The 115343-nt window shown below is 50.0% G+C and carries 105 protein-coding genes, 2 pseudogenes and 2 CRISPR repeat arrays (2 of these 109 running past the window's edge); of the genes and pseudogenes, 58 read left to right on the top strand and 49 right to left on the bottom strand.

Going from position 1 to position 115343, the window contains the following annotated elements; all coding sequences use genetic code 11:
* Both pncC and mltB read right to left on the bottom strand, forming a co-directional pair.
* A protein-coding gene (gene pncC, locus HV229_RS05810) for a nicotinamide-nucleotide amidase (protein WP_016154167.1) crosses the window boundary here: on the bottom strand, window positions 1-491 show its 5' portion. The gene continues 7 nt to the left of window position 1, outside the view; only the first 491 of its 498 coding nucleotides appear in the window; its start codon is at window positions 489-491; its stop codon lies off the left edge, out of view.
* Window positions 492-682: 191 nt separating this feature from the next.
* The gene (gene mltB / locus HV229_RS05805) at window positions 683-1762 is read right to left on the bottom strand and encodes a lytic murein transglycosylase B (protein WP_046274844.1); all 1080 of its coding nucleotides are present in this window, start codon (window positions 1760-1762) and stop codon (window positions 683-685) included.
* Window positions 1763-2026: 264 nt separating this feature from the next.
* Here mltB and srlA point away from each other — a divergent pair, with 264 nt between their 5' ends.
* The 7 genes from srlA (at window position 2027) to gutQ (ending at window position 6991) form a co-directional block, all read left to right on the top strand.
* Window positions 2027-2590, top strand: coding sequence for a PTS glucitol/sorbitol transporter subunit IIC (srlA, locus tag HV229_RS05800; protein WP_016154169.1), 564 nt, complete (start codon window positions 2027-2029; stop codon window positions 2588-2590).
* Window positions 2587-3558: a PTS glucitol/sorbitol transporter subunit IIB gene (locus HV229_RS05795; protein WP_080859125.1), complete on the top strand. Its 972-nt coding sequence runs from the start codon at window positions 2587-2589 to the stop codon at window positions 3556-3558. Before srlA ends, HV229_RS05795 begins: the two co-directional genes overlap by 4 nt.
* Before the next feature lie 13 nt (window positions 3559-3571).
* Window positions 3572-3934, top strand: coding sequence for a PTS glucitol/sorbitol transporter subunit IIA (gene srlB / locus HV229_RS05790; RefSeq protein ID WP_016157310.1), 363 nt, complete (start codon window positions 3572-3574; stop codon window positions 3932-3934).
* A 17-nt stretch (window positions 3935-3951) separates the two neighbouring features.
* Window positions 3952-4731, top strand: a complete 780-nt coding sequence (gene srlD, locus HV229_RS05785) for a sorbitol-6-phosphate dehydrogenase (protein ID WP_003037345.1) — start codon at window positions 3952-3954, stop codon at window positions 4729-4731.
* Window positions 4732-4829: 98 nt separating this feature from the next.
* Window positions 4830-5189 (top strand): transcriptional regulator GutM, encoded by a 360-nt coding sequence (gene gutM / locus HV229_RS05780; RefSeq protein WP_016154172.1) that lies wholly within the window; start codon window positions 4830-4832, stop codon window positions 5187-5189.
* 70 nt (window positions 5190-5259) lie between these two features.
* Window positions 5260-6033, top strand: coding sequence for a DNA-binding transcriptional repressor (locus HV229_RS05775; RefSeq protein WP_181547057.1), 774 nt, complete (start codon window positions 5260-5262; stop codon window positions 6031-6033).
* Entirely contained in the window at window positions 6026-6991 is a 966-nt protein-coding gene (gutQ, locus tag HV229_RS05770; RefSeq protein ID WP_016157311.1) for an arabinose-5-phosphate isomerase GutQ, read from the top strand. Before HV229_RS05775 ends, gutQ begins: the two co-directional genes overlap by 8 nt.
* Here the strand turns inward: gutQ and norR are convergent.
* Entirely contained in the window at window positions 6988-8505 is a 1518-nt protein-coding gene (gene norR / locus HV229_RS05765; protein WP_047499449.1) for a nitric oxide reductase transcriptional regulator NorR, read from the bottom strand. The two genes, gutQ and norR, sit on opposite strands and share 4 nt — an antisense overlap.
* Before the next feature lie 190 nt (window positions 8506-8695).
* Here norR and norV point away from each other — a divergent pair, with 190 nt between their 5' ends.
* A complete protein-coding gene (gene norV / locus HV229_RS05760) occupies window positions 8696-10144 on the top strand; it encodes an anaerobic nitric oxide reductase flavorubredoxin (protein ID WP_053389531.1) in 1449 nt (482 codons plus the stop codon).
* Window positions 10141-11274, top strand: a complete 1134-nt coding sequence (gene norW / locus HV229_RS05755; protein WP_181547055.1) for an NADH:flavorubredoxin reductase NorW — start codon at window positions 10141-10143, stop codon at window positions 11272-11274. Before norV ends, norW begins: the two co-directional genes overlap by 4 nt.
* 110 nt (window positions 11275-11384) lie before the next feature.
* Here the strand turns inward: norW and hypF are convergent, their stop codons facing one another.
* The 3 genes from hypF to HV229_RS05740 form a co-directional block, all read right to left on the bottom strand.
* Window positions 11385-13625, bottom strand: coding sequence for a carbamoyltransferase HypF (gene hypF / locus HV229_RS05750; RefSeq protein ID WP_181547053.1), 2241 nt, complete (start codon window positions 13623-13625; stop codon window positions 11385-11387).
* Between the two features lie 94 nt (window positions 13626-13719).
* Window positions 13720-14265 (bottom strand): electron transport protein HydN, encoded by a 546-nt coding sequence (hydN, locus tag HV229_RS05745; protein ID WP_003037366.1) that lies wholly within the window; start codon window positions 14263-14265, stop codon window positions 13720-13722.
* A gap of 145 nt (window positions 14266-14410) precedes the next feature.
* Window positions 14411-15424 carry a LacI family DNA-binding transcriptional regulator gene (locus HV229_RS05740; protein ID WP_019077540.1) on the bottom strand — a complete coding sequence of 338 codons (1014 nt, stop codon included), beginning with the start codon at window positions 15422-15424 and terminating at the stop codon, window positions 14411-14413.
* A gap of 264 nt (window positions 15425-15688) precedes the next feature.
* On the opposite strand from HV229_RS05740, the gene ascF reads away from it, so the two are divergent.
* On the top strand, window positions 15689-17143 hold the full coding sequence (gene ascF / locus HV229_RS05735) for a PTS cellobiose/arbutin/salicin transporter subunit IIBC (protein ID WP_181547051.1): 1455 nt from the start codon (window positions 15689-15691) through the stop codon (window positions 17141-17143).
* 22 nt (window positions 17144-17165) lie between these two features.
* Window positions 17166-18590 (top strand): 6-phospho-beta-glucosidase, encoded by a 1425-nt coding sequence (locus HV229_RS05730; protein ID WP_131346653.1) that lies wholly within the window; start codon window positions 17166-17168, stop codon window positions 18588-18590.
* A 76-nt stretch (window positions 18591-18666) separates the two neighbouring features.
* Here the strand turns inward: HV229_RS05730 and HV229_RS05725 are convergent, their stop codons facing one another.
* Window positions 18667-19131, bottom strand: coding sequence for an OB-fold putative lipoprotein (locus HV229_RS05725; protein WP_181547049.1), 465 nt, complete (start codon window positions 19129-19131; stop codon window positions 18667-18669).
* Between the two features lie 271 nt (window positions 19132-19402).
* On the opposite strand from HV229_RS05725, the gene HV229_RS05720 reads away from it, so the two are divergent.
* Window positions 19403-19642 (top strand): SymE family type I addiction module toxin, encoded by a 240-nt coding sequence (locus HV229_RS05720; protein WP_016154182.1) that lies wholly within the window; start codon window positions 19403-19405, stop codon window positions 19640-19642.
* 74 nt (window positions 19643-19716) lie between these two features.
* Here the strand turns inward: HV229_RS05720 and hycI are convergent, their stop codons facing one another.
* The 9 genes from hycI to hycA form a co-directional block, all read right to left on the bottom strand.
* Window positions 19717-20187, bottom strand: coding sequence for a hydrogenase maturation peptidase HycI (hycI, locus tag HV229_RS05715; protein WP_181547047.1), 471 nt, complete (start codon window positions 20185-20187; stop codon window positions 19717-19719).
* The gene (locus HV229_RS05710) at window positions 20180-20590 is read right to left on the bottom strand and encodes a formate hydrogenlyase maturation HycH family protein (protein WP_003037385.1); all 411 of its coding nucleotides are present in this window, start codon (window positions 20588-20590) and stop codon (window positions 20180-20182) included. Before HV229_RS05710 ends, hycI begins: the two co-directional genes overlap by 8 nt.
* On the bottom strand, window positions 20587-21354 hold the full coding sequence (gene hycG / locus HV229_RS05705; RefSeq protein WP_016154184.1) for a formate hydrogenlyase subunit HycG: 768 nt from the start codon (window positions 21352-21354) through the stop codon (window positions 20587-20589). Before hycG ends, HV229_RS05710 begins: the two co-directional genes overlap by 4 nt.
* Entirely contained in the window at window positions 21354-21896 is a 543-nt protein-coding gene (gene hycF / locus HV229_RS05700) for a formate hydrogenlyase subunit HycF (protein WP_016154185.1), read from the bottom strand. The genes hycG and hycF overlap by 1 nt, the downstream gene beginning before the upstream one ends.
* Before the next feature lie 9 nt (window positions 21897-21905).
* Window positions 21906-23615 (bottom strand): formate hydrogenlyase subunit HycE, encoded by a 1710-nt coding sequence (gene hycE, locus HV229_RS05695; RefSeq protein ID WP_016154186.1) that lies wholly within the window; start codon window positions 23613-23615, stop codon window positions 21906-21908.
* A 17-nt stretch (window positions 23616-23632) separates the two neighbouring features.
* A complete protein-coding gene (locus HV229_RS05690; RefSeq protein WP_046274832.1) occupies window positions 23633-24556 on the bottom strand; it encodes a respiratory chain complex I subunit 1 family protein in 924 nt (307 codons plus the stop codon).
* 2 nt (window positions 24557-24558) lie between these two features.
* On the bottom strand, window positions 24559-26385 hold the full coding sequence (hycC, locus tag HV229_RS05685; RefSeq protein WP_181547045.1) for a formate hydrogenlyase subunit 3: 1827 nt from the start codon (window positions 26383-26385) through the stop codon (window positions 24559-24561).
* The gene (gene hycB, locus HV229_RS05680) at window positions 26382-26993 is read right to left on the bottom strand and encodes a formate hydrogenlyase subunit HycB (protein ID WP_016154189.1); all 612 of its coding nucleotides are present in this window, start codon (window positions 26991-26993) and stop codon (window positions 26382-26384) included. Before hycB ends, hycC begins: the two co-directional genes overlap by 4 nt.
* A gap of 141 nt (window positions 26994-27134) precedes the next feature.
* The gene (hycA, locus tag HV229_RS05675; protein WP_016154190.1) at window positions 27135-27593 is read right to left on the bottom strand and encodes a formate hydrogenlyase regulator HycA; all 459 of its coding nucleotides are present in this window, start codon (window positions 27591-27593) and stop codon (window positions 27135-27137) included.
* Between the two features lie 198 nt (window positions 27594-27791).
* Here hycA and hypA point away from each other — a divergent pair, with 198 nt between their 5' ends.
* The 6 genes from hypA (at window position 27792) to flhA (ending at window position 33765) form a co-directional block, all read left to right on the top strand.
* Window positions 27792-28163, top strand: a complete 372-nt coding sequence (gene hypA / locus HV229_RS05670) for a hydrogenase maturation nickel metallochaperone HypA (RefSeq protein WP_016154191.1) — start codon at window positions 27792-27794, stop codon at window positions 28161-28163.
* Window positions 28164-28216: 53 nt separating this feature from the next.
* On the top strand, window positions 28217-29089 hold the full coding sequence (gene hypB, locus HV229_RS05665) for a hydrogenase nickel incorporation protein HypB (RefSeq protein ID WP_016154192.1): 873 nt from the start codon (window positions 28217-28219) through the stop codon (window positions 29087-29089).
* A complete protein-coding gene (gene hypC, locus HV229_RS05660) occupies window positions 29080-29352 on the top strand; it encodes a hydrogenase 3 maturation protein HypC (protein WP_003037411.1) in 273 nt (90 codons plus the stop codon). Before hypB ends, hypC begins: the two co-directional genes overlap by 10 nt.
* Window positions 29352-30473: a hydrogenase formation protein HypD gene (gene hypD, locus HV229_RS05655; protein ID WP_016154193.1), complete on the top strand. Its 1122-nt coding sequence runs from the start codon at window positions 29352-29354 to the stop codon at window positions 30471-30473. The genes hypC and hypD overlap by 1 nt, the downstream gene beginning before the upstream one ends.
* The gene (gene hypE / locus HV229_RS05650) at window positions 30470-31480 is read left to right on the top strand and encodes a hydrogenase maturation carbamoyl dehydratase HypE (protein ID WP_181547043.1); all 1011 of its coding nucleotides are present in this window, start codon (window positions 30470-30472) and stop codon (window positions 31478-31480) included. Before hypD ends, hypE begins: the two co-directional genes overlap by 4 nt.
* A gap of 206 nt (window positions 31481-31686) precedes the next feature.
* Window positions 31687-33765: a formate hydrogenlyase transcriptional activator FlhA gene (flhA, locus tag HV229_RS05645; protein ID WP_047357866.1), complete on the top strand. Its 2079-nt coding sequence runs from the start codon at window positions 31687-31689 to the stop codon at window positions 33763-33765.
* A 106-nt stretch (window positions 33766-33871) separates the two neighbouring features.
* Here flhA and HV229_RS05640 read toward each other — a convergent pair whose 3' ends face one another.
* A complete protein-coding gene (locus tag HV229_RS05640; protein ID WP_003825888.1) occupies window positions 33872-34216 on the bottom strand; it encodes a nitrous oxide-stimulated promoter family protein in 345 nt (114 codons plus the stop codon).
* Between the two features lie 188 nt (window positions 34217-34404).
* Here HV229_RS05640 and HV229_RS05635 point away from each other — a divergent pair, with 188 nt between their 5' ends.
* Genes HV229_RS05635 through sitD form a run of 4 tightly spaced genes read left to right on the top strand, consistent with a single transcriptional unit; the run spans window position 34405 to window position 37842 of the window.
* Window positions 34405-35322, top strand: a complete 918-nt coding sequence (locus tag HV229_RS05635) for a metal ABC transporter substrate-binding protein (RefSeq protein WP_047414265.1) — start codon at window positions 34405-34407, stop codon at window positions 35320-35322.
* Entirely contained in the window at window positions 35319-36140 is an 822-nt protein-coding gene (gene sitB / locus HV229_RS05630) for an iron/manganese ABC transporter ATP-binding protein SitB (RefSeq protein WP_016154198.1), read from the top strand. The genes HV229_RS05635 and sitB overlap by 4 nt, the downstream gene beginning before the upstream one ends.
* Window positions 36137-36994: an iron/manganese ABC transporter permease subunit SitC gene (gene sitC, locus HV229_RS05625; protein ID WP_016154199.1), complete on the top strand. Its 858-nt coding sequence runs from the start codon at window positions 36137-36139 to the stop codon at window positions 36992-36994. The genes sitB and sitC overlap by 4 nt, the downstream gene beginning before the upstream one ends.
* The gene (gene sitD / locus HV229_RS05620; protein WP_016154200.1) at window positions 36991-37842 is read left to right on the top strand and encodes an iron/manganese ABC transporter permease subunit SitD; all 852 of its coding nucleotides are present in this window, start codon (window positions 36991-36993) and stop codon (window positions 37840-37842) included. The genes sitC and sitD overlap by 4 nt, the downstream gene beginning before the upstream one ends.
* 108 nt (window positions 37843-37950) lie before the next feature.
* Here the strand turns inward: sitD and HV229_RS05615 are convergent, their stop codons facing one another.
* Together HV229_RS05615 and HV229_RS05610 are read right to left on the bottom strand one after the other, a co-directional pair.
* Window positions 37951-38748 (bottom strand): EAL domain-containing protein, encoded by a 798-nt coding sequence (locus HV229_RS05615; protein ID WP_049268531.1) that lies wholly within the window; start codon window positions 38746-38748, stop codon window positions 37951-37953.
* Between the two features lie 229 nt (window positions 38749-38977).
* On the bottom strand, window positions 38978-39580 hold the full coding sequence (locus HV229_RS05610) for a helix-turn-helix domain-containing protein (protein WP_016154202.1): 603 nt from the start codon (window positions 39578-39580) through the stop codon (window positions 38978-38980).
* A 457-nt stretch (window positions 39581-40037) separates the two neighbouring features.
* Here HV229_RS05610 and HV229_RS05605 point away from each other — a divergent pair, with 457 nt between their 5' ends.
* From HV229_RS05605 to HV229_RS26495, 3 genes and pseudogenes are all read left to right on the top strand, one after another.
* Window positions 40038-40823 carry a winged helix-turn-helix domain-containing protein gene (locus HV229_RS05605; protein ID WP_047357871.1) on the top strand — a complete coding sequence of 262 codons (786 nt, stop codon included), beginning with the start codon at window positions 40038-40040 and terminating at the stop codon, window positions 40821-40823.
* Entirely contained in the window at window positions 40823-41335 is a 513-nt protein-coding gene (locus tag HV229_RS05600) for a hypothetical protein (protein ID WP_016154204.1), read from the top strand. Before HV229_RS05605 ends, HV229_RS05600 begins: the two co-directional genes overlap by 1 nt.
* Before the next feature lie 409 nt (window positions 41336-41744).
* Window positions 41745-41862: pseudogene (locus HV229_RS26495) on the top strand (VapC toxin family PIN domain ribonuclease); the annotation flags it as partial.
* A 75-nt stretch (window positions 41863-41937) separates the two neighbouring features.
* Here HV229_RS26495 and HV229_RS05595 read toward each other — a convergent pair.
* The gene (locus HV229_RS05595) at window positions 41938-42429 is read right to left on the bottom strand and encodes a hypothetical protein (protein ID WP_046274826.1); all 492 of its coding nucleotides are present in this window, start codon (window positions 42427-42429) and stop codon (window positions 41938-41940) included.
* Window positions 42416-43222: a winged helix-turn-helix domain-containing protein gene (locus HV229_RS05590; RefSeq protein ID WP_080859137.1), complete on the bottom strand. Its 807-nt coding sequence runs from the start codon at window positions 43220-43222 to the stop codon at window positions 42416-42418. Before HV229_RS05590 ends, HV229_RS05595 begins: the two co-directional genes overlap by 14 nt.
* Window positions 43223-43554: 332 nt before the next feature.
* Between HV229_RS05590 and HV229_RS05585 the strand changes: the two genes are divergently transcribed.
* The 15 genes and pseudogenes from HV229_RS05585 to HV229_RS26245 form a co-directional block, all read left to right on the top strand.
* Window positions 43555-44352: an EAL domain-containing protein gene (locus HV229_RS05585; protein ID WP_046274824.1), complete on the top strand. Its 798-nt coding sequence runs from the start codon at window positions 43555-43557 to the stop codon at window positions 44350-44352.
* Between the two features lie 237 nt (window positions 44353-44589).
* Window positions 44590-45759 (top strand): autotransporter strand-loop-strand O-heptosyltransferase, encoded by a 1170-nt coding sequence (locus HV229_RS05580; RefSeq protein WP_080859138.1) that lies wholly within the window; start codon window positions 44590-44592, stop codon window positions 45757-45759.
* Between the two features lie 11 nt (window positions 45760-45770).
* A complete protein-coding gene (locus HV229_RS05575; RefSeq protein WP_168726139.1) occupies window positions 45771-48872 on the top strand; it encodes an autotransporter outer membrane beta-barrel domain-containing protein in 3102 nt (1033 codons plus the stop codon).
* Window positions 48873-48932: 60 nt separating this feature from the next.
* Window positions 48933-49487: a LuxR C-terminal-related transcriptional regulator gene (locus HV229_RS05570; RefSeq protein WP_158083352.1), complete on the top strand. Its 555-nt coding sequence runs from the start codon at window positions 48933-48935 to the stop codon at window positions 49485-49487.
* Between the two features lie 931 nt (window positions 49488-50418).
* The gene (locus tag HV229_RS05565; RefSeq protein ID WP_046274820.1) at window positions 50419-50979 is read left to right on the top strand and encodes a fimbrial protein; all 561 of its coding nucleotides are present in this window, start codon (window positions 50419-50421) and stop codon (window positions 50977-50979) included.
* A gap of 83 nt (window positions 50980-51062) precedes the next feature.
* Window positions 51063-51728 (top strand): fimbria/pilus periplasmic chaperone, encoded by a 666-nt coding sequence (locus tag HV229_RS05560; RefSeq protein WP_223949822.1) that lies wholly within the window; start codon window positions 51063-51065, stop codon window positions 51726-51728.
* A 33-nt stretch (window positions 51729-51761) separates the two neighbouring features.
* The gene (locus HV229_RS05555; RefSeq protein ID WP_181547041.1) at window positions 51762-54266 is read left to right on the top strand and encodes a fimbria/pilus outer membrane usher protein; all 2505 of its coding nucleotides are present in this window, start codon (window positions 51762-51764) and stop codon (window positions 54264-54266) included.
* Between the two features lie 29 nt (window positions 54267-54295).
* Window positions 54296-55474 carry a fimbrial protein gene (locus tag HV229_RS05550; protein ID WP_046274817.1) on the top strand — a complete coding sequence of 393 codons (1179 nt, stop codon included), beginning with the start codon at window positions 54296-54298 and terminating at the stop codon, window positions 55472-55474.
* Window positions 55475-55542: 68 nt separating this feature from the next.
* A complete protein-coding gene (locus HV229_RS05545) occupies window positions 55543-56730 on the top strand; it encodes an HD domain-containing phosphohydrolase (RefSeq protein ID WP_181547039.1) in 1188 nt (395 codons plus the stop codon).
* 69 nt (window positions 56731-56799) lie between these two features.
* Window positions 56800-57576: a winged helix-turn-helix domain-containing protein gene (locus HV229_RS05540; RefSeq protein ID WP_046274815.1), complete on the top strand. Its 777-nt coding sequence runs from the start codon at window positions 56800-56802 to the stop codon at window positions 57574-57576.
* Window positions 57573-58046 (top strand): hypothetical protein, encoded by a 474-nt coding sequence (locus HV229_RS05535; RefSeq protein WP_080859140.1) that lies wholly within the window; start codon window positions 57573-57575, stop codon window positions 58044-58046. The genes HV229_RS05540 and HV229_RS05535 overlap by 4 nt, the downstream gene beginning before the upstream one ends.
* A gap of 108 nt (window positions 58047-58154) precedes the next feature.
* On the top strand, window positions 58155-58745 hold the full coding sequence (locus HV229_RS05530; RefSeq protein WP_249417785.1) for a Crp/Fnr family transcriptional regulator: 591 nt from the start codon (window positions 58155-58157) through the stop codon (window positions 58743-58745).
* 136 nt (window positions 58746-58881) lie between these two features.
* Window positions 58882-59487 carry a hypothetical protein gene (locus HV229_RS05525; RefSeq protein ID WP_181547035.1) on the top strand — a complete coding sequence of 202 codons (606 nt, stop codon included), beginning with the start codon at window positions 58882-58884 and terminating at the stop codon, window positions 59485-59487.
* Between the two features lie 704 nt (window positions 59488-60191).
* Complete coding sequence (locus HV229_RS05520) at window positions 60192-63077, top strand: TrlF family AAA-like ATPase (protein WP_181547033.1); 2886 nt, start codon at window positions 60192-60194, stop codon at window positions 63075-63077.
* Window positions 63078-63196: 119 nt separating this feature from the next.
* Window positions 63197-63509: pseudogene (locus HV229_RS26245) on the top strand (hypothetical protein); the annotation flags it as partial.
* 30 nt (window positions 63510-63539) lie between these two features.
* Here the strand turns inward: HV229_RS26245 and HV229_RS05510 are convergent.
* Window positions 63540-63899: a hypothetical protein gene (locus HV229_RS05510; RefSeq protein WP_048213044.1), complete on the bottom strand. Its 360-nt coding sequence runs from the start codon at window positions 63897-63899 to the stop codon at window positions 63540-63542.
* A gap of 978 nt (window positions 63900-64877) precedes the next feature.
* Here HV229_RS05510 and HV229_RS05505 point away from each other — a divergent pair.
* The 3 genes from HV229_RS05505 to HV229_RS05495 are packed head-to-tail and all read left to right on the top strand — an operon-like array spanning window position 64878 to window position 70841.
* Window positions 64878-66425 (top strand): class I SAM-dependent DNA methyltransferase, encoded by a 1548-nt coding sequence (locus tag HV229_RS05505; RefSeq protein ID WP_023294350.1) that lies wholly within the window; start codon window positions 64878-64880, stop codon window positions 66423-66425.
* Window positions 66422-67543 carry a restriction endonuclease subunit S gene (locus HV229_RS05500; RefSeq protein ID WP_021536851.1) on the top strand — a complete coding sequence of 374 codons (1122 nt, stop codon included), beginning with the start codon at window positions 66422-66424 and terminating at the stop codon, window positions 67541-67543. Before HV229_RS05505 ends, HV229_RS05500 begins: the two co-directional genes overlap by 4 nt.
* A 58-nt stretch (window positions 67544-67601) precedes the next feature.
* The gene (locus HV229_RS05495) at window positions 67602-70841 is read left to right on the top strand and encodes a type I restriction endonuclease subunit R (protein ID WP_021536850.1); all 3240 of its coding nucleotides are present in this window, start codon (window positions 67602-67604) and stop codon (window positions 70839-70841) included.
* Window positions 70842-70886: 45 nt separating this feature from the next.
* On the opposite strand, the gene HV229_RS05490 is transcribed toward HV229_RS05495, so the two are convergent.
* Window positions 70887-71551, bottom strand: a protein-coding gene (locus HV229_RS05490) for an IS1 family transposase (protein ID WP_224360164.1) whose coding sequence is annotated in 2 segments (ribosomal slippage) — window positions 70887-71335 and window positions 71335-71551 — 666 coding nt in all. Because the reading frame shifts where the segments join, the coding sequence is not laid out codon by codon here.
* Between the two features lie 519 nt (window positions 71552-72070).
* Here HV229_RS05490 and HV229_RS05485 point away from each other — a divergent pair.
* The 8 genes from HV229_RS05485 (at window position 72071) to HV229_RS05455 (ending at window position 77847) form a co-directional block, all read left to right on the top strand.
* Window positions 72071-73057, top strand: a complete 987-nt coding sequence (locus HV229_RS05485; protein WP_016246253.1) for an ankyrin repeat domain-containing protein — start codon at window positions 72071-72073, stop codon at window positions 73055-73057.
* Window positions 73058-73413: 356 nt separating this feature from the next.
* Window positions 73414-73854, top strand: coding sequence for a hypothetical protein (locus HV229_RS05480; RefSeq protein WP_016246254.1), 441 nt, complete (start codon window positions 73414-73416; stop codon window positions 73852-73854).
* Window positions 73855-73869: 15 nt separating this feature from the next.
* Window positions 73870-74814 (top strand): ankyrin repeat domain-containing protein, encoded by a 945-nt coding sequence (locus tag HV229_RS05475; RefSeq protein WP_023294352.1) that lies wholly within the window; start codon window positions 73870-73872, stop codon window positions 74812-74814.
* 176 nt (window positions 74815-74990) lie between these two features.
* Window positions 74991-75395, top strand: a complete 405-nt coding sequence (locus HV229_RS05470; RefSeq protein ID WP_001594377.1) for a hypothetical protein — start codon at window positions 74991-74993, stop codon at window positions 75393-75395.
* Complete coding sequence (locus tag HV229_RS05465) at window positions 75392-76603, top strand: relaxase/mobilization nuclease domain-containing protein (protein WP_048228106.1); 1212 nt, start codon at window positions 75392-75394, stop codon at window positions 76601-76603. Before HV229_RS05470 ends, HV229_RS05465 begins: the two co-directional genes overlap by 4 nt.
* Window positions 76604-76791: 188 nt before the next feature.
* Complete coding sequence (locus tag HV229_RS26125) at window positions 76792-77064, top strand: hypothetical protein (RefSeq protein WP_000377562.1); 273 nt, start codon at window positions 76792-76794, stop codon at window positions 77062-77064.
* Between the two features lie 49 nt (window positions 77065-77113).
* Complete coding sequence (locus tag HV229_RS05460) at window positions 77114-77500, top strand: hypothetical protein (protein ID WP_023294354.1); 387 nt, start codon at window positions 77114-77116, stop codon at window positions 77498-77500.
* A gap of 26 nt (window positions 77501-77526) precedes the next feature.
* Window positions 77527-77847: a hypothetical protein gene (locus HV229_RS05455; RefSeq protein ID WP_016239768.1), complete on the top strand. Its 321-nt coding sequence runs from the start codon at window positions 77527-77529 to the stop codon at window positions 77845-77847.
* 145 nt (window positions 77848-77992) lie between these two features.
* Here HV229_RS05455 and HV229_RS05450 read toward each other — a convergent pair whose 3' ends face one another.
* Window positions 77993-78418 (bottom strand): hypothetical protein, encoded by a 426-nt coding sequence (locus HV229_RS05450; protein WP_004114857.1) that lies wholly within the window; start codon window positions 78416-78418, stop codon window positions 77993-77995.
* A gap of 983 nt (window positions 78419-79401) precedes the next feature.
* Here HV229_RS05450 and HV229_RS05445 point away from each other — a divergent pair.
* Window positions 79402-79968 carry a helix-turn-helix domain-containing protein gene (locus HV229_RS05445; protein WP_016239675.1) on the top strand — a complete coding sequence of 189 codons (567 nt, stop codon included), beginning with the start codon at window positions 79402-79404 and terminating at the stop codon, window positions 79966-79968.
* Between the two features lie 89 nt (window positions 79969-80057).
* On the opposite strand, the gene HV229_RS05440 is transcribed toward HV229_RS05445, so the two are convergent.
* Both HV229_RS05440 and HV229_RS05435 read right to left on the bottom strand, forming a co-directional pair.
* Window positions 80058-80633, bottom strand: coding sequence for a hypothetical protein (locus HV229_RS05440; protein ID WP_004114867.1), 576 nt, complete (start codon window positions 80631-80633; stop codon window positions 80058-80060).
* Between the two features lie 11 nt (window positions 80634-80644).
* Window positions 80645-82099: a tyrosine-type recombinase/integrase gene (locus HV229_RS05435; RefSeq protein WP_001530776.1), complete on the bottom strand. Its 1455-nt coding sequence runs from the start codon at window positions 82097-82099 to the stop codon at window positions 80645-80647.
* 159 nt (window positions 82100-82258) lie between these two features.
* Between HV229_RS05435 and mutS the strand changes: the two genes are divergently transcribed.
* A complete protein-coding gene (gene mutS / locus HV229_RS05430; protein ID WP_181547683.1) occupies window positions 82259-84826 on the top strand; it encodes a DNA mismatch repair protein MutS in 2568 nt (855 codons plus the stop codon).
* 79 nt (window positions 84827-84905) lie between these two features.
* Here the strand turns inward: mutS and rpoS are convergent, their stop codons facing one another.
* Complete coding sequence (gene rpoS / locus HV229_RS05425) at window positions 84906-85898, bottom strand: RNA polymerase sigma factor RpoS (protein ID WP_000081498.1); 993 nt, start codon at window positions 85896-85898, stop codon at window positions 84906-84908.
* Window positions 85899-85960: 62 nt separating this feature from the next.
* Window positions 85961-87043 (bottom strand): murein hydrolase activator NlpD, encoded by a 1083-nt coding sequence (gene nlpD, locus HV229_RS05420; RefSeq protein ID WP_230330220.1) that lies wholly within the window; start codon window positions 87041-87043, stop codon window positions 85961-85963.
* On the opposite strand from nlpD, the gene HV229_RS26240 reads away from it, so the two are divergent.
* Window positions 86946-87173, top strand: a complete 228-nt coding sequence (locus tag HV229_RS26240; protein ID WP_225622947.1) for a hypothetical protein — start codon at window positions 86946-86948, stop codon at window positions 87171-87173. The two genes, nlpD and HV229_RS26240, sit on opposite strands and share 98 nt — an antisense overlap.
* Before the next feature lie 32 nt (window positions 87174-87205).
* On the opposite strand, the gene HV229_RS05415 is transcribed toward HV229_RS26240, so the two are convergent.
* The 10 genes from HV229_RS05415 to cysD form a co-directional block, all read right to left on the bottom strand.
* A complete protein-coding gene (locus HV229_RS05415) occupies window positions 87206-87832 on the bottom strand; it encodes a protein-L-isoaspartate(D-aspartate) O-methyltransferase (RefSeq protein WP_003034172.1) in 627 nt (208 codons plus the stop codon).
* A complete protein-coding gene (surE, locus tag HV229_RS05410; RefSeq protein WP_016154207.1) occupies window positions 87826-88587 on the bottom strand; it encodes a 5'/3'-nucleotidase SurE in 762 nt (253 codons plus the stop codon). Before surE ends, HV229_RS05415 begins: the two co-directional genes overlap by 7 nt.
* Window positions 88568-89617, bottom strand: coding sequence for a tRNA pseudouridine(13) synthase TruD (truD, locus tag HV229_RS05405; RefSeq protein WP_016154208.1), 1050 nt, complete (start codon window positions 89615-89617; stop codon window positions 88568-88570). The genes surE and truD overlap by 20 nt, the downstream gene beginning before the upstream one ends.
* Window positions 89614-90093: a 2-C-methyl-D-erythritol 2,4-cyclodiphosphate synthase gene (ispF, locus tag HV229_RS05400; RefSeq protein WP_016154209.1), complete on the bottom strand. Its 480-nt coding sequence runs from the start codon at window positions 90091-90093 to the stop codon at window positions 89614-89616. Before ispF ends, truD begins: the two co-directional genes overlap by 4 nt.
* The gene (ispD, locus tag HV229_RS05395; RefSeq protein ID WP_016154210.1) at window positions 90093-90803 is read right to left on the bottom strand and encodes a 2-C-methyl-D-erythritol 4-phosphate cytidylyltransferase; all 711 of its coding nucleotides are present in this window, start codon (window positions 90801-90803) and stop codon (window positions 90093-90095) included. The genes ispF and ispD overlap by 1 nt, the downstream gene beginning before the upstream one ends.
* A gap of 18 nt (window positions 90804-90821) precedes the next feature.
* A complete protein-coding gene (ftsB, locus tag HV229_RS05390) occupies window positions 90822-91133 on the bottom strand; it encodes a cell division protein FtsB (RefSeq protein WP_003034163.1) in 312 nt (103 codons plus the stop codon).
* Between the two features lie 215 nt (window positions 91134-91348).
* A complete protein-coding gene (locus HV229_RS05385; RefSeq protein WP_016154211.1) occupies window positions 91349-91672 on the bottom strand; it encodes a DUF3561 family protein in 324 nt (107 codons plus the stop codon).
* A 47-nt stretch (window positions 91673-91719) separates the two neighbouring features.
* Window positions 91720-92325: an adenylyl-sulfate kinase gene (cysC, locus tag HV229_RS05380; protein WP_019077557.1), complete on the bottom strand. Its 606-nt coding sequence runs from the start codon at window positions 92323-92325 to the stop codon at window positions 91720-91722.
* Window positions 92325-93752 carry a sulfate adenylyltransferase subunit CysN gene (gene cysN / locus HV229_RS05375; protein ID WP_049040376.1) on the bottom strand — a complete coding sequence of 476 codons (1428 nt, stop codon included), beginning with the start codon at window positions 93750-93752 and terminating at the stop codon, window positions 92325-92327. The genes cysC and cysN overlap by 1 nt, the downstream gene beginning before the upstream one ends.
* 9 nt (window positions 93753-93761) lie before the next feature.
* A complete protein-coding gene (cysD, locus tag HV229_RS05370; protein ID WP_096755915.1) occupies window positions 93762-94670 on the bottom strand; it encodes a sulfate adenylyltransferase subunit CysD in 909 nt (302 codons plus the stop codon).
* Window positions 94671-94924: 254 nt separating this feature from the next.
* On the opposite strand from cysD, the gene HV229_RS05365 reads away from it, so the two are divergent.
* From HV229_RS05365 to HV229_RS05350, 3 genes are all read left to right on the top strand, one after another.
* Entirely contained in the window at window positions 94925-95971 is a 1047-nt protein-coding gene (locus tag HV229_RS05365; protein WP_019077559.1) for an aminopeptidase, read from the top strand.
* Window positions 95972-96005: 34 nt separating this feature from the next.
* Window positions 96006-97681: direct repeats of the CRISPR family, unit length 29 nt; unit sequence CGGTTTATCCCCGCTGGCGCGGGGAACAC.
* Between the two features lie 464 nt (window positions 97682-98145).
* On the top strand, window positions 98146-98493 hold the full coding sequence (gene tnpB / locus HV229_RS05355) for an IS66 family insertion sequence element accessory protein TnpB (RefSeq protein ID WP_000609174.1): 348 nt from the start codon (window positions 98146-98148) through the stop codon (window positions 98491-98493).
* Window positions 98494-98542: 49 nt separating this feature from the next.
* Window positions 98543-100078 (top strand): IS66 family transposase, encoded by a 1536-nt coding sequence (locus tag HV229_RS05350; protein ID WP_016239903.1) that lies wholly within the window; start codon window positions 98543-98545, stop codon window positions 100076-100078.
* 80 nt (window positions 100079-100158) lie between these two features.
* Window positions 100159-101531: direct repeats of the CRISPR family, unit length 29 nt; unit sequence CGGTTTATCCCCGCTGGCGCGGGGAACAC.
* 96 nt (window positions 101532-101627) lie between these two features.
* Here the strand turns inward: HV229_RS05350 and cas2e are convergent.
* From cas2e to cysJ, 11 genes are all read right to left on the bottom strand, one after another.
* Window positions 101628-101921: a type I-E CRISPR-associated endoribonuclease Cas2e gene (gene cas2e, locus HV229_RS05345; RefSeq protein ID WP_019077560.1), complete on the bottom strand. Its 294-nt coding sequence runs from the start codon at window positions 101919-101921 to the stop codon at window positions 101628-101630.
* Entirely contained in the window at window positions 101918-102841 is a 924-nt protein-coding gene (gene cas1e, locus HV229_RS05340; RefSeq protein WP_019077561.1) for a type I-E CRISPR-associated endonuclease Cas1e, read from the bottom strand. Before cas1e ends, cas2e begins: the two co-directional genes overlap by 4 nt.
* Window positions 102838-103488 (bottom strand): type I-E CRISPR-associated protein Cas6/Cse3/CasE, encoded by a 651-nt coding sequence (gene cas6e, locus HV229_RS05335; protein ID WP_181547031.1) that lies wholly within the window; start codon window positions 103486-103488, stop codon window positions 102838-102840. The genes cas1e and cas6e overlap by 4 nt, the downstream gene beginning before the upstream one ends.
* A complete protein-coding gene (gene cas5e, locus HV229_RS05330; protein ID WP_075847524.1) occupies window positions 103470-104216 on the bottom strand; it encodes a type I-E CRISPR-associated protein Cas5/CasD in 747 nt (248 codons plus the stop codon). The genes cas6e and cas5e overlap by 19 nt, the downstream gene beginning before the upstream one ends.
* A 9-nt stretch (window positions 104217-104225) precedes the next feature.
* Window positions 104226-105281, bottom strand: coding sequence for a type I-E CRISPR-associated protein Cas7/Cse4/CasC (gene cas7e, locus HV229_RS05325; protein ID WP_181547028.1), 1056 nt, complete (start codon window positions 105279-105281; stop codon window positions 104226-104228).
* Window positions 105282-105293: 12 nt separating this feature from the next.
* A complete protein-coding gene (gene casB / locus HV229_RS05320; protein ID WP_181547026.1) occupies window positions 105294-105848 on the bottom strand; it encodes a type I-E CRISPR-associated protein Cse2/CasB in 555 nt (184 codons plus the stop codon).
* Complete coding sequence (casA, locus tag HV229_RS05315; protein WP_181547024.1) at window positions 105845-107404, bottom strand: type I-E CRISPR-associated protein Cse1/CasA; 1560 nt, start codon at window positions 107402-107404, stop codon at window positions 105845-105847. Before casA ends, casB begins: the two co-directional genes overlap by 4 nt.
* A gap of 488 nt (window positions 107405-107892) precedes the next feature.
* Window positions 107893-110553, bottom strand: a complete 2661-nt coding sequence (gene cas3, locus HV229_RS05310) for a CRISPR-associated helicase Cas3' (protein ID WP_181547023.1) — start codon at window positions 110551-110553, stop codon at window positions 107893-107895.
* 222 nt (window positions 110554-110775) lie between these two features.
* Complete coding sequence (gene cysH, locus HV229_RS05305; protein ID WP_019077568.1) at window positions 110776-111510, bottom strand: phosphoadenosine phosphosulfate reductase; 735 nt, start codon at window positions 111508-111510, stop codon at window positions 110776-110778.
* A 15-nt stretch (window positions 111511-111525) separates the two neighbouring features.
* Window positions 111526-113238, bottom strand: coding sequence for an assimilatory sulfite reductase (NADPH) hemoprotein subunit (cysI, locus tag HV229_RS05300; RefSeq protein ID WP_047499402.1), 1713 nt, complete (start codon window positions 113236-113238; stop codon window positions 111526-111528).
* On the bottom strand, window positions 113238-115037 hold the full coding sequence (gene cysJ, locus HV229_RS05295) for an NADPH-dependent assimilatory sulfite reductase flavoprotein subunit (RefSeq protein WP_181547021.1): 1800 nt from the start codon (window positions 115035-115037) through the stop codon (window positions 113238-113240). The genes cysI and cysJ overlap by 1 nt, the downstream gene beginning before the upstream one ends.
* Window positions 115038-115342: 305 nt before the next feature.
* Between cysJ and queD the strand changes: the two genes are divergently transcribed.
* On the top strand, window position 115343 holds a 1-nt sliver of the coding sequence (queD, locus tag HV229_RS05290) for a 6-carboxytetrahydropterin synthase QueD (RefSeq protein ID WP_016154218.1). 362 nt of this gene lie beyond the right edge of the window; just 1 of its 363 coding nucleotides falls inside the window; the start codon is cut by the window's right edge — 1 of its three bases falls inside, at window position 115343; the stop codon falls past the right edge of the window.

The following is a 115343-nucleotide window of genomic DNA, read 5'->3' as shown; positions in this document are numbered from 1 at the left end:
TTTTGTAGAAATTGTTGCCACAGGGTTTGTAACGCGTAGGCGGTCGCCTGTCGACGTACCGCATCGCGATCGCCGCTGAAGCATTCCCGGCGGGTAATCCCCTCGCCGCTCGCGCTGGCAAAAGCGAACCATACCGTCCCCACGGGCTTTTCTTCACTGCCGCCATCTGGCCCCGCAATACCGCTAATCGAAACAGCGAAATGCGCGCGGGCCGCTTTTAGCGCGCCAATCGCCATCTCCACCACCACAGGTTCGCTCACCGCCCCATGCTGGACCAGCGTCTCTTCGCGCACGCCAATCATCTGCGCTTTGGCTTCATTGCTGTAGGTCACAAACCCGCGCTCAAACCAGGCGGAGCTGCCGGCAATATCCGTAATTGCTTTGGCTACCCAGCCTCCGGTGCAGGATTCCGCCGTCGTCACGGTTGCCCCGCGCGCTTTCAACGCCAGGCCAACCTGCTCGCTTAACTGCATCAGTTCACTGTCGGTCATTTCAGCCTCTGTCAGTTAAAAAAATATGCCGGACAAGATAGCACTTTCATAACCAAGATGGGGATGAGGAGACAATTTTACGAGGGGCATTCAGAAAATAGATAAACCGCATTCAAAAGAGTACCGGATAACGCACCAGGATAGCCTATTCGGTCTACAAGGGATTGCCCCTGTAGACCGATAACAAATGATTACTGCACGCGCGCCAGCGCGACCGCCTGACCCAATTGCCACACGGCCATGGCATAGTGGGTACTGTGGTTATAGCGGGTGATTGTGTAGAAGTTCGGCAGTCCATACCAATACTGATAACCGGTACCGATATCCAGTCGCAGCAGGCTGGCCTGCTGATGATTCCCCAATGACTGCTGCGGCGTCAGGCCCGCGGCGGCAAGTTGAGAAATGCTGTACTGGGTTTTAAAGCCGTTCGCCAGCCCAGGCGCCTGGCCATTCGCCGGAACCGCAACCATATCGCCTTTCACCCAACCGTGGCCTTTGAAATAGTTCGCCACGCTACCGATAGCATCAACCGGATCCCACAGGTTAATGTGACCATCGCCATTGAAATCAACGGCATATTGTTTATAGGAAGATGGCATAAATTGGCCGTAGCCCATCGCCCCTGCGAAAGAACCTTTCAAATCGAGCGGATCGTCGCTTTCATCTCGCGCCATTAGCAGGAAGGTTTCCAGTTCACCAGAGAAATATTCCGCGCGACGAGGATAGTTAAACGACAACGTCGCCAGCGCATCCAGAATCCGCGTTTTACCCATCACGCGGCCCCAGCGAGTCTCTACGCCAATAATGCCAACGATAATTTCCGGCGGTACGCCGTAGACCTGCCATGCACGGTTCAGCGCATCTTCATATTGGTTCCAGAAGGCCACACCGTTTTGTACGTTATCCGGGGTGATGAACTGTTTACGATACCGCAGCCATGCACCGTTAGGTCCGGCTGGCGGTTGAGTCGTCGGCGCCTGGCGGTCCATCAAACGCAATACCGAGTCCAGACGCTTGGCCTGCGACAGGATCTCCTGCAACTGCTGGCGGTCAAAGCCGTGCTTATTCACCATTTTCTCGATGAACTGCTGCGCGTTCGGATTATTGGCAAAATCGCCGCCCGTTTGCATGACATTGTGCTGTGGCTCAAGCAGGAAGCCGCCGGATGGCGTACCCGTAGTCGTTTGAGTCTCTGAAGGTTTAGGTTTGCTGCTACAAGCAGCAAGCAATACGAAAAGGGGAAGTAACGCTACATAACGACGCTTGAACATGAGACATCCATTAAACAAATTCAGCCTGGGAGAAGTATGGTAAAGCATCCTCCGCCACACAAGGAAGCAGTAGTCGCTCTCCTTCACAGAATTTCCCCCCTCTTGCACTCCTGACCGGCACATTTGCGCGTTCTCACGCACAATCTTTCAAATTAAAATATTTACCTTTCATTTTGCGATCAAAATAACACTTTTAAATCTTTCGATCTGATTAAAATTAGTTACCGTTTGGCAAGATAACTAAAACCCCTACAGGAGAGAATAATGATCGACACCATCACACTCGGTGCTGAGTGGTTTATCGGATTGTTCCAGAAAGGCGGAGAGGTGTTTACCGGCATGGTGACCGGTATTCTGCCTCTGCTGATCAGTCTGCTGGTCATCATGAATGCGCTGATTAACTTTATCGGTCAGCAACGTATTGAACGTTTTGCCCAGCGCTGCGCCGGAAACCCGCTGTCCCGCTATCTACTGCTGCCGTGCATCGGCACATTTGTGTTTTGTAATCCTATGACGCTGAGCCTGGGCCGCTTTATGCCGGAAAAGTTCAAGCCCAGCTACTACGCAGCCGCCTCTTACAGCTGCCATTCAATGAACGGCTTATTTCCCCACATCAACCCCGGTGAGCTGTTCGTCTATCTGGGGATCGCCAGCGGACTGACCACGCTGGGTCTTCCGCTCGGCCCGCTGGCGGTGAGCTATTTGCTGGTCGGCCTGGTGACCAACTTCTTCCGCGGCTGGGTGACCGATTTCACCACCACCATCTTTGAGAAAAAAATGGGCATTCAACTTGAGCAGAAAGTACATCTGGCGGGAGCAGCATCATGACGCGTATTCGTATTGAAAAAGGCACCGGCGGCTGGGGCGGCCCGCTTGAACTGGATGCCGAGCCAGGCAAGAAAATTGTCTATATCACCGCCGGGACTCGCCCCGCAATTGTCGACAGGATAGCCAGCCTGACAGGTTGGCAGGCCGTTGATGGCTTCAAAGAAGGCGAGCCGCCAGAGAACGAAATTGGCGTGGCGATCATCGACTGCGGCGGCACGCTGCGCTGCGGGATCTATCCAAAACGCCGTATACCAACAGTGAATATTCACGCGACGGGTAAATCAGGTCCGCTGGCCCAATATATTATCGAAGATATCTATGTCTCTAGCGTGAAAGAAGAAAACATTACCGTCGTCGGTGAAGCATCCGCTGCGCCAACGCCAGCAAACAGCACGATGGGTCGCGAGTACGACACCAGCAAGAAAATTACCGAACAAAGCGACGGTCTGCTGGCAAAAGTCGGCATGGGAATGGGTTCAGCCGTTGCGGTTCTGTTTCAGGCTGGGCGAGACACTATCGATACCGTCCTGAAAACCATTCTGCCGTTTATGGCGTTCGTCTCGGCGCTGATCGGCATCATTATGGCGTCTGGCCTGGGGGACTGGATTGCCCATGGACTCGCACCGCTGGCCAGCCATCCGCTGGGGCTGGTAACCCTGGCGCTGATCTGCTCTTTCCCGCTGCTGTCCCCTTTCCTCGGCCCTGGTGCGGTCATCGCCCAGGTTATCGGCGTCCTGATCGGCGTACAGATTGGTTTGGGGAACATTCCTCCGCATCTGGCGCTACCTGCCTTGTTCGCCATTAACGCTCAGGCGGCATGCGACTTTATTCCAGTCGGATTGTCGCTAGCCGAAGCGCGCCAGGACACGGTCCGCGTCGGTGTGCCATCCGTACTGGTGAGTCGTTTTCTGACCGGCGCACCGACCGTTCTCATCGCCTGGTTTGTTTCCGGCTTTATTTACCAATAAGAGGCACTCAAAAATGACCGTGATTTATGAAACCACCATCACCCGCATCGGCCAGAGCGCCCCGGATGCACTCTGCGACCAGATGCTAATTACCTTTCGTGAAGGCGCGCCTGCGGATATCGAAGAATTTTGCTTCATCCATTGCCATGGGGAGCTGAACGGCTCTTTGCAGGCTGGGATCCAATTTGAGCTAGGCCAGCATCACTACCCGGTCACAGCCGTTGGCAGCGTGGCGGAACAAAACTTACGTGAACTGGGGCATATCACTCTGCGTTTTGACGGACTGAGTGAAGCGGAATTTCCCGGCACCGTACACGTTGCGGGCCCCGTACCGGACGGTATCGCACCGGGCTGTATTTTGAAGTTTATTGCTTAAGATTTAAGGAGATAAAGATGAATCAGGTTGCCGTTGTCATTGGTGGAGGCCAGACCCTGGGGGCATTCCTTTGCCGTGGGCTTGCGACAGAAGGGTACCGCGTCGCGGTGGTGGATATCCAAAGCGATAAAGCCGCCAACGTCGCGCAGGAAATTAACGCCGAGTTTGGCGAAGGCACCGCCTACGGTTTTGGCGCTGATGCCACCAGCGAACAGAGTGTGCTGGCGCTGTCGCGCGGAGTGGATGAAATATTTGGCCGCGTCGATCTGCTGGTTTACAGCGCGGGTATCGCAAAAGCCGCGTTTATCAGCGACTTTCAGCTTGGGGATTTCGACCGCTCGCTGCAGGTGAATCTGGTCGGCTACTTCCTCTGCGCACGTGAATTTTCACGCCTGATGATCCGCGATGGCGTCCAGGGACGCATTATCCAGATCAACTCCAAATCAGGGAAAGTGGGCAGTAAACACAACTCAGGCTATAGCGCGGCAAAATTTGGCGGCGTAGGTTTAACCCAGTCGCTGGCGCTGGATCTGGCAGAGTACGGGATCACCGTGCATTCACTGATGCTCGGCAATCTGCTGAAATCACCGATGTTCCAGTCATTATTACCGCAATATGCGACCAAGCTTGGCCTTAAGCCAGACGAAGTCGAGCAGTACTACATTGATAAGGTTCCACTTAAGCGCGGCTGCGATTATCAGGACGTGCTGAACATGCTGCTGTTTTACGCCAGCCCGAAAGCCTCTTACTGCACCGGTCAGTCCATTAACGTGACCGGTGGTCAGGTGATGTTCTAAGAAACATGATTGCCCGGTGGCGCTGCGCTTACCGGGCCTACACACATCTGTGTCGGATAAGGCACAGCCGCCATCCGGCAAAATCAAAGGAGCACATTATGGTTTCCGCACTGATTACCGTCGCCGCTATCGCCTGGTGCCTGCAACTGGCGCTCGGTGGCTGGCAAATATCCCGCTTTAACCGGGCGTTTGATCAACTCTGCCAGCGGGGTCGGGTTGGCGTAGGTCGTTCCGGTGGACGGTTTAAACCCCGCGTGGTGGTCGCCATCGCGCTGGATGAACAGCAGCGGGTTACCGATTCGTTATTTATGAAAGGTCTTACTGTATTTGCCAGGCCCGGTAAAATTGCCACGATAATGGGCAAACATCTTGATGATTTACAGCCTGATGTGATCTTTCCCCATGATCCGTTAGCGCAGAATGCACTATCATTGGCGCTTAAACTGAAACATGGATAATTTCGTTGTGAATGCTAATAGCTTGCGAAATTATCATTTTGCAACCTATTAAGTCAGGGTAATCACGCCTATGAAACCTCGTCAGCGACAGGCGGCCATACTGGAGCACCTGCAAAAGCAGGGAAAATGCTCGGTTGAAGAACTGGCCCACTACTTTGACACAACCGGCACGACCATTCGCAAAGACCTGGTCATTCTGGAGAATGCCGGAACCGTCATTCGTACCTATGGCGGCGTGGTATTAAATAAAGACGAATCCGACCCGCCAATCGATCACAAAACGCTAATCAATACGCATAAAAAAGAGCAGATTGCCGAAGCCGCCGTCCGTTTTATTCACTATGGCGACTCGATTATTCTGGATGCGGGCAGCACCGTATTGCAGATGGTGCCGATGCTCACCCGCTTTAGCAACATCACCGTCATGACCAACAGTCTGCACATTGTTAACGCCCTTTCAGAGCTGGACAACGAGCAAACTATCCTGATGCCCGGCGGGACCTTTCGCAAAAAATCTGCGTCATTTCACGGTCAGTTGGCAGAAAACGCCTTTGAGCAGTTCAGCTTTGATAAACTCTTCATGGGTACCGACGGCATTGACCTCAATGCCGGCGTGACCACCTTTAATGAGGTGTTTAGCGTCAGTAAAGCGATGTGCAATGCCGCTCGCGAAGTGATTCTGATGGCTGACTCGTCAAAATTTGGGCGTAAAAGCCCCAATGTTGTGTGCAGTCTGGAAAGCGTCGACAAGCTGATTACCGATGCGGGTATCGACCCTGCGTTTCGTCAGGCGCTGGAAGCAAAAGGGATTGAAGTGATCATAACCGGAGAAACCAATGAGTGATGCATTACTGAACGCGGGCCGTCAGACGTTAATGCTGGAGCTACAGGAAGCCAGCCGACTGCCTGAACGACTGGGCGATGATTTTGTCCGCGCCGCCAATACTATCATCCACTGCGAAGGCAAAGTGATTGTCTCCGGGATTGGCAAATCAGGCCATATTGGCAAAAAAATAGCCGCGACCCTCGCCAGTACCGGCACACCCGCCTTTTTTGTGCATCCGGCTGAAGCGCTGCACGGCGACTTAGGGATGATTGAAAGCCGTGATGTCATGCTGTTTATTTCCTACTCCGGCGGCGCAAAAGAACTGGATCTCATCATTCCGCGCCTGGAAGACAAATCCGTCGCTCTGCTGGCAATGACCGGAAAACCGACCTCACCGCTGGGTTTGGCAGCCAAAGCCGTGCTGGATATTTCCGTTGAGCGCGAAGCCTGTCCGATGCGCCTGGCACCGACTTCCAGCACCGTGAACACTCTGATGATGGGCGACGCGTTGGCAATCGCCGTGATGCAGGCTCGCGGCTTTAACGAAGAAGATTTTGCCCGCTCGCATCCGGCGGGTGCGCTGGGCGCTCGTCTGCTAAATAAAGTGCATCATCTGATGCGCCGTGACGATGCCATTCCGCAGGTGACGCTCACCACCAGCGTCATGGACGCGATGCTGGAACTAAGCCGTACGGGTCTTGGCCTGGTGGCAGTCTGCGACGACGAGTCGCTGGTGAAAGGCGTCTTTACCGACGGCGACCTGCGCCGCTGGCTGGTTGGCGGCGGAGCGCTCACCACTCAGGTTAGCGAAGCAATGACCCATAATGGCATTACGCTGCAGGCGCAGAGCCGCGCCATTGACGCCAAAGAGATCCTGATGAAGCGCAAAATCACTGCCGCACCGGTGGTAGATGAAAACGGTAAACTCACCGGTGCTATCAACCTGCAGGATTTCTATCAGGCAGGTATTATCTAATCCTTCAGCCCCAGACGTTTCGCCAGCCGGTGCAGGTTGGCGACGTCTGTTTCCAGCGCCCGCGCACTTGCCGCCCAACTGTGATTATTTTGCGCCAACGCCCGGCGGATCATCTCCCGCTGGAATGACTCCGTTGCCTCACGCAGGTTGCGATGCTGCGGGATCTCCGCAACAACCTCTGCCTGGGGAGCCGGCGTTTCATCCTGCAGGGCAAAATGCTGCGCCTCAAGCACCACTTCATCCCCTGCCCTGGTGGCCCTTGCCAGAACAACCGCCCGGTGAATGGCATGTTCCAGCTCACGCACGTTCCCGGGCCAGCCATAATTCAACAGATGGCTACGCGCGCCGGGACTTAACACCACGCGGGAAAGTCCCAGCCGCAGCCGACATTGTTCGCAAAAATAACCGGCCAGCAGTACCACATCTTCGCCGCGTTCACGAAGGGGCGGGACGGAAAGGGGAAAGACGCTCAGACGGTGGAACAAATCCGCACGGAAATTCCCGGCCAGCACCTCTTCCCGTAAATCACGGTTCGTTGCCGCCAGCACCCGAACATCCACGCGCAGGCTGCGATCGTCACCCACACGCTGAATATCGCCGTACTGCAACACACGTAGCAACTTAGCCTGTAACGCCAGCGAGAGTTCGCCAATCTCATCGAGAAACAGCGTCCCATTGTCAGCCATTTCAAACTTACCGCTACGATTGCTGATAGCCCCGGTAAAGGCGCCTTTTACGTGACCAAACAGCTCACTTTCCGCTACGGTTTCCGGCAACGCCGCGCAGTTCAGATACACCAGCGGATTCACCGCGCGCGGCGAACCTTCATGGATAGCCTTAGCTACCAGCTCCTTCCCGGTCCCCGTTTCGCCGCTAATCAGTACGTTGAGATCGGATCCCGCCACAATCTCAATCTCTTTTTTCAACTGCAGCATATTGGGCGACAGGCCAATCATTTGGGTTTCAGTCACCTGCTCGAAGGCCGTCGACGAGCCCGGCAACATATTCTGGCTTTCCAGTTGTTCAATCAGCAGCGCATTGCTCAGCGCGCCCGCCGCCAGCGCGGCAATCAGCCTAAGCTCTTCATCGCTGAAAACATCGAATTGATCGGGCTCCATGCCATCCAGCGTTAACGCGCCAATCAGATTTTGACCGGCGAACAGCGGTAAGCCAATGCAGGCATGTACCTTCAGGCTCTCCTGGCCCGGAATCAGCCCATCGTAAGGGTCTGGCAAATCGCTGTCGGCAGGGAAACGAACCACGTCCCCGGCGCGGGCAATCGCCTCCAGACGAGGATGCCCTTCCAGGGTAAAGCGCCTGCCGAGAACGTCCTGCGCCAGCCCATCGATCGCCAGCGGAATAAACTGTCGCGACTCATAGCGCAGCAATGCCGACGCGTCGCACTCCAACACCTGACGCAAGGTGGTTATCAGGCGTTGAAAACGGTCCTGATGTCCAATACCGCTTTGTAATTCAATGGCGATACCCGCCAGCACGTCTACGGAAAAACTCATGACGACCTCATTGTCATTTTGACAATTCATATTGTCATATTGACAATAAAATGAATAGTCATTTTGACTACCACCTTATAGGCATTAAAAAACAACCCCTTTAAAATCAACAAATAAAAAGTTGGCACGCAACCTGCAATAAGCAAAACATCTTTTTTAGAAAAACGCTGAATTAATTACTGAGGTTGCTATGTCTATTCTGGTTAAAAATAACATTCATTGGGTTGGCCAACGTGACTGGGAAGTTCGTGATTTCCACGGGACTGAATATAAAACGCTGCGCGGTAGCAGCTACAACAGTTATCTCATCCGTGAAGAAAAAAATGTCCTGATCGATACAGTAGACCACAAGTTTAGCCGTGAATTCGTGCAGAACCTGCGCAGTGAAATTGACCTGGCAGATATCGACTACATCATCATTAACCACGCGGAAGAGGACCATGCCGGTGCGCTGACTGAGCTGATGTCCTGCATCCCTGACACCCCAATTTACTGCACAGCCAACGCTATTGACTCTATCAACGGGCACCACCACCACCCGGAGTGGAACTTCAACGTGGTGAAAACCGGCGACTCGCTGGACATTGGCAACGGTAAACAACTAATCTTCGTTGAAACACCGATGCTGCACTGGCCTGACAGCATGATGACCTACATGACCGGCGATGCGGTGCTGTTCAGTAACGACGCCTTCGGCCAGCACTACTGTGATGAACGTCTGTTTAACGACGAAGTTGACCAGACCGAACTGTTCGAACAGTGCCAGCGTTACTACGCCAACATCCTGACGCCGTTCAGCCGTCTGGTGACACCGAAAATCACTGAGATTCTCGGCTTCAACCTGCCGGTGGATATGATTGCCACTTCCCACGGCGTGGTATGGCGCGACAACCCGACACAAATCGTTGAAATGTATCTGAAATGGGCGGCTGACTATCAGGAAGACCGTATCACCATTTTCTACGATACCATGTCCAACAACACCCGCATGATGGCGGACGCCATTGCCCAGGGCATTAACGAAGTTGACCCGAACGTGGCGGTGAAAATCTTTAACGTCGCCCGTAGCGACAAAAACGAAGTCCTGACTAACGTCTTCCGCTCTAAAGGCGTGCTGGTTGGTACTTCAACGATGAATAACGTAATGATGCCAAAAATCGCTGGTCTGGTAGAAGAGATGACCGGCCTGCGTTTTCGTAACAAACGCGCCAGCGCCTTTGGTTCACACGGCTGGAGCGGCGGCGCGGTAGACCGTTTGTCCACACGCTTGCAGGATGCCGGTTTCGAGATGTCGCTGAGTCTGAAAGCGAAATGGCGTCCGGATCTGGACGCGCTGGAACTGTGTCGCCAGCATGGCCGTGAAATCGCACGTCAGTGGGCGCTTGCTCCGCTGCCGGAAACAATCGTCAAAACGGCAACCAAAGAGGAAGAGTGCGCCTGTGCCGCGGCGGTTGCCGCTGATCTTGGTCCAAGCATGCAGTGCAGCGTATGCCAGTGGATTTACGACCCGGCAAAAGGTGAACCGCTGCAGGATGTCGCGCCGGGAACACCGTGGAGCGACGTTCCGGATAACTTCCTGTGCCCGGAATGTTCATTAGGTAAAGACGTCTTTGACGTACTGGCAACGGAGGCAAAATGAGCCGCGGAATTGTCATTATTGGTTCGGGCTTCGCCGCCCGCCAGTTAGTCAAAAATATCCGTAAGCAGGATGCAAATGTCCCGCTGACCCTGATTGCTGCAGACAGTATGGATGAGTACAACAAGCCCGATCTCAGCCATGTTATCAGTCAGTCGCAACGTGCAGACGACCTCACCCGCCAGTCGGCGGGGGAGTTTGCCGAACAGTTTAATTTGCGCCTGTTCCCGCACACCTGGGTAACCGACATCGATGCCGATGCTCACGTAGTGAAAAGCCAGGAGCAACAGTGGCCATACGACAAACTGGTGCTGGCGACGGGAGCGTCGGCGTTCGTACCGCCGATTACCGGACGTGAGTTAATGCTCACATTGAACAGCCAACAAGAGTATCGCGCCTGTGAAACACAACTGCGTGACGCCCAACGGGTGCTGATTGTCGGCGGCGGCTTGATTGGCAGCGAACTGGCGATGGATTTTTGTCGTGCTGGTAAAGCGGTGACGCTTATCGACAACGCCGCCAGCATTCTGGCTTCGCTGATGCCGCTAGAAGTAAGCAGTCGCTTACAGCATCGTCTGACCGATATGGGCGTACACCTGCTGCTGAAATCGCAGCTTCAGGGGCTGGAGAAAACGGAGTCGGGGATTCGCGCCACGCTCGATCGTAGCCGCAGCGTAGAAGTCGATGCGGTGATCGCCGCTACGGGTCTGCGCCCTGAAACCGCGCTGGCGCGTCGCGCCGGATTGAACATCAATCGTGGCGTCTGCGTCGACAGCTACCTGCAAACCAGCCACCCGGACATTTATGCTCTCGGTGACTGTGCGGAAATTAACGGTCAGGTACTCCCGTTCCTGCAACCGATTCAGCTGAGCGCCATGTATCTGGCGAAAAACCTGCTCGGCGGCAATGCGCCATTGAAGTTGCCTGCCATGCTGGTAAAAGTCAAAACGCCGGAATTACCCTTGCATCTGGCTGGGGAAACCCAACGCCGCGATCTGAACTGGCATATTGCCGCCGAAGCGCAGGGGATGGTGGCCAGAGGGATGAACGACGCAGGCCAGCTATGTGCCTTTGTCGTCAGTGAAGACCGCATGAAAGAGGCCTTTGCGCTGCTGAAAACGCTGCCCGTGTAAGTACAGGATACCGTTGCTTGATTTATTAACCTCACGCACATGGATGTGCGTTGCCACTTGTCGGTATGCCCCGACCTGTTGTTCTTGCCCCGCCAGTCCCGGGGCTTTTTTTATTTTTGCGCCAACGCCCGCGCCGCGGCAATCACGCCCTGCCCCAACGACAACCCGCCGTCGCCCGCCGGTAAACGCTGTGGGAACAGTAAGGTAAAATCATGCAGATAAAACGCCAGCCGGGCTGACAATAAGCGGTTATGCATCACACCTCCGCTGAATACCAGCGTCTTAATCCCCCGCTCTTCGGCCTGCAAACGCATCAGGGTAGCAAACCCACGCGCCAGCGCGTCGTGAAACGCCCACGCTCTTTCGGCAGGTTTGGCCTGCCAGGTCAGCCATTGCTGCCAAAAAACCGCTAAGTCCAGCTGATTGCCATCAAGCGGCACCGTGACAGGGTGCTCAACGCCAGCACATTGCGATGCCATCGCCTCCAGCGCGCAGGCCGCCTCACCTTCATAACTCAGCGATTCCGGCGCACATTGAAGCGCGGCGGCAACGGCATCAAACAGCCGTCCGCACGATGACGCCAACGGCGCGTTAATCCCCCGCTCAATGGCGCGCGCCAGCACGTTCCAGTTTTGATGTTGCAGCACCGATGTTTCCGGGTAGCGCTGCCAGTCAGGAACAAAACGCAGGCACTGCGCGAGCAAATTGCGCCACGGCTGTTTTGCCGCCAGATCGCCCCCCGCCAGCGCTACCGCTGGCAAGCCGCCAAGGTGTTCGCATTCACGATAGTTGACCCGCAAACACACTCCCCCCCACAGCGCGCCATTTTCCCCCATGCCGATACCGTCTAACGTCAGGGCAATCACGTCACCACCGTCGAGCGACCAGCCGTGCTCGGCCAGACACGCAGCGGCATGCGCATGGTGATGCAGCACCGTTTCGGTTGGCAGATTCATTTCGCTGGCCCACTGGCTGGAAACATAACCAGGGTGTGCATCATGCACGATACGCTGCGGCGTAAAGTCATAAATGTTTTGGATCAGGCGCAGCGCATCACGCCACTGCTGCTGAATGCCGTCATCGCTGAGATCGCCCAAATGCTGGCTAATAACCGCCTGTTCACCACGCACCAGGCAGAAGGTATTTTTCAGATCTGCGCCCAGGCAAAGCATCGGCGGCACGTCGTGAAATCCTGGCGGCAGCGCCACCGCATCCGGCACGTAACCCCGTGAACGACGCAGCATCTCCCCACTGTCGCGTACCACAGAGTCATCCATCCGCTGCACAATTTCGCGGTTATGCAGCAGGAAACCATCGGCAATTTCGTGTAAATCTTCCAGCGCCTGCGCGTTGGTAATAGCGGGCGGTCTGCCGCTGAGATTGCCTGAGGTCATTACCAACGGACAATTCATCTCTTGTAAGAGCAAATGCTGCAACGGATTCGCTGGCAGCATGACGCCCACTTCCGTTAACCCTGGCGCAATGCCCTCGCTCAATGCTGCGACATAGTGTTTCTGCACCAACACGATCGGCGCGGCTGGGGTTGTCAGCAAATGACGAGCGGGTTCAGGCAGTCCGTCATCACCGGGCAGCATCACTGCCAGAGGTTTTGCCGGACGGTGTTTGCGCAGCCTGAGCAGCGCTACGGCGTCATCATTTTGTGCATCGCACACCAGATGAAACCCACCAATCCCTTTAACGGCCACAATACCGCCTGCTTTCAGGCGCGATACTGCCGCCTGCAACGCCTCTTCTTTCTCCGCCCGCTCACCCGCGCTAAACCATTCGAGGTGGGGACCGCATGCCGGACAGGCAACGGGCTGGGCATGGAAGCGACGGTCGTATGGATCACGATACTCTTTATCGCATTGCGCACAGAGTGGGAATGACGCCATCACGGTAAACGGGCGATCGTAAGGCATGGCGCGGATAATCGTAAAGCGCGGGCCACAGTGGGTGCAGTTGATAAAGGGATAACGATAGCGGCGTTCGCTGGGGGTGTTCATTTCAACCAGACATTCTGGACAGGTCGCGGCATCCGGAACGATTTGCGTATTCATCGTGCCGCCAGCACTTTGCCGAATCGAGAAATCGGCAGGCGGCTGCGTCCAGGCGAACGGTTCGCTCTCAACGCTGTCAATGCGCGCCAGCGGCGGGCAGTGTTGATGCAATTGCGCAATAAACTTTGCCGGATCTTCCTGTATACGCACAACCACACCGTCACCGTCGTTACACACATCGCCATGTAGCTGTAACCGCTGCGCCAGTTGCCAGACGTAGGGGCGAAATCCGACGCCCTGTACCTTACCGCGAATACGCAGCTGTACGCCGGAGTGGTTGTTTATTGTCATGATGAATTCCCGCGGTATTGTATCCCTGAAATGTCCGTTTGCCGGATGGCGGCTTCGCCTTATCCGGCACGTATTTTACGCGGATTTTCAGATATCAGAACAGCAAAGATGCAGTGGAATCCAGCGCCGCGCGACGGCGTTTTTCAGCGCTCAGTTGCTCAAGCTTATTGCGATCCACATAAATCAGCGCGTGAGTCGGGCAGACTTCCATACAGGCAGGACCGGCCTCACGATGGTGGCACAGGTCGCACTTATTGGCTTCGGCTTTTTCTGCCCGGACGTTCAGACCTGCCCCGCTGTTACGAACAACCGGACGCACGACCACTTCCATTGCGCCATAAGGGCAAGCCACAACGCAGGTTTTACACCCAATGCAGCGCTCCTGCATCACGTGGACAAAGCCTTTATCACGACTGATTGCACCGTTCGGGCAGACGTTAGCGCACGGCGCGTCTTCACACTGGCGGCACAGCGTCGCCGTGGAGACATTAACGCCTTTGATGACGTGAATGCGGGGTAAAAAGGTTTCAGGGGTCAGCGATGCGCAGTCCTGGTTATCCTGATGGGATACCACGCAGGCCACTTCACAGGTACGACAACCAATGCATTTATTGGCGTCTGCAATGATGAAACGGTTCATCAATTTCTCCAGCAATGACAGATTATCTGCCGAAGCATTCATAAATCGTGCCAGAATTTAATTGACTGTTATTAAAGGTTTTTTATTTTTATGAATGCAGAGAAGCCGTGTCATCGTCACTAGTGACGATGACAAATGACAGCCGTCAGCGCAAAACGAGCGGCGCAACAGAGTCGCGTTGAATGAGTTCACCGGTGAAGGTTTTTGGCGGCGTAAACGCCCCGTCATCCAGCATAAAGATCAGGCGGCCTATCGTTTCTTGGATCATTTCCGTTACCGGGATTTTGACGCTGGAAAGCGCCGGAATAGTGTATGGCGCGATAGCGATATCATCGAAGCCAATCACCGACACCTGAGCAGGGACGCTCACGCCATGCGCGTGCAACTGCTTTATCGCACCGATCGCCATATCATCATTGCTGGCCACCAGCGCGGTAAAATTGACCTTATGCGAAAGCAAAGTATCGACTCCCGCTGCGCCGCAGGCTGGCGTCCATTTCCCTTTAACAATCAAATCATTATTAAGCGGAATGCCATGATGTGCCAGCGCGTCTTTATAGCCTGAAAGTCGCTCCACGCCGGTAGGCGAATCCATCGAGCCAGTAATAAAACCAATCTCTTTGTGCCCGGCGGCAATGAGCTGAGTAACGGCGTTAAAACTGGTTTGCTTTTGATCGCACCACACACAGTGGCTGGTATTTTTCCGCAGCCGCCGATTAAGCACCATAATCGGCTGGGCGTGGGCGTCGATGATATCGTCTATCTCATCCACGCTAAGAAAACGCGGATAGATCATAATCGCGTCACAGCGCAGGTCGAGCAGGTACTGGATCGCCTGACGCTCTTCCTCTGCGCTGTGCTTACCGTCAGCCAGCAACAACTGGCGTCCCTTATCTTCCGCCATCCGCGCGGTATGAAACAGCAGTTCGCTGAAATAGACGCCGTGATAAAGGGTGTTAGTTACCACCAGACCCAGCGTCTGCGTGGTTTTCGCTGCCAAACTGCGTGCCAGCAAGTTAGGGCGGTAACCACTCTCTTCAATGGCCTGAAACACGCGATCTTTGGTTTCCTGGCTGACATAACCATTCCCGGAAAGCACCCGGGAAACCGTCGCTTTTGACACCCCGGCACGCTTCGCTACCTCCAGCATCGTGGTCATATTACTCATCCCTTTTCTCTCAATGTGACGCAGTGTACTGCACTGTTTCGCCGCTGTCCTTGCTGCTAAATTGCAAACGCTGACATCTGGTGATCGGAGTCACAATTATAAAAAATGATCAAAATTAAAACTTGCCCATTGTGTGTAATTTAAACATGATTTTGTGGAACCGGTTTCCCATCTGCGTTTCATCAACCCAGAAAAGCGACCAACGTGAACGGATAAAACATAACGTACTCTACTGATAAAACAGGATTAAATCCGATGTCCAAAAATTATGCAGCGCTGGCGCGCTCGGTTGTGACGGCTCTGGGAGGCGTGGACAACATCACAGCAGTGACCCACTGTATGACCCGTTTGCGTTTCGTTATCAAAGATGGCTCGCAGGTCGACAGCACGACGCTAAAGACGCTCCCTGGCGTGCTCGGCGTGGTGCGCAGCGATAACCAGTGCCAGGTGATCATCGGCAACACCGTTTCGCAGGCGTATCGCGAGGTAGTCAACCTGTTACCTGCCAATATGCAACCTGCAGAGCCGCAAACCAAACCTCGGCTGACGCTGAAGCGGATTGGCGCGGGGATCCTCGACGCGCTGATCGGCACAATGTCCCCGTTGATCCCGGCTATTATCGGCGGATCAATGCTCAAGCTGCTGGCAATGATCCTCGAAATGACCGGCGTGCTGGTAAAAGGATCGTCCACACTCACTATTCTGACCGTAATCGGCGACGGCGCCTTCTTCTTCCTGCCACTGATGGTCGCCGCCTCAGCAGCCATAAAATTCAAAACCAACATGTCGCTGGCAATCGCCATCGCAGGCGTACTGGTGCATCCCAGCTTCATCGAACTGATGGCGAAGGCCGCGCAGGGTGAGCACGTTGAGTTTGCCCTGATCCCGGTGACGGCGGTGAAATACACCTACACGGTGATCCCGGCGCTGGTCATGACCTGGTGTCTGTCCTACATCGAACGCTGGGTCGATCGCATCACTCCGGCGGTAACCAAAAACTTCCTTAAACCGATGCTAATCGTGCTGATCGCCGCCCCACTCGCCATCGTCATCATTGGCCCGATCGGTATCTGGATCGGTAGTGCAATTTCAGCGCTGGTTTATACCATTCACGGCTATCTCGGCTGGCTGTCGGTGGCCATTATGGGCGCATTGTGGCCGCTGCTGGTGATGACCGGTATGCACCGCGTCTTCACGCCAACCATTATTCAGACCATTGCCGAAACCGGAAAAGAAGGCATGGTGATGCCGTCGGAAATCGGCGCCAATTTGTCGCTGGGCGGTTCATCGCTGGCAGTGGCATGGAAAACCAAAAACCCGGAACTGCGTCAGACGGCGTTAGCGGCAGCCGCCTCGGCCATCATGGCAGGCATTTCCGAACCCGCGCTGTATGGCGTGGCGATCCGCCTGAAACGCCCACTGATTGCGAGTCTTATCAGCGGCTTTATCTGCGGTGCCGTTGCCGGAATGGCCGGACTGGCGAGCCACTCCATGGCGGCTCCAGGCTTGTTCACCAGCGTACAGTTTTTCGATCCCGCCAATCCGATGACTATCGTTTGGGTGTTTGGCGTGATGGCGCTGGCGGTTGTGCTTTCCTTTGTATTAACACTGCTCCTCGGCTTTGAAGATATTCCTGTCGAAGATGCAGCCGCGCAGGCCAGAAAAAACCAGGCCGCGCAACCAGGCAATATTAATAGAGCCAGCATTTGACTGGTATGAACTGAGGTTAACTATGTCTGTTTTTCCGCAAGGATTTTTATGGGGCGGCGCACTGGCCGCCAACCAGTCTGAAGGGGCATACCGGGAAGGCGGCAAAGGGCTGACCACCGTCGATATGATCCCCCACGGCACAAACCGCATGGCCGTCAAACTGGGTCAGGAAAAACGCTTTACGCTGCGGGATGACGAATTTTATCCCAGCCATCAGGCAATCGACTTTTATCATCGCTATAAAGAAGATATCGCGCTGATGGCGGAAATGGGGTTTACGGTTTTTCGTACTTCCATTGCCTGGAGCCGTCTCTACCCCAACGGCGACGAGCTGACGCCAAATGAAGAGGGTATCGCGTTTTACCGGGCCGTGTTTGCCGAGTGTAAAAAATACGGTATTGAGCCGTTAGTTACGCTGTGTCACTTCGATGTGCCGATGCATCTGGTCAGCGAGTATGGCTCCTGGCGTAACCGCAAAATGGTGGAGTTCTTTACCCGCTACGCCCGTACCTGCTTCGAGGCCTTTGACGGTCTGGTGAAGTACTGGCTAACGTTCAACGAAATCAACATTATGCTGCACAGCCCTTTTTCTGGCGCCGGACTGGTGTTTGAAGAAGGTGAAAATCAGGATCAGGTGAAATATCAGTCCGCCCACCACGAACTGATTGCCAGCGCCCTGGCAACTAAAATTGCCCATGAAATTAATCCGCAAAACCAGGTCGGCTGTATGCTGGCGGGCGGTAATTTTTATCCTTATTCCTGTAAACCGGAAGATGTGTGGACCGCACTGGAAAAAGACCGCGAAAACCTGTTCTTTATTGATGTGCAGGCGCGCGGGGCTTACCCCGCTTACTCTGCCCGTGTGTTTCGCGAAAAAGGCGTGGTGATAGAAAAAGCGGCGGGAGATGACGATATCCTGAAAAACACCGTCGATTTCGTCTCGTTTAGCTATTACGCATCGCGCTGCGCCTCCGCTGAAATGAATACTGGCAATACCAGCGCCGCTAACGTGGTGAAGTCGCTGCGTAATCCGTACATTGCCGCCAGCGAATGGGGCTGGGGCATCGACCCACTCGGTCTGCGCATCACCATGAATATGATGTATGACCGCTACCAGAAGCCGTTGTTTTTGGTGGAAAACGGGCTGGGGGCGAAAGATGAAATCGATGCTAACGGCGAAATCAATGACGACTATCGCATTAGCTATTTACGCGAGCACATTCGCGCCATGGCAGATGCTATTGAAGATGGCGTGCCGCTGCTGGGCTACACCACCTGGGGCTGTATCGATCTGGTTTCAGCCTCAACCGGTGAGATGAGCAAACGCTACGGTTTTGTGTATGTGGACCGCGATGACGTGGGCAACGGCACGTTAGCGCGTAAACGCAAAAAATCGTTCTGGTGGTATAAGAAAGTGATTGCGAGCAACGGGACCGATCTGGAATAACAATGTTGCCGGGTGACACTGCCATCCGGCTACACGTATTATTCAGAATATATATACCCGCTGTCTGTTATCATTTTTATTGTACAACTTTAGGATTTTGCAGCAGCGGCAAAGGCGCTTCGCCCAACGCGTGGACCTGACCAATAATTGTCGCGCTCCGGCCAATCTGTAATGACTCAACATTCGTACTATTATGGGAGCCAAACTGGAACTGAATCACGTGGTTCGTTTTATTATTTTCGTCTTTCAGGCTGACAAGATAAGAATAAGCATTGGAAATACCATTAATCTTACGAATATCAATGACCACGCCCCGCAGCTTCACCCACTCACCAAGATAGTCCTTATTCGCTTTAACAGGATTTATGGCATAGGGCGCGACAAAATCGGCGACGGACAAGGTTGGCATTGACGCAGCTGACGACTCCCCCGGTTGAAATAATCGGTCTCCCGCAGAGAAGAACGCGTCAGCCGCCGTCTCGCACCCGCTAAGAAGAGAGGAAATAATAATTAAATTTACCAAACGAATACCTGAACGCATAAATAACTCCTGTATATTAATTTCCCATATATTCAAATTCTAAATAATTCGAGTATATAACCTCCCTGAACAACGCCGAAATATAATATAACTCCCGTATTAGTAAAAGAAGAGAATATTCCCCCCCAGCTATTATCAACTTCTCATCTTTTTCATTATTTGCATTCTATTTTCTGGATCTGCCTTCCAGTTTCGGGTTTGCCCTCCCGCCTTTTTACTGGCATTTTATTCAGTAGTTTTCCATCGCTTTATTTGTAACAAGGGAGTGTTTATGTCTGGTAAAAATGGTAATGCCGAAGCGGTTATCAACAAGCCATTACGTCATTTTAAAGTCAGCTATGTCAGAGTACGGCATGAAGATCGCAAGACCGGTTTTACACGACGTATAAGCCGTCATGCTTCACTCACGATGAACGGAGACTGGCTGGAACAGGCGGGGTTCCCAACGGGCACGTCGGTAAAAGTATCGGTTACGCAGGGGAAATTAATTATTGAACAAGCGGGTGAATAGTCTGTTTCGAGGGTGTCGACGTTATCCGGATGGTGGTAATGCGACACACCATCCGGTATTCAGTGCCCTCAGGCTCAGGCTTCCGGTGCCTCTAATTCAGCAAATCCACCGTGTTCTTCCCACCCGGCTAATCGCTGATAGACGGTATCTACCGCATCTTTGATCGGCTGTGTCATCGGGTAGTAAAAACCGACAATATCCGGCTGAATGCCAAGGAAAATCACCTCGCCAACGTCGTCTTTCAGCTGATCGACCAGGTAGTTCAGCGGCATGTTGTGGGTGGTCATCATGAACATCTCGGCAATATCATCAGGATCGATAATGCGGATTTCACCAGGATTTAGCCCCATATCGGTGGCATCCACAATCAACAGACGCTGCGGGCGCAACTCACGGATGGCGACGATGTCGTTTTCCGGCGCGCTTCCGCCGTCGATGACAACCCATTGACCTTGAGGATTTGCAGCACACATTTCGGCCAACAGCGGCCCCGCGCCGTCATCGCCCATCATGCTGTTACCCACACATAATAAAACGTCAGTCACGATGTCTCCTCACCATCAGATAGATGGCGCTTTCCTGGTGGATATCGTGAAGCATGCTAAGCATCAGCTTGCTCCACTCCTGCTGCTGCGGGGTCTGCACGGCACGCGCATCATCGAACGCGCGCGCCAGCATTTGCACATGGTTGAAATCGATGACGATCTCGCCGTACTTCGGCACGCCCTCCATTTTCCGGCGGGCTTCACTGCCTTCGGCAAGCGTGGCAATCCACGCCAGATATTCATCCCACGGACAGGTTAACGCCGCTTCCAGGCAATCGATGATCCCAAGGTGGTGACCAATCGCCAGGCTGTAATAGACAACCTGCTGCGCCTCAGCGGGCGTTGCATCGTTCTCATCAATAAACTTACGGCTCAGTTGACTGAACACCACCGTTTCACTCATCGGATACGCGCCTCTTCGACAACATGATTAAGATGCGTGACGATCTCGGTCAGACGCGGATCGTTTTCCGCTTCCAGCCAGCGCGCCACCTGATGCTCGCCCTGCCCTAACTGTGTCATATAGTCATCAGCAATCTGGCGACCGTAGCGGTAGCCCGCCAGACGGCGTGCTTCACGATCCACCTTCACGCGCAGCGGCTGAACCATGTCCGGATGCAGAATTTCAGCCGGTTGTGCGTCCAGTTCACCTGGCGCACGCGCGTGAATTTTTTGTTCCAGCAGACCCAGCGCCATTGCAAAACCGTACAGCGTAGCCGCAGGCGTTGGCGGACAGCCAGGAATATACACATCCACCGGTACGATTTTATCCGTGCCGCCCCATACGCAGTATAAGTCGTGGAAGATACCGCCGCTGTTACCGCAGGCACCGTAAGAGATACAAATTTTCGGATCTGGCGCAGACTGCCAGGCGCGCAGCGCCGGAGAGCGCATGGCACGCGTTACCGCGCCGGTAAACAGCAGGATATCCGCATGGCGCGGTGATGGTACAACTTTGATACCAAAACGTTCGGCATCAAACAGCGGAGAAAGCGTAGCGAAGATTTCGATTTCACAGCCGTTGCAGCCGCCGCAGTCCACACGGTAAACGTACGCTGAACGCTTGATGCTTTTAAGCAGCGACGCTTTCATGCTGGCAATGGATTCATCCACCGTCATCGGTACCGGAATACCGTTGGCGTCACGTGGGCCTAATAAATTGCTCATCAGCTGGCCTCTTTCATATGGCGAGTCAGTTCAATACGGTCAGACGGCACCAGGCATTTCTGGCGCTTACAATCCGGGCAGGTCTCAAAGCTTTCACGGTGGTTTTCCGCACGGCTGTCACCGTTGTGCTTAAGCAGCGCAATGGCGTAATCAATCTCTTTTTGTACCGCAAACGGGCGGTTACATACGCGACAATTACACAGCGCAAAGCGGGACTGCTGCAGGAAATCCTCTTTCTTCCACACCGCCAGTTCATACTCCTGCGACAGCTTGATTGCCGCCGTCGGGCAGACTTCTTCGCAGCGGGCGCAGAAGATGCAACGGCCGAGGTTGAACTGCCACGCCAGCTCATGGGTGACCAGATCGGTTTCTACCGTCAGCGCGTTCGACGGGCACGCATTCACACAGGCCGCACAGCCAATGCACTGCTGCGGATTGTGTTCCGGTTTGCCACGGAAGTTTTTATCGACCGCAATCGGCTCCAGCGGATACGACGATGTCGGCGCCCCGGTTTTGATGACTTTTTTGATAAAGGTAAACATGGCGATTCCTTATTTCAGCGGCGAGTTTTTACGCTCGATGCTGTAGCGCTCAAGTTCTTTGTACGGCACGACTTTGCTCTTCTTCTTACGCACATCGACCACGGTCATACGGTCGGTACAGGAGTAGCAAGGATCGAGGCTACCGATAATCAGCGGGGCATCGGAAACGGTGTTGCCACGCAGCATGTAGCGCAGCGTCGGCCAGTTGGCGTAAGTCGCCGCGCGACAGCGCCAGCGATACAGTTTCTGGTTGTCGCCAGTCATACTCCAGTGAATGTCATCCCCGCGCGGCGCTTCAGCAAAGCCCAGCGCAAAGCGGTGTGGAATGTAGGTGAAACCTTCCACAGCCAGCGGGCCGCCTGGCAGGTTGTCCAGACCAAAGTCGATCATATTCAGTGCGGTGTAGACTTCATTGATACGGACTTTCAGACGAGAAATAACGTCGCAACCCTGCTCACTGTGAACTTCCATCGGCAGCAGGCCATAGCCCACAAACGGGTGATCGGCGCGGGTGTCACGCGCATGGCCGCTGGCGCGTACCATCGGGCCGACGTTACTGAAGTCACGGGCAATCTCCGGATCCAGACGGCCAATACCTACGGTACGCTGTTCCATGTTCGGCGTGCTGAGCAGCATATCGACCAGTTCCTGCACGTCACGACGCATCTGCTGCGCCAGTTGACGGGTCTGGATCATATCCTCTTTCAGCAGATCACGACGAATACCGCCGATCAGGTTCAGACCGTAAGTTTTACGTGCCCCGGTGAGGATCTCCGCCATCTTCATGGAGGTTTCACGCACGCGGAAGAACTGCATAAAGCCGGAGTCAAAACCGGTAAAGTGACAGGCCAGGCCGAGGTTCAGCAGGTGCGAGTGCAGGCGTTCAACTTCCAGCAGAATGGCGCGGATCATCTGCGCACGTTCCGGCACGACGATGCCCATCGCGTTCTCGACGGAGGTGGTATAGGCAGTGCTGTGCGCAAAGCCGCAAATGCCGCACACGCGGTCGGACAAGAAGGTCACTTCGTTGTAACCCATGCGGGTTTCCGCCAGCTTCTCCATGCCGCGGTGGACATAGAACAGACGGTAGTCGGCATCGATGATGTTTTCGCCGTCAACAAACAGACGGAAGTGACCGGGTTCATCGGAGGTGACGTGCAGTGGGCCAATCGGCACCACGTTGTTTTTCTTGTCGCCCAGTTCGTTGATGAACTCGTAGGTTTCAGCATCGGTAGTCGGCGCGGGGCGCTGGCGATAATCCATGCTGTCTTTACGCAGCGGGTAGAGTTCGTCCGGCCAGTCATCCGGCAGTACCAGACGACGCTCATCGGGCAAACCAACCGGGATCAAACCGTACATATCGCGCACTTCGCGCTCGCCCCAGACCGCAGCAGGCACGCGCGGCGTGACGGACGGGAACTCCAGCTTATTGGCATCGACTTCAACGCGCACGGTAATCCAGCACTTGGTACCCTGCTCCATCGACAGCACGTAGTACACGGCATAATGACCGCACAGCTGACGTTCGTCGTTACCAAACAGCACGGACAACCAGCCACCCTGTTTGTAGTACAGGAACTCCACCACTTCCGGCAGGTAGTTCACCTTGACGGTGATCGTCAGCTGATCTTTGGTCTGCCAGGCTTCATCCAGCACGACGCCCGGGAAGGCCTGGTGCAGCGCCGCGAGATATTGTTGACCTAATTTTTCTTCAGACATGCTCAAACTCTCTTAAATCACGCCACCAGCAAGGAGACGAACGCTAAAAACGCAAACCCAAAACCGGCCCAGGTCACGCGTGAAGTGGCGCAAAAACGCAGACGCGCCATGCTGTTTTCGAACAGGGCGATGACCAGCACGCCGAGAACCAGTTTGACGACGGCAATCACCAGCGCCAGCAGCAGCCCACCCGAGGTGAAGGTTTCCATCTGTCCCCACGGCAGGAACACGCCAACGAACATTTGCAGAACGACCAGTTGCTTAAGGCTAATGCCCCATTTCAGCACCGCAAAACCGCTGCCGCTGTATTCGGTCAATGGACCTTCCTGCAGCTCCTGCTCTGCCTCTGCCAGATCGAACGGCAGTTTGCCCATTTCGATAAAGGTGGCGAAAGCACAGGCGCACAGCGCCAGAATCAACGGAATGCTGCGTGCAGCAGGCCAGTGATAAATGGTATCGGCGATATTGCTGATATGCGTTGAGCCAGCAACCTGCGCCGCAACCCACAGACCCAGCAGCAGGATAGGTTCAACCAGCACGCCGAGCATCGCTTCGCGGCTGGCGCCAATAGCGGTAAATGGGCTACCGGTATCCAGGCCCGCGATAGAGAAGAAGAAGCGGGCGATGGCGAACAGGTAAATTAAGGTGATCAGATCGCCCAGTTGCGGCAGCGGTGAGCCAACGGTCACTACCGGCAACGCGGTGGCGATAGTCAGCATCACCCCCACCATCACAAACGGCGTCAGGCGGAAAACCCAACTGGAGTCCGCAGGCGCAATGCTCTGACGGCCCAGCAGTTTGATAATGTCGCGGTATTCCTGCAAAACGCCCGGACCGCGGCGATTGTGCAAACGCGCACGTGCCACGCGGGTAATACCGGACAGCAGCGGCGCAACGGCAAACAGCACCAGCGCCTGAATTAACGGATATAAAACACTCATTCTCAGGCTCCTCGTGAAACCACAATCACCACCAGTACCGCCAGCTCAATCAGCGCCAGGCGACGGAACAGCACCGGTGCAGCCGCATTCTGCCAGCCCGGAACCAGTGATACCGGATTCAGCCATTTGCGCAGTTTGAGTACCGGTGCAAAGGCTTCTTTCACCGGCATGGCAAAACCGTGTGCGGTAATGACCATTGACTGCTCGTGATCGTAACCACACACCCATGCCGCACCGCGTGAACGCGATGGCAGACGGTTGCCTTTGAAAATCGCCATGATGATGAACGGCAACAGCGGACATGCGATCAGCAGCAGCGTGATCATTGGCTGAGAAACGGTGGTGTTCGCGGTTTCCAGCGGCAGCGGAACGGCAGCGGAGATCATCGGCAGCAGCCACGGCGCAGCAACGCCCCCAATCACGCAGCAGATAGCCAACGCGACTACGCTAACGCCCATCAGGATTGGCGCGCAGCAGGCATTTTCAGCTTCCTTCGTGCGCGGTGCGCCAAGGAACGTAACGCCATAGACTTTCGCCATACACATCACCGCCAGCGCGCCGGTAATCGCCAGTCCTACCGCCAGCAACGGTCCTAACAGACGACCGACAAACGCGCCGCTGTTGCCAAGCTTAAAGAAGGACTGGTAGATAACCCACTCACCGGCAAAACCGTTCAGCGGCGGCAGTGCGGCCATCGCCATCAGGCCAACCAGCATCGCCAGAGAGATAACCGGCATACGTTTACCGATACCGCCTAGTTTTTCGATATCACGATGACCGGTACGGAACCAGATGCTGCCTGCGCCCAGGAACAGAACGCTTTTGAACAGGCTGTGGTTTACCAGGTGGTACAGACCGCCGGTCAAACCCAGCGCAATCAGTGCAGGTTGATTCAGGGAAATTCCGGTTACGCCAGCGCCCAGACCCAGCAGAATAATGCCGATGTTTTCCAGCGTGTGATATGCCAGCAGACGCTGAATGTTGTGTTCCATCAGCGCATACAGACCGCCGACAAACGCGGTGATCATTCCCAGCACCAGCAGCGTAATGCCCCACCACAGCGGCGCATTACCGCCCAGCAGCGACAGGGAGAGAATACCCAGCAGACCCACCTTCATGACGACGGTAGAGAACAGCGCCGCCGCCGGTGCGCTGGCGTTGGCGTGTGCCTGTGGCACCCATCCGTGCAGCGGAATAATCCCGGCCAGCAGGCCAAAACCCGCCACGCCCAGCAGCCAGATATCAGACCCGAGCGGCAGCTCCTGTGCGCGCAGGTCAAGCAGGCGCAGCTCCAGGGTGCCGTAGCGTTGCCACACCAGATAGCAGGCAATAGCCAGCAGCAGCGTGCCGACACGGCCCAGCGCAAACCACAGTTTGCCCTCTTTGCTGCAGCCGGTGAGGAACACGGCACACAGCGCCATGATTTCCGCCATCACCACCAGCGTTCCGAGGTTGCTGGCAACCACCGCACATACCGCCGCAGCCATCAGCAGATTCACCAGCAGCCCGTTGGCTTTTACCTGCGGATGACGATGCCAGTCAATGTTGAACAGGCTGACAAACAGGCCGCACAGGCCCAGCGTAATCAGCCAGATAGCGTTCAACGGGGTAATTTGCACACTGTGACCAATAAACGGCATCACACCGCTTAAAGCCAGGGCATTAGTCAGTACGGTGAAACCCGCAGCCGCTGTACACAGGCTGCCAACCGCACCGCCAACCCCGGCAATCCAGCCGCTCAGCGGTTTGTGAAATGAAAACAGAAATGCCAGAACCGCAGCCGCCGTAAACCAGGCTACGCCGCTGTTAATCAGTGAAATTGCGCTCATTTTGCATCCCCACTCTGAGCCTGCTGAAACAAGGTGAGATCGCCGAAGTCGGTATTGAAAGTCAGCTCACGCTTACGTTTGCTGGCGCGGGCAATATCCACGTTACTCACCAGGTGCAGGGCTTTGGTCGGGCACATGCGTACGCAGGCCGGACCAAGCTCGTCAAAACTGCACAGATCGCATTTCACCGCGATGGCACGAATACCCGGAACCCAGTCCAGCAACGTGCTCACGCGGGCAGGCGCTGGCGGAGCCGGAGGCGCTTTTGGCGTATTGGCGTTTGCCGGGATATGCAGCGGACGGCTACCGGAAAACTCAATCGCGCCAAACGGACAGGCGATCCCGCACAGTTTGCAGCTTACACACAGGCTTTCATTCAGCTGCACGGCACCATCAACGCGATTAATCGCATTAACCGGACAAACGGTGGCGCAAGGCGCATCTTCGCAATGGTGGCAAAGCTGCGGGGCGGATTCTTTTTCATTTAACATCACTTTCAGGCGCGGCATTGACTGCAGGCCATGCTGGCGATGTGTCTCTGAGCATGCGGCTTCACAGGTGTGGCAGCCGATGCAAAGAGTGGAGTCAGCAATTACAAAACGATTCACCAGGCATTCCTCAGGTGATAGTCATTTTTGACGAAAACATGTCTGGAAAATGTCATTTCGACATTTTTCGACATGCCCATTCCCTAAACGTCGTGACGCAGTATGAAAGCGCATCATGACAAAAGTGGGCACACCCAAGGCTTAAGCCGGGCTATGTCCCTCAATCAGCTGGCTTAAATTCACCGGCATATTGTTTTCAACCGCGGTATAGAGGCTGTCGTAGACGGTGGCGATTTTTTCGAGATAGTGCTCCAGCACCTGCTCGCGATCGCGGTTGCTGATACGCTCATCAACCTTACCGTCGATGGTCAACTCAGCCTGTGCAATCAGTTGCTTATCATCACCGTCTTTCGTTTCAACGTAGTACTCGATGGTGTGGCTGTTAAAGCCGTCCGCCAGCGTGACGTAGATAGTGAAGTGTTCAAAAAGGACGAAGCAGAGATCCTTGTCCGGTGCGCAGCTCATTGCATGATGCAAACGCGCTTTTGACAGGGTGATCCCCTGAACCAGCGAGTTGCAGTAAATACGCCACTGGTCCTGTAGGCGACGATGCCGTTCAGCGATGTAATCGGCTTTTTCGCTTATTTCCCAAATAGTCATGTCAGGTTACCCGTTTAGCAGAGATGAACAGCTTTAAGCACATTTCATGCCAAAATTAAAAACCTTAATTTTCATATAGATAAAAAATCAAAGAGCGGTGACGACATGTCATTTCGTCATCGTCGTCATTGTCACGATCGAAAAAATTCAAGCTGGCATGTTTATTGCTTTTAATACGGCAACTTCATAGGAGGCGGTATGCACGAAATAACCCTCTGCCAACGGGCACTGGAATTGATTGAACAACAGGCCACGCAATACGGTGCTCAACGAGTAACTGGGGTCTGGCTCAAAATTGGCGCATTTTCTTGCGTAGAAACCAGCGCTCTCGCCTTTTGTTTTGATCTGGTATGCCGCGGGACCCTTGCAGAAGGTTGTAAACTCCACCTCGAAGAACAAGAAGCCGAATGTTGGTGCGAATCTTGTCAGCAATACGTCACCTTACTGACGCAACGCGTGCGCAGATGTCCGCAATGCAACAGCGATATGCTGAGAATTGTGGCCGATGACGGCTTACAGATTCGACGTATTGAAATAGATGAAACTCCAGCGCCGGATGCCGACGCCTAAGCGTCATCATCCGGCAACTGAAGTATCGCAAGTAATAAGATCAGGAGTGAGCGATGTGTACGACATGTGGTTGCGCTGAAGGCAACCTTTATATAGAGGGTGATGAGCATAATCCCCACTCGGCGTTTCGCAGCGCGCCATTTGCCCCGGCAGCTCGTCCGGCGCTGAATATTACCGGGGTGAAGACCTCCAGTTTCACCCCGAGCCAGACTGAAGAAGGCGATTTGCATTACGGTCACGGTGAAGCAGGCACCCACGCGCCAGGCATGAGTCAGCGCCGGATGCTGGAAGTGGAAATTGACGTGCTGGATAAAAACAACCGTCTGGCCGAGCGCAACCGCGCCCGCTTTGCTGCCCGTCAACATCTGGTATTAAACCTTGTCTCAAGCCCAGGCTCCGGTAAAACCACGCTGCTGACCGAAACGCTGATGAAGCTCAAAGACAGCGTGCCTTGCGCCGTCATTGAAGGCGACCAGCAGACGGTTAACGATGCTGCCCGTATTCGCGCCACAGGTACGCCCGCCATCCAGGTCAACACCGGTAAAGGTTGCCACCTTGACGCACAAATGATTGCTGACGCCGCGCCACGTTTGCCGCTTGAAGACAACGGCATCCTGTTCATTGAAAACGTCGGGAACCTGGTTTGCCCGGCTAGCTTCGACCTCGGCGAACGCCATAAAGTGGCGGTGCTTTCCGTCACCGAAGGCGAAGACAAGCCGCTGAAATACCCGCATATGTTTGCCGCCGCGTCGCTGATGCTGCTCAACAAAGTAGACCTACTGCCGTACCTCAATTTTGACGTAGAAAAGTGCATCGCCAGCGCCCGGGAAGTGAACCCGGAAATTGAGATTATCCTGATTTCCGCCACCAGTGGCGAAGGCATGGACCAATGGCTCTCCTGGCTGGAGACGCAGCGATGTGCATAGGTGTTCCGGGTCAAATCCGCACCATTGATGGCAACCAGGCCAAAGTCGACGTTTGCGGTATTCAGCGCGACGTCGACCTGACGCTGGTCGGAAGCTGCGATGAACATGGCCAACCCCGTCTGGGCCAGTGGGTACTGGTCCACGTCGGCTTTGCCATGAGCATCATTAATGAAGCTGAAGCGCGCGACACGCTCGACGCGCTGCAAAACATGTTTGACGTTGAGCCGGATGTCGGCGCGTTGTTGTATGGCGAGGAAAAATAATGCGTTTTGTTGACGAATACCGCGCACCAGAACAGGTGATGCAGTTGATAGAGCACCTGTGTGAACGTGCCGCACACCTCCCCTACACTGCTGAACGTCCGCTGCGCATCATGGAAGTGTGTGGTGGTCATACCCACGCTATCTTCAAGTTCGGTCTCGACCAATTGTTGCCCGACAACGTCGAGTTTATTCATGGCCCGGGCTGCCCGGTTTGCGTTCTGCCGATGGGCAGAATCGACAGTTGTGTGGAAATCGCCAGCCATCCGGAAGTGATTTTTTGCACCTTTGGCGATGCGATGCGCGTTCCGGGTAAACAAGGTTCTTTGCTACAAGCCAAAGCGCGCGGCGCGGATATCCGCATCGTCTATTCACCGATGGATGCGCTGAAGCTGGCGCAGGAAAACCCAACGCGTAAGGTTGTGTTCTTTGGCCTGGGTTTTGAAACCACAATGCCAACCACCGCCATCACCCTTCAGCAGGCAAAACAGCGTGACGTGCAGAACTTTTACTTTTTCTGCCAGCACATCACGCTTATCCCAACGCTGCGCAGCCTGCTGGAACAGCCGGACAACGGCATCGACGCCTTCTTAGCGCCGGGCCATGTCAGCATGGTGATTGGCACCGATGCCTATAATTTCATTGCTGCAGATTTCCATCGTCCGTTGGTGGTCGCCGGTTTCGAACCGCTCGATCTGTTGCAGGGCGTGGTGATGTTGATTGAACAGAAGATTGCCGCGCATAGCCAGGTTGAAAACCAGTATCGCCGCGTGGTGCCGGACGCCGGTAATCTGTTAGCGCAACAGGCCATCGCCGAAGTGTTCTGCGTCAATGGCGATAGCGAATGGCGCGGTCTGGGCGTCATTGAATCCTCTGGCGTTCACCTGACGCCAGACTATCAGCGCTTTGATGCCGAAGCGCATTTCCAGCCAGCGCCGCAGCAGGTGTATGACGATCCGCGCGCGCGTTGCGGCGAGGTATTGACCGGCAGATGCAAACCGCATCAGTGCCCGCTATTTGGCAAAACCTGTAACCCGGAGACCGCGTTTGGCGCCCTGATGGTCTCCTCAGAAGGCGCATGTGCCGCCTGGTATCAGTATCGTCAGCAGGAGTGTGAAGCATGAACAGCGTACAACTCGCCCACGGTAGCGGCGGTCAGGCTATGCAGCAGTTGATCAACAGTCTGTTTATGGAGGCTTTTGCTAATCCGTGGCTGGCGGAACAAGAAGATCAGGCCCGTCTGGATCTGGCGCAACTGGTCGCAGAAGGCGATCGTCTGGCGTTTTCAACCGACAGCTATGTTATCGATCCGTTGTTCTTCCCGGGTGGCAATATCGGCAAGCTGGCCATCTGCGGTACGGCTAACGACGTGGCGGTCAGCGGCGCGATCCCTCGCTACCTCTCCTGCGGTTTTATCCTCGAAGAGGGTTTGCCGATGGAGACGTTGAAAACCGTCGTCAACAGTATGGCGGCGACCGCGCGTGAAGCAGGCATCGCCATTGTGACCGGCGATACCAAAGTCGTGCAGCGCGGCGCTGCAGACAAGCTGTTCATCAACACGGCCGGAATGGGGGCGATCCCCGCCAATATTCACTGGGGCGCACAGACGCTCGGCCCTAGCGATGTGCTGCTGGTCAGCGGTACGCTTGGCGATCACGGCGCAACTATCCTTAACCTGCGCGAACAGCTGGGTCTTGATGGCGAACTGGTCAGCGACTGCGCGGTATTGACACCGCTTATCCAGACGCTGCGTGATATTCCCGGCGTGAAGGCGCTGCGTGACGCGACCCGTGGCGGCGTAAATGCGGTAACGCATGAATTTGCCGCCTCATGCGGGTTTGGTATTGAGCTGTCTGAAGCGGCCCTGCCCGTGAAGCCCGCGGTGCGTGGCGTTTGCGAACTGCTGGGTCTGGATGCGCTTAACTTTGCTAACGAAGGCAAGCTGGTGATTGCCGTTGAGCGTCAGGCTGCTGAAACGGTGCTTGCCGCGCTGCGCGCACATCCGTTAGGACGCGATGCCGCAATGATTGGTGAAGTGGTAGAACGCAAAGGTGTGCGTCTTGCCGGACTCTACGGCGTGAAACGCACTCTCGATTTACCACACGCCGAACCATTACCTCGTATATGCTAACAGCCGGTTGGCAGCAAGCTGTAGGCCGGGTAAGACGCATTTGCGTCGACATCCGGCCTTAACGCTGCATTATCACCTGATGGCGTTTTGCCGATCGGGTCTACGGTTCGAGTAGCGGGACCAGTCCGGCAATAATTTACGACTTATACCTATAATTCATTTACCGTTTTCGCACCGTTCTGCGGTGCTTTTCCTGGAAAAGCAATATGTCGTATACACCGATGAGTGACCTCGGACAGCAAGGCCTGTTCGATATTACTCGTACATTATTACAGCAGCCCGACCTGCCGTCTCTCAGCGAGGCGCTTTCGCAACTGGTCAAGCGTTCAGCGCTGGCCGACTGCGCGGCTATTGTCTTATGGCAGGCACAAACGCAGCGTGCGCGTTATTTTGCGACGCGTGAAAATGGTAACCCCATCGATTATGAAGACGAAACGGTGCTGGCGCATGGCCCGGTACGCCGTATTTTGTCTCGCCCCGATGCGCTGCACTGCAACTATCACGAGTTTAGCGAAACCTGGCCACAGTTGGCCTCTGGCGGGCTGTATTCTAAATTTGGTCACTACTGCCTGCTGCCGCTGGCGGCAGATGGACGAATCTTTGGCGGTTGCGAATTTATCCGTAACGAAGACCAACCGTGGAGTGAAAAAGAGTACAACCGGCTGCAGACCTTCACCCAAATAGTCGGCGTCGTTGCTGAACAAATTCAAAGCCGGGTCAGCAACAATGTCGATTACGATCTCCTGTGCCGTGAGCGTGATAACTTTCGCATCCTGGTCGCCATCACCAATGCTGTGCTCTCACGTCTGGATATTGATGAGCTGGTCAGCGAAGTCGCCAAAGAGATCCATCACTACTTCGACATTGATGCCATCAGCATCGTGTTACGCAGCGATCGCAAAAACAAGCTCAGCATTTATTCCACTCACTATCTGGATGAACATCATCCGGCACACGAACAAAGTGAAGTGGACGAAGCCGGCACGCTCTCTGAACGGGTCTTCAAAAGTAAAGAGATGCTGCTGATTAACCTGAGCGAACGCGATACCCTGGCCCCTTACGAAAGAATGTTGTTCGAAACCTGGGGCAACCAGCTACAGACTCTGTGCCTGCTGCCGCTGATGTCCGGCAATAATATGCTCGGCGTACTTAAGCTGGCGCAATGTGAAGAGAAAGTATTCACCACCGCCAATCTCAAACTGCTGCGCCAAATCGCAGAACGCGTGGCGATCGCCGTGGATAACGCCCTCGCCTACCAGGAGATCCACCGCCTGAAGGAGCGGCTGGTCGATGAAAACCTGGCGCTGACTGAACAACTCAACAACGTGGAGAGTGAGTTCGGAGAAATCATTGGCCGCAGCGAAGCGATGTACAGCGTACTCAAACAGGTCGAAATGGTGGCGCAAAGCGACAGCACTGTCCTGATTCTTGGTGAAACCGGGACGGGTAAGGAGCTGATTGCACGAGCAATTCACAACCTGAGCGGACGTAACGCCCGTCGGATGGTGAAAATGAACTGCGCGGCAATGCCTGCCGGATTGCTGGAAAGCGATCTGTTTGGCCATGAGCGTGGCGCATTTACCGGGGCCAGCACGCAGCGGATTGGACGCTTTGAACTGGCGGACAAAAGTTCGTTATTTCTCGATGAAGTTGGCGACATGCCTCTGGAGCTTCAGCCCAAGCTGCTGCGCGTTCTGCAGGAGCAGGAGTTTGAACGTCTGGGCAGCAATAAGCTGATCCAGACCGACGTTCGCTTGATCGCTGCCACTAACCGCGATCTGAAAAAGATGGTCGCCGATCGCGAGTTTCGTAACGATCTCTACTATCGACTGAACGTCTTCCCGATCCATCTGCCGCCGCTGCGCGAGCGCCCGGAAGATATTCCGCTGCTGGTGAAAGCCTTCACCTTCAAAATTGCCCGCCGGATGGGGCGCAATATCGACAGCATTCCCGCCGAAGCCCTGCGTACGCTGAGCAACATGGAATGGCCGGGTAACGTGCGCGAGCTGGAAAACGTCGTAGAACGCGCGGTTCTGCTCACCCGGGGCAACGTGCTGCAACTGTCCTTGCCGGATGTAATCGCTATGGCGCCGTCTACGCCGCCGGTGGCGACCGAAGTCGCGCAGGATGGCGAAGATGAATACCAGCTGATAATGCGCGTTCTGAAAGAAACCAATGGCGTTGTCGCCGGTCCTAAAGGCGCGGCACAAAGACTGGGGTTGAAACGCACAACGTTACTCTCGCGCATGAAGCGCCTGGGCATTGATAAGGACGCACTGGTTTAACGGATTATTGCCCGATAGCGCTACGCTTATCGGGCCTACGCCACTGGTGCGTTTGTCTTTGTCGGCCGGATAAGGCGCAGCCGCCATCCGGCATAGAATTGCTAAATCACTTCTTCCGCTGGTATTTCTCGGGTAACTCCGGCACCGGACGTTTGTCATCAATCAGATGACGCACGGTCAGGATCGGATGACGCCAGAGCATTCTGGGTCCAGCCCAACGCATAATTTGCTTCATCTCTTCGCGTTTAGCGGGCTGGTAACAGTGCACCGGACACTGTTTGCAGGCCGGTTTTTCCTCACCAAATACGCATTTATCCAGGCGCTTTTGCGCATAGGCAAACAACGCATCGTAATGCCCCGGTTCATCTGAAGCCTGCGGACACTGGCTCTCATACAGCGAGATCATTCTCTGGATCGTCATTTTCTCACGTGCAATACGTTTGCCGGACATGATGCCTCCATAATTAAGTTGCATTAATAATACACCTTAACTAAGCGCAGGACTATTACCTGGCGGTGATACATTCCTTAGCACCCTACGCAAATAAGAATTATTTTCATTTGTTTATGCCATGTGCTATATAACATAGCAAAGGCTATATTCGATGATAAATTAACCACTTTGTTGTGAGGGATACTATGCCGCATCTGCCCCATCTGAAGTCATTTCTCCTTGCCAGCGTGTTCACGGCGCTTACGCTGTCACCTGCCTGGGCGAAAGAAAAGTTCAAAGTGATAACCACCTTTACGGTGATTGCCGATATGGCAAGCAACGTGGCAGGTGACGCGGCGGACGTCAGTTCCATCACCAAACCCGGGGCAGAAATTCACGAATATCAACCCACACCGGGGGATATTAAACGGGCGCAAGGCGCACAGCTTATTCTCTCCAACGGCCTTAACCTCGAACTATGGTTTGCCCGCTTCTACCAAAATTTGTCCGGCGTACCGGAGGTCATGGTCTCAAATGGCGTGCAGCCAATGGGTATCAGCGAAGGGCCATACAACGGCAAACCGAATCCGCATGCCTGGATGTCAGCGGAGAACGCGCTTATCTACGTGGATAACATTCGCGATGCGCTGATGAAATACGATCCCGACCATGCCGCAACCTACCAGAAAAATGCGGAGAATTATAAAGCGAAAATCCAGCAGACTCTGGCGCCACTGCATGCAGAACTGGCGAAGCTCCCTGCTGATAAACGCTGGCTGGTCACCAGCGAAGGCGCATTCTCTTACCTCGCGCGTGATAACGGCCTGAAAGAGCTGTATCTATGGCCGATCAATGCCGATCAGCAAGGCACGCCCAAGCAGGTACGCAAAGTGATCGATGCGATCAGAAAACATCAAATCCCTACCGTATTTAGCGAAAGCACCGTGTCCGACAAACCTGCGCGTCAGGTCGCCCGCGAGTCTGGCGCGTATTACGGCGGCGTGCTGTATGTCGATTCGCTCAGCGCTGCCGATGGTCCGGTACCGACCTATCTGGATTTACTGCGCGTGACGACAGAAACCATCGTCAGCGGCATCAACGACGGGTTAAGGAGCCAAAAATGAGTCAATCTGCGATTACCGTGAATCAGGTTACGGTGACGTATCGCAACGGCCACACCGCGCTGCGGGATGCCACTTTTCAGGTTCCGGGCGGCTCAATTGCCGCTCTGGTCGGCGTAAACGGTTCGGGAAAATCAACGCTTTTTAAAGCGCTGATGGGTTTTGTCCGGTTGGCGAAAGGTGAAATATCTATTCTGCAACAACCGGTTAATAAGGCGCTCAAACAGAATCTTATCGCCTATGTCCCCCAGTCAGAAGAGGTGGACTGGTCGTTTCCGGTACTGGTGGAAGATGTAGTGATGATGGGCCGCTTTGGCCATATGGGGTGGCTGCGTCGACCAAAACAAATCGATCACGACTGCGTGGATGCGGCGCTGGCGCGGGTAGATATGCTGGACTATCGCCATCGCCAGATAGGTGAACTGTCCGGCGGGCAGAAAAAACGCGTTTTTCTGGCAAGAGCCATCGCACAGGACGGGCAGGTTATTTTACTGGATGAACCCTTCACCGGCGTGGATGTGAAAACCGAGGCCCGGATCATCGATCTGCTGCGTGAACTGCGTGATGAAGGCCGGACTATGCTGGTCTCTACCCATAATCTGGGATCCGTCACCGAATTTTGCGATTACACGGTGATGATTAAGGGCACGGTGCTGGCAAGTGGGCCAACCGAAACCACCTTTACCCACGAGAATCTCGAGCTGGCATTCAGCGGCGTTCTGCGTCACGTCGCGCTGAGCGGCGGTGAACAACACGTGATTACCGATGATGAACGTCCGTTTATTTCGCGACGCGCGGCAAGCGAGGGGGAGCAATCATGAACTGGCTGACGGAGCCGTTTGGCTACCAGTACATGCTCAACGCCATGTGGGTTTCGGCGATGGTCGGCGGCCTGTGCGCATTTCTCTCCTGCTATCTGATGCTCAAAGGCTGGTCGCTGATTGGCGATGCGCTGTCGCACTCGATCGTTCCAGGCGTGGCCGGAGCCTATATGTTAGGGCTTCCCTTTGCGCTGGGCGCATTTCTTTCCGGTGGACTGGCGGCGGGCAGCATGCTGTTTCTCAATCAGCGTTCACGCCTGAAGGAAGATGCCATTATCGGGCTGATTTTTTCGTCCTTTTTCGGTATCGGGCTGTTTATGGTGTCGCTTAATCCGATGTCGGTGAACATCCAGACCATTATTCTGGGTAACATCCTGGCGATTGCGCCGGAAGATATTCTGCAACTGGCGATCATCGGCGTGGTTTCGCTGACCATTCTGTTTTTGAAGTGGAAAGATCTGATGGTGGTCTTTTTTGATGAAAACCACGCGCGGTCTATCGGTCTGAATCCGGGTCGGCTGAAGCTGTTGTTTTTTACGTTGCTCTCCGTTTCCACGATCGCCGCACTGCAAACCGTCGGCGCCTTTCTGGTGATTTGCCTGGTGGTTACGCCCGGTGCGACGGCCTGGCTGCTGACCGATCGTTTTCCTCGCCTGCTCACCATCGCCGTGGCGCTCGGCAGCCTGACCAGCTTTTTCGGCGCCTGGCTAAGCTACTGGCTGGACGGTGCAACCGGCGGAATTATCGTCGTTCTGCAAACGCTGCTGTTCCTGCTGGCATTTGTCTTCGCACCAAAACACGGTCTGCTGGCAAATCGCCGCCGCGCCCGTCTGGTGAACAAGGAGCAAGTATGATCTTAACAACGCTGCTGGAACCTTTTCAGTTTAGCTTTATGGTTAATGCGCTGGTCATCTCTACCATCGTCGCTGTGCCCTGCGCGCTGTTGTCGGTATTTTTAGTACTCAAAGGCTGGGCGTTGATGGGCGATGCCATGAGTCATGCCGTTTTCCCAGGGATTGTACTGGCGTGGATTGCGGGCATTCCGCTGGCAATTGGCGCGTTTATCGCCGGTCTGTTCTGCGCGGTGGCGACCGGATACCTCGACGATAACAGCCGCATTAAGCGCGACACCATCATGGGTATTGTTTTCTCCGGGATGTTTGGTGCGGGTCTGGTGCTGTACGTCTCTATCCAGTCAGAAGTCCATCTCGATCATATTCTGTTCGGCGACATGCTGGGCGTATCTTTAAGCGATATCATGCAAACCGCGGTTATTACTCTGGGGATCGCGCTTATCATCGGACTTAAATGGAAAGATTTGCTACTGCATGCGTTCGACCCACATCAGGCAAAGGCCAGTGGGCTTAACACCGCACTGCTACATTACGGCCTGTTGTGCATGATCGCCCTGACGATTGTCGCCACGCTAAAATCGGTAGGGATTATTTTGTCAATTTCATTACTGATTGCACCTGGCGCCATCGCGATTTTAATGACGCGGAAATTTTCCCACGCCTTATGGCTGGCGGTGGCGATGTCGGTCATTACCTCATTTATGGGCGTGTACCTGTCATTTTTCATCGACAGCGCACCGGCTCCCACCATAGTCGTACTATTTTCTCTGCTGTTTGTGATTACCTTTATTTATGCAACCCTGCGCGATCGGCGTTTAGAGAATCAGCTTCAGCTGCAGGATCCGTAAATTATTGGTCAGCTAATGTTCTTGATATTAATATAGCCTCCGCCAAGAGGTTATATTATCGGCAGATTACAGCATCGTGATAATACGTTTAAATAAACGGATTATAGATTACTCTAACGTGAACAACGGTTGTGGCTTGCCAATGTGGTATCCCTGTAACCACCCGACATTCATGTGTTCCAGGTGCATCTGGATTTCGGCACTTTCAACAAACTCGGCGACAACCTGCATACCTTTCATTGCCGCAACCCGGCAGAAAGATTCGATGATATAGCGACTAACCTCACATTTTATAATCCCACGAACGAAAGACCCATCAATCTTCAAAATATCTGCTTCAATGTTCATCAGGCGTTCATAGCTTGCAAACCCGGCACCGAAGTCATCAATCGCGATCCGACATCCCAATTGACGTAGTAAGCGTAGTGTATCTGCCGTGTGTTCTTTATCTGACAGGGTATCAGCCTCGGTTATCTCAAAAATAATCCGTTGCGGTATCACCACATATTCCTGCAACAACGCAGTTATCTTTGCAACGATACCTGAACGACATAGCGTCACTGGCGCCAGGTTAATGGAAAAACAACTCAGCGGATGGTAGCGCATGTACTTCAGGGTGTTCTCAATAACCCAAAGATCGATATCGGGTGCTAACCCTGTGTCGCGTGCAACCGACAGAAAATTGTCAGGGGAAAGAAATTCCCCGTGCTCATTGAGCATGCGGATCAGTATCTCATGATAGGATTCATCACCACGAGTACTGACGATAGGCTGGGCCAGCAGGACAAAGGTATTGTGATCCAACGCGTTTTGCAGTGCAGCGCGAACATCCGTTGTATCGGTAGTAGGGTTGCCAAACAGTCGGCTATGCTGTGCCTCAAGGTTTTCCGGCCTGCCGTTGGTCATTGGCGATATGACTTTTGTTATTATTGGAGGGAACATCATATTCATATCAAATTAATAAATAAATACTAATTTATAGATAAAAATGGACATTCCGCGTAGCTGGCATCAGCGGTGAAGAAAAAGACAAAAACCAACATACTGATAATTAACAAAAATCACAAACCCAGTTTTTTCATTATCATTCCAGCTGAGTGCAAAAAAAACACGTCAGATGCTTTTAATGTTAACTTTAACATACAAAAAAAGAGAGTTTCCCTCGCTTCATAATTATTTTTCCGTCACTCACTAACTCCTGCAATACTTTGTGGATAGCACTGCGTGAGATATGATTTCGAGCGAGAATGAATGTATACACAGATGTGTTTTCACGCATCTCAGGCTCCATCGACCAAATATATTTCAGGTGTTCAATAATCAATTCACGGATAGTGCGATGCGATTGCAATTTTTCTCGTTGAAAATAGCGTTGCAGATGTAGCGTTAAAATATCAAATGCATGTTTCCAAAGATTCTTTGCAGTGAACAAAAGTTCGGCATTGGGTGCACTCATTGCCCACATTTCACAATCGGTATCACAACGTAAATAGTGTCCGGCAACTTCCGTACGCATTTGTGGCAAGCCGAGGATGGCCGGTGCAGATATACTTACCATCACTAAATCATTTTCCACACGATGAACAGAGACGGCCCCTTTCTCCAGAAACAAGATATTTCCATCACTCTTCAGATCAATACGCTGGCGTTTTTTGCGTAAGGACAGCCAGGCATTATCTGACTTTTTCATTTCATCACCAACAAGCACTACAGCATTTTCAATATCTTTCTGGAACATGGGACTCTCTACCGCAAATTATGGCTTTGTCAAAACGAGGGTGGAATTTTACTCAACACGAAAAATAAATGTCAGCTCACCAACAAGCTGACATTTATTCCCATCTACATCTACCACCGGCATTCCCTGGTGCCGTTGACGCGTTCAGACTCATGCTGTTTTCGCGTGGTGGCGCCAGGCAGTATATGACGCTGTCCATAAAGAATTAATGGCAATCATCTTTTGTCGTTGTTATTTCATCTTTCTGTTCTTTGCAATGTAGCCAAAAAGATACAATGCATTGATTTACATATAGTTTATTTTCATTAAAAAGTTATCCTTGTTGTTATATTATGATAAGAAATTGAAACACTTCGCGGTTCTCGCTGCAGAGTCGGGTCCATACTGGTGGTCTTTATGGGCTAAGTGGTATCATGACTCGCCAACCGCCTGGCGCACCAGCAAGAGTAGAAACATCATGTCTGAGACTGGCAATGTCAGTTATCTGATTGAAAAAATAATAATATTTACGCCAGCTACACAATCTCTGGCGCGGATAGATCAACCCAATCAGCGGATAAAACTCAAACACTCGGCGTCATTATGTCTTTTATTACTTATTCAACATCGCGGGCAAGTGGTTTCCCAAAACGAACTACTGGAATTCGGCTGGGGTAAAAATCACCGCCAGGTGAGCTTCAACGCCTTTTATCAAAGCATTCTCTCTTTGCGCAAAAGTTTGCTGCAGCTGGAACTGGAGCAACCGCTTATCACCACGATCCCCCGCAAAGGGCTGATCATCCAGGAAGAGTTCAATATTCAGGTGATTGAAACTCCGGAGGAGAGCGTATCTTTTACAGCAGAACCTTTAGTGCCGGATGTCGCCATAGAAGAACTGTCAGATGACACAGCGCGCCAACCTTTGATAACCACTGCTGAAATGGTCATACTTGCCATTACCCTGATAATTTGTGTGCTTATAATGTATCCGTGGCAAACCAGTGATAACTATTTCTCCGGCTATATCACCGCAGACAAAGCCCCCACTGACTGTCAGTATTATTTTAATAATGATGCCAGTAATTTCTCCCGACATACGGCATTTATCAACAAAAATCCTGGGCTGTGTCAGAGCCATAAATTTATCTATATCACCACCTACCCTGAATCCAAGAAATTATCCGTGCTTGTATGTCGCTCACCGATGAAAAACAGGCAGGAAAACGCCTGTCAGTCGGTTTATTACCCACGGTATGATAGCTAATGAATTTTTATTCCCGAACGCCCCGCATCCAGACAGGTATTATCCTGTTGCTTTGTTTTGCTGCGCTAATTGTTACCGCCGTCTACCGGTACAGTAAAAACAATGGTCAGTTACATAATCTGACCTGTCGGTCTGCCATCGAGATTGTACGCAATACAAGCTCATTCCGAGGGATCATTGATATCAAAACCGGCGGCAGCAAAGGTATTGTGAATATTGATGGCATTATCAAAGATGCCGAAAATAATGAGCAGACCGTGCAACGCATGGTACTTTTTACACAATCCAGCTACGGCTCAAGCCCGGTTTGGATTTCGCAGAAAATCCAAATCTCCAATCGCGAAACAGCACCCGCCAGTCTCATTCAGGAACTCCTCCCCGACTTCTTCCTGACCAACACCAGCGTATCCAACGTCGATTTTTTTGCGCTGAATAGAGAGACGTATTTGATTACCAAAGAGGGGATCCCCTATCTGTACTGCCAGAATTATGCGTTGCCGGAAAATGAATAATCAATAAGCGAAGATTAAATAAGAGCAAAAACGATTTGAAAGAGTCACTTGATACGGACTTCGCGAACCACACGCCAGTGATGCCTTGGTGTGTTAATGCTGATTAATAAAGATTATTTTCTCTCATAATATAAAAACCCTATTCTAACCTACACTACCATAACTCACTGATTATGCGAACATTGTTACCCTGCTCGTCCAGCGTTATAACTTTCTGGTTTTCCAATAATCTCTTCCCCTCATCAATGCAGGATGTCAGCGACGAAGGACGGGCTGACCTGTGAAAAAAACGTATATGCTCGACACCTGTATCTGAGCGTTCATCCTGCACGGGCAGCTGTAATTCGTACTGAAGCGCCTGGAGCAGGCGGTGTTGGCCAGAGATCGGACGTGGTCTCGGCTATCAACTGGGCCGAACGACACGGCGATTGCCGGCATGCTATCGCCGCCGGCGTGTGCTGGTGACCATTAATGTGAGGGAGTTTGAGCGGGTGCCGGGGCTCACGCTGGAAGACTGGGCAAAATAAGCCGTAGTCTCCTGGAGTATCCTCTGAGCATACCCGGTATGGTTTTTGAGCATGTCGGGTATGCTGTCTTTATCGCTACCTGTCCTTATTCACGCAAAGCGCAAACGGCGACTGCAGATTTTCAATCAACCAGCCATTTAACAACGGATTGATCCTGATCTGACGGACTGTGCCTTCCGGAACATAAAAGAAGCTGTGTTTGAATATTTCATCACTGGCGGTGTCCTGTGATTTTTTGACATAGTGCATATTGCTCACTGAAATCTCGCCTGGTCTGTTCACCTCGTAGCCGAAATGAATTGTCCTGGAAACCGTTTCGGGGCCACCTTCAGAATTGATATATCCGGACAACACAACCTGACCAGAGAATTGTTTATCGAGGCGAAAGACGAGGTTCAGTGTTGCAGTAAAATCAGGGTTAAGATGGTTATAACGAATGATCGTGCTGCAGTCGATGTCCATGCCATTCTGTCGCTTAAGCATGTACATATAGAACCCGATGGACGATGCCATGACCAGTAGCAGACTGACAGCTGCACAGAGGCGACTTATCTTAATTGCTTTCATAGCCATTCCAGTAGTTATTAAGGCAGGATATATACTGCTTGTCTTTCGTTGTACATCTGCTGATAAATACCCGGCCTTTACTGCCATAAATATAAGCGTCTGACGCCTGATAAAGAAATACAGCCCCGTCCAGGCAGTCAATATTATTCTGCCGGGCCAGGGTGACAAAAACGTCCTTCTTTTTTTCGAGGAATGAAGCGGAGTTTTTCTGAATGGTGTACACCTGGCAGTTCTGATAGTTAAACAGAAAATGGGTCTGTATATCTTTCAGGGTCGATGTGGTTGTTGTAGGGATCTGACTGCCCGCAATAAAAATGACGGCGCTGGCGACAAACAAAGCTAAAAGCAGAATATTAAAGGTAAGTCTGTGTTTTAACGAAAATGCAGAAAACTGTCGGTTTATTCCAGGTCCGGCGCTGTCTGTTACTGCAGTCGACTCATGCACCGGGAGGGTATCAGTCATCACCACGACATCGATATCCTGATTAAACATAAAACCGATTCGTGGCACAGTGGTAATACATTCTGCCTGAATCCCGGTGCTGACAAAGTGCTTCCTGATTTCGGAAATATATTTATTAAGGGTGTGGTTTGACGAACGCAGGCCGTGTAAATCCCAGACATTATCCAGCAGCTCATCCCGGTTAATCACCTGCCCCTGTCTTTCCAGCAGATAGGTTAAAAGTCTGTTCATGGTTGCTGTCAGAATAATGACAGAATCTTCATCCGAGACCGGCCAGATTGTGCCATCATCTGAACGATACCTGGCCAGAGAACTGATTAAATAATCCAAATGAACACTCCAATATCCTGAACGTAAGGCGATAAAAACGCTTGTTCCACCTCATTATCACTACGTCTGACTTTTGCAAAGCATACCATACGCAGCCAGGATTCCTTAATTACTAGGTTAATTGATTGTAAATCACTTATATTTTAGCATTTTAATCCGCAAAATAACTTAACGCCGATACATGTACTGACCTACCACTCTTCTCAGTTAAGATTGTTCGCAGAATGAGCGGGTTCTTATCATCTAATAGTCATCAGCATTACTGCCATTCACCATCCGGGATATGAAGAGTTCCCAGGTTAACGGATCCACCATGGTTCAGGAGCAACTCCATGATAAGCACCAACATGCTCAGGAAGGCAGAACGTTTCTTCAGTAAGGCCGGAACACGGATAAGAGAGTCGATCCTGTCAGCAGAACTGGCTGGAGCTGAGTTTGTGCCTTATGTGCAACCGGTTTACAGGGCTTACAAGGTTGCAGGCGGAGAAGTGTTATTGAGGATCCGAAAAGATGGAGTCCTTCACTTTCCGGAGAAATACATCTCTGCAATGGAGTCATGCGAGGTGATTAATGATGTGACATGCTCTTTGCTGTCTGATGTTAAAACCTTTTTCAACGGCTATGAAGGAGCCCTTCCCGATGACTTCTATCTTTCCTTCAATATCTGTGCGAGACAACTGAATTCCCCGGACGTTATTGAAGCAGTGACCGATTTTAATAAAACATTTGCAGGACGCATTGCTGTATTACTTGAAATTGTCGAACGTGGCACGATGCATCTCGATGACTTTGCGCTTGACGCAATGCAACAACTTACCGATGCAGGTGTGCGATTTGCGATTGATGACTTCGGAAACGGAAGTTCGTGTCTTAAATATATTGAGCATTCAGGTTTTTCTACAATTAAGATGGATAAATGCCTTACAGTGGTCAGCAACGGTACATTAATTTATTCCGCGGTAATTGATTCAATCGTAACCCTCTCTGAACGACTGCAAATCCAGCTTGTGGCAGAGGGAGTGGAAAATAAAGAACAATTATCTCTTTTGAAAGATAAAGGTGTGAATGTTTTTCAGGGTTATCTTTTTTCAAAACCCGTCAGCATGCACGAGTTCTGCAAACATATTTAACACCCTTATCCCTGTAAACAGACCGGACATGACTGACTGAGTGGAAAATAAAAATCACGCCCTCAGCTGCAGGGTAATTTAAATACATTTACAGTCGCAAAACATTTAATCCGGAACTGCTTATGGGTCTGAGTTAAAAACGGCTCACAGCCCGTCACGGAAAATATTACAGATATAAACCAGTGCAATTGACTGACCCCTTATCGACTGCACATGAACACCAGGGATATATAAGATATGTCAGCTAACTTTGCAACACCTCCTGAATTTCCGACCTGTGCCGGACCGGAAGGTATTCTGTTTGACTTTAATTACGGCGCGCGTGTTTACCTTCCGGAAGGGAAATGGCATGCCATTTTAATGGATGATGATTCCGGCAATATCCTTTTCAGCTGTGATTCTGACGGCGGGTGGGTCGCCAGTACCAAAAAATATTACATCCGTTTCCGCATTCAGGTATTCCACCAGGGAGAAGCGCATCCGATCCTGGATGAAACACTGGACATGAAGGATAAGCCGGTCGTCATCTTTTTCCCGACCGGAACACTGGGCGATATGCTTGGCTGGTTCCATTACGCCGAGCGATTTCGTCAGCTGCACAGGTGCCAGCTTGAATGCGTCATGGGGCAGGAAATCATTGACCTGCTCAGCGCACAATATCCGGAGATAACCTTCTCCACAAAAGAATCCCACCGGACAATCAATCCCTACGCGTCCTGGTACGTCGGTCTTTTCTTCAAGGCTGACACACTTCATCAGCCCGTTGATTTCAGGAAAGTCGGCTTTCACCGCAATGCCGGTTACATCCTCGGGGTTGACCCGCGGGAGTGCCCGCCTCGCCTGAAGCTTGATGCAGAACGAAAAATTGCGGAGCCCTACGTCTGCATCGCCGCGCAGTCAACCAACCAGGCTAAATACTGGAACAACGGTCACGGCTGGGCAGAGGTGGTAGCCCACCTTAAATCACTGGGATACCGGGTGCTGTGCATTGACCGCCAGGCCCATCACGGTCAGGGCTTCGTCTGGAACCACATCCCCTATGGTGCCGAAGACTTCACGGGCGACATTCCGCTTCAGGAGCGGGTGGACCTGTTAAGGCATGCGAGTTTCTTTATCGGTCTGGCCAGCGGGCTGTCATGGCTTGCCTGGGCAACTGACATACCTGTGGTGTTGATCAGCGGATTCAGCCTTCCGAATAGCGAATTTTACACCCCCTGGCGGGTGTTCAGCAGTCATGGCTGTAACGGCTGCTGGGATGACACGTCGGTTGATTTTGACCACCAGGATTTTTTGTGGTGCCCGCATCACAGGGATACCCCAAGACAGTATGAGTGCACGCGGCTGATAACCGGACGACAGGTTACAGGGATGGTGGACCGTCTGCATGCAGGATTAGTTGATAATTAAGGAGCGTTACTATGAACAAGATATATACCACCGTCTGGTGCGAGTCGCGCCAGCAGTGGGTGGTCACCTCTGAACTGGCATCCGGCTCTGGTCGCCCGAAACTGGCACCAAAGAAAAGCGGCCTGGCACTGCTGCTGGGGGCAATGCTGCTGCCCTCAGCGCCGGTCATGGCCGTGGATTATGTGGACGTGACGCTAACGGGTGAACAGACTATTTCTTCAGGAGATACGGCCACCTCTACTACTATCAACGGTGGCAGTCAGTACATCTACAATGGGGGCTCAGCCACTGAGACCGTCATCAACTATGGGGGCATGCAGGACGTCTACGTTGGGGGCTCGGCCACTGAGACCACCATCAACAACGGTGGCGACCAGTACATCTTAGGTGGCACAGCCACTGACACTTCCATCAACAATGGTGGCAAGCAGGAGATCGTTAGCGGCGGCACAGCCACTGACACCACTATTAGCGGTGGCAGTCAGAATGTCTACAATAGGGGCACAGCCACTGACACCACCATTAACGGTGGTAGTCAAAGCGTCTTCAGTGGCGGCTCTGTCACTGCCACCACCATTAACAGCGGTGGTTATCAGTATGTCAACAGTGGTGGCACAGCCATTGGGACCACCATCAACACAGATGGCGAGCAGCGAGTCTCCAGCGGTGGTGCTGCCACTGAGACCGTCATCAACTATGGGGGCATACAGGACGTCAATGGTGGCACAGCCACTGAGACCACCATTAACCATAATGGTCAGCAGTATGTCAACAGTGGTGGCACAGCCATTGATACCACCATTAACAGAGGTTTCCAATGGGTCTCCCATGACAGCACGGCCACTGGCACCACAATCAACGGTGGCTGGCAGGACGTCAGCAATAGGGGCACAGCCACTGACACCACCATCAACAGTGGAGAGCAGTACATCCACATTGGGGGCACAGCCAATGAGACCACCATTAACGGCAGTGGTGAACAGGCCATTTATGGTGGCACAGCCACTGACACCACCATCAATAGCGGTGGTGCCCAAGGCATTTTCAGTGGGGGCTCGGCCACAGACACCACCATTAACAGCGGGGGCGGACAGTACATATCCGTATCCGGTGGCGGGACAGCCACAAACACCACTATCAACGGTGGCGAACAGTACGTCTCCAGTGGCGGCACAGCCAATGAGACCGCTATCAACAGCGATGGCAGGCAGTACATCCGCGGCGGTGGCACTGCAACTGGCACCACTATCAACGGTGGTGGCCGACAGAACGTCTCCAGTGACGGTACGGCTACTGGCACTACCATTAATAGCGGGGGCATGCAGTTCGTCTACAGTGGCGGCACAGCCATTGACACCACTATCAATAGCGGTCAGTCGTGGCTGCAGACGGGGGCACTGGCTGACGGCGAAACCAAAGTGAACGCCGGTGGTGAACTGCTGATGGACGCTGGCTCTGTCGCAACGGACGTGCGCATCACGGGGGGCACCCTCTCTGTCGCCGACCTTACCAATACCACCGCCAGTTATACCCCGGCTCAGGTCGATAAGCTCACCATGAACGGCGGTAACGTCAACTTCCTGCGCAACAGCAAAGGTGAATTCGCGAAACTGACTATTACGGAACTGAACGGAACCGGAAACTTCCTTTTCAATACCTCGCTGGCCGACCGCAAAGCCAACTTTGTCACCATCGAGCAGGGTTCAGGCCAGTTTGGCATTGCCGTTAATGACTCCGGTAAAGAAATCTCAGACCACACCGACCTCACAGTGAACCTCATCCATGAGAAGGGTGGTGACATTGATTTTGAAATGGTCACGGCTAACGGGCGAAGCACCAGCATGGTTGACGGCGGGACCTACATGTACACCCTGTTCAGCGAGCAGAATAAAGACGGTCTCAACGGCGGTAACGTCTGGTACCTGGGCGCGATGACGGAAGAACCTGGCGGTGGTGAGAATCCGGGTGGCGGTGAAAACCCTGGCGGCGGCGAGAACCCTGGCGGCGGTGAGAACCCTGGCGGCGGTGAGAACCCTGGCGGCGGCGAGAACCCTGGCGGCGGTGAAAACCCTGGCGGTGGTGAAAACCCGGGCGGCGGCGAGAATCCTGGCGGTGGTGAAAACCCGGGCGGTAGCGAGAATCCGGACGGCGGTGACAACGGCAATACCGGCGGTAGCGGAAGCGGCGACAAGAAGCCGATGACCACCCCGGCAACGGACGCCATCCTGGCCATGTCGAATGCCGGCCTGAATGTCATCCACTCCGAGCTGGAAGGCCTGCGCATGTACCGGACAAATCTGGATAAAACCGGACCGGAAAGTAACGTGTGGGGTCACTACCTTGGCAGCAAAAACCATACGGATACCAGCAACGGCGCGGCGTATCAGCTTAATCAGAACGGCATTGAAATCGGTGCCGACACGCGGACGGATTTTGCGCGCGGCAGCCTCGTCACGGGGGCATTCATGTCTTACAGCGACAACACTGTTAAGCATGCCCGCGGTGGAAAAAGCAAAATCGACAGCTACGGTATCGGCCTGTATGCAACATGGTTTGATGCCAGCAGCTTCTACGCTGACGGTGTGGTGAAAGGTAACCGCCTGAACAACAAACTGAGAGCCGTGATGACCAACGGCGGCAGAACCGGCGGTGACTGGACGCAGTATGGTCTCAGCACAGCCGTTGAAGGTGGCTATCAGTTTGATGTGAGGGACGACCTGAGCCTCACGCCTTATGCCCGCCTGGCGTTTGTTCAGATGAGCAGTGAGGACGTAAAGCTGAGCAACGGCATGAAGGGTAACACCGGCACGCCGCGCTCGGTAACGGGTGAGGCCGGCGCGAAGCTGACCGGCAAGTTCAGCCTCGGTGCGACAGAATTTAAACCTTACCTGTCAGCGGCGATCGTGCAGGAGTATGCAGACTCAAATGAAGTCACCATCAATGCGCGCAACCGCTTTGACAACAACGTCAAAGGCACGTCAGGCAAGTACGGTCTGGGTGCATCGGTCAGTGTCGGCAAGGACGTAACGCTGTACGGCGAGGCTAATTATCGTCAGGGCAGCCATACGGAGACGCCGGTTCAGGGTGTGGCCGGTATCCGTATCGGATTCTGATGTTATCTCAGGGGCCTCAGGGCCCTTATTCATTGCGCTATGAAATATCCGGATATGTTTATGTCTCACATGATTTTGACAAAAGATGTTTATTTAAAGAAAGCGTTGTCTGTCATCCTTGAACAGGTGTCTCCCGCCAGGAAGCTCTGCATTGTTGATATTGAATCGTACAGAAGCCTGGGCGCGATTTTCAGACTGCTAAAAAGAAAGAAACTGACTGATAAGCACGGGTTAATCTTCATCGGTGGCAAAGATGTCAGTTCAAGGGTTCTTGAGCCGCTTGTGACGATATACAGAAAATCGTGCTTTATGGACTTTCGAAAACAACTCAATGACGGCAGGACGCATTCACCTCAATATGCGTTAAATCATATTACATGCTGCAGGGATCTCAGCTTGCTTTCAGGCCAGGAAAAAAAGACACTTTTTGCCCTGCGTGATACTGACGACACCTTGGCGATTGCCAGGAACATTCATCTGTCGCCAAAAACTGTTTATACCTATACCAGCAAGATCAGGCAAAAGTTTAACCTCAGTTCGATACTGCAGGTCAGACAATTTATTTTCTCGGAGTTTGTCCTTGATGCTGAAACCGGAGAAGGGCTTTTCCCCTGAACCTCCGAGATTTTTAATATCAACAGACCATTAAAGACTGCAGGCAGAAAATGATGGTTTCAGGGGGTATTTGATAATGGACTGGATGAAATGACAACCACCAACTGGTCTTTTCGAACATTGTTACTTATAGCAGGGGGAAGCACAGGAACGGGTACATTTAACCGCATTGTTGATGCCACGATCAGTTGCCCGTGTTCAGTATTTGAGGGTGGGCTGTTTTAGCTGACATTAGCTAAAATCCCGACTGGAAAGACGAAGAGATAATAATCAACAGGAGTGTACAGGATAAACTGGCACGTTCTCTTGCCGCTGAAACAACTGATGCTATCCCATTTATTCCGTACATGCTGCAGGATCTCTGGGCACCTGGTATCAATCCTGAAATTGTCCTGGCACTACTTTAAAGGTATTGAACATGTTCATAACCCGATTGATTGCCCTGCCCGGGAGTCAACTTTAGCCCAGAACCGACACGGCAATTGTATCTAACACGTTTATTTTATTAAGTTTTTGATAACAATTAGTTAATTAATTTATTCATTCGCCTATTCCGCTGTTCTGCAAAAACGTCATTTGCAGCTTTTGTCCATCATCTAACCAGTAATTACTTTCTTAACGCTAGCCTCTTCATCCCCTCGCTCATGATATAAATTTATAAAAATCATTAAAAATAGCGTTTTAATCTTAAAAAAATAATTTAATCGATATTTACATTTACCAAATATGTAAACAATGGTCTTATATTCCAACCTTACAGCGTGACGCGAAATGTTGTTCTGCAACCGAATGCGCCACTCCAGAGAAGGTGAAATGAATCATCAACATCTGTTCAGATGCCAGGGATGATGTAGCGCGAACCAGGGAGCAGGGAAAAAGTTTCACGCTACTGACAAAAGTAAATTTGATTATGAAAATGGGATATACACAAATGTTTAACAAAACATTCATCGTAGCGGCATTGATGGTTTCCGGCTCTGCATTTGCAGCTGAATCAACCGGCGTAGCGGGTGGCACTATTACCTTTAACGGTTCAGTGTCCGATACCACCTGTAACGTGGTGACCAATAACGGTTCAGACTTCACGGTAAACCTTTCCCCTATTGCTGTGGGTGATATGGGCACCACCGCCGGTGTTGTTAAAACCAACGCCAAAGACTTCACCATGAATCTGAAAAACTGCTCTGCGGCATCGGACGAAGCTAAAACGCTTAAAATCACTTTCAGCAGCAGCAACCTGTCGGATGACGCTAAATACCTGAAAAACTACAGCGACAATGGCGCCGAGGGTGTGGGTATTGCGCTAACCAAAGACGGTAACACTGCCGTACCGTTTGATACCGCTTTCGATACTGGTCTGAGTTCCGCTAACGCTGCCACCGAAGATGGCGTCACACTGACCATGTATGCCAACTACTACAACTACGGTGGCGCGGCCGTAACAACCGGTAAAGTAGTTACTGACGCAACTTATTCCTTCAGCTACGACTAACTCATTCAGCCGGGGTCTCCCCGGCTCTCCTCTACGACATTATGAAAACTCTGATATTTTTTCTTGCGGCTACGTTCATTTCCATGAATGCCAGCGCAAGCGTTGTGATCAACGAAACGCGTGTTATTTATCCGGCCAGCGCCAAATTTGTGTCGGTGCAACTGGTAAACGACAGCGAACAAACCCATCTGGTCCAGTCATGGATTGACGAGGGCGATGCTTCCGCCGCGCCGGAGAAAGTCAAAGTGCCGTTTTCTCTGCTGCCTCCGGTCGTAAAAATGAGCGGACACGCCGGACAGGCTCTGAAAATCTCGGCGATGAACACTCAGTCGCTGCCAAAAGACCGCGAAAGTGTGTTCTGGCTTAACGTTCTGGATGTCCCTCCCGTCCCTGAAGGCAGTGGTGATAGCTACCTGCAGGTGGCCATTCGCAACCGCATAAAACTGTTCTATCGTCCGGATGTACTGAGCGATCTCGACAGCAGCGTAGCGGAGAAAATTACCGTTTCAACTTCTGGCGGTCACACCTGCCTGAAGAATAATTCGCCATATTACATGACCATCCCTCAGGTCGTGACCTGGCAGGGGGGCGAGCTAAAGCAAAGCCGAAAAGATAATTTACTGGCTGAGACTGCGTTTATTCCGCCGTTTGGCTGCGCGCTGGTGTCCAGCAAAATTCAGTCCGGTGGGCAATATCGCCTTACCTGGCTTGATGATTATGGCGCAAAGAGATTCAGCACTATCCACTGATATCCCAGATAAATGACTCCAGGTTCAATTCTGATGAAAAACAGTTCTCTGTTTCGTATAAGTTTGCTAGTTCACTCTGTCAGCCTCGCGATATTTTCATACGGCGCGTTGGCAGAGGATTTTAATAGCAGCCTGCTGGTAGGTAATTCAGCAGATATGGACTGGAGTAATTCTCGGCTGGTTATGACGCCGGGGGCTTATGATTTGGATGTTTTTGTGAATAACGTCTGGCGCGGGAAATTTAATATTTCCGTCGCTAATGATGACAAGGGTACTCTGCTTATTAATAAAGACGACGTATCTCTACTGGATATTCAGGGGCTGGATGACATCGTAAATAAAAGCACCGCTGAAAAGCTCGACGTTAATACCCTGCTACACGGAGGGAAAAGCGCCCTGATACCCGGCACACTGCGTCTGGATTTAGAAGTACCTCAGGCTTTCGTAAAAGAATATAGCCGTAACTGGGTGTCACCGCAAAAATGGGATCAGGGAATTAATGGCCTGTATACCAATTACAATTTCAACTATTACAATTTTCACGGTCTGCAGAATGGCTATAGTGACAGCGATAATCTGTATTTATCGCTGAACAGCGGACTAAACCTGTATGGCTGGCATTTTCTCGATAGCTCATCGTGGATGCGCTACAGCGCAATGAACAAAGGTAGCTGGATAAATACCACGCGTTTTGTTGAAAAACCAATTGCGGCAATCGATTCGGTACTGCGCATTGGTCGAAGCTATACGACGTCTGATTATTTTGACACGGTCCGTTTTCGTGGGGTGACACTGAATAAAAGTCGTCAGATGTTACCGGACAGCGAAAACGTTTATATGCCGGTGATCGAAGGTGTTGCAACCAGTTCAGCGGTGGTCAGTATCTCCCAGGATGGTCATATCATCCACCAGATCAATGTCCCGCCAGGTCCCTTTGCCATCCGCGATCTGATGCCTACCGGCTCACGCAGCGATTTATCCGTTGAGGTAAAAAACACTGGCGGCAACATTGAGCACTTCATTGTGCCATTCTCCTCGATCCCGGATATGCAGCGCCCCGGCAGCAGCGACTATCAGATTAACGTCGGGGCGGTGGACATGCGCAACGTCGACGATAGCAGCCATTTTACCCAGGTGAGCTATTCACGTGGGGTGAATAACTACCTCACTGCGTCAGCGGGCGGGATCTGGAGCCAGGATTATCAGTCTCTGCTTCTGGGAGGAGCGGTTTCCGTCCCCTACGCTGGGTCACTCTCGGCTTCCGTGGAGGAGTCGCAGTATCGTCTGCCTGGCGAGAGCCGTCGCCACGGAGAAAAATACGCGCTGTCCTGGAGTAAATACTTCCCGACCCGCACCAATATTTCGCTGGCTTCGTATTATTACCGTACTCAGGATTACGCTTCTTTTAGCGATTATATCCTGACCAAATCCAATATTAAGGATTATGGCGGAACGGGCACCTCAACGATCAACAGCAAACAAGCCTTTAGCGCCAATATTAATCAGCCGCTGGGGGAACAATTTGGAAGACTGTCGCTTTCAGCCTACTGGCGCGATTACTGGCGCGGTCAGAAAAGTAGCCGTCAGTACAACCTGACCTGGAGCAATGCCAGTCACGGCGTCAACTACTCGGTTTCGCTGCGCCGCTCGGAGGTTACGCAGTCCTATTACGACTATGAAACCAATTATGAAGGCGACCTGGTGAGCGCGTTGCGTTCACGCGGTAAGACGGAAAACAACCTCTATTTTTCTGTCACGATACCGATGTCGATATTCGGCAGCGGCGGCAGCCTGTCTTCTCATGCCAGCGTGCAGAACGGCAAATATTCCTCTTCTGATGTCAGCATGAGCGGGAATATGCATGATGTTGACTACAGCCTGATGCTGAGCCACGACAGTGACAACGATTCGCGGGCAGCCGATCTCTACACCAACTGGAAAAATGACTATACCAGCATGAACAGCGGCGCGACGCTGGCCCGTGAATATCGCCAGCTAAGCCTGGGTGCCAGCGGCAATCTGCTGGCATGGAAAGGTGGGCTGCTGGCGTCTCCTCATAACGGACGTAATTTTGTCATTATTGAAGCGCCAGGAGTGGTGAACGCGGTCGTTAACGGCGATACCTCCGCACACACCAACAGCAAAGGTATCGCCCTCATCACCAGCGCGACACCGTACCGACAGAATAATTTCCATCTGGAGCAGGATGGAACCCAAAAAAGCGACGTCGACCTTGAAGGTAATTTACTCAATGTGGCGCCGTACGAAGGCAGTATCAGCTGGCTGAAGTACAAAACTGACACGCGCAGACTCTTCACTTTTGATGTGCAAACCGCTGAAGGGGGTCAGTTGCCGTTTGGCGCGGTTGTCAGCGGTGCCGGGAATGAAGAGGTCGGCTATGTCGCACAGGGGAGTCAGATTTTTATTAAGTCAGAGACGCTTCCCGCCAGCCTGAAAGTGAATATCAGCAAAGGCAAGACTAAAAAATTCTGCACTATTTCCCAGCCTGCAGAGCATGCTGAAAATATTTGTCGCTAACTCAGTTTACTCAGCTAACAGAATCAATCATGAAAAAATTATTTTATCTTATGGTTACGGCCATAATACTGACCGCAATCCCAATATTATCTGCACAAGCACAGTCGCAGGCTCAGTCTCGCGGTGTAACAGGCGATACCTGCCGTAATTCCGGCATACTTTTTTCCAGCGTCGCAGAATCGGATAAGTCGCTAAATCTTTCATCGGCTTTCGTGAATTCAAACGTCGTTGAATATTCCTATACCACCAGTTGGTCGGGTAGTATGACCTGTACTTACGGAAATATCGGGATCGGTGGTCTGGCGCAAGACCACTTATATTATTTTACCGGTTTCAACGGTTCTCCTGTTTATTTGAATTTCAACAGTGCGGATGGTGAAAGTAGCTACTGGATAAAATTAACGTCCACCATTAGTGGCGATACCAAAGTGACTGTCAGCGGTATCGTGGGCATTCACTCTCTGTCATATCAGACACAATATACGCTGCGGGCGGAATTAATGTCGGCTCCACCTGTGGGAATGGAAAGCTATACCAAAACCACAACCAGCGGCGCACTGTCGGTCATCCCTGCGGTGATGAGCGGTACCGGAAGCGGCTCCAGCTCACCGTTCCTTTCCAGCAAAACATATGCTTATCGCGCCTGGTCCAATATGATGTCTGAAACCGCACGCAAAAGCTGGAATACCGATTATTTTATTGCTTATGAGAAGCTAACGATTCAGTTTGAGCCAAAAGAAACAACCTGCAATATGACGCGAGACATGAGCGTGAAATTACCCCCCGCTCCGTTTAGCGTCCTGAAAAAAAATGGAAAGGCAGATGGTGCCGATTTCACCATCCCGCTGAAATGCGGCAACCTGGCCGGAATTAAAACGTCTACCCGCAATGTTAAGGCCTGGTTATCCAGCAATGATTTAGTCAGTTCGGATACCAGCTACCAGATAATGGTCAACGATGAAACCACAGCGGGAGGGGTAGGTATTGCCATTCGTAGCCGGATGTTTATGGGTGACTATGATGAGGTGCAAATATCCAGTAGCAATAATATGGAACATGCCTCGCAAATATTAGATATCGCTAAAGATGATGATATAAGCAATACGCAATACATTTATCTTCATGCTTATTACAAAGTTTATAACGCCTCAGCATTATCAACCGGTAGCGTGGTGGCGACTGCGCAGATAATGTTTGGCTACGATTAACCCCCCTATTTTACTGTGGCCCAGACGGGCTACAGGAAGTTTTTAATTTAATTCTCATAAAGGATTTTATGAAAATATCTGTTCAAACCGTACTTGATCTTCTGCACAGCATTATGCACCCGCTTTCTCCTGAACTGGTGCATCATTTGCAACGCACGGGTCTCATTTGCTGGTATCTCGGAAATCGAGCCGCTTTTGACAGTGCAACCATCAATAACGCCTGGCTTGCGGGTATGTTGCACAATATCGGGGCGCTGAGCAAAGTGCATCCCTTCAGTGGCCCCCATGGTAAAGCCTTTATTGAAGAGCATGGACGACTTGGCGCCTCAATGATGTCCGGCGTACGTTTTTTACAGCCAGTGACCGCAATTCTTGAAACGCGCCACGCGGATGCCTTGGGTTACACGCAGAATACAATGCTAAATACCTGGCATCTGGTGCATCTGGCCGATGAGTTTGAGCTGTGGCTGCGCGGGATTGAAGGTGACTATGTGGCCCAACGGAATAATATTGTTTCCGGTTTTCTGGCCAGTAGCCCACTATGGCCATCGTGCCTGGTCGAGGCGCTACAGGATGCCAGCCATGAGGATGGTTTCTGGTTTCGCCTGAGTTCGCCCTCATTACAACAGGTGCTGCGCGTTATCAGCCCGCTCAATGATGTGGTGCTGGATCACCATGATTTTCTGGAGGTCTGCCTGCTGATTTCGAATATCGTCGATAAATACAGCAGCTTTACGCAGACTCACAGTACCAGCGTGGCTCACGTGGCGGCGAAGCTTGCGGAGCTGTACGGCTGCGATCGCTACACCCAGGATAAAATCCGCATCGCGGGGTACCTGCACGATATTGGCAAGCTGGGTATTCCACTGGAAATCCTCGAGAAGCAGGGAAAGCTGGAGCCGGACGAGTATGCGCAAATGAAGCGCCACAGCTATAAGACGCTGGAGATGCTACACCCTATTGAAGAGCTGGGTGAAATCGTACACTGGGCGGCAAGACATCATGAACGCCTCGACGGCAGCGGCTACCCTTTTCGTCTGGGTGCGGCTGCGCTGGATATCCCTTCGCGTATTATTGCTGTGGCTGATGTTTTCACCGCGATGATCGAGAACCGCCCCTATCGTCAGGGGATGTCCAGCGAAAAAGCATTGATTATTCTGGAGGAAGAGGCGTCAAATTTTCGTCTGGATCGGGACATTGTCGATCTGCTAAGCCATAATATTGCAGTGCTCAGACCTTTGGTTGCGATGTACTAAGCCAGGCATAACCCGAAATCGCAGCCGCGCAGAATGCATATTCTATAAATTTACCGAAAGAAAACGCGAATGAAATATTTGATAGCCAATAGAGTCATTTACGATAGCGAGAGCGGGGAACTTGTGGTCAAGGAACCCGGAAACGAGCAAAGTAAAAGGCTAACAAATACCGCTAACCGTATTCTTTCGTTGCTGATTGCGTCGCCAGGCCGGGTACTTGAACGTGATTATCTTCTGGATAAAGTCTGGGAGGAAGCGGGCCATCCGGGTTCCAGTTCATCGCTGAGCCAGTACATTAGTATCCTCAGAAAAACATTAACGTCCTTAATATTCATTGAGGAAATTATTGTAGCCGTACCCAAGGTGGGCTTTTACTTCTCACCGGAAATCGCCGTCGAACTGCAGAATGATGAGGAAAGGGTGAGTACCACACCTCTTCCGGTATCCCTGCGTAAGGCGGCAACGAAGGATAAAAAAAATCTCTGGCTGATCGCGGCTATCGCGTTTTTGCTGCTGGCCAATCTGTGGATACTCAGCCAGAAACAGGAATCACCGCGTTTTGCAGCGGAATACAGCATTGGTGAAATCGGGAGCTGCAAATTTACTGCCTATGAAGATTTATCGGAGGAAGTTGACCCTCAGGTCATGAATATTATCCGTCAGCTACAGCCTGAACTTGAGCAAAAGTGTGCCCGGAAACCCGCGCAGATTATGGTTTATTTTCAACCCAGCGTTCTTTACGGTAGCCATGGTCGGTTTTTCTACTCTTATTGTCCAACAGATAAGGCAACAGCAAAAATTGTCTATTGTGAGAACCATTACGCTTTTAACTGGAAATTAAAATGAAGCTGATGACAACCTTAGTGCTGGCAGCGGTCGCGTTGATTTGTCTGTTAACATGGCAACTAAACCTGCGATCGGGTGTTTATTTTGACGAACGCTGCTTTGCTAATGCCACCTATGTTGACGCTTCGGATAACGCTCTCTTATTCAAAGGGAATATCACGTTTGAATTTAACAAGAACGAAACGGGCGTATTTAATCTTTCGGGCAATATTGACTATCAGGGGCGTCAATATCGATTGTCGCGTTATATAACATTTACCTATCATAACGTCAGCGGCAACCAGTATCGCATGAATACGACAACAAAAGATATCATGGCTCACGATAATGTGCCGGAAGACATTACCCTGCTGACAACAAAAATATTTGGGATGGAAGGGGAATACGTTATCTCCTTAGACAAAAAAGACAATAACTATATTACGATTGCAAATACCTTATCACCCTTAATGAACTGTGTGATTCAATAACAGGGATAGTGTTATACATTCACTATGAAAAGAAATAATTGTGTCAATTGTGAAGAGTGCGGTTTTGCAGAACTGTGCTCTGCCTATCTTTTCAGGCAGAAAGATCCATTGTTTATCCGCAATCTGGAGACAAAAAAGAAGATTGCCAGAGGTGAATATATTTATCGTCGGGGAGAGAAAATAGACGAGCTGTATGCCCTACGTAGCGGGGCCGCTAAGGTTTACGATGCGCGCGGGCAACTGATGGGGATCGTTTTGCCAGGACAGGTGATGGGCGTGGAGGAGCTGCACATCGGGTACAGTCAGCAGGATATTCAAGCCGCAACGGAAATAGAAGTTTGCGTACTGAGAAGCGATCATTTCTACGAAATGAGCCAGCTGATGCCAGGATTTACAGATTTTATTGTCAGGATCCTGTCACGTTCGGCGCAGGAAAAACAGCAATTTATTTCAGTATTGACCAAAAGTGATACCTTGCAGAAGGTTCAATATTTCCTGCAACTGTTGTCTCGCACTTATAAAGAGTATGGCTTTGAGCATCTCAATCTTGAGTTACCGATCAGTAAGAAAGAACTGGCCCAGGTTCTGGGCATTTCGATATCCACCTTGTCGCGTGCCCTGGATAGCCTGAAGGAGCAGGGGATTATTTCCATGCTAAATAAAAAAGAGATAACGCTAATGGTGTCAGACAAAAAATAGCGTCTGAATGAGGATGTTCTTGTAATTTCTTAGTTTCATCTCAAAAAATCAGTAAATCATTTATTGTCCAGTGTATCCCTTTGAGGAAAGCACCGGACTCATTTTTCTTAAAAACAAAGAGTTAAGGTTTTTCCCAATGTCGTTTGTCGTATTCTCTGATGATATTTTTTTTACCCGGTCTGCGGGAGGGCTGATGCCAATAGATAGCCTGCGCGAAGAGAATTTATGTATTATTGATATTGAATCTTTCTTCAGCTTGCATGATATTAAACATCGTGTTTGCAATGAACTGACCGACGGCTATTCTATCATTTTTGTAAAAGGCCGTGGAATGTTATCAAAGGTGCTTTCATCACTGGAGGGGATCTCCAGAACCGCCTCTGTAACGGAGTTTATCCGGTATATTAATGAAGGCCGAAGATATACTGTCTATCATATACTCACCATAATTGATTCTTTGCGGGAGCTACGTAACCTTACCCATACCGAGATTTCCGTAGCCTGTGCGTTACGCCGACAAATAAATATTACTGCCACATCCCAACTTCTGCACTGCTCAACGAAAGCAGTGTATCAGCGGGTATCAGCCTTGGCTCAGAAAATGAACCTCAGGTACGGTACCCAAATCCAGTATTTCTTGTACCGCGAATATACCATTGAGGAACTCCAGCAGATAAATTGCATGAAACATCGTCCTGATACCGGTGTATTCCAGAATAATGGACCGACCCCACATCTGTAAGCAGATTCGCTCCTCACGACGAGGCCTGTCTAATGGCCTCCTTACTGAGATATCGCCCCGGTTGTCGTACAGGTTGAATCACCACGGATTTAACAGACACCTCAGAGTCATTTATGGACTTATCTTTGTCGCCAGGCTTCATCATTTCTACCGCTTTAAACGAAAGTAGCTTTCCCTCTTGTTTTCCTGCCATAAAGACTCCGTTATCATGCACCTTATGCAGTCATGAACATCAAGGTAGGTTACTCTGTATATGCCCATATTTTACCCAGGTATAGGTTGGCAAGGCACACTTTACCCCACCTTTAAATGTAGGATTTCATGATATTCGATGAGACAACGTGAAACTTAATGATAACCACAAAAATCACTAACTCATTAAAAATTAAGAAAATGGACATCATAAACCGATGAGTACAATAGAAAACTTAGACTCCCACACCCCCATGATGCAGCAGTACTTTCATTCAACATCTTACCTATTGATATTATTGAATAATTCAATATTTAACCAAATTTGGTATACATATGGGCTACTATATCTTAAAAAAAAGCAATGATAGATAGCTTAGGGGAGTATACCAAGTCATCAAAAAATAATGGAACGATACTTCTTGTTCACACAGATTTAAGTTATATTCTGAATAAGTATAGGTCATCATCCTATTAAATAAAAAATAAATTTAATTCAGATGGAGAAAGAAATGTTCAGTAGAGGCTCAGAATGGAATAAATGGGATCTTCATGTCCATACTCCTGCATCAGTTTTGAGAAACGAATATAGAGACGACTGGGATAAATATATTATTGATTTATTCACTAAAGCTATCGAAGAAAATATAAAAGTAATAGGGATTACTGATTATTTTTTCATAGATGGATATAAAAAGATAAAAAATGACTACTTATCTAACCCTGAAAGAATGGAGCAATTATTAGGTGCTGAAAATTATGAGTTAGTTAAAGAAATAAGGGTATTACCAAACATCGAGTTCAGAATTGATAAATTAGTTATCGGAAAGGAATCAGATTTAAGGTGGAATAGAAAAGTAAATTACCATCTCTTATTATGTGATTCTGTTTCTCCAGAAACCATAGAAAAAGAAATTATAAACTGTCTGAAATTTGATTTTTATTCAGAACCAGGTGCCAGAACAGACAGAAGAAACTTCACAAAAGAGAATATAATCGAATTTGGCGAAAAACTATGCCAACATCAACATAATTTTGCTGGACAAAATCCTTTATTTGTAGGGATGATAAATTCATGCTTCAATCTTGATGAACTCAAAGACATATTAAACACGAACGGAAAATTCAAAGGAAAATATATATTAGCTTTACCAGCAGACGAAGATCTAAGTAAAGTCAGTTGGAAGAGTCAAGGCCATGCCGTTCGGAAGCATCTCATAATGCAATCACACATGCTCTTCACTTCAAATAGTGGCACTATTGATTTTTGCAAAGGTGAAAAACACGAGACGATAAGAGATTATCTGAAAGAGTTTGGAAACATAAAACCTTGCGTTTGGGGTTCAGATGCACACTCCTCAGATAAAATGTTTAAACCTGACGATAACAGACACACCTGGATAAAAGCTAATCTCAGTTTTGATGGGCTAAAACAAATAATATATGAGCCTGAGTCGAGAGTTAAAATCCAAGAATCTCACCCTCAGACAAAAGCTGGATATCAAACGATATTAAGAGCAAGATTTATATGTGAAGATAAAAAATTCCCCAAAAATTGGATATATTTAAATAAAGATTTGAATACAATAATAGGTGGAAAGTCTTCTGGAAAATCACTTTTACTTTACTTCATTGCAGCGGCTATAAATAAAAGTGCTGTTTTAGAAAATATAAACTTAGCTGACACCGATAACTATAATACACAAGGTGTTGACTTTGAGGTAGAATGGGATGATGGAAGTATTAGTTTGCTCTCTGACTTAGAGGATACAAAACCTATAACTTACATACCTCAATTGTATATTAATAAACTTGCGGAAGTTGAAGGAAAAAATCAGCTCAAAAAACTTATCGAGTCAATTCTGAAGCAGAATAGAGATTTTTATGAATTCAGTGAAATAAAAGACTCTGAAATTAAATTAAAAAACAAAGAGATAAAAGAAAAAATTGAACTTCATCAGACATTTTCAGATAATTACACAACATTATGTGATGAAAGAAATAAGATTGGTGATAAATTCTCTATTGAAAAGGAGATCAGTTCATTAGAAGAACAATGTAAAAAACTAAGAGAAAAATCAGGATTCAATCAGCAAGAAATAATAAAATACAATAAACTCAACACCATTCTAAAAAACTCTGAGAATAGACTAAGAGTAGTTGATAACTATCATTTAAACTCCACAAAGCTAATAACTGGCCTACACGAAAGGTTTCTAGATTACACTAATGCTTTAAAATCTGATTTAGCATCCTCATTAAGTGTTGCGGATACTGCTATTTTTTCCAGAAAATACTATTCCATTATTGAAAAAGGTATGGACAGTATTCGCTTAGAAACTCAAAAGCATTTTGAGTTGAAAACAAATAAAATACCAAAACTCATCGATAAAATCACACAAATAAAAGAAAAATCAGAGTTAGAGATCACTCCTTTATTATTAAAAGTTAAGGAAAAACAAAGCCTCGACTTATTTACCAAAAAAATAAGTATCGAAAGAGAAAAACTAAGCAAAATAAATGGACTGCAACAAGTAATAGATAAATTATTAGTAGATGCAAAAGACAACCTTTCTAATTTACAAACAAACTATGCAGAATTAATGTCTTTATATCAAGACTATATTATTGAGTTATCATCCGAGCAATATAGTATTTCTGATGATATGAAAATAATCCCTAAACTGAGTTTCAATAAAGATGGATTTGATAAATTCATAGATAATTATGACATGAGAGGCAATTTACAACCTTTAATGGGTGATGCATATGATCCTAAAGAGATTTTTGCTTTTGATGTAGTAAACCATATAGAAAAAATAAATACCATTTTAGCAAATACAAAAAAAGAAACCTGTCCCAAAGTGAAGAAAGGGATTACTAAAAAGGATATCCTTTACACACTCTACGATGACTATTTCTTCATTGATTATGAAATTATCTATAATAATGATGAAATAATAAAAATGTCTCCCGGTAAAAGAGGGTTAGTTCTTTTGAATTTATTGCTGCACCTGAGCAATGCATCGCATCCAATACTCATAGATCAACCAGAAGATAACTTAGATAACAGAACTATTTATGAACAGTTGAACAGGTTTATTAAGCAACGCAAAAAAACGAGACAAATAATATTGGTTACTCATAACGCAAACCTTGTTGTTTCCGCTGATTCAGAATGTGTTATTGTTGCAAACCAAACTGGTCAAATTAAAGATGGTGAGAATGAAGAGTATCAGTTTGAATATATCAGTAATGCACTTGAAAATACTTTTGAAAAAATACAGGATACTTGCCTTCTCAAGAGTATGGGTATAAGGCAACATGTATGTGAAATTCTGGAGGGAGGCCAGGATGCATTTAAAGAAAGAGAAATAAAATATGGCCTAAGATTCTAAATGATATATAGGAATGTTAGCAAGGTATGACTAAGAGAAGCGGAGCTTCTCTTGTCCCTTGCTCTTTTCACCGTTCTGTTGAAAAAATCAAAATCTAAGCACGAAGATTGACCTACACTGAGATTCTTAATGCTAAACGTGGAAACAAAAGCAAGGCGAATGGCTTCGATTAACCTCTTTGATAGGCTTCCTCCTGTCGTTCCTGCTATCAATGTTGAAGCTTGGAAATCACAGTCTAACATATCCCAAAAGCTGAACCGCCTTATAAGCCATCTTGATGCAAAAAGTAGCAATAGTGAGTTAGCTAAAACAGAGATCTTCGCAGTCAAGAAACAGATCAAAGAGCTTCGCTCGTGCCAGACAGCCTCTATGAGTAGGTATTCCTATGAAGTGAATGCAACAGCCCCTCATCCCTCTAAAAAATGGTCATGAGAGCATGATTGTCAGGATTGCAATTAACCATCAAATTCTTTTTATGTTTTTAGCTTTATCTGAATTTTCTAATATGATTGAAGAAATTATTTTTTCTTCTTTTTTTGCAATTAGAGATTGGATATTAATAGTACCATAATCTAAATTATCTCCCCACCAGTACATGAATTCTTTTATTACGGAAGTCATATTGTCTATAACCTCTTGAGATCCTTCGTTATAAATAAAAGATAGTATTTTTAAATTTTCAACATCAATCTCTTGCACAATTATCCGAAACATATCATCAGTTGGATATAAATTCGTTTCATTTAATGATATATTTAATTTCTCAAGCATCTCATTCATAAGCAAGTCTACTTCATTGAAGGCCGTATTATATTCAGTCATTATTTAACCTCTTGTTTTAAATTTATACAACATTACAATTAATCACTTTAAGAAAGAATGTCAAGCGTTTTTGTTAAATAAATAATATTTATTATAAAAAGAATTGCTTGAGTGAATAATTTTTTAATTATAAGCACCATACAGTGTCATCTATTCAACCGAAGCGGAAATTTATAGCATCTTCTGTGCTGCAAGAGAAGCTTTAAAATAAATGCAAGTTAAGCTGTATATCTTTATATAAAATAGCAGGCACTGCGATTTTTTATTATTATAGCGAAATGAAGCAAGGGCTAACTCTGCGAAGCCGCTGCGCTTGCTTCTTCGAGTTCCCCTTGCTTTTCTTCCCTTCGGTTAGAAAAGAAAGAAAACCTCTGCCAACCTTGCATATCAATAATTATATTCAGGCAAATATCATATATACTTCTCTTAAGCATTTCTTCCAAAAATAAACCTCTCACTTTACAAACAACTTGACACATCATTTTAGCTTGACATCCTATTCGTTTAGAATATTAACACCCGATGAATTTTAATGACCAAGTAAAAATTTTCACCATGACAAAAAATTTAATAACTAAACGTGATGTAAGTACATTAAGACAGTTTTTTGATTACAAAGTTTTGTATCTTTTGCTTTATCTTCCTGTAAATATGCAAGAAGAGGATAGAGTGAAGGGTACAGAAAATTCTCACAGTTATGTAGTATGGAACTCACTTGGTGTTAGTCCGAATAGTAGAAATTCACCCAGACAAACATTAACAGCTATACAGCAATTATGCCTATGACCGTGACTCCATTGAGGGCCAACGACTGACATCAACAACCCTGTTACAAAGCACTTACCCCATGAGTCATTGCACTTGCTGAGCTGAACGAAAACACTAAAATCAGATAATAATTAATCGCTGTATAAGCTCGTAACAAGCGGAACTTTAAGGCAAAATAGGGCTACCATCCTAATTCACGAAGTTACGCCAATGGCAAGAAAACCTAAAGAAATCAAAACAGATCCGTTAGAAGTCATCCTGTGGAAAGCGGCAGACAAGCTGCGTAAAAACATTGATGCAGCCGAGTATAAGCATGTCGTGCTGGGCCTCATTTTCCTTAAGTATATTTCTGATTCTTTTGAATCTCATTATGAGTTGCTGAAGGCTGGTGAAGGCGAGTTCGCAGGCGCTGACCCGGAAGATAAAGACGAGTACACCGCTTACAACATTTTCTTTGTCCCTGAGCTTGCACGCTGGAACTATCTAATATCTAAGGCCAAGCTACCTGAAATCGGTAAGCTGGTTGATGATGCTATGGAGCTTATCGAAGCGGGTAACCCACAGCTAAAAGGTGTGCTGCCGAAAGTCTACGCTCGCCAGAACCTCGACGCCACCGTGCTGGGTGAACTGATAGATTTGATTGGCAACATTGCACTGGGAGATGCCAAAGCGCGTTCTGCTGATGTATTAGGCCACGTATTCGAATACTTCCTTGGTGAATTTGCACTGGCAGAAGGCAAACAGGGCGGTCAGTTCTATACGCCAAAATCCATCGTAAGCCTGCTGGTTAACATGCTGGAACCCTATAAAGGCCGAGTCTTTGACCCCTGCTGTGGTTCTGGTGGTATGTTCGTTCAGTCAGAAAAATTTGTGGCAGCACACCAGGGAAATATTGACGATATTTCGATCTATGGACAGGAGTCCAACCAGACCACCTGGCGTTTGGCAAAAATGAACCTAGCAATTCGTGGCATTAACTCCGAACACGTTCGCTGGAATAATGAAGGTTCATTCCTTAACGATGCTCATAAAGATTTAAAATCTGATTTTATCATTGCTAACCCACCGTTTAACGTTTCCGACTGGTCCGGTGAGCAGCTTCGTGGTGATGCCCGTTGGCAATATGGTATCCCTCCTGCCGGCAATGCTAACTTTGCCTGGATGCAACACTTCCTGTATCACCTGTCGCCAAAAGGTCAGGCTGGCGTTGTGCTGGCAAAAGGGGCTTTAACCTCTAAAAGTTCGGGTGAAGGTGATATTCGTGCAGCACTGGTCAAAGATGCCAATGTGATTGATTGTATCGTTAACTTACCCGCAAAACTGTTCCTGAATACCCAGATCCCAGCGGCCTTATGGTTTATGCGCCGAGATCGTGAAAACAGCAGTCATTATCGTGATCGCAGTAAAGAAATTCTGTTTATTGATGCCCGTAATCTTGGTCATTTAATCAACCGCCGTAGCAAAGTGCTTTCTGACGAAGATATCAAAACTATTGCTGACACCTACCATAACTGGCGTAACAAAGGTGGCGACTACGAAGATGTGGCTGGTTTCTGTGCATCTGTCGATATCAATGAAGTCGCTAAACTTGATTATGTGCTGACGCCTGGCCGTTATGTTGGCCTTGCTGACGAAGAAGACGATTTTGACTTTAAAGAACGTTTTACGGCTCTTAAAGCGGAGTTTGAAGCACAATTGGAAGAAGAAGCGCATCTGAATAAGTCTATCGCTGAGAGTCTGGCGAAGGTGGTTTTATGAGTCAGTGGATAAAAACTAAACTTGGTGAGATTGTCATTCTTAATTATGGTAAAGCATTAAAGGCACAGGATAGGAATGCTGGCTCTATACCTGTATATAGTTCAGGTGGATTAACTGGTTGGCATAACAAAGCATTAATAAACGAACAAGGAATTATTATTGGTCGTAAAGGAACTGTTGGGAAAGCGTACTTAACTTATGGACCATTTTGGTGTATTGATACTGCTTATTATATTTTACCTAACCCTTCGAAATATGATTTTGTTTTTTTATTCTATTTGTTGAAAACATTAGGGCTGGAAGAACTGAACGAAGATAGCGCTGTTCCTGGACTAAACAGGGATACCGCTTATAGTCAAGAGATCCTATTACCTTCACTGCCAGAGCAAAAAGCCATCGCCTCTGTACTGTCCTCTCTTGATGACAAAATAGACCTGCTTCATCGCCAGAATAAAACGCTGGAATCTATGGCTGAAACACTGTTTAGGCAGTGGTTTATTTTAGATAGCACTGGTGTATCAGTTAGTATAGATCAGATAATTGACTTTAATCCAAAGCGAACTTTAATTAAAAGCCAAGACGCTACTTATTTGGACATGGCTGGACTGAGCACTGTTATTTTTCGTGCAAATGGATATTACAGACGTCCATTTTCTTCAGGAACTAAATTTACTAAACGAGATACCTTGCTAGCCAGAATTACCCCATGTTTAGAAAATGGGAAAGCGGCCTATATTGATTTTTTAGACGACAATGAAACTGGATGGGGTTCTACCGAATTCATAGTTATGCGTCCTAAAAAAGAAATCCATCCTTTTATCTCATATATCATGTGCCGAAACCCGGACTTCAAAGAATATGCAGAAAGCTGTATGGAAGGTTCAACTGGCAGACAACGAGTTAACTTGGATCACCTTAAGAAGTTCAATGTTAATCTGCCAACAGAAGCTTCCCTACGTATAATTAATGAGTTATTAGATTCATTTGAAAGTAAACTTATTAACAACTCAAAACAAATTGATAGCTTAGAAAAACTCCGCGATACCTTACTTCCCAAACTGATGAGCGGTGAAGTACGGGTTCAGTATGCAGAAGAAGCAATCGCATCAGTAGCATAAAATAATTATGCGGGTGTACAGCCCGCTCTCTGGTTAAGCGGCAATAAGGACAGTACGCATGGCAAAGATGACCGAATCCGATATTGAAGTAATGGCAATTGAGCACCTGCAAGGGCTGGGCTATGAGTATGTTTACGGCCCGGACATTGAACCCAGTGGAATCAATCCGTTACGTAGCTATCAGCAGGTTATCCTTGAAGATAAAGTGCGTACAGCATTGCAACGAATTAATCCGCACCTTAGTGAGCAGAAGTGTGAGGAAGCTCTAAAACAGGTGATGCAGATCAGCTCACCTGACCTAATGGCAAACAATCTAACCTTTCATCGCCTTTTGACCGAAGGAATCAATATCGAAGTCAGCAAGGATGGTAATACACAAGGGGAGCTGGCCAGCCTGATCGACTTTAACGATCCCACTAATAATGCATTTCTGGTCATTAATCAGCTCACCATCAAAGAAGGCAACCATACCCGCCGGCCGGATCTTATTTTGTTCATCAACGGTCTGCCGTTAGTCGTTATTGAACTAAAAAATGCTACTGACGAAAATGCTACGGTATTGGGCGCTTATAACCAGATTAAAACCTATCAGAACCAAATACCCAGCCTGTTTACCTACAATGCGTTTAATGTTATTTCAGACGGACTGGAATCCAAGGCGGGTACAGTTTCTGCTGATTTCAGTCGCTATATGACGTGGAAAACAGCTAATGGTAAAACACAAGCCACCAGTACCCAACCACAGCTTGAGGTTTTATTACAGGGGTTACTTAATCCTGTAACGCTGTTGGATGTGATCCGCCACTTTATCGTGTTTGAAGCCAGTAAACATGAAGACAGCCAAGGGATTATCAGTATCCGCACTGTTAAAAAAATGGCCGCTTATCACCAGTATTACGCGGTCAATGCAGCAGTTCTTTCCACTATTCGTGCCTCAGCGGTGAATGCGGACTCCCCCTCTGCCGAAGTGGCACTGCGCCAGCAGGGACGTAACAGTAAAGATCTTGTTAATGCGCAAAAAACCGGAGATCGCAAAGCGGGTGTAGTCTGGCATACTCAGGGTTCCGGTAAATCGCTTTCGATGGTGTTTTATACCGGGAAAATTGTGCTGGCGCTGGATAATCCGACAGTTGTTGTGATTACTGACCGTAACGATTTGGATGATCAGCTATTCGGTACGTTCTCTTCCGCGACCCAGCTACTTCGTCAGACACCAAAACAGGCCGACAACCGGGAAGAACTCAAAGAATATTTGCGCGTAGCCTCTGGCGGTGTGGTGTTTACCACTATTCAAAAATTCCAGCCTAATGATGGCAGCAATATCTATGAGTTGTTGTCAGACAGAACCAATATTGTCGTTATCGCTGATGAAGCCCACCGTTCACAATACGGTTTCAGCGCCAAAGAAGTTGACGTGAAAGACAGTGAAGGCAACGTTACAGGTAAGCGCACTGTTTATGGCTTTGCCAAATATATGCGTGATGCCTTACCTAATGCGACCTATCTCGGCTTTACCGGAACCCCCATAGAAAAAACGGACGTCAACACGCCTGCTGTTTTTGGTAACTATGTTGATATCTACGATATCTCGCAGGCCGTTGAAGATGGTGCAACAGTTCGTATCTTTTATGAAAGCCGTCTTGCCAAAATTGCCATCAGTGATGAAGGTCGTCAGCTTATTGAAGACTTTGATGATGAGTTTAACGAGGACGAACTGACGCTCACGCAAAAAGAACGTTCTAAATGGGCCAGAATCGAAGGTTTGATTGGCAGTTCAAAACGTATTAAAGCGATTGCGGCGGATATGGTTCTGCACTTTGAGCAGCGCTTAAAATCCAATGCCGATCATGGTAAGGGCATGATTGTTACCATGTCCCGCCGTATTGCTGCTGAACTATATAAAGAAATCATAGCCTTAAAACCTGAATGGCACAGCGATGATTTAAATGACGGTATAATAAAAGTCGTCATGACCTCTTCTGCTGCTGACGGGCCAGAAATTGCCAAACACCACACCACAAAAAAAGAACGTCAGGTTCTGGCTAACCGTATGAAGGATGACGACGACAAGCTGAAACTGGTGATAGTGCGTGATATGTGGTTAACCGGCTTCGACGCTCCCAGCATGCATACGCTGTATATCGACAAACCAATGAAAGGCCACAACCTTATGCAGGCAATTGCCCGTGTGAACCGTGTGTATAAAGATAAGATAGGCGGTCTGGTTGTTGACTATCTGGGCATTGCCTCTGATTTAAAAGAAGCCCTCTCCTTTTACTCTGATGCAGGTGGACGTGGAGATCCTGCTGAGGTTCAGGAAGAAGCCGTAACGCTCATGCAGGAAAAGCTGGAAATCCTGGAAGGCATGATGCATGGATACGATTACAAAGCTTACTTTGCCGCAACTACCTCACAACGCCTGACAATTATTCTTGAATCAGAAAACCATATTTTAGGGCTGGATAACGGTAAAGGTAAAATGCGTTTCCTGGCTGCGGTTGCAGCCTTATCGCAGGCATTTGCATTGGCGACACCGCACGATAAAGCAATGGAAGCGGCACCCGAAGTAGCATTCTTCCAGGCAGTAAAAGCCAGACTGAATAAATTTACTGAAAACTCAGACGGATCAGAAGAAGAACACAATGACAGTCTCGAAGTTCGGGTAAAACAGACTATCGATCAGGCTCTGGTTACCGATAAAGTTGTTGATATTTTTGACGCTGCTGGGATACAAAAGCCTGATATTTCCGTTCTTTCTGAAGAATTCCTTCAGGAAATGAAGGATTACCAACACAGAAATATTGCTTTGGAAACGCTTAAAAAACTGCTTTCTGACGAGATCAAGGTTCGCTCGAATCAAAGTATCACCCAAGGCAAAAAACTGATTGATATGCTGACCTCTGCAATCAATGGCTACCAGAACAAGGTACTGACCGCAGCGGAGGTAATTGATGAGCTAATCAAGCTTGCCAAGACTATCCAGGAATCTGACAGCCTTGCCACCCAGTTAAACCTCAGCGCTTATGAATATGCCTTCTATTCTGCTGTTGCAGATAACGACAGTGCTCGCGAGTTAATGGAAAAGGAAAAACTACGAGAACTGGCAGTCGTACTTACGGAGGCTATCCGCAACAATGTCAGTCTTGACTGGACAGTGAAAGAAGCAGCAAGAGCAAAAATTCGCGTGGTGGTAAAACGTCTGCTCAAAAAATATGGTTATCCACCCGATATGTCCTTGCTCGCCACAGAGACCATTTTGAAGCAGGCTGAACTTTTAGCTGGAGAATTAGGAAAATGATTCCCTAAATTTTTAGCATATAAACTATTTGGTAATGGTCCCAACTTATTGATAGTGTTTTATGTTCAGATAATGCCCGATTACTTTGTCATGCAGCTCCACCGATTTTGAGAACGACAGCGACTTCCGTCCCAGCCGTGCCAGATGCTGCCTCAGATTCAGGTTATGCCGCTCAATTCGCTGCGTATATCGCTTGCTGATTACATGCAGCTTTCCCTTCAGGCGGGATTCATACAGCGGCCAGCCATCCGTCATCCATATCACCACGTCAAAGGGTGACAGCAGGCTCATAAGACGCTCCAGCGTCGCTATAGTGCGTTCACCGAATACGTGCGCAACAACCGTCTTCCAGAGCCTGTCATACGCGTAAAACAGCCAGCGCTGGCGCGATTTAGCCCCGACGTAGCCCCACTGTTCGTCCATTTCCGCGCAGACGATGATGTCACTGCCCGGCTGTATGCGCGAGGTTACCGACTGCGGCCTGAGTTTTTTAAGTGACGTAAAATCGTGTTGAGGCCAACGCCATTCATGGCCATATCAATGATTTTCTGGTGCGTACCGGGTTGAGAAGCGGTGTAAGTGAACTGCAGTTGCCATGTTTTACGGCAGTGAGAGCAGAGATAGCGCTGATGTCCGGCAGTACTTTTACCGTTACGCACCACCCCGTCAGTAGCTGAACAGGAGGGACAGCTGATATAAACAGAAGCCACTGGAGCACCTCAAAAACACCATCATACACTAAATCAGTAAGTTGGCAGCATCACCCCTTCCTGGCTGTTGAAAAAGACTACGCTGCTTAAATTTTAAATGAGCATCCTCAAGCCGAATAACTTAAAGGATGCTCTTCAAATTTTTATAAGAATTATCAACAGCAAAAAACCTCATAAAAAACACTACTCATTTAATTTCCAAAATTAAGATGAACATTAATAACCACCATTATATTACATGATCTTTTCCATATCCTATAGCATTACTCTCTATAGTATTAATATCTGAGCCTCTAATTATCTCCTTTATACAGATTAGCTCCAATATGGATAAATATTCTTGTGAAAATGGTTAATCCACATCACATAGGATAACCTTAACGTCCCTATGTTCCATTAAGTTAAGAATAACCTTAAGCAAACCAAATCAGATACCCCCTAATAAAACAAAAATAAATTTGAATACCGTAAAATCTGGTGTCATTAATATCTTGAAAACAACAAAAAAGGAGATAAACAATGATATCAAGAGAAAATAATAAAAATAACCTATTCCGTGTAAAGTCTAAAAATGGTGTCCTTCGTTGCCTTAAGGCTGGCATGGATATAAATATGTGCAATAGTAAAGGTCAAACTGCTCTTTTTACCTGTAATGTACCTGAAGCTATACAGGCAATGATTGACGCTGACATTGACATTCACCACTTGGATAATGACGGTAATAATGCATTATTCTATGCTCAAAATGTTGAAACAGTGGAACTTCTTGTCAGCAATGGTATTAATGTTAACCACCGGAATAAGTCAGGCACCCTTGCGATTCAACATATTGATGTTTCACCAGGGTTAGTAAAATATCTTATCAAAGCAGGACTAGATATCCATACCAAAGATAGCTATGGCAATTCCTTTCTTTTCATTCCATTTGAAGGATATGTGTACGATGCACTAATTGAGGCTGGTTGCGACATTAATCATAAAAATATAAGTGGACAGACAGCATTCGATCACTGGCAGTCAGAAAATAATAGCATAGTTGGTAAATATACGCACTGGGAATCTAAAAATGATAACTACATGCGCTTCCTTATCCGTAATATTCACCTTACAAATAGTTCAAAAATTGTATTCAAGAACATTACATTTAAATCAATTGAGCTGTTGTCATTGCTTATAAAACAAAAAAATGAATTTGAGATAAGTGATAAATGTATCATAACACCAACAAATGCCGACGCTAAAAAATTAATTTTACAACTAAAGAAGCTGACAGACATTAGTCATGTTTGGTTTTACATAAGCAGTACATATCTACTGACGCACTATGCAGGAAGACTGCTAATTAAATGGTTAATACGTAATGATATAAAAGTTGATATAGAATCGCTAAAAGAACGCTACTTTTATGAAGAAATCCTCCAGGACAAATTACAGAGAGAGCAAAAGGTTTTACGAACAACGCTTCAACCAGTTACCTGTAAAGCAATTACAAAAAAAAGATTATGAATTGAATCTGCCTGAACACTCTCCCCTTGGCTTTAACCTTTAGTTAGATAGCCAAGGGGCGCTAACATCATTAATTTAATACAAAGCCCCACATTGCACCTTTGCACTTTGATAAATTTATTTTTTAAAACACCCTCATCGCCAATTCATACTATATCAATCACTACTCTCAAACCAAATCAATCAAATAAAACACAGCACTTTTTGATAAAAATAAAATAACAATGAAAAACAACACCTTATATGAAACATAATAAAAATATAACTATTTAATTAAATAAATATAAAAATATATTTGCATTTTGTTTATTTAATAATATATATTTCCTTTGTTAATTAAATAAAGGAGAACTAAAATGAATAAAACAAAATATCCAAGCCTGACTAACTATCTCGCCAAAACAAAAAAGAACGCAGATCTTTATAGATTATATAATCCACAATTTTCTTTTTTCTGCAAAAGTGACACTCAGGAGCAAAGATTTTATTTCGATTATTTCTCAAGACATATGGTCTCGAAGAGAAATATTTTAACCGTATTCTCTATCTATACATTCACCTCTTATAACATGAACAAAAAAGAGACAATAAAAAATTTCATTCGATTTCTCAAAACGACGAATGAAAGTACATTCCATAATGCTTTTTCATTTCGCGGTGGTAACATTTTGTATGTAAGCAACAAAAACATGTTGAAAGAGATCTCATGGTTTTCACTCGCTCGAATTTACGAAGACATTAAAAAAATAAAGGAATATAAAACCAACCATGACAACTATATCAGATTAGTCGCTTAACAGAGGAGAAAAATTATGAATAACAACGCAATAAATACATTACTCTCTTGTAAAACTCCAAAAGACATTCAGGCTTGCATTAATGCAGGCTCCGATATTAATACACTGGATTCGTTTGGAAGAAATATACTGTTTTACTGTAAAAACCCAAGAATGATTGACACTCTGGTTAAAGCAGGAATAGATTTTAACCATGCTGACAACTATGGTCACAATGTTTTGTTTAACCAGCGAAATCCTCACATACTGAAAAAATTGATTGATTCCGGCGTAGATATACACCACAAAAATGGTCTCGGCCAAACCTGTTTATGCTCGTTAGCTGATAATATATCCTGTTGCAAAACCCTGATCAATGCTGGAATTAATGTCAACAATGTGGATAAATGCGGAAGAACAATACTTTTTTACGTAAAAAATCACTCTATCTTTGATTTGATGGTACAGGCCGGTTGCGATATAAACCACAGAGATAACCAGGGTCACGGTATTTTTGAAATTTGCTATTCATTAGGCGATTTCAAAGCCAAAATGCTCATTCGTCATATTAGTATGAAGGATAGCAGTCCAGTAATTTTCAACTACCTCAACAGCGAAAGTCTGCAGATAATGGATTTGCTTCAGAAGAAAAACCTTAACTTTACTATCTCTGATAACTGCCAGGTTTATCTAAGTGCCAATGAAAATGAAATGAGCTCTTTCTTCAGTGAACTAAAGAAGAAGACAGATATCAGCAACACACATTTTCGCCATATTGTACTGCGAGGTTATGATTTACGCGAGGACATTGAAACCATTAAATGGTTTATCCGCAATGACATCAAAATGGATAAAAAACAACTGGAACAACATATTCGACATGATGAGATTTGTAAATATATAGCAGAACATGAGAAAAAGAAACTTAGCGAAATTATGAAACAAACAATCTCTTTAATGCCAGTAAAACGTAGATTGTAACCTCCGCCCCTCCTCACTGTCATAATGAATTTAATATGAACCCTATTTTTACCCAGAGCAGATTACCTAATTAGCAATCTGCTCCACCTCTCTTATTTATAAATTTCGACACTGCCTTGACTTATTTTACCAATGCGCTAACTGTAGATCATGAACACATTTTAAAAAGGTTAGATATGCATAAAAATGAAAGTAAAGAAGATCTATCAAGAAGCTCAAGAAGAGGTAAATTCCATACAGCAAAATATTCACCTAATGAAGTTCGAACTCACTGCGTCAGCGTTCGGTTAAACGAAGAAGAATTATCTATTCTCGATAGTAAAAGAGGCCCTTATAAAAAAGGGGAATGGCTAAGAATGGCATCCCTCAACAAACTCCCACCGGTATTACCTGAAATCAATCGTGAAGCATGGATTAAACTCGGCAACCTTTCACAGGATTTAAACCGCCTGCTGAATCATCTCGACAGCAAAAGCCCTGACAGCGAACTGACCCGTACAGAACTCTTCGCCCTGCGCAGACAAATCAAAACTCTCAGGGATCACCTTATTCCATCAACCTTTCTGGAGCAAGACCAGTGAAAGGCATGCAGAAAATAAAGCGGGGTAAACAGTTTGCAGGTGTGGTTCTCTATAGCCTTAAGTCAGGATCTCACCACAAAATCACGCCTTATATTATCGGTGGCAACATGACGGGAAGCACTGCTGCTGAACTTATCAGTGAATTTGAAGGCACAAGACTACTGCGCCCCGGTGTCGCCAAACCTGTCTGGCATAATTCGCTTCGCCTGCCAAAGGGAGAAACACTGTCAGTCAGACAATGGGCGGCATTCGCTGACGATTATATGACCCGGATGGGATTCACTGAAACCCATCTTCGCTGCTATATCATGCACGATGATTCGGACGGGCAGCATATCCATATAATAGCTAACAGAATTAACATGGTCGGTGGGAAGCTGTACCTTGGGAAAAATGAAAATCTTATCAGTACCCGGATTATCAGCGAGCTGGAGAAAGTCCACAAACTCACTCAAACCACATCTGCAATCAGTAGTCATAGTCAGGAGAAAAGAAAGCCTTCCCGCAACGAGCTGATGATGGCTGAAAGAACGACAACTCCCTGCCCCAGGTCCACTCTGCAGAGCCTGATTGATAATGCGTTAACCGGCCGCCCTGATTTGCTGACTTTTATCACTATGCTGGAAAAGGAAGGCGTGAACTGTAAACCCAATATCGCCTCAACGGGAAAAATGAACGGCTTTTCATTTCAGTACCAGGGCATTGCCTTTAAAGCGTCTCAGCTTGGAAAAAAGTATGGCTGGTCTTCTCTGCAAACACAGATTGATTTTACACCAGAGCACCTGGCTTTACTGAAAAAAGAGCAACAGCAGACTGTGCCAGTGCCAGTGCCAGTGCCAGTGCCAGTGCCATCATGCGAGCCTGAAGAACAGGCTGCAAACCGGGAAACGATTCTGGAGAAAATCCTTCAGCTTGAAGAAAAAATTCGTCTGGAAAGACAACAGGAAACAGTGGGTGTCATTCAACTCAGGAGCAAACTGCACAATACAGCTCGTCAGATACCCCGCCAGCGTCGTCTGCATTCGTGGCTTGTATTGCTCGGCCATATTGTGGCACTTCTCAGGCGCAGGGGCATGTCTCTGTTACATGCCACTGCACATCCTTTCCACCAAATCCTGCACCTGCATCTTCTGACACCCTGTCATTCCATGACAACAAATCCCATTAAAGAACAATTAGTTAAATACAACCCCCATCCTGCACCATAAGTTAAACAGTCCATACTTTAGTAATAGTCAACAAAATATTGATCGTTTATATAGATCGATAAACTAGTTATGATAGTTACAACCTATCAACCAAGATCCATCGATCGGTACAAGCAATTTTACTAAAGCGGATCATTCATCGAAAATGTTCAAAAATACATCACCTTAAATCAGGCCACGGAGTCATGATGGATAGTAAAACGATTAGCTGCCCCTTCTGCTTTACACAAAGCCCGCACGGCGTGCGGATTTGCAAAGGTTGCCATGCAAAAGTGGCCTATGGTGAAAGTCCGCTCAGTGTGGCATTCCTGTTTCAATTCGTGGCATTCGGTCTCGCCTGGTTAGTATTTTCATTGACCGGTAGCACTCCTGTCTCAGTCATTACATTTTTTGCCAGCGTCATTATTCTTATCTGCATAATTAAAAAGAAATATGCAGACAGAGTTGTTTTTATACGGTGATATTAATTTCGCACCACCGCAAACATAAAAAATTAATATGGGAGAACTTATGAACAGATTCATGATTTCTGTGTTTTTTATTTCTTCTTTACTTATTTCTGGCTGTTCAACATCAGGCAACCAGCATCTAAAAAAAGAAACATCACAAAGTCTGCTGTCGAAAATCATCAAAAATAAAACAACGAAATCAGAAATCATTACCGCATTCGGTCAGCCCGAAACCAAAACTACACTTGATAGTGGCAATGAAGAATGGACTTACTCGATGGACAACAATCAGTTTGATGCCACCACATTCATTCCCGTGATTGGACTGCTGACAGGGGGTTCACAGACGCAGGCCAAAACGCTGGAAATCGAATTTAAAGGCGAAACGGTCAGCAATTGGACGTTCTCTGAAAACAACAGCAAGATGAAAACCGGTCTTATTCAATAACGTACTCTACAGTCTGGGATTATTTTATGAAAACATATGCATTTACCACACTCATTGCGTCCATTTTTTTGCTGAGTGGCTGTACCGGTGAACCGTCTGAGCAGGATATTTACACTGCGATGAATAAGGTCGTGGAGCAGACGAATGCCATCGTTAAATCCATAGCAGGTAAAGATGTCCCGAAAGACGCACTGCGGGAATTAAAATCTGTCAAAAAGCATGACTGCGTGAAAGTATCGGATAAAAGCTATAAATGCAATGTAACAGCTGTTGTCGATAACGAAAAACGCACAGCGGCTGTCACGCTGGTCAAAACGGATGATGGCTGGCAGGTCGTTGATAAGTAAACCCACCTTAAAGCCATCACGACAGGCGGGACGCCAACTGGGTGGCTCCTGCCTTTTTAATACTCGATTATGACCTGCCGGAAACGCCAGCTCCATTTCTCTCCACCATTCAGCATCCCATTCCTTGTACACGCTGCTGCCGCTATCAAAGTCTTTTCCTGATCACTGAGCCTGGCGGAGTATAAGCCAGAGAGCCTGCAATGCGTTTCTTTTCATACTGAGCCAGCAAATCAGCATAAATATGCTCTGCTTCGTCCAGATTGCCTGAAATATAATTCACAAGTGAATTCAGGCAATGCAGCAATGTATTGCTGTTTGCAAGCTTCCTGAGCAGAGTTGTGTTCAGGGTTGAAACGACTCCTGTAAACATCTGCATAATATTATCAACGTGATAACATGAATTGCGATACTGCGCCCGTGAATAAAAATACTTCAGATGATACCCGGCGAAGAGAACATAAAGTTTTTTGTAAAAGACATTGTTATTAACGCTGTTGTGATGATGGGTTATAAATTTATCAACAACATGTATAAACTTTTCCTCCTGAGATAAAACATCAATAGCACTCATAATTTTCTCCATTTTTTGTTTTTATAATTAAGTACTATCATCTTCAAAAATAAAATCAATAGTAATTTAAAAATATTTTTATAAAACAATATTTATTCTATTCTCACTTAAAACAGCTTTCACTGTGGAGATATTGAGTCCTCCAGATTGCATTACTATTTCATATTTCAATTATCTGAGTCATTTCCATATTTCAGATAAAAAAACCACAGGAATTTTTTTGAGAGCGTGCTACGCACTGGCTTACGCCCCGACTACCGATAAATGTTAATTATTTTTACCAAACCGGTGAAAACCATAATTTTGTTTCCCTGGCAGCGCCGCTGAGTGCCCACAGCACTCACTCGCTGAAGCAGAAAGGGTTTTTCCGAAGGGTCCCGGCGTGAGCCGTACTCAGCAAATGGGCAAATCATGTATCTGTGTTCGCTTTCCCGATCAACTCAGCCTCCTGATTTTTTGCGCGAAGCGTATTTGTAATGACAGTTAACCTCAGGTCTATGAACTCGTGCGCGAAGCGTATTTATACTTACAGAAAATACTGTAGTAATGTTCTGAAGCCCAATGGCGCAACACACAGTTGCGCAGGCTTCACTTAAGAAATGATATTATGTAAGAAAAACAATAATAAAAGTGTTTTCATCAGGTACACCAAGGCCTTGAGTATCGTTCTAATGCAAAACTGTGGTTTCTTATTTCTTTATCACTCTTTTATCTTGCAGAACACAATTGAAAATTAACCAATAAAATCAAATAATTAAACAAACCCTGCCGTTATTAATTTCAGAACCAAAAATCATTAATTACATAACAGGTGATGGTGAAATTTAGCACCCCTTGTTTTAAATTTGATAACCAACCATCTCACACTAAATAACAACCGTAAAATCTCAAAAGTAAATACAATTAAATAATGCTACCAATCAAGTTGACAAATAAATTAAATGTGCCATATATGTAATCACAACAATAAAAAAGGAGCCATCATGTCAATCACAAGCGTTGTATTAACTAAAGAACAAAAGTCCATTATTGCAGAAGCATTAGAGGTTATGCCCGAAGATCTGGAAGAAATAAAGATTAAAGCAAATAGCTATAAAAAAACGTCATTCAGAGACGATTTCTCAATGATATTCAAAGGCAATATGGCCACACTCGCCAGGATGGATTTGACGCCCACAGCGTTTAGAATTGTGCTTTATCTCTTCTCAGTAATTGATTATGGAAATATTATCCCTGATTTTTCACAGTCACGTATAGCCAAAGATCTTGGGCTGAATAAATCAAATGTCTCACGCGCATTCAAAGAGTTATTTGAGAGAAAAATACTTATTCGTGACGCCATAGATAACCAAGTATACCTTAATTCAAACTTGTGTGTTAAAGGAATCCCTCGTCGTTTCAATGAAGATCTGATGGATAAATTTAGAAAGTCCAGACTGGAGACAGAAGACTTTGCCAATTCGTTTAACTTTTATCGTGCAGGGAGTAAAACAAAGCCGGTTAAAAACCCCAAAAGAAGATATCCTACAGACGGCATTCCATTTGATTAAAATAATAAATAATGCTGTTGAACAATTTATACTTCCGCAAATGACTATTTCCCAACATAAATTCAATTTTATATTGGGAATGAAATTAATCATAAAATATCATTAAGTATATGACGTTCTTGTTCAATTTCACATGATTTAACCATCCCACTTAGTACACTAACAAAAACGTCATTCCATTTCTGGCGCTCTCTCGAAGCATGCCAGTTCTCAAACAACACTTTCTCAAGAGAGATCCAAATAACTTCTGCGCGAGAGGTATTTAATAGCTCCTTGAATACTTCGTCAGATACAGTAAGGGCATGAGAATAAATTTTATTATCAATAGTCCAGAAAGGCTCTGGCTTGGTAAAATCAGCCAAAGAAGCAAAAGCCAACCCACGGACCTGTGCTGCTTCCATTGTGCTGTTCACTTTATGATTATCCCGCCAGGTTTTTAAATCACCCAACAGATAATTTACGCGTTGATTTCTTGCTTTGCTATCTTCAGCTTGGTATTGGATATAAGCAGGGCCATTACCAGTCTGGCGATAACGAGCCAATGTTTTGACACTTACACCAAGGTAAAGGGCCGAAACTTCAGCACTCAGGGTTGCATCATCTGGCATACTACCAAATAGCCGCCATACTTCAGCATATTCTCTTAAAGTATCGATTGCACTCATTCCCTGTCCCCCTAATTTGTTGGCAATGGTTGATATTTCGCCGAAGCCAAAAGTGTATTATACAACTCAGGTACTGTCATCAGCATATGAAGCTCAATCCGTTGAAGTGCCTCAAAAACTCGCTCGTTATCAGGCTCAGCATATCTTTCAGTAGGGTCCGTGGTATTACGGTGGTTAAGCAATCTTTTCACCACTGCATACGAAGTTAGTTCTTCTGCAACACGGCCAAAAGTTCTTCGCAGATCGTGCATTCCCAGCTTCATTATTCCAGCTTCCTGACAGATATACTCGCGCAAGCTTTTACTGTCAGAATAATGTCCAACCTTGCTTCGTGATGAACGAGCCGGAAAAACCCATTTGCGTTTATCTGCCCGTATTTCGGTATCGTTGACGATATCTCGTCGGTCTTCCAGAATTCGCTTTGTAGCATCACAGATTGGAAGCTCATGGTCGTTACGATTTTTCGTGTCGTAAAAGCGAATAACCCGGTTTTCGAGATCGACATAGCTTGTCGTTCTGACTTCCTCTTCTGTCAGGGCCTCTCGCCAGCACAGTGTTGCTGTCTCTTCTTTCCTGGCTCCTGTCAAAATGGTCAGCAACAGATAATCACAACCCAAACGATTAAAACCTCTCTTATTGTGTAATGCAGCTAGAAACCGTCCCAAAGTATCTTTGGGGGACAATGGATTTCGTACGCCCTTGGCACGATAGCTATCTTCCAGCTCAGATCGTGTTCTGAACTTCTTCTGTACCTTTAAAATTGAAAAAGGATTATAGGACAACGAAGGTTGTCGTTGCTGGGTCTGAGCATTCCCAGCTTCAATCTCGATTGCGTGTTTTACAGCAACATTGGCCCACCTAAAAGTCTGTTCTGCTGCTGTTCTGGCTCTTGAAGCAATCTCGTCAAACTTTCGAAGGATTTCATTACCAGTAAGATCCTTGATTCGAAGGTTTTGCCATTCTTTCAACCGATTCTCAGCTTTGTCTAACACATTGAGAGTGTTTGGTTTAGCAGGTTTGGTTCTGCCAAGTAAGTGACTCCTGTATTGGGCAAAAGCTTCACTCACGGTCAATTCAGCCAGATCGAGTTCCCTTTTAATCTTGTTGGGATTTCTCTTTGTTGCAATCATTGTCTGAACCAACTGCCGAGCTGCCTCACGGGCTTGATCGATACTCGGAAAATCGGACACATTCCCAACCTTTACTTTCAAGACAGAGCTTGGCTTCTTACCCTCACTGACATTACGATCTGAAGAGGCTACTCTTCGCTGGATTACATAGGTTTTTTTCGTCAAACTGACCTTCACACCGAAGCCAACGGGTGAATCTCGATGATCGTCAAAAACTATGTAAGGTTTTTGGTCAGGGTTGGCTTCGAAAACGACTTTTCCAGAGCTACTGAGCTCAGGCTTAACATTAATACTTAACTTGTTGATAATAAAAGCCTGATTGAGAGTTGTTTTCAAAGTATCACCACCATTTGTAACCCAAAGAAGGAGTACAACCAATCTATCACGCTTTGGGCTACAAGTGAGCTACAAATTTATGGGTTTATGTGGGTTTAAAGGGGTTTTACCTGGGGCCATATGAGCACTTGAAAGAATTAAAAAATGAGTAAAATCAATATGAATGAAGACATTGATAAGGACTTCTCTAGCCATACCCCCATGATGCAGCAGTATCTCAAGCTGAAGGCTCAGCACCCGGAAATACTGCTGTTTTACCGCATGGGCGACTTTTACGAACTGTTTTATGACGATGCGAAACGCGCGTCTCAGCTGCTTGATATCTCCCTGACCAAACGCGGCGCATCTGCAGGCGAGCCAATCCCGATGGCAGGCATTCCTCATCATGCGGTAGAAAACTACCTCGCCAAGCTGGTCAATCAGGGTGAGTCCGTTGCTATTTGTGAACAGATTGGCGATCCGGCGACCAGCAAAGGCCCGGTTGAGCGCAAAGTGGTACGTATTGTCACACCAGGCACCATCAGTGATGAAGCGTTGTTGCAGGAACGCCAGGACAACCTGCTGGCCGCCATCTGGCAAGACAGTAAAGGGTACGGCTACGCTACGCTGGATATCAGCTCCGGGCGTTTTCGTGTCAGTGAACCCGCTGACCGCGAAACCATGGCCGCGGAATTGCAGCGCACCAACCCCGCTGAATTGCTGTATGCCGAGGATTTTGCCGAAACCTCGCTGATAGAGGGACGTCGCGGCCTGCGCCGTCGTCCGCTGTGGGAATTTGAAATTGATACCGCCCGTCAGCAGTTAAATCTGCAGTTCGGCACGCGGGATCTGATTGGCTTTGGCGTGGAAAACGCCCCACGCGGATTATGCGCTGCCGGCTGTCTGCTGCAATACGTAAAAGATACCCAACGCACCTCGCTGCCGCATATTCGTTCCATCACCATGGAGCGTCAGCAGGACAGCATCATTATGGACGCCGCCACACGCCGCAATCTGGAAATCACCCAGAACCTGGCGGGCGGGGTGGAAAACACGCTGGCTTCAGTACTCGACTGCACCGTGACACCGATGGGTAGCCGTATGCTCAAGCGCTGGCTGCATATGCCGGTCCGCGACACCAAAATCCTCACCGAGCGCCAACAGACTATCGGCGCGCTGCAGGATACCACCAGCGAATTACAACCCGTGCTGCGCCAGGTAGGCGATCTGGAACGTATTCTGGCGCGTCTGGCCCTGCGTACTGCGCGCCCGCGCGATCTGGCCCGTATGCGTCATGCCTTCCAGCAATTACCCGAACTGCGCGCACAACTGGAAAACGTAGACAGTGCCCCCGTGCAGATGCTGCGCGAGAAAATGGGTGAGTTTACTGAGCTGCGTGAACTGTTGGAACGTGCCGTCGTGGAAGCTCCGCCGGTGCTCGTACGTGACGGCGGCGTCATTGCCCCAGGCTACAATGAAGAGCTTGATGAGTGGCGAGCGCTGGCTGATGGCGCCACGGACTACCTCGATAGACTGGAAATCCGCGAACGCGAACGCACCGGTCTGGACACGCTGAAAGTAGGATTTAACGCCGTGCACGGCTACTACATTCAGATCAGCCGTGGGCAAAGTCATCTGGCACCAATTAACTACGTACGCCGCCAGACATTGAAAAACGCCGAACGCTACATTATTCCGGAACTGAAAGAGTACGAAGACAAAGTTCTGACCTCAAAAGGCAAAGCGCTGGCGCTGGAAAAACAGCTGTATGACGAACTGTTCGACATGCTGCTGCCACACCTGGCTGATTTGCAACAGAGCGCCAGCGCGCTGGCGGAGTTGGACGTGCTGGTCAACCTCGCGGAGCGTGCTTATACCCTGAATTACACCTGTCCGATCTTCACCGATAAACCCGGCATTCGTATTACCGAGGGACGTCATCCGGTGGTTGAACAGGTGCTGACCGAGCCGTTTATCGCCAACCCGCTTAACCTCTCGCCTCAGCGACGGATGCTGATCATCACCGGCCCAAACATGGGGGGTAAAAGTACCTATATGCGCCAGACTGCGTTGATTGCGCTACTGGCCTATATCGGCAGCTACGTTCCGGCACAGAAAGTCGAGATCGGGCCTATCGATCGTATCTTTACCCGCGTGGGCGCGGCGGATGATCTGGCATCGGGTCGTTCCACCTTCATGGTAGAAATGACCGAAACCGCCAACATTCTGCATAACGCCACCGAGAACAGTCTGGTGCTGATGGATGAGATTGGACGCGGTACCTCCACCTACGACGGCCTGTCGCTGGCATGGGCATGCGCAGAAAATCTGGCGAATAAAATCAAAGCATTAACTTTATTTGCGACCCACTACTTCGAACTGACGCAGTTACCGGAGAAGATGGAGGGCGTCGCTAATGTGCATCTGGATGCGTTAGAGCACGGCGATACCATCGCCTTCATGCACAGCGTGCAGGATGGCGCGGCGAGCAAGAGCTATGGTCTGGCAGTCGCTGCCCTGGCTGGCGTACCGAAAGAGGTGATCAAGCGTGCGCGGCAAAAACTGCGCGAACTGGAAAGCATCGCGCCAAATGTTGCCGCAACCCAGGTCGACGGTACGCAGATGTCGCTGCTGTCAGTACCGGAAGAAACGTCACCCGCCGTTGATGCGCTGGAAAATCTCGACCCGGATTCACTAACGCCTCGCCAGGCGCTGGAGTGGATCTACCGGTTGAAAAGTCTGGTGTAGTAAAAAGAACCCGATAGCGGTAGCCCTAAAGAAAAAGGCCAGTCCCAATGAGACTGGCCTTTCTTGATAGAACTTGTGCTTACTCGCGGAAAAGCGCTTCGATATTCAGTCCCTGAGTCTGCAGAATTTCACGCAGACGACGCAGACCTTCAACCTGAATCTGGCGAACACGTTCACGAGTGAGACCAATTTCACGGCCCACATCTTCCAGTGTCGCAGCTTCGTACCCCAGCAGACCAAAACGACGTGCCAGCACTTCACGCTGCTTGGCGTTCAGTTCGAACAGCCATTTGACGATGCTCTGCTTCATATCATCGTCTTGCGTGGTGTCTTCCGGACCGTTTTCCTTTTCATCGGCCAGAATATCCAGCAACGCTTTTTCGGAATCGCCACCCAGCGGGGTGTCTACCGAGGTAATACGCTCGTTGAGTCGGAGCATACGGCTGACGTCATCAACCGGTTTATCCAGTTGTTCAGCAATCTCTTCTGCACTCGGTTCGTGGTCCAGTTTATGCGACAACTCACGCGCGGTACGCAGATAGACGTTCAGCTCTTTTACAATGTGAATCGGCAGTCGGATCGTACGGGTTTGGTTCATAATCGCCCGTTCGATCGTCTGGCGGATCCACCAGGTTGCGTATGTTGAGAAGCGGAACCCACGTTCCGGGTCAAACTTCTCGACGGCACGGATAAGCCCTAAATTGCCCTCTTCAATCAGGTCCAGCAAAGCCAGACCACGATTGCCATAACGACGAGCAATTTTCACCACCAGACGCAGGTTACTTTCAATCATGCGACGGCGAGATGCGACATCTCCACGCAGTGCGCGACGCGCAAAATAAACTTCTTCTTCGGCTGTTAACAGTGGTGAATAACCAATCTCACCAAGGTAAAGCTGAGTCGCGTCCAACACACGCTGTGTGGCCCCCTGCGATAACAGCTCTTCTTCAGCCAGGTCGTTATCACTGGGTTCCTCTTCACTCAAGGCTTTTTCATCAAAAGCCTCTACTCCGTTCTCATCAAATTCCGCATCTTCATTTAAATCATGAACTTTCAGCGTATTCTGACTCATAAAGGTGGCTCCTACCCGTGATCCCTAACGGAACTAGCACGTGAAAGCCTGGTTCCGCCTAATTATCGCTGCGGTAAATAGCGCAGCGGGTTTACGGATTTCCCCTTGTAACGAATTTCAAAATGCAAGCGTGTTGAACTGGTTCCGGTGCTACCCATGGTAGCTATTTTCTGCCCCGCCTTGATTTCTTGTTGTTCCCGGACCAGCATTGTATCGTTATGGGCGTAGGCGCTCAGGTAATCATCGTTATGTTTGATGATAATAAGATTACCGTAACCACGCAGCGCATTACCGGCATAGACGACGCGTCCATCTGCGGTCGCGACAATAGCCTGTCCTTTGCTGCCTGCAATGTCGATCCCTTTATTGCCACCTTCGGTAGCCGCAAAGTTTTCGATCACTTTGCCGTCAGTCGGCCAGCGCCAGGTAGAGATTGGCGAGCTAGTCGACGTTGAGCTTGCAGTTGATTCGGTTGTGCTAACTGCTGGAGCCGTTACAGGCGCTGTGACCACAGTCCCAGCAGGCTTGTTGTTCGGCAACATTTTGTTAGCACTTTGTTCACCTGAATCCTCAGAATACGTAATTGTTGGTTTCGAAGCAACAGCAACGGTGGAATTTTGTGCAGGGTTGGTCACAACTCCTTGCTGTGCTGCATCCGCCTGGGTGATGGCATTGCCACCGGTAATCGGTGCACCAGACGCGTTGCCCACTTGCAGAGTTTGACCGACATTCAGGCCATACGGGGCCGGAACGTTATTGCGTTGTGCGAGGTCACGGAAATCGTTCCCGGTGATCCAGGCAATATAGAAAAGGGTATCGCCTTTCTTAACAGTATAGGTACTGCCGCCCGTGTAGCTACCTTTCGGAATATTCCCATACTTACGATTGTATACAATACGACCGTTTTCCATCTGCACAGGCTGTTGAGCAACAGGCTGGATTTGCGTTGGCTGTGTGGTTGGTTGCTGCACCGACTGGATCTGTGGCGTCTGCTGTACCGTCGACGTCGAGCCCATTTTGGGTGGAGGCGTAATCAGCATGCCAGAACTGGTGTTCGTTGATGCACTACCGTTAACCGAGCTGACCGGCGCTGGTGGATTCGAGGTGTTTGAACAACCTGCCAACCATAGTGAAACCAGTGACAATGCCGCAATGCGGCGAACGGTAAATTTGTGGCTTCCCGCGCTCATTTATCCCCCAGGAAAATTGGTTAAAACCAGTGACGTAATCACCGTGCAAGGCACCGTCACAATACGCTTACTCTTTCGAGAATAACCAGGAAAACTCCAGGTATTCAGCAGCGCTATCTACGCAAGCTCCCCTTTCACTAAGGGAACGAAACGTACGGCCTCCACGGTATCGATAATAAATTCGCCTCCCCGACGACGCACCCGCTTCAGAAACTGGTGCTCATCGCCCACGGGTAAGACGAGAATGCCGCCCTCATCCAGTTGCATCATCAATGCGGTCGGGATCTCGGGCGGCGCTGCCGTTACAATGATAGCGTCAAACGGAGCTCGCGCCTGCCAGCCTTGCCATCCATCACCATGACGGGTCGAAACATTATGTAAATCAAGCTGCTTCAGGCGGCGACGCGCCTGCCATTGCAAACCTTTAATGCGCTCAACGGAGCACACATGATGCACCAGGTGCGCCAGAATCGCCGTCTGGTAGCCAGAGCCAGTACCAATTTCCAGCACCCGAGACTGCGGCGTTAGCTCAAGCAGTTCGGTCATTCGCGCAACCATATAAGGCTGCGAAATCGTCTGCCCCTGACCAATCGGCAGGGCAATATTGTCCCAGGCCTTATGTTCAAACGCCTCATCAATGAATTTTTCACGCGGCACGGCGGCGAGCGCATCGAGAACAAGCTCATCTCTGATGCCCTGCGCACGTAATTGTTCAAGAAGAGTGTGTACGCGTCTGCTTACCATTGCGTGTCGACTCCCACGCTGTCTAACCAGTCAGAAACCACCTCATGCGCGCCATATGCGGTTAAATCGACATGCAGCGGCGTGATAGAAACATAGCCTTCATCGACGGCGGCAAAATCCGTATCCGGCCCGGCGTCGCACTTTTCGCCCGGTGGCCCGATCCAGTACAGCGTATTACCGCGTGGGTCCTGCTGTGGAATAACCTGATCCGCTGGATGGCGACTGCCGCAGCGCGTGACGCGAATACCTTTAATCTGATCCAGCGGTAAATCCGGCACGTTGATATTCAAAATGCGACCGGTGCGCAGCGGTTCACGACTCAGCGCCCGTAAGATACGACAGGTTACTGCGGCAGCAGTATCGTAGTGTTTATGGCCATCAAGTGAGACAGCCAGCGCCGGGAATCCCAGATGACGACCTTCCATTGCCGCCGCAACGGTACCGGAATAGATAACATCATCACCCAGATTAGGACCCGCATTAATACCAGAAACGACAATGTCCGGACGCGGACGCATTAATGCGTTCACGCCCAGATAGACGCAGTCGGTGGGCGTACCCATTTGTACGGCGATATCGCCGTTATCATAGGTAAAGGTGCGAAGTGAGGATTCCAGCGTCAGCGAGTTAGACGCGCCACTGCGGTTACGATCCGGGGCAACCACCTGTACGTCAGCAAACTCACGCAGCGCTTTCGCCAGCGTTTGTATACCGGGTGCGTGGACCCCATCATCGTTACTCAGCAATATACGCATAATCACCCATTGTGTTAATAAGTTCCCTTACAACACTGGTGGCGAAGCTACCTGCCGGTAGCCAGAAGCGTAACTCGACGGTTACGTCATCCCACCAGTTCCAGCTTAATTGTTGTGGATACAGCAACATAGCGCGACGCGACGCGTCGACTTTCTCGCGCAATAACAGAGACTGCAGCGCGGTTTCATCAGCAACAGCGGCTTTTTCAAACGCCAGTGCGTCGCGCTGAGTTCCCCACTCACCGCTGCCCGGTAATGCCGCTGTGATCATCAATTCTTTCTCATCGACGCGACGCTGTAATTCAGTGTGTTCTTCCTGTGTGGCGACAAACCAGCTTCCGCGTCCGGATAATTGTAGCGCATCGCCGTCAACAACTTGATTAAAGTCTGTTTTTTTCAAGCGTTCACTGACTATCTGATTAAACAACGCGCTACGGGCCGCCGACAACCAAAAACTGCGTTTATTGCGATCGCGCACCGGCGCATCGCTTTGTGCCCAGCGCAGCGCCCCTTGCAGGTTGCTACCGCCAATACCAAAACGCTGAGCGCCAAAATAGTTCGGTACGCCGCGTTCGCTAATCGCCTGCAAACGCGCTTCAACGTCATTTCGCTCGCTCACTTCACGCAACACCAGCGTAAATTCGTTGCCTTTCAGCGCCCCTAAACGCAGCTTACGCTTGTGGCGCGCGTACTCCAGCACTTTACAGCCTTCGAGCTCAAATTTGCTTAGATCAGGCATTGCATTGCCCGGTACGCGCGCGCACAACCACTGTTCCGTGACCGCATGCTTATCTTTCTGCCCGGCAAAGCTCACTTCACGCGCGTGAATTTTCAGGAATTTCGCCAGCGCGTCAGCCACAAAACGGGTGTTACAACCGTTCTTCAGGATGCGCACCAAAACATGCTCGCCTTCGCCATCCGGTTCGAAGCCTAAATCTTCGACGACAACAAAGTCTTCCGGATTCGCTTTCAGGACGCCATGGCCCAGTGGTTTGCCATGGAGATACGTCAGATCGTCAAACACAGTCATTTCGGTGCCTTAATGAGTAACGCCACTGCTTCACAGGCAATCCCTTCCCCACGCCCGGTAAAACCGAGTTTTTCCGTGGTGGTCGCTTTCACGTTAACATCATCCATATGGCAGCCGAGATCTTCGGCAATAAACACGCGCATTTGCGGAATGTGCGGCAGCATCTTCGGTGCCTGAGCAATAATTGTCACATCCACATTACCAAGCGTATAGCCTTTGGCCTGAATACGCCGCCAGGCTTCTCGCAATAATTCACGACTATCGGCACCTTTAAAGGTCGGGTCGGTGTCAGGGAAGAGTTTACCGATATCCCCCAGCGCAGCCGCGCCCAGCAGAGCATCGGTTAGCGCGTGTAACGCCACATCGCCATCAGAATGCGCCAGCAATCCTTTTTCATACGGGATGCGCACACCACCAATGATAATTGGGCCTTCTCCGCCAAAAGCGTGTACGTCGAAACCGTGTCCAATTCGCATTATGTCTTCTCCTGGTGGGTAGTCCGGGTCAGATAAAATTCGGCCAACGCCAAATCCTCTGGACGCGTTACTTTAATATTATCAGCCCGTCCTTCAACGAGCTGAGGATGTAAGCCGCAATATTCCAGCGCCGAGGCCTCATCCGTAATGGTTGCGCCTTCGTGGAGCGCACGGGTCAGGCAGTCGTGCAACAGCTCGCGAGGGAAAAACTGCGGCGTCAGCGCGTGCCATAAATCGGTGCGATCGACCGTATGGGCAATGTCTGTTCGGCCCGGCTCCGCGCGCTTCATCGTGTCGCGTACTGGTGCCGCCAGGATCCCGCCGGTGCGGCTGGTCTCACTGATTGCCAGCAAACGGGCTAAATCATCCTGGTGCAGACACGGACGCGCGGCGTCATGCACCAGTACCCAACTGGCCTCACCTGCGGCTTGCAAACCGGCAAGGACAGAATCGGCACGCTCGTTGCCGCCATCCACTACGGTAATTTGCGGATGCGCGGCGAGTGGAAGTTGGGCAAAGCGGCTGTCGCCTGGGCTGATAGCGATAACGACTCGCGTCACCCGGGGATGAGCCAGCAGCGCATCAACCGAGTGTTCAAGAATGGTTTTATTGCCAATAGAGAGGTACTGCTTAGGACACTCTGTTTGCATTCGGCGGCCAAACCCGGCAGCCGGCACCACGGCGCAAACGTCCAATAAAGTGGCTGCCATGTTAAATCCCTGGACGGTTTATCGATTGTTTTGCCCTGCAGTCTGAGCGCGTTTAGACGCGTCAGGCACCAGACGATAAAAAGTTTCGCCCGGCTTAGTCATGCTGAGTTCGTTGCGCGCGCGCTCCTCAATAGCCTCTTGTCCGCCATTGAGATCGTCAATTTCGGCAAAGAGCTGATCGTTACGTGCTTTAAGTTTCGCGTTCGTAGCTTGCTGCGCAGCAACATCATCGTTGACGCGACTATAGTCATGTATGCCGTTCTTACCGAACCACAGCGAATACTGCAGCCAGACCAATAAAGCCAGCAACAGCAGCGTTAGTTTACCCATCCTGCCCCCTGAAAAACGGCATTAACATCCCATAACTTCCGCAGACAACTTTACATCAACGGTCGGGAATGCCGCGACAACGCGGGCAAATGTACCACATTTGCCCGTTGTTACGTATACCCCGTGTAAGGAGAACATAATCTCATTGTTGGTTACGGTTTGAATTATGACCAGAGAGTGAACAACATCAGCGATTGTTAAAAAAAGGCGTTTGCCTAACCTAACAACCACAGAAATAGCGCGCCAAACATCGCCCCAACCACCAGTAGGGTGCAGGTAATACTCAGCAGCAACAGCCCCTTCAATAGGGAGTGCAGCGCAATACCCGCGACAATCGCCACGGGCAGCAATGCGAGGAAAAAGGGCCAGGTATAAATGAAGAAAAAGAGTGTGTTAGGGCCATAAATCAGAAACGGAATCCCCAGCGCCAACAGCCACGCGATAAAACCGACCACAGCACCCGGTAGTGACCAGGTGGTTTCATCGTCGGCGGCGAAGGTATCTGACTCTGTAATAGTAATGTTATGGCTGTTACGCATATCTAATCCTGTGACCGTGACTGACCGGGCATACAAGCTCGGGTGTCTCAGGATCTGATAATATCTTCCTGCCTCAGCAGGTCTAATAATTGGGGTACCAAATTTGTTACCAATTGTTCACCATCAAGGTGAATCTCTGGCGATTCAGGCGCTTCGTATACGGAATCAATTCCGGTGAAATTGCGCAACTCACCCGCCCGCGCTTTTTTATACAGCCCTTTTGGATCGCGTAATTCGCACGTTGCCAGCGGCGTGTCGACAAAAACCTCAATAAAACGCCCTTCGCCAACGCGTTCACGGACCATTTTGCGTTCGGCGCGATGTGGAGAGATAAAGGCGGTCAACACCACAAGACCCGCATCCACCATCAGGTTAGCCACCTCGCCAACCCGACGAATATTCTCCTTACGATCGGCATCGCTAAACCCAAGATCGCTGCACAGGCCGTGGCGCACGTTATCGCCATCCAACAAATAGGTACTCACTCCCAGCTTGTGCAACGCCTCTTCCAGCGCCCCTGCTACCGTTGATTTACCGGAACCAGACAGCCCGGTAAACCACAGCACAACACCACGATGACCGTGGCGTTGTTCCCGCTGTTGCGGTGTAACAGGATGGGCATGCCAGACGACGTTTTCGTCATGCAGCGCCATTATTTTCCTCCCAGCAGATCGCGCGCGCCCCAGTGCGGGAAATGGCGACGCACTAACGCATTAAGCTCCAGCTCAAACGCGCTGAACTGAGAAGCCGCGGCGTGATCCTGGACGATTGGCTCACGTACCAGCCCCGCGCCAACGGTAACGTTGGTCAGGCGGTCAATGATAATCAGCCCGCCCGTAACCGGATTCTGCTGATAGGTATCCAGCACCAGCGGCTCATCAAAAGTCAGATTAACCAGACCGATGCCGTTTAGCGGCAACGCTTCAACATCACGTTGGGTCAGGTTATTAATATCAATCTGGTACTGCACGTTATCAACGCGTGCGCGGGTCTTCTTACCGGCGACTTTGATGTCGTAGCTCTGCCCAGGCGACAACGGTTGTTCCGCCATCCACACCACATCAACGGCAGCGCTTTGTACCGCAGGTAACGCTTCACCGGCATCAAGCAGCAGGTCGCCCCGGCTGATATCGATCTCATCTTTCAATACCAGGGTGATCGCTTCACCCGCATGCGCTTCCTGTAAATCGCCATCAAAGGTTACGATTCGCGCCACGCTCGACTCAACGCCGGATGGCAGCACTTTGACACGTTGCCCTACCTTCACACTACCGGAGGCCAGCGTCCCGGCATAACCACGAAAATCCAGATTCGGTCGGTTCACATACTGCACCGGGAAGCGCATCGGCTGAGTATCAACTATGCGCTGGATCTCAACGGTTTCCAGTACTTCCAGTAGCGTCGGACCGCTGTACCACGACATGCTGGCGCTTTGTGAAGCCACGTTGTCGCCTTCCAGCGCAGAGAGCGGCACAAACCGGATATCCAGGTTGCCCGGCAACTGTTCAGCAAAAGTAAGATAGTCTTCGCGAATGCGGTTAAATGTCTCTTCGCTAAAGTTCACCAGATCCATTTTGTTGATCGCCACCACCAGGTGTTTGATCCCAAGTAGAGTGGAGATAAAGCTGTGACGACGGGTCTGATCCAGCACGCCTTTACGCGCATCGATCAGCAGGATCGCCAGGTCGCAAGTCGACGCACCGGTCGCCATGTTGCGGGTGTATTGCTCATGACCGGGAGTATCCGCAATAATAAATTTACGCTTCTCGGTAGAGAAATAACGGTAAGCCACGTCGATGGTGATGCCCTGCTCGCGCTCGGCTTGCAAGCCGTCAACCAATAACGCCAGATCGAGCTTTTCGCCCTGAGTACCGTGACGTTTACTGTCGTTGTGCAGCGATGAAAGCTGGTCTTCATAAATCTGACGCGTGTCGTGCAGCAGGCGACCAATCAGGGTGCTTTTCCCGTCATCCACGCTACCGCAGGTTAAAAAACGCAGCAGGCTTTTGTGTTGCTGGGCGACCATCCAGGCTTCAACGCCGCCTTCATTAGCAATTTGTTGTGCAAGTGTCGTGTTCATGGCGGCTCCTTAGAAATACCCCTGACGTTTCTTCAGCTCCATGGAGCCCGCCTGGTCGCGGTCAATCACGCGGCCCTGACGTTCACTGGTGGTTGAGACCAGCATCTCTTCGATGATTTCAGGCAGCGTCTGCGCATTCGACTCCACCGCGCCTGTTAACGGCCAGCAGCCGAGCGTACGGAAACGCACCATGCGTTTTTTAATCACTTCGCCCGGTTGCAGATCGATTCTGTCGTCATCAATCATCATCAGCATGCCGTCGCGTTCCAGCACCGGACGCTCCGCCGCCAGGTACAGCGGCACGATGTCGATATTTTCCAGCCAGATGTACTGCCAGATATCCTGTTCAGTCCAGTTGGAGAGCGGGAATACGCGAATGCTTTCGCCTTTGTTAATCTGTCCGTTGTAGTTATGCCACAGTTCCGGACGCTGATTTTTAGGGTCCCAGCGATGAAAACGATCGCGGAAAGAATAAATGCGCTCCTTGGCACGCGATTTCTCTTCGTCACGACGAGCGCCACCGAACGCGGCGTCGAAACCGTATTTGTTCAACGCCTGCTTCAACCCTTCGGTTTTCATAATATCGGTATGCTTGGCGCTACCGTGAACAAACGGGTTGATGCCCATCGCCACCCCTTCCGGGTTTTTATGCACCAGCAGTTCACAACCGTAGGTTTTCGCCGTGCGGTCACGAAACTCGTACATCTCGCTGAATTTCCAGCCAGTATCAACGTGCAGCAGAGGGAACGGTAACGTGCCAGGATAAAATGCTTTACGCGCCAGATGCAGCATTACGCTGGAATCTTTGCCGATGGAATACATCATCACCGGATTCGAAAACTCGGCGGCCACCTCACGAATAATATGGATGCTTTCCGCTTCCAGTTGCCGCAGGTGGGTAAGTCGTTTTTGATCCATAACCGTTCCTATGTAATGCCGTTATTTTGCTAACGATGCTCAGATAACCTGACTATAGGGAGGGCAAGAGGGCGAATGAAATTACGAATTGGAATGAGTAGTTCCTCAAAGGAATAACGATCCGGAAAAGCAAATATCAAAAAGTGCTTAAGCTACCGAATTTAGGGCATTTAGGAGCAAATGAAATTGTTTTACCTCGATCACGGTTTCATACTAGCGGCTAAAAATTTCTGCTTGGTATTTAAGGACTCATTATGTTTTCCGCAACGCGCCCCCTTCTTGCAATCCTGGCGCTCGGCGCGTGCTTTATCCTTCCCGCACAGGCAACATCTTCCAAACCTGGAGATATCGCAAATACCCAGGCTCGATATATCGCAACGTTTTTCCCAGGCCGCGTAACGGGCTCTCCGGCAGAAATGTTGTCTGCTGATTATATTCGTCAGCAATTTCAGCAGATGGGCTACAGCAGTGATATTCGAACGTTTAATAGCCGTTATGTTTATACCGCCAAAAATAACCGTAAAAACTGGCATAACGTCACGGGGAGTACCGTTATTGCCGCACATGAGGGTAAAGCGCCACAGCAGATTATTATCATGGCGCACCTCGACACCTACGCCGCACAGAGCGACGCCGATTCCGATGCCAATCTGGGTGGATTGACCCTGCAAGGTATTGATGACAACGCCGCAGGACTTGGCGTGATGCTGGAACTGGCGGAAAAACTCAAAGACGTGCCGACGCAGTACGGCATTCGATTTATCGCCACCAGCGGCGAGGAAGAAGGCAAACTGGGCGCGGAGAACATCCTGAAGCGAATGAGCGCCGCCGAGAAGAAAAATACGCTGCTGGTTATCAACCTCGATAACCTGATCGTCGGCGATAAGCTCTATTTCAATAGCGGTAAGAAAACCCCGGAAGCGGTGCGAAAATTGACGCGTGACCGGGCGCTGGCCATCGCGCACAGCCGCGGTATCGTAGCCAGCACCAATCCGGGACTGAACAAAAACTATCCGAAAGGTACTGGATGTTGTAACGATGCAGAGGTCTTCGACGATGCGGGCATTGCCGTGCTCTCCGTTGAAGCAACCAACTGGAGTCTGGGCAAGAAAGATGGCTATCAACAGCGCGCCAAAAGCGCCTCGTTCCCGGCAGGCAACAGCTGGCACGATGTGCGACTGGATAACCAGCAGCATATCGATAAAGCCTTACCGGGCAGGATAGAGCACCGTAGCCGCGACGTGGTACGCATTATGCTCCCGCTGGTGAAAGAACTGGCAAAAGCGGGAAAATCCTCGTAACCCATCCAGCCACATAATATTTCTGCTTTCAAAGTGGATTATCCCCGCTGGCGCGGGGAACACATAAAAATAGCTTTACATGATACCATTGGTATCGGTTTATCCCCGCTGGCGCAGGGAACACTGAATGACTGGAACCAGTTTTTAACATCAGTCCGGTTTATCCCCGCTGGCGCGGGGAACACCAGCATATTCATCGCCAGATAATCGATATAGCCGGTTTACCCCCGCTGGCGCGGGGAACACATGAATGCCACGACTAGCCAGATTCATGACGACGGTTTATCCCCGCTGGCGCGGGGAACACGTTGTGTTCTGCGTTGGCGAGGGGTCATCATGCGGTTTATCCCCGCTGGCGCGGGGAACACGGGCATGGACTCTGTAGCGCTGCCTGGCCTGGCGGTTTATCCCCGCTGGCGCGGGGAACACATTTCCGATGCAAGCCAATTAAAGTTGGTGAACGGTTTATCCCCGCTGGCGCGGGGAACACGAGCGGGGATTGTGGTAAACATAATTTGCGATCGGTTTATCCCCGCTGGCGCGGGGAACACTATTGGATAGCCTCGATGATGCGCTCGGGGTACGGTTTATCCCCGCTGGCGCGGGGAACACAACATGCCCTCCACCTGACGGGCGTCCGCCGTCGGTTTATCCCCGCTGGCGCGGGGAACACATTTGCTGCGGTACTCCACGCGCTGGCGCGAACGGTTTATCCCCGCTGGCGCGGGGAACACTGGCGACGTTTAACGCAGTGTCACTAATGGCGCGGTTTATCCCCGCTGGCGCGGGGAACACTGCTCAGCCAGCGCAACACGCGCCTGTTTATCCGGTTTATCCCCGCTGGCGCGGGGAACACTTCCGCGCCGAGGTAAATATAGGCGTTCTGCTCGGTTTATCCCCGCTGGCGCGGGGAACACACAGCCTTTATACGAAGCAAATGTATCAGCACCGGTTTATCCCCGCTGGCGCGGGGAACACGGCTGTTTATGTTGTAACGGGGAAATTAGGCTCGGTTTATCCCCGCTGGCGCGGGGAACACATTTTCCCTATCCGGCAAAATTACCGTAAAAACGGTTTATCCCCGCTGGCGCGGGGAACACCTCCCACGCAGAACGGCCACATTCTAATGTGTCGGTTTATCCCCGCTGGCGCGGGGAACACTATAAAAATTCCGAAACTATGCATTTATATTGCGGTTTATCCCCGCTGGCGCGGGGAACACGGATTAGAGCGTTCGAATTGCCAGGATAACCGCGGTTTATCCCCGCTGGCGCGGGGAACACTAAACCCGTAACAGTTAGATCACCGTCAATTTCGGTTTATCCCCGCTGGCGCGGGGAACACAGCGTAATCCCTGTTGTGCGCACCTATTTAGTCGGTTTATCCCCGCTGGCGCGGGGAACACATTATCATCATCTTTACTATTATCACCGGAGCCGGTTTATCCCCGCTGGCGCGGGGAACACTATTTTTCCTTTACATGCAGTATAGAAAGAAACGGTTTATCCCCGCTGGCGCGGGGAACACGTCACTATCTATATTTTCATTATTTAAATCCCCGGTTTATCCCCGCTGGCGCGGGGAACACAATATATCCATTATCGCCGCCATTATCGCCGCCGGTTTATCCCCGCTGGCGCGGGGAACACGCCCATCTCTCAGGGTTTTCCAGTCGCCGCCCCGGTTTATCCCCGCTGGCGCGGGGAACACCGTAAGCGTCGTCTGAGTACCGTCTGGTCCCGAATCCAGGATCCTGTAACTTAAGCACCCACTTATTTTGCAGGTGGACACCTCATGCGCGCTAAAGAAAGACTTCCCCGGAAACACTATTCCCCTGAATTCAAAATGGAACTGGTCAGGCTGGCTCTTGAAGAAGAAGGCAGTATTGCCGCACTGGCCCGGAAACATGACGTCAATGATAACCTGCTCTTTAAATGGATAAGGCTCTGGCAGCGTGAAGGGCGGGTCTGTCGGCCCCGAAAAAACTCATCGTCGCTTCCTGCCCTGATACCCGTGCAGCTTCAGGCGGGCTCTTCTCTCCCAACCTTCGAACTACCATCCTGCTCTCCTCCCGCTACCTGCCACATAAAATGTCGGGGAGGAGAAATAACACTGACTCATCCCTCTGCTGAACTCATGAGCACTGTCCTGCGCGAACTGATGCGGGGGCCGGTATGATAAATCTTCCCGCAGGCACAAAAATCTGGCTGGTTGCCGGTATCACCGATATGCGCAACGGCTTCAATGGCCTCGCCGCAAAGGTGCAGACCGCGCTGAAAGATGACCCGATGTCCGGCCACGTCTTCATCTTCCGGGGACGCAGCGGCAGTCAGGTAAAACTGCTCTGGTCCACCGGCGATGGTCTGTGCCTGCTGACAAAGCGACTGGAACGTGGTCGCTTCGCCTGGCCCTCAGCCCGCGATGGCAAAGTGTTCCTGACGCCGGCGCAACTGGCGATGCTGATGGAAGGTATCGACTGGCGACAGCCAAAGCGGTTACTGACATCCCTGACCATGTTGTAGCGCTCTTTATCCTGGTTGTCGCAGAATAAGCCTGGTAAAATACAGGCTTATGAACGACACCTCTTCTGACGACATCCTTCTGCTGAAACAGCGCCTGGCCGAACAGGAAGCGTTGATCCACGCCCTGCAGGAAAAGCTGAGCAACCGGGAACGCGAAATAGACCATCTGCAGGCGCAACTGGATAAGCTGCGCCGGATGAACTTCGGCAGTCGTTCCGAAAAGGTATCCCGCCGTATCGCGCAAATGGAAGCTGACCTGAACCTGCTGCAGCAGGAAAGCGATACGCTGACCGGCCGGGTGGATGACCCGGCAGTGCAGCGCCCGCTGCGTCAGACCCGCACCCGCAAACCGTTCCCTGAGTCACTCCCACGGGATGAGAAGCGGCTGCTGCCGACTGAGCCGTGTTGCCCGGAGTGCGGTGGTTCGCTGAGTTACCTGGGTGAGGATGCCGCCGAACAGCTGGAGCTGATGCGCAGCGCCTTCCGGGTTATCCGGACAGTCCGTGAAAAGCATGCCTGCCGTCGGTGCGATCGCATCGTTCAGGCCCCGGCTCCTTCGCGCCCCATCGAACGGGGGATCGCCGGACCGGGGCTGCTGGCCCGAGTGCTGACCTCAAAGTATGCAGAGCACACACCGCTGTATCGCCAGTCGGAGATCTATGCCCGCCAGGGTGTAGTGTTGAGTCGTTCTGTACTGTCGGGCTGGGTGGATGCGTGTTGTCGTCTGCTGGCACCGCTGGATGAAGCCCTTCAGCACTATGTCCTGACCGACGGCAAACTCCATGCTGACGATACGCCTGTCCCGGTGCTGTTGCCGGGCAATAAGAAGACGAAGACCGGGCGCTTATGGACGTACGTTCGAGACGACCGCAACGCCGGATCAGCGCTGGCCCCCGCAGTGTGGTTCGCTTACAGCCCGGACAGAAAAGGTATCCACCCTCAGACCCATCTTGCAGGCTTCAGTGGCGTACTGCAGGCTGATGCCTACGCCGGGTTCAACGAGCTCTACCGCGACGGCCATATAAAGGAAGCCGCGTGCTGGGCCCATGCCCGCCGAAAAATCCACGATGTTCACGTCCGTACCCCGTCAGCCCTGACGGAGGAGGCGCTGAAACGGATCGGCGAGCTGTATGCCATCGAGTCGGAGCTCAGAGGTAAAAGAGCAGAGGAACGGCAGGCAGTCCGGCACCAAAAAGTGCTGCCGCTGCTGGCGTCACTGGAGGGGTGGCTGCGGGAGAAACAGAAAACCCTCTCAAGGCACTCAGAACTGGCGAAGGCGTTCGGGTATGCGCTGAACCAGTGGCCGGCGCTGATCCGCTATGCAGAAGATGGCTGGGTGGAGGTGGATAATAACATTGCCGAAAACGCCCTACGACGGGTCAGTCTGGGGAGAAAAAACTGGCTGTTCTTCGGCTCGGATCATGGTGGTGAGCGCGGTGCGTCACTGTACAGTCTTATCGGGACGTGCAAATTAAACGGCGTGGATCCGGAACGCTATCTGCATTATGTACTTGATGTCATCGCCGACTGGCCTGTGAACCGGGTGGGTGCTCTGCTCCCGTGGCGGGTTACTCTGCCTGCCTGACCAGCTTCACTTCGTCAATACGGTTCTCACTGCACGCTTACGGAACACCTGCCGGAACGCCAGGAAGAATTGCTGGTGCACGGTTTATCCCCGCTGGCGCGGGGAACACGATCTGCAACCGGGCGAAGTGATTAAAAAACGCCGGTTTATCCCCGCTGGCGCGGGGAACACTCGCGTTGCTCCTCCCAAAAAAACGCGCCGGTCGGTTTATCCCCGCTGGCGCGGGGAACACCCACGAACGCGCATTAAACCACGTTCCGCATTCGGTTTATCCCCGCTGGCGCGGGGAACACAATAGCGCGAACCACACGCGCACGTATTAATACGGTTTATCCCCGCTGGCGCGGGGAACACTTGATTAGTAATAATATCGCTGGCTTTTACGTCGGTTTATCCCCGCTGGCGCGGGGAACACATTCAGAGATTCACTATTTTCGCGCAGGGGAACGGTTTATCCCCGCTGGCGCGGGGAACACGAATTCGAATGGAGCGAGGATGTTGGATATCCGGGTTTATCCCCGCTGGCGCGGGGAACACTTCCGTGGCGTAAAAAGGGCGCTGATAGTTGCCGGTTTATCCCCGCTGGCGCGGGGAACACTCAGCCGCCAAGTGCTCCCATTCCCCCTGGGTCGGTTTATCCCCGCTGGCGCGGGGAACACACCTTCCCCGACAATTCCGATTCACGCTGAATCCGGTTTATCCCCGCTGGCGCGGGGAACACGGGATGCGGTTAATTGCGCCTTTCTGCTTAACCGGTTTATCCCCGCTGGCGCGGGGAACACGTGCCATGACGTTATCGACGGGCGGGTTAAAACGGTTTATCCCCGCTGGCGCGGGGAACACTTTACGAGCGCCAAACTCTTCCACCGATTTTTCGGTTTATCCCCGCTGGCGCGGGGAACACTTCAGATCGCCAGCCACCAGCATGGCAGTATCCGGTTTATCCCCGCTGGCGCGGGGAACACATACCAGGCATCAGGATATTTCAATGCCACAACGGTTTATCCCCGCTGGCGCGGGGAACACTTATTTAGCCCTCAGCAAATTAGTGAATGAGTCGGTTTATCCCCGCTGGCGCGGGGAACACTCGATTTGTCAGCCCACGAACGCGCATTAAACCGGTTTATCCCCGCTGGCGCGGGGAACACATTTTCCCTATCCGGCAAAATTACCGTAACAACGGTTTATCCCCGCTGGCGCGGGGAACACATAGGCCAAGACAGTGAAATAAATTCAATTGCCGGTTTATCCCCGCTGGCGCGGGGAACACGATATTTTTTTAAAATATATCTTGGTAATTTTCGGTTTATCCCCGCTGGCGCGGGGAACACCCGCTAACGCGGTGAACATACAGACACACTACCGGTTTATCCCCGCTGGCGCGGGGAACACAGTTGTTTCAAAAATAAGCCCCTCGATTAAAACGGTTTATCCCCGCTGGCGCGGGGAACACACTAAATATATATAACTGTTTTCTATTGCAATTTTCATCAAGTAACAATCTACCAACTTGGGAACAACAATTCCGTTTTATTAAAGAACACTCAACCTATTGATTATCAAAAGGAAGAAAAGACACTAGTCTAAGTCCATCCAAATCTACCGGAATACGGCGATTTTCTCCCCAGGTTTGAAACTCAAAACCTGACTCCGTGTTTGTCGCCCAGGCCATCACAACGTTTCCCGCTCCGCCCAACTGTATGATTTGGTGCCAAATCATTTCCCGAATTCGCTTAGAGGTATCACCAACGTAAACACCCGCACGAATTTCCAGCAGCCAGACGGCGAGACGCCCTCGCAGACGCGGCGGAACGTTTTCCGTTACAACGACAACCATACTCATCCACCACGCCCCCTATGACCACCATCTCCAAACAATTCCGGTTCCGGTATTGCAGGCGGCAGCATATCTGGCGCAGGCTGCGGAGGGTCTATTTCGCCAGCGTCAAGGACTTCCTCAATCAGAGGTATCAGTTTGCTCGTCAGCTTAGAACTACGAAATATATCGCGACAGGCCAATCTCACCTCTCTATCTGGCTCTACAGGATGGCGGGCAGCAATTTCAAATGCCTTCGGCACGACAGAGTCGAATTTAATGATATCGGCAATGTCATAAACAAAAGAAAGCGGTTTACCACTGTGAATGAAACCAATGGCAGGTGCATAGCCAGCCGCCAGGATAGCCGCTTCTGAAATCCCATAAAGACACGACGTCGCCGCGCTAATACATCGATTGACTACATCGCCTTTTTCCCAGTCTTTAGGATCATAGTTGCGACCATTCCATTTTACGCCGTATTGTTTTGCCAGCAGGGCATAGGTCTGCCGCACACGGGCCCCCTCAATACCGCGTAACTGTTCAACTGAACGACGCGCTGGGGGCGGCTCGCGAAAACGCAATTCATACATTTTTCGCACGACTTTCAGCCGCAAATCATCATCCAGCGCTAATTTGGCCTGATAGAGCAGCTTGTCAGCCCGTGCCCCTCCGGGCTGGCCGGAAGCGTAAACGCGCACACCCGCTTCCCCAACCCACACCAGCAATGTCCCGACTATTGATGCCAGTCGCACTGCGGCATGAGAGACTCGCGTTCCCGGCTCCAGCATAATGCAGGCTACCGACCCCACCGGAATATGCGTGCGAATACCGCTTTTATCGATCAAGACAAACGCGCCATCCAGTACGTCAACCTGACCATACTGGAGGAAGATCATTGAGGTACGATCTTTTAAGGGAATCGGACTTAGCGGGACAAACGTCACTCACCATCTCCCGGTTTGATCATCATCATGCCGCAGCCAAACGCCCGGCTTTTACCGAATCCCACCGCCAGACGTTGCAGGAATCGTTCAGGATCGTTGACCACCAGCACGCCACTATAATCCACGCTGCTGAACTGAATCATCTGGCGGGCTTTCTCGCGCCGTATCTGCTGCTGCCGATAGGCATCAACATTACTCTCACACAATGAGAATCCATGTTGCTCCCCCTGGCGAGACAGCCACGCCAGCGCCGCCTGCTGCTGACAGAGCCAGATGTCCTGACTACCCATCTGCGCTTTGACCTGGCGCTTTGCTTCCATCATCAAATCATGACGTTTACCTGCTTTACAAATTGTCGGATTAGCACGCAGGTTAAATCGCAACGTCTGACCAACGCTTAACGCAGGGCTGAACGAGCGGCACTGCACGTCGAAAATCGCGCTTTCTGCTGGCCGTTCCTGTGACAAAACAAAAAAGCGAAAAGCACCCTGTAACTCCTCACGACGATAAAGGAACTGCCGATCCTTTCCACCAGGAAAAAGATCCCACAGCCACTGATGCATAACGTATTCGCCACGATCCACCAGATGAAGCAGCTGTGAAGGCGAAAGCTGGCTGGTATGTAACGTTATTCTTGAGAGGTACACTGTTCCTCCTTGCTGAGCCATGGCCCTTGATTCACGGAACGTTCGCCAAACAACCATTGTTGGCGACTCAACGGCCTGTCACGGCGGCGCAAAATTTTATTCGCGGTTAAGCCGTCGTGATCCCCTTCCCACCAGCATTCATTCTGTAATTTCGCCAGAGGAAGTTTCAGCGCTTTGAATTTACTCTCATACTGACGATATGCCTCACGTAAGACATCCGGCGCGCTTCCTTCCAGCAGTACCGGCGCGAGCGGCAACCCCAGCGGATAGCTTTTTCGCCCCAAATACAGAGGAAATACCGGATGTTGCAATCCTTCCCGGATCTGCTTCAGCGAATAAGGCGCGTCCGGCGTCATTGCAACGCCAACCATCCACCAGGCATCGGTATAATAGTCTCGCCGGGAAATCAGCGCACTGAGCAACTCAGGATCGCGCAGCTCTTCCCGGCGGCTAAAATAGCGCGCTTTACGTACCTCTCTTGGCATCTGGACTGTGTGATAATCTCGTGCCCAGCGCGGTTCCTGGCTGGCACACAACAGAAAAGCATAATGCTGATTGAAATCGTTTAACCGCTCCTCTTCATCACGACAAATACCGAGCGCTGCCGCGAGCAGCCCCAGTAACGCCGAACGAGAGGGAAGCTCGTGACTATGGCGAACTTCACCGGGCGCATCGACGCCCCAGGAAGCCATTGGCCCATGAAGCTGAAAAACCAGATATTGGCTCATAGCCGCCCCTTACGCGCAGATAAAGTCCAGGACGTCTTTCATGCTTCCCTGTTGCTGCATAACATCAAAGTGGGTTGATTTGGTTTGCTCACCATAGACTTTCTTCATATTTTCACGCAGCTCGGTAATGCGTTTTACCGCCACATCCAGTTGGTTGGTGCCGTTGATCGGATTATAAAATGCCGCAGCCAGGGAACGAGGCTGATCGGTTCCCGTTTCCGCCAACGCCCAAGAGGCATAAGCGCGACTGGCAAAGCTGTTTTGTTTGCCGGTTGGCGAGACTTTCAGCGCCGCTTCGGTAAAGGCCCGCAACGTTTTATTAGCCAGCTCTTCATTACCGTGGAGATTTTTCACCAACAGATCTTTGTCAATGCAGATATAGGTATAAAACAGTGCCGAGCCAAAACCGGTTTCTCCTAAGTGACCTGCGCCCGCATCATCTGAAGAAGCGCGTAAATCGTCGACGGCAGTAAAGAAATCGTCTTCGACGATCGTTTCACTGACGCCGAAGGCATGCGCAACCTGGCAGGCTGCTTCTATATTGAACTCTGGTTTATTGGCCAGCATGCGGCCAAACATCGCGATATCGACGGCCATGCGATCTTTACGTAGCAGCGCCAGCTCTTCCTCTTTTGGCGCACGTTTTTCTTCTGCCAGACGATGAGCTAGGGTAATTACCGCATCAAACTCTGCCGGGCTAATGTGCACCAGTTGCTCGGTTTCGGCGTTGTTCAGGACATCTTTCGCTTTCTTATCTGCTTTTACTTTGCCAAAGCAGTTTGCGATACCCTCTACCCATTCAACCGCTTTTTTCGGATCAATACCTTTTTCTATCAAGATATTCGCCGCCTCACGCGCAATACGCCCACTGCGAATACCAATATTCCCGGCCAGCGCCTGCTCAAACAATTCAGAGGTGCGCCATGCGCGTTTCAGACTCTGGGAAGAAATACGCAAACGTGTTGCTCCGCCAAGCACTACCGTTTTCGGCGCACCGGTATCGTCACGGTTCAGATTGGCAGCAGGATAAGCGGTCAGTAAATGGAGCTGAATAAACGTTGTCATTTGGAGTCCCTATTAATTTTCTTCGTTATCGGTTTCGCCAGCCTGATAGTATTCCAGCGCCCAGCGGATATGGATAAATTCGGTGGGTCGCTGCTGACGGCGATGATGCTTTTGCAAATCGTCGTTTTCCTGACACCAGCGGAAAATATCTTCTGCCAGCGAAATCAGGTTTACAGAGCCTTTTAACAGCTTCACCGCACGTCGCAGCTGACGCAGCAGTTCATCCGGCGTTTTTACCGCAGACAATATCGCAAACCGCTTCTCCGACATGACCGGGTTATTGCCCGTCATCTGCCCAAGCTGCGCGGCAAAACACAGGCGTTCATCAATCGTTTTCACATTCGCGCCCAGTGCAGCAACCAGCGCCAGCGCGGTAACCCGCCACTCCTGCCCTTCAATTTTCCACAGCGTATGGGTCTGCATCAGCAGGGAGCGAAATCCTTCAGACAGACAGGCATCGTTTACCGTTATGCTGCGCCGCAGACTGGCACGTGCGCCGCGCTTCTCCTGCAACTCCTCATGCCATTTGCGCAGCCTGGCTTTGTGATCTTCTTTCACAATACTCATTCAGCAGCCTCCTGCTTTTTGTCCCTGACGGTTTTTGCGCTTTGCTTTTCCGCCGATGTCGTAAAATATTTTTTGCGTGCCATCATGCTGCGCTTCAGGTCGTTATCTTCATAGGGGTTGGTAAAGGCACGATCGTCAAAGTAACGGCGAGTAAATAGCCACAGCTCCCTTTGCCATTTATTCAGCCTGTCACCCGGCTCCTGGCCATTTTCAAGATCGTGAATCAGGGTCAAAAAACGTCCCTGCGTCAGATTCCAGAAATCAATATCAATAAAACTGAAGTCGCCGCGCGCGCCTTTGGCATCGGCGAACCAGGCGTCTTTTAGGGCGTTACGTAAAAGGCTGAGGAGTCGGGTAGCCGTTTGCATGGCTTTACGCAAATGAGGGATCAAATTTTCCGTCATAAGTATCGGGAAGTGATGTTCATACCAGCAGCGTATTTTCATATTGTCGAAATCCGCCCCAAAGCCCCACAAACCCGCCTTGATGTCCTTCAGGCTGCGAGCGTTAAACACTTTGACCACCAGCGCCGGATATTCTTTATTCGTGTCCGTCTGGTTGTCCTGGCTTAACCCCAGCCAGTCCCGCCAGATAAGCCCGCCAGGCTGTGGTTTCACGGAAAAGAACCCATCGCTCTCTTTTATCGGCAGACGATACGGCGTCAGCGGGTGTCGCCAGCCTTCATAGTTAACACCGTAGTTTTTGACGGTCATCGCGCTGAGCAACTCGTCGCTGTCAGCGCCGCACATATCACAGAAACCAGACTGCGTGGTGGCAAAATCCAGACGGATACGGCGCGGCATGCCCCAGTACGCCTGGAGCTTATTAACCAGCTCCGGCGTCGTCACCCTATTCGCTGGCGGCTCGCTGGTGCGCGTCGCGGCGAGCCACGGGAAAATCGACGCATCATATAAATCTGGCAGAGGAAGTTCTGCGGCGTCCTGCGGCATCACGTTAAGCCACAACTTGCGCCACAGCGGCGTTTGCCGGGTACCCTGATATTCCTGTAACTCGATAAGCGTGGTCATCGGCCCACCACCGCGCAGACCGGTGCGATAGCCTTTGCCGCCGGATGGCGCGTTGAGTTGCAGTGAAAATAGCGCCAACACCGCGCAATGCGGGCAAAAACGTTCTGTGACGCCACGTTTGATAAAATGGTCTTTATTAAATTTGGTGGTTTGCGCCCCGGGTGTTTCCGGCAACAGCGAAGCTATAGAAACTTTTTCGCCGGTTAACGGTTCAAAATCCTGCATAAAAGAGGGCGATTCAACACCGAACTGAAAGGCATGCTCTAAGGGGGTCAGCGCCTCACGAAGCGTTTCTTCCGTTAATCCCTCCACCCAAATATCGTCCCAGCGGGCGCTATTTTTTGGCGCAATGCTGCATTGCAGCAATCCCAGCAGAAATTGCCAGGCCGCCCCCTGTAAATCAGCTCGCGTTGCGGCGATATCCACCACGTTTTCATCCGCCAGATTGGCGGGGGCCAACTTGCCCAGCGAGCCGTCATTAAAGCGCACGGGAAGCCAGGGCATTGTTAGTAAATTTATTGGAAACATACCTTTTCCTTACGATGCGCCATCCATAGCGCTAATGTTCCCTGGAGTGTTAATGAACTGACAGTTGAAAGCTTGCTGACAGCTTATTACCTAACTGAATCTTCAACCGACAGAACAACCGTTTGCATCGGTTTGATTTTTCTTCCATGACAGATTCCTTATTTACTATTGAAACAACCAATCCCTGAAAGAACGCTATCAAGCTGAGAAACGTGATTGGGCTTCGGGGCATATCTTCTTATGAAGGGCCCTGATGTCCATCCCCATAAGAATTGTAGTGATAATACTCCACGAAAAACAAAAAATATATGCTTATAGGGAAGACTTTATAAAAAACCTCAAAAGACACTTTACGACATGCCTGCTACACTTGATCTGTTCCCTTTATTAAGGGTTGAACCGCTTATTGGGAAAACTTGTAAGCTAAGTTCTGTAACGTTCCCCGCGCCAGCGGGGATAAGTCCCGGAGCCATCTGGTTCCGGGCAATCTAATCAACTTTACCAATCAATCCTTCACTCGCCGTATAGCCGCTGTTTGCATCCTCCGACACAACAATCACCACGGCAAACTCCATATTCTGATGTTGCTCCACACACCATTTCTGCAGCACCTCTCCCTCCAGCCGTTCAAACTCATCTTTATGCTTTTCCCACCAGCTCTGGCGCACTCGCAGCACGCTCATCTCCCAGGGATGAGCACCAGAGGCATAAGGGGTGACGTTGCCATCAACCCTTTTCGCCAGCCATAGCGTGATGGACTCTTCCGCCAGACGAGTCGACAACTTCTCCGGAAGGAAGTCGCTACTTTCAGGGCTGTATCCCGGTGCAAAGTTCAGCAACATCTGCGCGGCAAACGCCCGATCGCAATAATATTTTCCTTCCTGCGCATTCTCTGTTTTCGCAAAACCGTCAGGCATTACCACATTTTCACCGTATACCGACTCAATCAACAACCGGGCAGATTGCGGCATCCGAATGGCTCCCTGCTCCCGCAGCACGCGCTGTGTCAGCCATAGGCGGCCATGATCGGGATAGACATAGGCGCTGTTACGCATGGCAGCGGAAAACCAATCTTCTTGCGGGGCGCCATCCCACTCTGGTGCGAGGATCACCAGTTCCGGCGCATCGCGTTCATCCTGACCACTACCTTTCACTCTGCCGTTGCGATAGCGGATATGGCGCTGTAACCGTCCCGCTCGCTGGATCAGGAGATCCACTGGCGCTAAATCAGAGATCATCTCGTCCATATCGATGTCGAGACTCTGCTCAATCACCTGAGTGGCGATAAGAACTTTACCGGCACGTTGCGTACTCTCCCCTTTACCAAATAGCGACAATGTCTGCGTCTCAATCCGCTGCCGGTCATAAAAAGCAAATCGGCTATGAAATAATGAGAGATGTTCGGCCTGAACACGGCCTCTGGCGAGTAACTGGCGATAAATCCGAATGGCATCATCCACCGAATTGCGTATCCACGCGATGCATTTGCCTTTGCTTACCGCTCGTTCAATACGCGCGATGCAGGATTCCTCGCTATAGAGCCAACCGACATTAACACTGCGCTCAACTTCTTTGCGCGTCGCCACATGCTGAGAAACCACCTCCTGCCCTATAACCTGAGTCAACCAGGGATAATCGTCATAACTCAATAAAGGCGCTTCAGCTCGGCTTCCTGCCCCGCGCGCGAATGCGGCCACCAGCCGATCGCGCTGCTGTTGTGAGAGCGTGGCAGAAAGCAGGATCGTACTGTTGCCGCTGCGGGCCTGATGCTCAATCAGACTTTCCAGAATCCGCGACATATAGGCGTCGTAAGCGTGGATCTCATCGGCCAGCAGAATTTTGTCGCTAAGGCCCAGCAACCGCAGGTTGTTATGCTTAAACGGCATCACCGCCATCATGGCCTGATCGAGCGTGCCGACGCCCACTTCAGCCAGCAGCGCTTTCTTATTACTGTCGGCAAACCAGGCGGCGCAGCCCTGGCTTAAGGGCTGCTTATCATCCAGCTCCTCCGAACCTGACGACTCAGTCGACCAAATTGATTGATTAAATTTGTCCATTAAACCGCGCGCACTGTGCGCCAGCACCAGACTGGGGCAAGAACCCGACCTGTACAGCGAAAGCCAGCTCTCCGACAGGCGATCAAACATGGCATTCGCGGTTGCCATCGTCGGCAATCCAAAATACAACCCCTGCGCTTTTCCTGCCGCCATCAATCGATGAGTGAGAATTAACGCGGCCTCGGTTTTACCTGCGCCCGTTACGTCTTCCAGAATGAATAGTTGCGGCGAGTCTTTATCAATATCCAGCTCAAGTACCTTTTGCTGTAAAGGCGTGGGCTGCTGAATAAAGGGGAAAAGCGTTTGAATACCGGAGAAAGGAGCAACCGCAGAAGGAGGCGGTATCGTAGCAAGCGCGGCCTTCGCTTTATCCAGTGCTAGTGGCCAGTATGTTTCGATGGGCATCGAACAGGCGATGCGAGGGAAAAAACGGCAGGACGAACCACACCAGTCCGCCAGAACTACCGCAGCAGAAATCGGCCATGAGAGGTGCTGGAACAACACAATACCTTCGTCTTCATCCCAGAATAGCGGAATATCAATCAGCGGAAACAGCGATTTAATACGCGTTAAAAATTCCCGGGCCGCGTCTTTGTCCTGCGGCAGAAAATTATCCAGCTCGCGAATCCCCTGCGGCGGGCGCCCATGATGGCCTGTCGTCACCGATATCCACATACCGATAACCCGCTTCAACTTGCGGGAAGAAAGTGGAGAGCCCGGCAATAGTTCAGGGAACTCGCTTAACCAACTGTTCCATAACCAGTGTCCCAGCGTCGTGTGGTGGATTGATTCATAGTTTTTTCGCCATTCGGAAGGAACGGGCAGGTTGGGATGGCTATACAGCCGTTGAAATGAACTGGCAAACTTACCGATATCATGCCAACACAATAACCAGGCAAAAAATTGTGCGGCTTGCTCAACATTCGTTATTCCCAATCTCTGGAAATAAACAGCAAGCCCGTAGAGATTATTTTTCACCATCCAGTAGCCTACTGCCGCTACGTCCAGTGAATGCCAGCACAGCAGGTGGTAATCGTCGCCACCATCTTTTTCAACTTGCCGGCTTTTTCCCCAATAAAAATATATCGACACCGCGTATCCAGCTAATCAGGAATTGTCTTCGTATCATTACGTATTTATAGAAAACAATTCGTGACACGGCTCAATATATCTTACAATTCAATTAATTAGATAATATAATGTATATTATAACTTACATTGAATTTTAATATAATTAATAACAAACTTGGCTAAAATATAAAAAAATCCCGGCAACGCCGGGAGTAGAATTATTGATTTGGTGTCCGCTATTTATCACCCTTCGTGCAATCCGCACTCGCGCTTCAATCCAAAGAACCGCGTCTCTTCTTCCGCCATACCCGGCTCCCATTTGCGGGTGGTATGGGTATCACCAACTGATAGATAGCCCTGATCCCACAGTGGATGGTATTTCAGGCCGTGCTTTTGCAGATACTGGTAAACGGTACGGTTGTCCCAGTCGATGATCGGCAGCACTTTAAACACGCCGCGCTGGATAGCCAGCACCGGCAAATGCGCCCGGCTGCCCGACTGCTCGCGGCGCAGACCGGCAAACCAGGTTTGCGCATTGAGTTCTTTAAGCGCGCGGTTCATCGGCTCGACTTTGTTGATCTCATTGTATTTCTCAATGCCTTCAACGCCCTGCTCCCACAGTTTGCCGTAGCGCGCTTCCTGCCAGGCCGCGCTCTCCTTCGCCCGGTAGACTTGCAGATTAAGCTTGAGCTTGTCTGTTAACTCATCAATAAACTGGTAGGTTTCCGGGAACAAATAGCCCGTATCGGTGAGGATCACCGGGATATCCGGGTGAATCTGATTCACCAGGTGCAGGCTTACTGCCGCCTGGATACCAAAGCTTGATGACAGTACATATTCACCAGGCAGGTTTTCCAGCGCCCACGCCACGCGCCCTTCGGCGTCCAGCTTTTCGAGCTGTGCGTTGGTTTCCGCCAGCGCCAGAATGCGGTCGACTTTTGGCAGGTCATTAAGGGCGTTTAGATCGAGTACGGACATAATTACCTCTCGTGGTTACTCCCAGAAATCCCGGGCGGGATCGAGCACCGGGCGAATGATGCCCGCACGCACCGTAAAATCACCGAAGCCTTCACCCGCTTCGCGCTCTTTCGCCCAGCGACCAACCAGTTCGTCAACGGAGTCGAGAATTTCCGATTCCGTAATATTTTCGCGATACATACGCGGAATGCGCGTGCCCATGCGGTTACCGCCAAGGTGTACGTTGTAGCGCCCCGGGGCTTTACCCACCAGGCCCAGTTCCGCCAGCATCGCGCGGCCGCAGCCGTTCGGGCAGCCTGTAACGCGCATCACGATATGCTCGTCAGGAATGCCGTGTTTTTCGAGAATAGCTTCCACTTTATCAGTGAACGATGGCAGGAAACGTTCGGCCTCCGCCATCGCCAGCGGACAGGTCGGGAACGACACGCAGGCCATCGAGTTTTCACGCTGCGGCTTCACCGCATTCATCAATCCGTGATCGCGCGCCAGCTTCTCGATCTTCGCTTTTTGGCTTTCCGGCACACCAGCAATGATCAGGTTCTGGTTGGCGGTGATGCGGAAATCCCCTTTGTGGATCTTCGCGATCTCCAGCAGGCCGGTTTTCAGCGGACGGCCCGGATAATCCAGGATACGGCCGTTTTCAATAAACAGCGTCAGGTGCCAGTTATTGTCGATCCCTTTTACCCAACCAATACGATCGCCGCGACCGGTGAACTCGTACGGGCGGATCGGCTCAAATTTAATACCCGCGCGACGCTCCACTTCCTCTTTGAACGTGTCGATACCAACGCGTTCAAGCGTGTATTTGGTTTTGGCGTTTTTACGATCGGTACGGTTACCCCAGTCGCGCTGCGTTGTCACCACAGCTTCTGCTACCGCCAGGGTGTGCTCCAGCGGCAGGAAGCCGAACTCGCTTGCGGTGCGGGCGTAGGTTTTCTTATTGCCGTGCTCAATCGATAAGCCACCGCCGACCAGCAGGTTAAAGCCCACCAGCTTGCCGTTTTCGGCAATCGCCACGAAGTTCATATCGTTGGCGTGCAGATCGATGTCGTTCTGCGGCGGGATTACGACCGTGGTTTTAAACTTACGCGGCAGATAGGTTTGACCGAGGATCGGCTCTTCGTCGGTGGTCGCTACCTTCTCCTGATCCAGCCAAATTTCTGCATAGGCGCGAGTACGCGGCAGCAGATGTTCGGAGATCTTCTTCGCCCATTCATAGGCTTGGGCGTGCAGCTCAGACTCGTACGGGTTAGAAGTACACAGAACGTTACGGTTCATGTCGTTGGCGGTCGCCAGCGCGTCCAGCCCGACCGAATGCAGCATCTGGTGTACCGGCTTAACGTTCTTCTTCAGAATGCCGTGAAACTGGAAGGTCTGACGGTTGGTCAGACGAATGCTGCCATAAATCGTGTTGTCATGGGCGAACGTGTCGATCGCCTGCCACTGTTTGGTGGTGATCACCCCACCCGGCAGACGGCAGCGCAGCAGCATCGCGTGACGCGGCTCCAGCTTTTGCTCGGCTCGTTCGGCGCGGATATCGCGGTCATCCTGCTGGTACATACCGTGAAAACGGATCAGCAGGAAGTTGTCGCCTTTGAAGCCGCCGGTCAGGCCGTCGTTTAAATCTTCGGCAATCGTACCGCGCAGATAGTTGCTTTCCAGCTTCATACGCTCAGCGTCGGACAGCTTGCCTTCGACCACCAATGGTCCTGGGTATTTTTCGCTCATTAGTAGACATCTCGCTGATAACGGCGCTCAATGCGCAGCTCACTTAAAAATTCATCCGCCGCTTCGATATCCATAGAACCGAATTCGGCAATCACTTCCAACAAAGCCTGCTCAACGTCTTTCGCCATGCGATTGGCGTCGCCGCAGACATAAATGTGGGCACCGTCGTTTATCCAGCGCCACAGTTCCGCACCTTGTTGGCGCAGTTTATCTTGTACGTAGACTTTTTCTTTTTGATCGCGCGACCAGGCGAGATCGATGCGGCTCAGTACGCCCTCTTTGACGTAACGCTGCCATTCCACCTGGTACAGGAAATCTTCGGTAAAGTGTGGATTGCCAAAAAACAGCCAGTTTTTGCCTTCGGCTCCGTCAGCCGCACGCTGCTGCATAAATGCACGGAACGGCGCAATCCCCGTGCCTGGTCCAATCATAATCACCGGTGTCTGCGGGTTAGCCGGCAGGCGGAAGTTATCGTTGTGTTCGATGAACACGCGCACTTCGCCCTCTTCTTCCACGCGATCTGCGAGGAAACTGGACGCGCCACCAGCACGGGCACGACCTTCAATGTCATAACGCACCACGCCCACGGTGACGTGCACTTCGCTTTCCACTTCCGCCTGGGAAGAGGCAATAGAATACAAACGCGGCGTCAGCGGGCGCAGAAGATCAACCAACGTTTGGGCGTCCAGTTGCGCTGGGGAAAAGCGCACCATATCGACGATTGGCGTGGTTGCGGCGTAATGCTGCAATTGCGCTTTGTCGCCCACCAGCGGCAGCAGAGAGTCGCTACGGGTTAAAGTGGCATAGTTCTCGACGATATTGCCGGTGTTAACCGTCAGCTCGAAATGCCACTGCAGCGCTTCGGTGAGCGACAGGGTTTTGCCGTCAACCGTGACCGGCTCATCTCCTTTCAGCCACAGCAATTCAACCAACTCTTTGACCAGCTCAGGATCGTTCTGATACCAGACTCCTAAGGCATCGCCCGGCTGGTAGCGCAGACCGGAGTCGCCGAGATCGATTTCAATATGGCGCACATCTTTTTCCGAGTCGCGACCGGTGATTTTCTGATTCACCGCAAGCGACGCCGTCAGTGGCGCTTCTTTGGTGTACGGGCTGGTGTGTACTTCGTTTACCGCACCGCTCGCAGCAACTTGCACAGACGATGCCGCAGGCGCACGCGCTTTCAGGACATCAACCAGACGGGCACGCCATTCGGCTGCCGCGCCCTGGTATTCGACGTCGGCATCCACGCGGTCAAGCAAGCGTTCACCGCCCAGCTCGGCCAGTTTTGCATCGAAGTCTTTTCCTGACTGACAGAAAAACTCGTAAGAAGTGTCACCAAGACCAAACACGGCAAAAGCGGTGTTATCGAGCTTCGGCGCTTTTTTCGAGAACAGGAATTTATGCAACGCTACGGCTTCTTCCGCCGGTTCACCTTCCCCTTGCGTCGACGCCACTACGATCAGCAATTTCTCATTGGCGATTTGTTTGAATTTATAGTCGCCAGCCTTGATGAGAGTGACGTTGAGCTTTGCATCGCTCAGATCATCGCGCAGAGCTTCCGCCACACGACGCGCATTACCGGTTTGCGAGGCGGAGATAAGCGTAATGCCAGGCATTTCAGCAGCAGGTGCAGGAGTCGCCGCATTGCTACCTGGCTGCTGATTCAGCACGCCCCAAAAATAGCCAGAAACCCACGCAAGCTGTGCGGGAGTGAAATCGGTCGTGGCCGCCTGAAGGCGTGCCAGTTGCTCCGGGTTTAGCGGTAGCAGAGCGGAAGGTGGGGCCTGTGTCGTCATGCGTTGTCATGTTCCAGTAAGCAAAGCGGATTTCAGCAATAAAACCCAAACTGAAGATAAGGTTAACGGCGGGGATAGTAACAATTAAAGAAGGGATAGAAATAACAAATAACCAAATGAACTAACCTGTTTTAGTTATAGTTATTAACAGCAAAACAGATTGGATAACTATATGATATATCAATAATTATTAAATACTACCATCATGAATAGGTCGTTCTGATACTCAGCGCCCTTTTAACTAATGATAAAATTCGCTCTTTACGGTACCCTACGGCGGTTTTTCGCATTCTTGAGAGTAAAAAA

This window comes from Citrobacter sp. RHBSTW-00524 (assembly GCF_013747755.1).
GTDB lineage: Bacteria > Pseudomonadota > Gammaproteobacteria > Enterobacterales > Enterobacteriaceae > Citrobacter > Citrobacter braakii.
Note: the sequence above shows the minus strand (reverse complement) of the source record. Positions and strands in the feature narration are given on the sequence as shown.

Excerpts from the sequence above, each read along its gene's own strand:
- mltB (WP_046274844.1), bottom strand. The coding sequence starts at position 1,762 with ATGTTCAAGCGTCGTTATGTAGCGTTACTTCCCCTTTTCGTATTGCTT.
- srlA (WP_016154169.1), top strand. The coding sequence starts at position 2,027 with ATGATCGACACCATCACACTCGGTGCTGAGTGGTTTATCGGATTGTTC.
- HV229_RS05795 (WP_080859125.1), top strand. The coding sequence starts at position 2,587 with ATGACGCGTATTCGTATTGAAAAAGGCACCGGCGGCTGGGGCGGCCCG.
- srlB (WP_016157310.1), top strand. The coding sequence starts at position 3,572 with ATGACCGTGATTTATGAAACCACCATCACCCGCATCGGCCAGAGCGCC.
- srlD (WP_003037345.1), top strand. The coding sequence starts at position 3,952 with ATGAATCAGGTTGCCGTTGTCATTGGTGGAGGCCAGACCCTGGGGGCA.
- gutM (WP_016154172.1), top strand. The coding sequence starts at position 4,830 with ATGGTTTCCGCACTGATTACCGTCGCCGCTATCGCCTGGTGCCTGCAA.
- HV229_RS05775 (WP_181547057.1), top strand. The coding sequence starts at position 5,260 with ATGAAACCTCGTCAGCGACAGGCGGCCATACTGGAGCACCTGCAAAAG.
- gutQ (WP_016157311.1), top strand. The coding sequence starts at position 6,026 with ATGAGTGATGCATTACTGAACGCGGGCCGTCAGACGTTAATGCTGGAG.
- norR (WP_047499449.1), bottom strand. The coding sequence starts at position 8,505 with ATGAGTTTTTCCGTAGACGTGCTGGCGGGTATCGCCATTGAATTACAA.
- norV (WP_053389531.1), top strand. The coding sequence starts at position 8,696 with ATGTCTATTCTGGTTAAAAATAACATTCATTGGGTTGGCCAACGTGAC.
- norW (WP_181547055.1), top strand. The coding sequence starts at position 10,141 with ATGAGCCGCGGAATTGTCATTATTGGTTCGGGCTTCGCCGCCCGCCAG.
- hypF (WP_181547053.1), bottom strand. The coding sequence starts at position 13,625 with ATGACAATAAACAACCACTCCGGCGTACAGCTGCGTATTCGCGGTAAG.
- hydN (WP_003037366.1), bottom strand. The coding sequence starts at position 14,265 with ATGAACCGTTTCATCATTGCAGACGCCAATAAATGCATTGGTTGTCGT.
- HV229_RS05740 (WP_019077540.1), bottom strand. The coding sequence starts at position 15,424 with ATGACCACGATGCTGGAGGTAGCGAAGCGTGCCGGGGTGTCAAAAGCG.
- ascF (WP_181547051.1), top strand. The coding sequence starts at position 15,689 with ATGTCCAAAAATTATGCAGCGCTGGCGCGCTCGGTTGTGACGGCTCTG.
- HV229_RS05730 (WP_131346653.1), top strand. The coding sequence starts at position 17,166 with ATGTCTGTTTTTCCGCAAGGATTTTTATGGGGCGGCGCACTGGCCGCC.
- HV229_RS05725 (WP_181547049.1), bottom strand. The coding sequence starts at position 19,131 with ATGCGTTCAGGTATTCGTTTGGTAAATTTAATTATTATTTCCTCTCTT.
- HV229_RS05720 (WP_016154182.1), top strand. The coding sequence starts at position 19,403 with ATGTCTGGTAAAAATGGTAATGCCGAAGCGGTTATCAACAAGCCATTA.
- HV229_RS05710 (WP_003037385.1), bottom strand. The coding sequence starts at position 20,590 with ATGAGTGAAACGGTGGTGTTCAGTCAACTGAGCCGTAAGTTTATTGAT.
- hycG (WP_016154184.1), bottom strand. The coding sequence starts at position 21,354 with ATGAGCAATTTATTAGGCCCACGTGACGCCAACGGTATTCCGGTACCG.
- hycF (WP_016154185.1), bottom strand. The coding sequence starts at position 21,896 with ATGTTTACCTTTATCAAAAAAGTCATCAAAACCGGGGCGCCGACATCG.
- hycE (WP_016154186.1), bottom strand. The coding sequence starts at position 23,615 with ATGTCTGAAGAAAAATTAGGTCAACAATATCTCGCGGCGCTGCACCAG.
- HV229_RS05690 (WP_046274832.1), bottom strand. The coding sequence starts at position 24,556 with ATGAGTGTTTTATATCCGTTAATTCAGGCGCTGGTGCTGTTTGCCGTT.
- hycC (WP_181547045.1), bottom strand. The coding sequence starts at position 26,385 with ATGAGCGCAATTTCACTGATTAACAGCGGCGTAGCCTGGTTTACGGCG.
- hycA (WP_016154190.1), bottom strand. The coding sequence starts at position 27,593 with ATGACTATTTGGGAAATAAGCGAAAAAGCCGATTACATCGCTGAACGG.
- hypA (WP_016154191.1), top strand. The coding sequence starts at position 27,792 with ATGCACGAAATAACCCTCTGCCAACGGGCACTGGAATTGATTGAACAA.
- hypB (WP_016154192.1), top strand. The coding sequence starts at position 28,217 with ATGTGTACGACATGTGGTTGCGCTGAAGGCAACCTTTATATAGAGGGT.
- hypC (WP_003037411.1), top strand. The coding sequence starts at position 29,080 with ATGTGCATAGGTGTTCCGGGTCAAATCCGCACCATTGATGGCAACCAG.
- hypD (WP_016154193.1), top strand. The coding sequence starts at position 29,352 with ATGCGTTTTGTTGACGAATACCGCGCACCAGAACAGGTGATGCAGTTG.
- hypE (WP_181547043.1), top strand. The coding sequence starts at position 30,470 with ATGAACAGCGTACAACTCGCCCACGGTAGCGGCGGTCAGGCTATGCAG.
- flhA (WP_047357866.1), top strand. The coding sequence starts at position 31,687 with ATGTCGTATACACCGATGAGTGACCTCGGACAGCAAGGCCTGTTCGAT.
- HV229_RS05640 (WP_003825888.1), bottom strand. The coding sequence starts at position 34,216 with ATGTCCGGCAAACGTATTGCACGTGAGAAAATGACGATCCAGAGAATG.
- HV229_RS05635 (WP_047414265.1), top strand. The coding sequence starts at position 34,405 with ATGCCGCATCTGCCCCATCTGAAGTCATTTCTCCTTGCCAGCGTGTTC.
- sitB (WP_016154198.1), top strand. The coding sequence starts at position 35,319 with ATGAGTCAATCTGCGATTACCGTGAATCAGGTTACGGTGACGTATCGC.
- sitC (WP_016154199.1), top strand. The coding sequence starts at position 36,137 with ATGAACTGGCTGACGGAGCCGTTTGGCTACCAGTACATGCTCAACGCC.
- sitD (WP_016154200.1), top strand. The coding sequence starts at position 36,991 with ATGATCTTAACAACGCTGCTGGAACCTTTTCAGTTTAGCTTTATGGTT.
- HV229_RS05615 (WP_049268531.1), bottom strand. The coding sequence starts at position 38,748 with ATGACCAACGGCAGGCCGGAAAACCTTGAGGCACAGCATAGCCGACTG.
- HV229_RS05610 (WP_016154202.1), bottom strand. The coding sequence starts at position 39,580 with ATGTTCCAGAAAGATATTGAAAATGCTGTAGTGCTTGTTGGTGATGAA.
- HV229_RS05605 (WP_047357871.1), top strand. The coding sequence starts at position 40,038 with ATGTCTGAGACTGGCAATGTCAGTTATCTGATTGAAAAAATAATAATA.
- HV229_RS05600 (WP_016154204.1), top strand. The coding sequence starts at position 40,823 with ATGAATTTTTATTCCCGAACGCCCCGCATCCAGACAGGTATTATCCTG.
- HV229_RS05595 (WP_046274826.1), bottom strand. The coding sequence starts at position 42,429 with ATGAAAGCAATTAAGATAAGTCGCCTCTGTGCAGCTGTCAGTCTGCTA.
- HV229_RS05585 (WP_046274824.1), top strand. The coding sequence starts at position 43,555 with ATGATAAGCACCAACATGCTCAGGAAGGCAGAACGTTTCTTCAGTAAG.
- HV229_RS05580 (WP_080859138.1), top strand. The coding sequence starts at position 44,590 with ATGTCAGCTAACTTTGCAACACCTCCTGAATTTCCGACCTGTGCCGGA.
- HV229_RS05575 (WP_168726139.1), top strand. The coding sequence starts at position 45,771 with ATGAACAAGATATATACCACCGTCTGGTGCGAGTCGCGCCAGCAGTGG.
- HV229_RS05570 (WP_158083352.1), top strand. The coding sequence starts at position 48,933 with ATGTCTCACATGATTTTGACAAAAGATGTTTATTTAAAGAAAGCGTTG.
- HV229_RS05565 (WP_046274820.1), top strand. The coding sequence starts at position 50,419 with ATGTTTAACAAAACATTCATCGTAGCGGCATTGATGGTTTCCGGCTCT.
- HV229_RS05560 (WP_223949822.1), top strand. The coding sequence starts at position 51,063 with ATGAATGCCAGCGCAAGCGTTGTGATCAACGAAACGCGTGTTATTTAT.
- HV229_RS05555 (WP_181547041.1), top strand. The coding sequence starts at position 51,762 with ATGAAAAACAGTTCTCTGTTTCGTATAAGTTTGCTAGTTCACTCTGTC.
- HV229_RS05550 (WP_046274817.1), top strand. The coding sequence starts at position 54,296 with ATGAAAAAATTATTTTATCTTATGGTTACGGCCATAATACTGACCGCA.
- HV229_RS05545 (WP_181547039.1), top strand. The coding sequence starts at position 55,543 with ATGAAAATATCTGTTCAAACCGTACTTGATCTTCTGCACAGCATTATG.
- HV229_RS05540 (WP_046274815.1), top strand. The coding sequence starts at position 56,800 with ATGAAATATTTGATAGCCAATAGAGTCATTTACGATAGCGAGAGCGGG.
- HV229_RS05535 (WP_080859140.1), top strand. The coding sequence starts at position 57,573 with ATGAAGCTGATGACAACCTTAGTGCTGGCAGCGGTCGCGTTGATTTGT.
- HV229_RS05525 (WP_181547035.1), top strand. The coding sequence starts at position 58,882 with ATGTCGTTTGTCGTATTCTCTGATGATATTTTTTTTACCCGGTCTGCG.
- HV229_RS05520 (WP_181547033.1), top strand. The coding sequence starts at position 60,192 with ATGTTCAGTAGAGGCTCAGAATGGAATAAATGGGATCTTCATGTCCAT.
- HV229_RS05510 (WP_048213044.1), bottom strand. The coding sequence starts at position 63,899 with ATGACTGAATATAATACGGCCTTCAATGAAGTAGACTTGCTTATGAAT.
- HV229_RS05505 (WP_023294350.1), top strand. The coding sequence starts at position 64,878 with ATGGCAAGAAAACCTAAAGAAATCAAAACAGATCCGTTAGAAGTCATC.
- HV229_RS05500 (WP_021536851.1), top strand. The coding sequence starts at position 66,422 with ATGAGTCAGTGGATAAAAACTAAACTTGGTGAGATTGTCATTCTTAAT.
- HV229_RS05495 (WP_021536850.1), top strand. The coding sequence starts at position 67,602 with ATGGCAAAGATGACCGAATCCGATATTGAAGTAATGGCAATTGAGCAC.
- HV229_RS05485 (WP_016246253.1), top strand. The coding sequence starts at position 72,071 with ATGATATCAAGAGAAAATAATAAAAATAACCTATTCCGTGTAAAGTCT.
- HV229_RS05480 (WP_016246254.1), top strand. The coding sequence starts at position 73,414 with ATGAATAAAACAAAATATCCAAGCCTGACTAACTATCTCGCCAAAACA.
- HV229_RS05475 (WP_023294352.1), top strand. The coding sequence starts at position 73,870 with ATGAATAACAACGCAATAAATACATTACTCTCTTGTAAAACTCCAAAA.
- HV229_RS05470 (WP_001594377.1), top strand. The coding sequence starts at position 74,991 with ATGCATAAAAATGAAAGTAAAGAAGATCTATCAAGAAGCTCAAGAAGA.
- HV229_RS26125 (WP_000377562.1), top strand. The coding sequence starts at position 76,792 with ATGGATAGTAAAACGATTAGCTGCCCCTTCTGCTTTACACAAAGCCCG.
- HV229_RS05460 (WP_023294354.1), top strand. The coding sequence starts at position 77,114 with ATGAACAGATTCATGATTTCTGTGTTTTTTATTTCTTCTTTACTTATT.
- HV229_RS05455 (WP_016239768.1), top strand. The coding sequence starts at position 77,527 with ATGAAAACATATGCATTTACCACACTCATTGCGTCCATTTTTTTGCTG.
- HV229_RS05450 (WP_004114857.1), bottom strand. The coding sequence starts at position 78,418 with ATGAGTGCTATTGATGTTTTATCTCAGGAGGAAAAGTTTATACATGTT.
- HV229_RS05445 (WP_016239675.1), top strand. The coding sequence starts at position 79,402 with ATGTCAATCACAAGCGTTGTATTAACTAAAGAACAAAAGTCCATTATT.
- HV229_RS05440 (WP_004114867.1), bottom strand. The coding sequence starts at position 80,633 with ATGAGTGCAATCGATACTTTAAGAGAATATGCTGAAGTATGGCGGCTA.
- mutS (WP_181547683.1), top strand. The coding sequence starts at position 82,259 with ATGAATGAAGACATTGATAAGGACTTCTCTAGCCATACCCCCATGATG.
- rpoS (WP_000081498.1), bottom strand. The coding sequence starts at position 85,898 with ATGAGTCAGAATACGCTGAAAGTTCATGATTTAAATGAAGATGCGGAA.
- HV229_RS05415 (WP_003034172.1), bottom strand. The coding sequence starts at position 87,832 with ATGGTAAGCAGACGCGTACACACTCTTCTTGAACAATTACGTGCGCAG.
- surE (WP_016154207.1), bottom strand. The coding sequence starts at position 88,587 with ATGCGTATATTGCTGAGTAACGATGATGGGGTCCACGCACCCGGTATA.
- truD (WP_016154208.1), bottom strand. The coding sequence starts at position 89,617 with ATGACTGTGTTTGACGATCTGACGTATCTCCATGGCAAACCACTGGGC.
- ispF (WP_016154209.1), bottom strand. The coding sequence starts at position 90,093 with ATGCGAATTGGACACGGTTTCGACGTACACGCTTTTGGCGGAGAAGGC.
- ispD (WP_016154210.1), bottom strand. The coding sequence starts at position 90,803 with ATGGCAGCCACTTTATTGGACGTTTGCGCCGTGGTGCCGGCTGCCGGG.
- ftsB (WP_003034163.1), bottom strand. The coding sequence starts at position 91,133 with ATGGGTAAACTAACGCTGCTGTTGCTGGCTTTATTGGTCTGGCTGCAG.
- HV229_RS05385 (WP_016154211.1), bottom strand. The coding sequence starts at position 91,672 with ATGCGTAACAGCCATAACATTACTATTACAGAGTCAGATACCTTCGCC.
- cysC (WP_019077557.1), bottom strand. The coding sequence starts at position 92,325 with ATGGCGCTGCATGACGAAAACGTCGTCTGGCATGCCCATCCTGTTACA.
- cysN (WP_049040376.1), bottom strand. The coding sequence starts at position 93,752 with ATGAACACGACACTTGCACAACAAATTGCTAATGAAGGCGGCGTTGAA.
- cysD (WP_096755915.1), bottom strand. The coding sequence starts at position 94,670 with ATGGATCAAAAACGACTTACCCACCTGCGGCAACTGGAAGCGGAAAGC.
- HV229_RS05365 (WP_019077559.1), top strand. The coding sequence starts at position 94,925 with ATGTTTTCCGCAACGCGCCCCCTTCTTGCAATCCTGGCGCTCGGCGCG.
- tnpB (WP_000609174.1), top strand. The coding sequence starts at position 98,146 with ATGATAAATCTTCCCGCAGGCACAAAAATCTGGCTGGTTGCCGGTATC.
- HV229_RS05350 (WP_016239903.1), top strand. The coding sequence starts at position 98,543 with ATGAACGACACCTCTTCTGACGACATCCTTCTGCTGAAACAGCGCCTG.
- cas2e (WP_019077560.1), bottom strand. The coding sequence starts at position 101,921 with ATGAGTATGGTTGTCGTTGTAACGGAAAACGTTCCGCCGCGTCTGCGA.
- cas5e (WP_075847524.1), bottom strand. The coding sequence starts at position 104,216 with ATGAGCCAATATCTGGTTTTTCAGCTTCATGGGCCAATGGCTTCCTGG.
- cas7e (WP_181547028.1), bottom strand. The coding sequence starts at position 105,281 with ATGACAACGTTTATTCAGCTCCATTTACTGACCGCTTATCCTGCTGCC.
- casB (WP_181547026.1), bottom strand. The coding sequence starts at position 105,848 with ATGAGTATTGTGAAAGAAGATCACAAAGCCAGGCTGCGCAAATGGCAT.
- casA (WP_181547024.1), bottom strand. The coding sequence starts at position 107,404 with ATGTTTCCAATAAATTTACTAACAATGCCCTGGCTTCCCGTGCGCTTT.
- cysH (WP_019077568.1), bottom strand. The coding sequence starts at position 111,510 with ATGTCCGTACTCGATCTAAACGCCCTTAATGACCTGCCAAAAGTCGAC.
- cysI (WP_047499402.1), bottom strand. The coding sequence starts at position 113,238 with ATGAGCGAAAAATACCCAGGACCATTGGTGGTCGAAGGCAAGCTGTCC.
- cysJ (WP_181547021.1), bottom strand. The coding sequence starts at position 115,037 with ATGACGACACAGGCCCCACCTTCCGCTCTGCTACCGCTAAACCCGGAG.